The sequence below is a fragment of the Desulfomicrobium apsheronum genome, assembly GCF_900114115.1.
GTDB lineage: Bacteria > Desulfobacterota > Desulfovibrionia > Desulfovibrionales > Desulfomicrobiaceae > Desulfomicrobium > Desulfomicrobium apsheronum.
In genome coordinates, this window is the sequence record NZ_FORX01000002.1 from 1 (window position 1) to 114,572 (window position 114,572).

Sequence of the window (114,572 nt, forward strand, 5' to 3'; positions counted from 1 at the left end):
GTTGCCTGCCAAGCTGAGAATGGACAACGGGCCGGAACTGATTTCCGTGTTGCTGGCTGACTGGGCCGAGAAGAATGGTGTGGAATTGGAGTTCATCCAGCCAGGTAAGCCAACACAGAATTCGTACATTGAACGCTTTAACAGGACCTACAGGGAAGAGGTGCTGGACTTCTATCTGTTCAAATCCCTGACGGAAGTGAAAGAAATTACGGAGAATTGGCTGAGGCAGTACAACGAGGAACGGCCCCATGAATCTCTTGGCAATTTGACCCCGGCAGAGTTCCTCATGAAAAATTCACCCAAGGAAGTCTCTACTTTTGGATGGCACTAACTTGGGGAGGGTTACAGTAGGAATACAAAAAATCTCAACCAAGATTGTTCAGTTACCGTCTGTAGACAATGGATACATGACTATAGCCTCTACGACCGTTGTTTTTGATGATGGGCGAGAGTTTACGGATGTTGGGGATGCTTCTCCTGATAATGTGCCTAGGGGTTGTGCTGGACGATATGTCAGTATGGCATCTACTCGGTCAAAAGGCAGAGCTTTATCCGATGCGTTGAATATTAAAAACATGGTTGAAGATGCTGGGCAGGATAGATCGCAGGAGTATACAGGTGAAGTGATCGATGTGGAGTATAGAGAAGTTAAGCAAGAGGCTCTACCTGCTTCATCAGAAGTGCGTAATGGCGGTGGAAGTAAACCAGCAACGCAAAAGCAGATTGACTTGATTGAGATGAAAGGTAAAAAAAAGTCTATAGATCATCACAATTATGTTTATAATAAATTTGGGAAAAATCTTGATCAGTTATGCGGTAGTGAAGCTGATGCTATCATAAAAGAATTGGATAAAAAATAAACATTTATTATTTTGAAAAAAACATTTTTAGAGAAGATGTAAGAATATATATTCTTACATTTTCTCTAATTTCAAATTGTGGTATTTTGATGCAATTTTGTGCAATGAAGAATCTTGCTGATTGATCATAAATATATAAATTTACAGTAAGAAAAGTCTATTGTCAGGTGTGATTTGCCCTCTCAAAAAATGCAGAATTTATGCCTTGTGATGGACAGTACTGACATTAAAAATTGGAGCGTTTTCTGAGGGATATCATTCCACCAAATTGTCTCGAATTTTAATAGCAACGTTCGCTTTTTTGGCCGTAGGACCTGTGGCCATCTTCGACGCGTCGAAGACATTTTCTAAGTATCAAGATTATCGAGAATTTTATCTATACCTTTTTTGAGGTCGATCAATTGTTCTCGTAGGGGAGTGAATTCCTGGATTTTATCATCGGAAGTAATTTTTGCGAGATATCCATGCAAAGCCTCAATCTTTTTCTGGTGAAGATCCGCACCCTGTGATCGAGTTCTGACCTTTTCTGCCGTGGAGGCGGCTTCAATCTTGGCCTGTATTTAGCAAAAAGCTCCTGTCATAGCCGCAGAGGCCGAGTCCAGCGACGATCTGTTCGTGGAGGTTGGCGACCGTGTCACCTACTGCTCGCTCGACGCACCTAACGACCGACGCAATGTGTTAATCGTGGACAGCGCGAGCAACATCAAGATGGGACTCATCAATGAGGAGGCTCCGCTTGCCCAGGCTCTGCTTGGTTTGTCCACCGGCGATATCGGGATTTTGGAAATCCAAGGCCACAAACCCCGGCGCCTGCATGTGCTGAAAATCCAGCGCGAAAAGGAGCTGCAGGCTTGAGGGGACTGGATTCGCTTCATGGTCTGGTAGAGCTTCACGTCGACTTGATGACCATTCCGGTCGAATGTCATTGCGGATCAGGATCGAACTGACGACCTCTTGAATGCCATACCTCAATAAATAGAACGTGTTGCTGATATTCTTAGATCTTTAGCCGAAAATGAATGTCATTTTTTGGCTGTATTTGGTCGAACAGTGGCGGTCCTGCCAATAGACAGCCTAAGAGCCGCCAAAACATCTATCTAAATAACATAGTCCGCATAAATATTCTTGCTCAAGTTGAAGACATCGTCGAGATGACGCAGTTGCGACCATTATTTTTTCCGAAATAAAGCATTGCGTCTGCCTCCTTTATGATCTCATCTATGGATTTTTTTGGATCAAACGCGGAGACCCCAAGAGTCATTGTTACATTCAGTGTGATGTTATCAAAAGAAATTTCTTTGTGTTCAATTGCACTTCGTACCTTTTCAGCAAGAGAAACGCCGTCTGCTAAATTACAGGATGTGCCTAGGATAAGAAATTCTTCACCACCCCATCTAGAAACACTGTCTTCATTTCTGATATTTTTAGACATTATTTTCGATAGTTGTTTAAGGACGATGTCGCCGCACCCGTGTCCATGAGTGTCATTGATAACTTTAAAATGATCAATATCTCCAAGTATGATCACGAAGCTAGAATCATTTCTTGAACATCTTGAGTATTCCTCTGTAAGTCGTTCATACATTGACCTTCTATTCCATAAGCCTGTCAAGTAGTCGAGGTATGCTACGTCTTTAAGTTTTCCAAAAGCTTTCTCGACCTTGTCCTTCTCTAGTCGTAAAGACTTTTCTTTTTTTTCTATTGTTTCAACATAAGAACTGATCAGTCCGTTAATGTGTTTTTCAAATGCAACAAGGAAACTAAATGAAATTACAAGTATGCAAAAAATAACAAACCCAAGAATTTGAATCTGATTTTTATACGTCTTGTCCATAGATTGTTGTTCTTTAATTACCAGATTATCAACATCGTCAAGATAGACGCCAGTTGCAATAACCCAGTTATAAGGCTTGTATAATTTCGCGTATGTTAATTTGTGCGAAATATTATCTGTATTCATTTTTTTAAAGTAATAATCAAAATATAAATCACCGTTAATTTTCACTCCGTCGAGTTCAGTCTTGTATGGAAAATCTCCATTAATGTCTTGCATTTTCGTTGAAAGTTTAAGCCCTTCTGTATGCGGAAGATTTGGATGGACAAGACGAATTGCATAATCGTCCCCACCGTCATAATTGATTATTTCATTGATCCAGATATAGCCATCGTCTCCAAGTCGAACTGCTCGAATAAGATCTTTGATACGATTTTTTACATTTGTTTCAAAAGTGTCCCTAGAGACAAAGACATATATACTGAATCCTTCATTCGAAATAGCTGTAGCGATAGCAGGATACAGTTCCCTGTTATTTGCATTTAATGATACTGTTCTGGCAAATATTTCCGCAGCATTATCATCTGACGAGCCAACTACATGTGAATTTTTTGTATCGTAAACTATGAAACTTATGATATTGTTTATATTTTTCCTGGTTGAATCCTGAATACGTTCATTTTGAACATTCAACAGCGACTCATCGAGGATCGGCTCCTTCCACGCATGTGACGTAAACAAGATGTTAGAAACTTCGGCACAAATCTCGTTGTATTCTCTAGCAGTGTCTGTCTTTATAAATTCAATTTCTAAAATTGTTCTGTTTACCACATCGTACAAATGACGTTTTTTCTCTGAAATAATGCTTTGAGATAGTTGCTCAGTCTTTGACTGGTACTCTTTTTTTAAATTCAAAAAATAGGGCGCACTCATTGACGCTGCGATGAATATTATCGCAACTATACCACTGAGATAGTAATAAAAACGAATTTTTTGGCGAGCTATTAGTTTCATTTTTTGTTGCTGTTTTTCATAGGCTCAACTGTCCGTGACGGGGCATCCCAATTTGTCCAAATATCCAAACAGTCTCTTACCTAACAGTCCGAATTATTTCTTTCCGTATCGAACATTGCCCACACCTCGCACCTTTTGCAAGTACGAAATGGACGCCTGATTGTATCTCAAACGTCCGCTAAGATGTTCTGAATTTGGCTGGTTGGAACTGAATTTCTTGGAAAATCGGCAGGCGGATTCACAGGCCCCTGGGATTCCTGGACTGACTTTATGTATTGCAATACTCGTCAGCCCAGGATGCACATTATTTACTCAGAATATCCCTTCTTTTAGCATCAAACCTTCTATTCTCTTTATCTACCTTTTCGTCAAATTTTGCATATGCCTCATCAACCTTTTTCTTATACTTGTTTCGTTTTTTTTTTTTGATTTTTTTTATCTTGTATTCTTTTGCGCTTTCGCGATCGAACTCATCACGAGACTTGGTTATTTTTTTATCTAATTCTTCGTAAAGCTGTTTAATGTTGCGGTCATGCTCGTCACTAAGTTTATCTAATTCTCTATATTTTTATCAGAAATTTCTCCTGAATATTTATCTGTAATTTTATATCCTCTCGTTCTCAAATCTATTCCAGTATTTTCTTTTGAAATTCGCTTTCTTTCATTGATAGTTTTGTCGAAGACATCATTTAAAATTTGATCGACAAATTCTTTGGAATTATTACGTTGATCGGCGAACGACATAGACCAAAATAGAATTGTGATAAGTACAATCGTCCAGAATTTTATTTTCAAGCTCCTTCAGTAAAGTTCAAAATCATCGAAGGTTAACCTGTCTTTAATGCCCGTTATTCAGATCACCTGAGATATATATCACTTCTTTGAAGTCCCCCGCTGAGCTTTGTGGGGAATAATTTTATCGACAACGGAGTGATCATGCACGACCAGAATTACTGCTCATCCGAGACGACCAAGCTGGCTAAGGCCCTGATCCAGGTGCAACGTACTTTGCAGCCTGCAACCAAAGACCGTCTCAACCCTTTCACCCATTCCAACTACGCCACCCTAAACAGCGTCATGGATTCTTGCCGCGAAGCGCTGCTCACCAACGGCATCTGGCTAACCCAGTATCCAGTCCCATCGGAACCTGGCCATCTCGGGCTTGTAACCAAGCTGGTCCATGCTGAATCCGGGGAGTGGCAAGCGTCCCATGCCGTAGTCCCATTGCCGAAGAACGATCCCCAGGGCCTTGGTATCGCCATGACCTACATCCGGCGCTATTCCATTTCCGCCATGCTCGGCATTGTGACCGAGGAGGACACGGACGTGAATGTGCCCAAGGATTCCGGCAAGAATGGTGCTCGACCGAAGAGACAGGCGGTTGCAAACGCATCTCGTGAATCCTCGCTTCAAAGCCCGCCACCCATTACGCCATCTCTCCCAAAGCTCGATGGCATCACCTACCAGGAGATCACCGCCACTGATGGTCAGGTGTGCATCGTGGCCACCGGCAATACCCAGTCCAAAAAGGAACTCCTGGCCGGAGCTGGGTTCAAATGGAATCCTCAGCGGAAAATGTGGTGGAAATATGCGCAAGCGTCCTGAAAATTCTGGCACAAAACACAAGCGAAGGCTGCTCCACTCGGGCAGCTTTCGTCATTTTGGAGGCTAAGGGCATGAGTGAATACGTCCAGGTTCAAGCTGACAGAAGCCAAGGTCTCATGAAACTGCTCGCCAGGGGGCTTCTTGAATCATCGGCTCAGAGAACCGCGTCATCGCTTGGAGATCGGAGCCTATATATAGGGATGTCGGATATTGGGCGAGCTTTGGAATGCCCACGAGCAGCGGTGGGGCAAAAGCTTTTTGGAAATGACTATGAACTAGAACTGGATCAGCATGCCGTCCAGGCACAGATCGGCAAACAACTTCGTTTCCAGCGCGGACATTGGTTTGAGGCGGGTATTGCCCAGGTCTTCAGGCAGCAGCGATTGCCCGTGATCGAGCAACTGGAGATCGTGACGATTCATAATGGGGTGCCGATCAAGGCGCATCTGGATTTCGTTTTTGTCAGCCCAGTAGGAAAGCCCACGGTCCGGATTTTGGAGCTTAAAAGCTGCGAAAAATTGCCTAAAACATTGTATTCTTCTTACGAAACTCAGGTTTATGGCCAAGTATGCCTCTTGTGCGCACTTTGGGACCAACCGGCATTTGGCGTCCATGGTGAAGCAGATGGACATGGTAGTTCCGGGCTCACTTTTCCGCAGATTTGCCTGGAGAAGTTTGGAATCGAAATGCCAGCCCATCCGTCAGCGGTCGATATCGAGGCATGGGTGCTGTGCCTATCCATGTCGGATGCCAAAGCGTTCGGGCCATATCTGCCGGATGACACCATGCTAAATCTCTGCCTCAAAACAGCCGAGGGCCTTTGGCGCAACGTCGATGGGTTGAAGAAAAATGACGAAGACTTTGACAGCCTGCCCACGGCACAAGGATTTCATCCCCTGTGCTCATGGTGCGAATTCAACGCCGATTGCCCGAAATTTGATGGCCTTGATCAGCCGCAATGGGGCAACGCACTGGACCAGCTCAAAAACTTGAAAGCTAGACAGGATCAACTGGATGCCGAGATAACGGAAGTCGAGGCGGGTTTGAAGACAGCCTATGCCTTGAGTGATGTCCATGGGGCATGGATTAGCGTTGGAAGTCAGCGTTTTCGTGTTTCGACTCAAGCCGGAAGACGTACCTTGAACAAGGACCAATTGCGCTTGGAACTCTCAAAAGTCCTTGGAGAGGATGACGCGGATGCGCTCATCACTAGGTGTGAGTCTGAAGGCAAGTCCTTTGATCGGCTGAACATCAGCAAGATCAACAAATGCCCATAGGCCCAACAATTTCAATCAACATATCCCGGCTCCCCGTTACAGGGCGGCCGGGATTTTCATTTTATGGAGCACATTATGACCAATACTATTCGCGATGAGCTTGAGAAACTTCAGCCCATGGAAATGGACGCAGGTACCGTTTTTAGCGGTAGCCCTTCAGGCAGGATCATCAGGGGTTATGCCAGCCCATGCAGCTACACACCGACTCCGGATTCCGGTTACATTTTCCACGAGACAAGCCGTGACATCGCTGTCTGGCTCATGAATATATCCGATCCCCTGTATGTCTTCGGACCCACGGGTTCAGGAAAAACGAGCGCTATCAAGCAGCTCGCCGCAAGGCTTAACTATCCCGTCTTTGAGATCACAGGCCACAGTCGTTTGGAATTTCCTGATTTGGTGGGGCACCTGTCGGTTCGAAATGGCAGCATGGAATTCGAGTACGGTCCTCTAGCCTTGGCCATGAAATATGGCGGGCTGTTTTTGTTGAACGAAATCGACCTGCTCGAACCGGCTACAGCCACAGGTCTCAATGGCGTTCTTGATGGTGAGGCGTTGTGCATTGCCGAAAATGGGGGAGAGCTCATCATCCCGCATCCGATGTTTCGATTCGCATCCACAGCCAATACTAACGGCGGGTCCGATGAAACCGGATTATATCAGGGCGCGCTCAGGCAAAACCTCGCTTTTCTGGATCGCTTTTGGCTTTGTGAGATGGGCTACCCTGCACGGGAAGCCGAGGAGAAACTTCTGGGTGGATGCTGCCCGAAATTGCCTGAAAGCATCCGTCAGAAAATGGTCGAATACGCAAACGAGGTTCGCAGGCTTTTCATGGGCGAAGCTGGTGCTGGTATGGCAAACAGTATCGAGGTCACGTTTTCAACCCGGACCCTTCTGCGTTGGGCTGATCTGACCGTGCGTTTTCAGCCTCTCTCCAGACAAGGGGTCCAACCAGTGACCTATGCCCTGGACCGGGCACTGGGATTTCGCGCCACCAGGGAAACCAGGGCCATGCTCCATGAGCTTGCCCAGCGCATTTTTCCTCAGTCCATGGGGGAGTAGAAAGGAGTGTAGCTGCTGAAACGCAAAAAGATGCCATCACTCCCGACGACCTGACCAAAGTACGCCAGGCCATGACCTCGGTCCTGCAGGCCATGGCAGCCAACCCATCCTACCTGACCAACTGCGCCCACCCTCCATCCGTTCGCCTGGAAAAACCCACACCACATGGCGGCAAATTCTGGAAAGCCGTGGCTCATCCAAACGGTCTGGCCTTGCAGTGGGGACGGCTCAATACCGCCGGGCAAGGTCGCGTCCTGGATATCCCCAGATGCGCTCAGGGCAATCCGGTGCAGGAGATGATGGATAGGGCGCTTGCCAAGATCAACGAGGGATACGGGCTTTGCTCGGTAACAACCTGAAAATCATCACACCAAAAGAGCGAGGTTGAATATATATGGATATTGCTCAACACGATTTTCCGTTTCGCCAGTCCATCGAGCTGGCCAAACAGATCCCTTCGACCGGATTTCGCTATCACTGGAAAGCCGAGGTCGATTCCCTTGGCCTGATCATCCGCATCTGGCTTGGTGGCATCGACGGCGTGCCATTTCAGACCTGCATCACCCGCATCATCAAAAGCCAGGAGTGCAAGAACAAGAATCCCGTCCAGGAGATGTGGCGCAGGGTGCTGGAAAAAATCGACAGGCAGGATTTTATCATCGTGAACGGAAATTAGGGCGCCACACTAGGCGCTCTTTTCATTTGAAGGAGAATAACATGAACACGCAAACAGACATCAAGGTCCTGGACAGCCTGCTGGTCCTGCACCTTGAAGTGAACATCTGGACGGCACGCAAGAAACTGAGCCCCGAGGATTTCGATGGCGCAAAACTCCCCCCTGAGGACTTGGCATCTCTGGGCAGCAAGAGGGTTTGTGATCCCGAAACCCTGCGAGTTTTTGGGACACTGAAAGCCAGGGCCGTGAGCCTACTGGACAGACACGGTGTCCGTTTTCTGGGTGGCTGGGCTATTCCTGAAAACCAGGCGGACAGCATCGTAACCGAACTTGATCAGATCCTGCAGGACTTCAACGCGGCCAAGGAGGATTTTCTGTCCCGGTATGATGAATCCGTTCGGGAATGGATAGCCAAGCATTCGGGATGGGAACAGATAATCGCCGATTCGACCGTAAGCGCCGACTATGTTCGAAGCCGCATGGGTTTTGTTTGGAAGCTCTTCCGCATTGTTCCGCCAGATCCGGTTAACCCGGTTATGGCAGGCCTCAAGGACGAAGTGGCAAGCTTGGGCAAAACCCTGTTCGGTGAGGTGTCCAAAGCGGCCACCGACGCTTGGCATAAATGCTTTGCCGGAAAGTCCGAGATCACGCGCAAGGCTCTTTCTCCCTTGAAGACCATTCACCAGAAACTCTCTGGCCTGAGCTTTGTCGAGCCACGGGTATCTCCGGTTGCGGATCTCATTCACACAGCGTTCGAACATTTGCCCAAACGCGGGAAAATTGAAGGCGCGAATCTGCTCATGCTCCAGGGACTCGTATCCCTGCTGCGGGACGCGGAAGCGCTCATCGAGCACGGACAGAGAATCATGGACGGGACAAGCTCTCAGGACGTTTTGTCCCTGTTGGTTGGGGGGCAGGGGCGTGTGCTGGAACAGGGTGTCCAGGATGAGCTGGACATCATGGCAGAGGTGGACGACATGCCGCCAATTTTTCCGGACATGCCCATGCAGCCCGTGATGCCGAACTGCGGGTTGTGGTAGGATTTCTGGGAGCGGTGATATCATTTGCCATCAGGAGAGTTGTGCATGGCGTGATTCATGGGTATTAGTAATAGGCAGTATATCGGAGGAGGGAATATGAAGGAGACGTTGCAGGACAGGTACCTGATTGAAAGGGCATATCGAAATGCCTTTGGTCTGTGCTCACCGTCTACGACTGACTTTCCCAAAGAGGCACTCTTTGAGCTTGGATTCAAGGCCATACTGCGCGGATCTCCCGTGACTGAGGAGGAATTGCAGGCTTGGATAGCAAAAAATTCTCCTCCCACAAAGCCCTAGTTAGAACCATAAAACGACATTTGCCGGACTTATAGTCCCGCTATTTCAAATAGAAACGAACGAAAGCCCTGGAGTCACAAGCTCCGGGGCTTTTCGTATTTGGAGGACTTCATGATCGATACACGGGCCGTGATGCGCTCGCTGCCGTTAGTGGCAAGCGTGCTCGGCAGAAAATACGGGGTACAGGTCGAGATGGGTGGGATGGATGCCTACACCGACGGCAAGACCATTCATCTGCCGGCCCTGCCAAGCGAGGTTCCGGACACGTTGCTGGCAATGGCCAGAGGCTACCTTGATCACGAAGCTGCCCATGTCCGGGAAACGGATTTCTCGGCGTTGGAACAGGCGAGGCTCACACCATTAGAAATGCACGTCTGGAATACCCTGGAGGACTGGCGGGTGGAGCATAAACTCGCGGCCATATTCCCAGGGTGCCGCCAGAATTTCGATTGGCTCATCGGGCATATCTTCGGCTCGGATGATCGGGGCGAACCCGCTGCTCCTGCGATGAATATTTTCAATTGGCTGCTGCTCGAAGTTCGGTCCTGGGATGTCCAGGTGCTGTCTAGGCATCGCGACACTTTGGCCGGACAGGTGGACATGGACTTTCAGGGTATGAGGCCGAAGATCAAGCAGGTGCTGAAGCTGGTTCGAACCAGGTGCGATTCGACTCATGCCGCCATAGATTTTGCCCGCGAAATCGTGCGCGTTCTGGATCATTTCGCGAACCATACCGACAAGCCGCAAGCACCCGATCAAAACGGACCTGAAGCGCAAAATGCTCCTTCGAGTCCATTCGAATCAGGTGAAGCCAAAAGCGAAGAAGTGCGGAGTAATGACGAAAATCCTTCGGAAATTGGGGAGGATTCTTCTCAACACACAGACCAGGAAAACGAGTCAGTACTGTCCTACTCACCCCCATCTGATCATGCCCACATCCTTATGGGAGCAGCTGACCCCGATGCTGATTATCAGGCCCGAGACGAGCTGAAGAAACTCTTGGATGCAGGGGAGGACGAGCTTCCACAAAATCTGGGAAGCATCCTTGCAAGTGTTCTTAATGATACGTCGCAGACATCGAGCTATTCAGGGATTTCCGTGGCGGTTCAGACGTCCAAGCATGCAGTCCCGCTGTCGGCCGACGATGTCCTGGAGGTCAGGCAAGCCTCCATGGCACTGCGAACCAGGCTAAGCGGATTATTGCAGACAAAAATATTGTCGCGTGCATCGAATGGCAGAAGAGGGCGTCTTGATACCGGGCATCTACATCGCCTGGCCGTGTCAGACCCGCGTGTGTTTCGCACAAAGTCCGAACGGGTTGGGATTGATACCGCCGTTCATATCCTGCTCGATTGTTCCGGATCCATGGTGCGTAGAATACACCTGGCCTGCCAAGCATGTTATGCAGTCGCCTCTGCCCTTGAGGCCTCCAGAATCAATGTCGCAGTCACCGCCTTTCCCGGCGCTCAACTTCCAAACGGATCTTATACCACCGTGTCTCCGATAATCAGGCACGGTCAGAGGGTGCACACCACCCTCGACCTGGGGCCTGCTGGAGGCACTCCTATGGGAGAGGCGCTGTGGTGGGTCATGCAGGACATGCTCCCGCTCACAGAAAAGCGAAAACTTATCCTGGTCATCACCGATGGGGATCCAGACTCAGCGGACTGCGCAAACCAGGCGATCAAGCAAGGGCTACGGGCGGGTTTTGAGATCTACGGCGTCGGGATCACGAGTTCGGCCATCATGTCGCTATTGCCCGAAAGAAGCGTTGTCGTGAACACTGTGACGGACCTTGCTCCGGCTATGTTTTCTCTGCTCCAGCACGGGATTTTCAATGATCACCAAGGTTGACCTTCAATAAAATTACGTGGCGCACGGGAGGCCTTGGCTTTCAGTTCGCAAACAACAAAGGAGAACTTATGGGGAAAATTCGCAATGGACCGATTCACGGACAGCAGGAGGCTGGAAAGAGACCTTTTGAAGGAGGTGAGACCGCATGACCTGGGGACCTGTAATCGCGATCGCAATCGCAATACTTGAAATCGTGAAGGAGAATATCGATGACTGAAGAAATCATGCCCAGAGAGGATAGGATGGGAAAAATACTGACGTTTATTGGTGGCTGTCTGGCCGGAGTTATTGGCGTGTTTACGGTAGCGGCGATGTCAGAAATGTCGTCATGCTCGACGATATCAAATGATTCAGATCATAGTAATAATCAACAAGACGAATCCTTGTCTGAATCATATACGAGTAGAGCATAGAATAATTGAAAATAAAAGACGCCGGTTTCATTTTACTTATGAATATCGGCGTCATTTTTAATGAAAAATAAAATGTGGTATTTATTAGTGTTCAATTTAAGTTAATTTTAAATTTTTAAGACCACAAAATATGTATTTGTGCATAGTCACGAGATTTAATAGGTTGATAATGAGGAAGATCAAAGCCTATTTGTTAAATGGTTAGGCTTTCTAATATGATTTTTGTAAAATTTAGTTCTTCATTTAAACAGGATTTATTATATTGTAATACATTAGAAAAAAATGCTACAAAAATAATTTGCCGTATGACAATGTTGTAGTTGATATCTTTTCAAAATTCGATATAGAGTAAAAAAAATTATGACTTTCGATGCAGATTTTGATTTTAAAGTTCAATTTTTTTTATACGTTTTTTTAATATCTTGAAATAAACGGAGTGAAATTATGAAGCATATTTTGATCTTGTTTGCGCTATCTTTTTTAGTGTCATGTGCAGATTCAAAAATTCAAGATGTTCAGGATTTGAAAGTCGGAAATTCTGATCAAACATTGATTGAAGTTGTAAATGATTATGGCTATATTAAAGATAGTAAATGGGAAATAGTTGAAGAAAAATATGGTAATACTGTTGTCAAATTTTCTGCAAATTATGATGTAAATAAATGTGTGGAAGATATGATGTCTCTCGCGCATGCTGGGTTTCCTGCAAATATAAAAGCTACTGAAGGCGTTATGCCATCTCTTAGCTATATTGTTTTTACAGGGATTGTCCAAATTTTTCAAGGATTTGATGATTATGGGGACATTTCAAAAATATTAAAAGAAGATCAGCGGATGCATAGTTTAGAAGTCATTGTAGAATTTGTCATCCCTAAAGATGGAGCGCCTCGGATTTCAAATCAATATTCAAATGTCAATGGTGAAAAAGTTCAATCTTTGGTTGATGAATATTTTCCAGAAATGCTAAATGGATTTATTCCTGCATCAATTGTTACTTTAGGTGAGCAGATAAAAAAAGAGCATATTCGAAAAATTTATGATGAAAAAGAAAGGATTAAAAAAGAAAATTATATATTAGAGTCTAACTCACTATTTCAAAAATTTAAATCAAACTTTTCTGGTGAGTGGATTAACTTTAAAAAATATAATAGAGATTGGCTTGAAACTAAAAGTTTTATATTCGAATTCGATGTGTTTATTTTTAGTAATGGAAACAATAATTCGATGGTCTTGAATTTGTATGAGTATAAAGTTCAATCAGATAGATTTTTGCTATTCTTGCTTGAGTGTGAAAAGCGCGAACTTGATGTTAAACTTAGAAAAGTCGACAAGGTTTATGAAAATTACAGTCAAGATGTTCGTGATCAAAAGGTTGAAAAATTGAATGCAGAAATTAACGCACTAGTTGAGCGTATTAATATTGTAAGTTTGACTCCATATCGTGTTGTTGATGTTCGTCACGCTATTCATGATCTAGTCTTGAATTTTAATGCTGTATTGCCAATTAGTTCTCGTCTTGATAGTTATAAATATGTATATTCGAGTAACTTAGTTTCTGATTTTAATAATTTAATGTTTAATTTTGGAGTTAATGATGGAGTTAATGATTCGAAAGTATTAGTAACTATTGGTCAGTCTAAAGATGAAAAAAGTTTCTATTTATATAGAAAAGTAATTGATTCTGATATAAGTAAAAATTTTGAAGAATGTAAGCCTATCTTTGAAGAGCATAAAGTTTTTTTTCAAGATATAATTCAAAATTTTGATTATAGTAAATAAGTATCAATTTAATAGTAGCAGTGATGTATTAATATTGTTGACTATGTCGTGATAATTAATTTAGTGTCTATTTTTATGGTGTATTTAGTAGCAAAACGATTAGATACGGACGAAAAAAATTTGTATCTAATCGTTGAGTAAATGTTCAGGCACCACCCCTTCAAAGGCTTGCTTTCTCGTGCGCTTGAGCGTCTCGAAACTGAAGTACGAAGAAGGTTTCATGAGCAAAATATAAATGAGGCCGGATTCCCTGGGAGGGGTGTCCGGCCTGACATTTTCAGATTTACGTCACTACCAGTTACTCAGCCTTGGAGGCCTTTTTGCGCTTCTCCCACAATTTCATGTCCTGCATCGTCTTGCGGCGATCTCGGGCTAGAGATTTTGCTACTAGGGAAGTACCTTTCTTGTAGCCATATTTTTCCTTGTACTGTTCGGGAGTGAGTCCGTGTGCAGCCAAGTGGCGCTTCGTCAAAACTTTGAATGACTTTCCACACTCGCAGCAAAGGACGCTCTTTTCTCGAATCGCATTTTTAGGGTCGATAGCGGGTCCGGTTTCGACAACAGGAGCGCCACCTTCATCGACTCCACGAATGCTGCCAGCCAAGGCCTTGATCATGGATGTGATCTCTTCCTCGTTCATATTGCGCACAGATGCTTGGGCTTTTACGATCTCGATTGCTTGCTTGAGATAATCTTCCATGTTTTCTCCTGTGGATCTACTAGGATTTGATTGTTAGCTCGTAGCACAATTTGTGCCTACACCGATTTAAAGGTGCGATGGAAGAAGCTACATCCAAATAGCAAGAAGGTAAATGCCGACAGAGTGCTGAAACTACGGATTGAAGTTGAGCTCGTTTACTGCACTTCCCCGTAAATAACGCGCTGGACGCTCGACAGGCTACATCCGAGTTGCTCTGCAATCTTTCGAAATGAGACGCCTTGTTCTCGCAATGCACGCACCTTGGTCCGGTCGACGCTTTTTTTTCTGCCACCCTTGCCATGGGCATATTTGCCAGCTGCTTTGGCCTTCTCGATACCTTCACGCTGGCGTTCTCTCAGGATATTCCGCTCGAATTCCGCAAAGCTGCCCAGGACATCAAAAAGTAATTTGGTGAACGGATCGTGGTTATCCCTGGTGAACGTCAGATTTTCCTTCACGAATTTTACGGTGACGCCTTTTGCAATCAACTGGCTGATGATGTTTTGCAGATCCTGGAGGCTGCGGGCAAGCCTGTCGATAGAGTGGATCCACAACGTGTCGCCTTCGTCCAGACGTGAAAGGCAGTCCTGAAGCTCAGGTCTGTCAGTGTTTTTTCCGGACGCCTTCTCTTCATAGACCTTCCAGAAATCGATCTTACAATCGGCCAGCTGTCGAGCTGTATTCTGCTCGTGGGTGCTGACCCTGACATATCCGACGTGGCGTCCATTCATCGATGTCTCCGGCATTGAAATTAGGGTTTCTTGCCAGAAATTGTGCCCAATAAAGATCTAGATGTAAATATAAAGTGTGCCCAAAATATTAAAAACAAATAATTATGGGCACGATTTCTCGTGCCCATAATTGTGCCCAGAAAGGGTGTGCCCTTTATGGAGTGCATGCTGCTTGTTTATGAAACGTCTCTTAACTAGAAGTTGAGAATCCTGTCGGCGCGTAGCACATGCTCATACAAAAATTTCATGTTTGAGAGTTTGACATGCTCAATCGCATCCACACCGTGAATGCCCATGCACTTGCCTCAGGCGACGAGCACACCCTCGCTCAAGTCGAAGAGCTTGGCCTGTTCGGCGATGGGGAAGGTTTCGCTGTCGCCGGCGTAGAGGTCCACAGCAGGTCCATTCAGAAAAAGAGTCACGTCTTCGCCTTCGGTCAGCAGGAAGTTGCCGAATCTGACGGTGTTCCATTTGATCTCTGGGTCGGCGCTGGAAAGGATGAGAAGTATTTGCATTATCACTCCATTTGTTAATTTTTGAGTCGAAATATTCGATAGGATGGCTACTGTAAATTCCTCTTTCAGGCGAGGAGGGTCTCAGCTTAAGGCCAAGTGGCTATTTGGCATATGTTGCCGCTGGCGTTTCAGAAGCACGGAATCACGACGGCCAATACACATGAGATGAGAGCGAACGCCCAGTCGTAGCCCAGAACTCCGATCAGGAGGGCCCCCTGTATTGGGCCAGACAGTTTTCGATATCGAAGATGGGCCGGAAGACGTCCATGGCCGAACCGCTTCGGCTTGTACTAACCGTTGGTGCTGATGATGTATTTATTTTTCATCCTCAGAGAATGAGTTTCTATCAATTCTCGTACAATACCAAGCGCTACTGATGAATAATTTTTTATTTAATCTAAAAATTAGTTATATAATTTAATATCGATGACATTTGCTTATTGATTTTTTCATAGTCTTTAAATGTTGAAGATTTTATAATTGATTTTGATTGAATAAAATTGTCTGCAACAAGTTCTTCATTGCAGTTTGCAATCATTGAATCAATGGTTTCTGGAGTTGTTTCAAGGTGAAATTGTAACCCAATTATGTTTTTTCCATACTGAAAGGCTTGTTGTTCGCAAGCTACGCTTTGTGCCAATTGCACGGCTCCTTCGGGCAAGGTGAACGTTTCGCCGTGCCAATGAAAAACTTTAAGCGTATCTGGAAACTGAAAATCGGTATTCGGCACCTTGGTTATGTCAAACCAGCCGATTTCTTTTTGGGAATTTTTGTAAATTTCAGCCCCGAGCGCACTTGCCAGCAATTGGGCTCCTAAACAAATTCCAAGCATAGGAATCCCTGCACTGATTGCTTCTCGTAAAAATCTTTTTTCTTCAACAAGCCAAGGAAACTCCAATTCGTCATGGACACTCATGGGACCGCCCATGATTATAATAAGGTCTATTTTAGACAAAGCAGGCAGATCATTCGACTCGTAAAAACGCGTATATGACACGTTCGCGTTGCGCTGGTTTAACCATTTATCGATACTTCCAATGCCTTCGAAAGAAACATGTTGCAGTATGTGGACATTCATGAGGAAGCGCCTCTGATATGATTGCAGATTATTCAACTTGTCGATTGAGATCTTCACATGTTCAATTAGCATTCAGGGTCTTGGTCTCTAACCAAGACCCTGAGCAAATACTTTCGATTCATAAGTCAACAGCCGACATAAGCGACCGGCATGATCCTATTCCATCCCGCCCTTCGTCTTTGTTCAGATAGGCGGGGCAATGGTGACCACGGTGCGCATGTCAGTAATCGCCCTGATCCCGTGGGGAACGGCAATATCGCAGACGAGAACATCGCCGGCTTTGGCCGGCAGGATCCCGTCTTTCGCCAGAAATTCACCTTCGCCTTCCAGGATGAGAATTGAAAGCTGACCCTCAAGGTCATGAGAGTGGATGGGCAATTGCTGTCCCGCCCGGAAGTTGAAGTTCAGAATTTTGAAATAGGGAGATTCGTGGACCAAAAGCTTCTTCAGGCCAAGGTCGTTGAATCCGTTGGCTTCGAACAAGTTGATTTTCTTCATGGTGCTACTCCGTGTGGTTATTGCTGATCAAAATCATCATGCACATAGGTAATGCGAAAAATACGATTGTACATTTTTTTGTTTGCTTTCAGGTCAGTGTCAATCAGCGTCCAATAAATTTCTACGAGTTGACTTTGTGGTCAGTCTGCCTTGATGGTTGAGGCACATTTTTCTGCCCACTATTTGAGTTGCTTCAATTGTTCAAAAAAAATCAGGGCCCTGATTGGTGACCAGAGCCCTGATAAAAGATGCCTGTAAATCCATCACTAGCCGGCGGTTGCGACCGACTTGATCCTTCTATTTTCATCCCAGATCTGCTCGGCCTTGGGCGTGACCTTCAGATACTTGAACCACTTGTGGCTCGCCATGTGTTCCGGGTCCATTTGGAGTTCGCGGCTGTGTTCCATGATGGGCGGCACGAGTTCCTTGATGTCCTGGGACAGGGCTTCGGCGGTCGTGAAGGCTGCCGCCTTGATGGCGATGTCCACGGCCTTCTGGCTGTACTGCTGGGACTTGGCCAGGGTGTCCAGGGCCTTGGTCGGGTTGTGGAAGCCGACGCTGTTTTCTGCGGACACGAGATCCCAGAAGAATTGACCCTTGCGGCACATCTGGCGGGCATCAATCATGAGCCTCTCATAATCGGCCGGCTTTTCACCTGTGAATTCGCTGGCCATGCGGATGGCCTCGTGGGCCTTGACCGAGGTGTCCTGGGCGACCATGAGCTGCTGCCAGACCTTGTCCTGGGTGTAAATGACGCGCTGCTTGAGGTAGTCTGGCGTCTTGTCCGTGTGGCATTGACGGCAGGCCTTCATGTCCGGGTCTTTCAAGGGTGAGTTCCAATGATGGTTGGACATCTTCTTCTTGCCGTCGAGGCGGGTGTAGCTCATGTGGCAGTCGGCGCAACTCACACCCGCCGCGCCGTGCACACCGTTGTGCCATGTCTCGTACTCGGGGTGCTGGGCCTTGAGCATCGGGGTCTGGGACACGGGATGGATCCAGTCGACGAAGTTGCCTTCGAAACCCGGAATCGTCGTGTCGCCGTGGGTGGTGTAGTACTCATAAATTTGTTCAGGATCCTTGCCCTGGGACCAGGGAAAAACAACCTTTTTGGGAGCGCCGAAGCTCTTGTCCTGGAAGTAGTACTCGACGTGACACTGACCGCACATGAGCGCACGCTGTTCGTTGCGGGACAGGGTCTTGAAATCCTTGCCTTCGGCTTTCAGATGATCCTGAAGAGGCACCGAATAGAGACGAAGTTCCATGTTGGCCGGATCATGACAGTTGGCGCAGCCGATGGTGTTTTCGTCCATGTCGACTTCTTCGCGGAACTCGTTGAAGTCCTTGGCCCAGAACTCGTCACCATATTTGCCGACCCATTCGTTCATCTTGGCGCCCTTGCAGTTCCAGCAGGTGGCAGGAAGGCCAGCTTTTTCGTCGTAGCGGTTCAGGCGGTCGATGTTCAGAATATCCTTCATGGCATAGGTGTGACCGCGTGCCGCCTTGTATTCATAGCTGAATGCATATCCGAGCCAAAGGTTCTTGAGATATGGCTGGGCATGCTTGTAACCCTTGGGCAGAGGGTTGACGTTGTCATGCTTGTCGTAGGCTACGGACCCACCGTACTCGGTCATGATCTCGGATTCGTTGTTTCGGAGGAATGTTTCGTAGTGCAGGGGGAATTCAGCCTTAAAGGCGGAGTTTTTTATTTCGTCAGATTTTAGTTTGGTTTTGAACACCGGGGTTTTTGGTTCAGAGAAGTCGGAACAGGCTGTCAGTGCCAAAGCCAGGCCAGCGGCCAGAACGAGGAACGTGGTTTTGGTTTTACGCATCGGCTGCGCTCCTTTTTGCTACGGGGATTTTTGGAGTGTGGGGCACGTGACGGTGGCAGTCCGTACAGAACTTCTTGCTCTGCATGACAACGGTGGATGTGGTCGCACCGTGGCAGCGCTGGCAATTTTCCTGCGTTACTTCCTTCGTTTCCTCGCCTGGGTGAATCAGGTCGGGGATCGATTTGGTCACGGTTGCGAGGATGTCCCGGGTGCCTTCTTTGGTTTTGAAGGGAATCTTGGCAATGAGATTGTGGGGCGCATGGCATTCGTTGCACGCCAGTTCGGCATGGACCGAACGCTTGTGCGTTAACGCTGCCTCGGACATAGAGTGGCAGCTCCCGCAAAACATGGCCTGATCGGTCGTGTTCATGGCTACCGCCGCGCCAATTGTCAGCAGAACGCCAACGAGGGCTGGGGGGAGTACACGGCTCCATCTCATTTTTGTGGGTGGTTTTTGTTCAAGAATCATCAATCCCTCCTGTTAAAAAAAACATATGTTTTCTTTCACGCCTGTGGCAAAGGCGGAATTAACTACGAGTTGAGTGAGTATCCGGTTGGGTTGTGCGATTTTCCATAGTTTACATTTTGTTTTGTTTCAACATGTTATTATGGGACGCTTGGCTAAAACACCATCTAACTATTCGAAATGGAAAGACGCGGCCTTGACAAAGCCTGATAGCGAAACCAATGAAAGTTATCAATTGCTTTCTTTGGAGACATAATGACCTCGACATCAAAATATCTTTCGGCAGAGGAGAGACGGGCCATGGCCGTCAAAGCGGTGCTTGAATTAGCTGCCATTCAGAATCCAGGCGAGATTACGACCACAGAAATCGCTGCGCACATGGGCTTGTCCCAGGGCGGCATTTTTCGACATTTTTCCAGCAAAGACGAAATCTGGCGCACGGTCATGGAGTGGGTTGCCACAGAATTGCATTCCCGTGTTGCACGTGCGGCGGAAAGCGCCAACAGTCCAATCTTCTCCCTTGAGGCTATGTTCATGGCCCATGTCGCCTTCGCGATTGAGTATCCCGGAGTTCCGCGCATGTTGTTTGGGGAACTTCCGAAAACAGAATCAACTCCAGCCAAAATTGCCGTTGCCTCGTTGCTTGAACGATACGGAAAACTCCTGACATTGAAGCTGGAGCAAGGAAAGTCCTGCGGCGAGGTGGATTGTTCGATCTCAACTGAAGCAGCGGTCGCTCTTTTTGTCGGAACTGTTCAAGGGCTCATCATCAAGGCGGTGCTATTTGGTGATGTTGGCCATTTGCGCCAGGGGGCTCCAGAGGCGTTTGCCTTGTTTCGTCGCGCCATAAGGAAATCCATATGATGAGTCTCATGTCCCGCAATAAATTTCTGCTGCTGGTGGTGCTAGGCCTCTTGGCCGGGGCCTTCATTTATGTGGTGCTGCGTTCCGGCCCGCTGGCTCCCGTTGCGGTCGTCGTGTCCGAGGTCAGGGATATGCCGGTGGAGCCGTCGCTTTTCGGCATCGGCACGGTGGAAGCGCGGTACACGCAGAACATCGGACCGACAGGCTCCGGCCGGGTTCTTGCGATTTTGGTGGATGTCGGGGACAGGGTCGAGCCGGGGCAGATCATTGGTGAAATGGATCCCGTGGATCTCGATGACAGGCTGGGCGCCCAAGATGCCGCCCTGCTGCGTGCCGCCGCGACCGTGCGGGCTGCCGAAGCCCAGGTTTCGGAACTGCGGGCGAAAACAACCTACGCCGAATCCCAGGCCCGCCGCTTTGAAACCCTGGTGCAGAGCGGAGCGGTGAGCAGGGAGGCCTTTGAGGCCCGTCAGCAGGAGTTGGACGTCGCGAAGAGCGGGCTCAAGGCCGCCATTGCGACCGTGGCTTCGGCCAAACACGAATACGACCGCCTCACGTCCGAAGGGGCCGGCATATCCCGCCAGCGGGAGACCGTCAGACTGGTTTCGCCTGTTGCCGGTCTGGTCACCAGGCGTCTGATCGAGCCCGGCACGACTGCCGTGGCCGGACAGACCGTGGTGGAGATCATCGATCCGGACCACGTCTGGGTGAATGCCCGCTTCGACCAGCTCCGGGCTTCCGGCCTTGCGACCGGTTTGCCGGCGCGTGTCGTGCTGCGTTCCCGCTCATCGGAATCGCTATCTGCGCATGTGTACCGTGTCGAGCCGGTTGCGGACGCCGTGACCGAAGAGCTGCTGGCGAAAGTGACTTTTGAATCCCTGCCCGACCCCCTGCCTGCCATCGGCGAACTGGCCGAGGTGACCGTGGATCTGCCTGCCTTGCCGCCTGCTCCGACCATTCCCGGCAGCAGCGTGCTGCGCGACAAAAACACGCTTGGGGTCTGGGTGGTTGAAGGCGGGAGCATCGAATTCGTCCCCGTTGAACTCGGACAGGCAGACCTTGACGGGCTGGTCCAGGTCCGCAAGGGGCTGCGTGTGGGGCAGACCGTCGTCTCGCATAGCGCGTCCACGCTGACGGCCAGAAGCGGCATCAAGATTGTGGACCATCTTCCGGGGGTGCCCAAATGATCAGCCTGGCCGGGCGCGATATCCTGCATTCCTGGGGGAAGTTCGTCTTCACCGGGGTGGGGCTTGGCCTGCTCATCGGTGTGACGCTTTCCATGGCCGGCATCTATCGCGGCATGGTCGAGGACGCCAAGGTGCTTCTGGACAACAGCGGCGCGGATCTGTGGGTCGTGCAGCAGGATACCCTGGGGCCGTACGCGGAATCCTCGACCATTCCCGACGACGTCTATCGCTCGATTCTCGGCATGGAGGGAGTGGAGCGGGTTTCGAATGTGACCTACCTGACCATGCAGGTCCGGCACGACGGCGGCGACGTGCGGGCCATGGTTGTCGGTGTGGTACCGGGAGGGCCGGGGGAGCCCGGACAGCCAATTTTTCTGGTGGCTGGACGTCACATTACCCGCAGTCATTATGAGGCCGTGGCAGATGTCAGGACTGGCTTCAGACTCGGGCAAGAGATTGTCATCCGCAGGAATGTCTACACGGTTGTCGGACTGACCCGGCGGACGGTTTCCTCGGGCGGTGATCCCATGGTTTTCATTCCGCTCAAGGACGCCCAGGAGGCGCAGTTTTTAAAAGATAACGACGCCATCGTCCGTTCACGCCAGCGGGCAGCGCAGAATCCGGCATTCAACCGGCCGATTCCGGGTCTTCTGGACGCAGTCATCGCGTCCCAGTCCACCAATTCCAACGTCAACGCCGTGCTGGTCAGCCTCGCTCCCGGTCATTTGCCGAATGAAGTTGCGAAATCCATTCAGCGCTGGAGCAGGTATCAAGTCTATACTCGGGCGCAGATGGAGGAAATCCTGATCGAAAAGCTCGTGGCCACTTCGGCCCGTCAGATCGGCATGTTTCTGGTCATTCTGTCCGTGGTCAGCGCGGCCATCGTCGCCTTCATCATTTATACGCTGACCATGGGTAAGATCCGTGAAATCGCGGTCCTGAAACTTATCGGCACCCGCAACAGGACCATTGCCTCGATGATCCTGCAACAGGCGCTGGGGCTTGGGCTGATCGGCTTCGTGGTCGGCAAGATCTCGGCCACGCTGTGGGCCCCCATTTTTCCGAAATACGTTCTGCTCCTGCCCGAAGATGCGGTGCGCGGGCTGATCGCAGTCATGGTCATTTGTTCACTGGCCAGCGTCATGGCGATCAGGGCGGCCCTCAAGGTCGATCCGGCCGAAGCCATTGGAGGATGATGATGCCTGGAATACTCATCGAAGACGTGCGCAAGCGCTACGGGCAAGGCGAGGCTGCGGTGGACGCCCTGAAGGGGGTGGACATGGTCGTTGGGCCAGGAGAAGTGGTCGGCCTCATAGGCCCGTCCGGTTCAGGAAAGAGCACTCTGCTCAAATGCCTTGGGGCGGTCATCGAGCCGAGCGCCGGGAAGATGACGCTGGGGGATGATGTCATTTTTGATCAGGATTGGAAGATTCCCGATTTGCGAGCGCTCAGACGTGACAAGATCGGATTCATCTTTCAGGCGCCCTATCTTATTCCCTTTTTGGATGTTACGGACAACGTGGCTTTGCTGCCGATGCTGTCCGGCATTCCGAATTCCAAGGCCAGGGCCTTGGCCCAGGAATTTCTCGAAGCTCTGGACGTCGGACACAGGGCGGGGGCCATGCCTTCCCAGCTTTCGGGAGGGGAGCAGCAGCGTGTGTCCATTGCCCGCGCCCTCGTCAATCGTCCGCCTGTCATTCTGGCTGACGAGCCGACCGCACCTCTGGACAGCGAACGAGCCATGGCCGTGATCCGGATTCTGAACCAGATGGCCAAACAGTTTGAAACCGCGATCATTGTCGTGACCCACGATGAAAAAATCATTCCGACTTTCAAGCGATTGTACCAAATACGAGATGGGCGAACTGAAGAGCAGGCTGGCGAAGGAAGGGCAATAGATTGAATTGATAGGGAGGGTGATATGAAAGATCACTGTGACGCTTTGGATTTGTCTGAAGATGATGTCATCAATGCCATGCGTTCCATGCAAGGATACGTCGATATAACACCTGGAGATTTTCGGGAAATTTATTCAATCGCTTACGATTTGGCATTGAAGAGAGTCCGTACACTTTGGAAGGCGGAAGACGCCATGACGTCTCCTGTTCATTGCCTTCATCGTGAAATGAGCGCCTCTGAGGCTGCGTCATTTATGGCTTCGCACGGCATCAGCGGTGCTCCGGTTGTTGACGAAAACGGGACGATCTGCGGGGTTGTCTCGGAAAAGGATTTTCTCAAGAAGATGGGACTGCCAGGAACCGCCTCATTCATGGCTGTTGTGTCGCGATGCATGACCATTGACGGCTGTTTGGTTTCTGACCTTGGAGGTTTGAGTGTTCGGGAGTTGATGAATTGTCCGCCGATTGTCGCGGCCAAGGAAACGGCATTGGCGGATATCTCAGAGCTTTTTTCGAAACATTCCATCAACCGAGTGCCAATTTGTGATACTGACGGACGCCCAATAGGGATTGTCACCAGAACCAATCTCGTCGGTTCTCTGTGTGAGTTGAGGTAAGCCATGAATTTTTTCGAAAAAGTCAAAGGGACGACACAAAGCCCACCTAGGGTCAGTATTTCTGAGGTTGCCTGGTCTTGGATCGGCGCCTTTGTCGGCATAGCCCTCGTCGGTTTGCTTCAAGACGTGCTTGTGGATGAGTTCGGACAGGGTTTGCTCATTGGCTCCTTTGGCGCAACTGCGGTCCTCGTTTACGGAGCGATTCGAAGCCCGTTGGCCCAGCCCAGAAATGTTCTTGGAGGGCACGTCATCTCTGCGCTGATTGGGGTGTTGTCATATCAGCTTGTCGGAGACATTGTCTGGCTGGCGTCGGGGTTGGCAGTATCTACAGCCATTGCCGCAATGCATATGACTAGAACGTTGCACCCCCCTGGCGGAGCGACGGCTCTGATTGCTGTTATCGGTGGGGACTCTGTGCACAATCTGGGGTATTTTTATGCATTTATACCTGTTGGGATCGGAGCCGTTATTCTTATTATAGTTGCTTTAGTTTTAAATAATTTTGCAAAGAACAGGCGTTATCCTGAATTTTGGTATTAATAAAAACATGAGGGATTGATGAAAAAACTTTTCGCATCAAAGCTGATATCTTTTTTTTCGTTAATTCTTTTTATTATTAATATTTTTATTGTGTGGAGTATATATTCGATTCATTCTTCGTTGGAGCGCGATGCCAATCTTATTAGCAACATAGGTTTTATTCGTGGGTCGACACAAAGAATTCTGAAATTTGAATTGCTTAAAAATATTGATAGTGCAGATTTCTCTATTAGCGAGGTGGATAAAATATTTGCTATTTACGTTGCTGATGGCAAGGCGGCTGAATTTAGGTTTGACCCAGAGATATATCAGCCTTTTAAGAGTCTTTATGGTGAATGGAATGCATTTAAGGATGTTTTGTATAAAAACAGGGCTGGACAGCAGCAATTTTTACAAGAACTGTCATTAATGAGTGAATATATTTGGAGCGGTTCTAATTCTCTCATGTTGAGGAAAGTTATTGGATCAGATCGTAAAACTTCAAATATTAAAAAATTATACTATTATGTTTTCTTCCTTTTTGGCTCGTCATTCATTTTTTATTTGATATCGAAGATTTTTGTACAAAAAGTCGAGCATAGCTCCCGCCATGACAGTTTGACGTCTGTTTATAACAGGGGTCAATTTGACCTGGATATCAAAGAAGAAATAGACAGATATGAGAGAAACAAGAGGGCGTTTTCATTGCTCATAATGGACATAGATCATTTTAAAAAAGTTAACGATTCTTTAGGGCATGCAGAAGGAGACAGGGTTCTTAAAAAAATGGCAGGGACGGTCAGGCGATGTATCAGAAAGACAGACTTTTTCTACCGGATCGGGGGGGAAGAATTTGCTGTTTTGTCACCCGAGACAGATCGCGAAAGCGCGTTGCTTTTGGCCGAAAAAATTCGGAGTTCAGTGAAGAAAGAATTTTCCAAAGACAAGTCCAAGATAACAATTAGTATAGGTGGTTCCGTATATATGGGTGGAATCAGTCATTACGATTATTACAATCAAGCTGACAAAGCTTTGTATGAAGCTAAAAGAACTGGAAGAAATAAGTCTGTTATTTTCGAAAGCATGAATCTTCAACGGAGTGAATAATGAGAAAAGTTGCAGAATCAGTGTGTTGGGTTGGCGCAGTGGATTGGGATAGGCGTCTTTTCGACTCTTTGGTTCCTCTTCCCGACGGGACGACCTACAATGCCTACCTTGTGGAAGGCAGCGAGAAAACAGCGCTCATTGACGCGGTGGATCCCGATATGGTCGACACCTTGCTTGGACATCTGGATGGGGTGGAAAAGCTCGACTATGTCATTTCCCAGCATGCCGAGCAGGATCATTCCGGGACCATTGCCTTAGTGCTGGACCTGTACCCGGAGGCCACGGTCGTCACCAACGCTAAGGCCAAGTCTATGCTCATGGATCTTTTGCTCATCCCCGAGGACAAATTCATCGTGGTCGGGGATGGCGAAACCCTTTCCCTTGGTGACAAGACTCTCACATTCATTCTCACGCCTTGGGTGCACTGGCCGGAAACCATGTCCACCTACTTGGCCGAAGACAAGATTCTGTTCAGTGGCGACTTTTTTGGCTCGCACATAGCCACGAGCGATCTCTTCGTGCGCGACCAAGGTCGGGTGCTTGAAGCCGCCAAACGCTATTTCGGCGAGATCATGATGCCGTTTCGGACCATAATCGCTAAGAACCTGGAAAAACTTAGTCCATACGACATCCGCATGATCGCCCCGAGTCACGGCCAGATCTACGATAGCCCCGGCTGGATTGTGGACGCCTACAAGGACTGGGTTTCAGGCGTGGCGCACAACCTGGTGGCCTTGCCCTTTGTGTCCATGCACGGCAGCACGAGGCTCATGGTCGACCACTTGGCGGCGGCCTTGTCCGAACGCGATGTGCGGGTGGAACTCTTTAATCTTGCCGTGACCGACATCGGCAAGTTGGCCATGTCTCTGGTGGATGCTGGCTCCATCGTGCTCGGTACTCCCACGGTGCTTGTCGGTCCGCATCCCATGGCCGCCTACGCAGCATTTCTGGCCAACGCCTTGCGACCCAAGGCCAAATACTTGTCCATAGTCGGTTCATATGGATGGGGCGGCAAGACAGTCGAGACACTGGCCGGCATGATACCCAATCTGAAGGTTGAGGTGCTGGATCCTGTGCTTTGCAAGGGTTTGCCAAGCGACGACACGTACGGCGCATTGGATCGTCTGGCGGATGCCATTGCCGCCAAGCATAAGGAAAGCGGCTTTCAGGGGTAGTTTTTTTCTAGTATCGATTTGAGGTGCGTGCATTGTCACGCGATTGGCAACAGTAATTACAAAGGAGGTCACTATGTTTTGCTTCCAGTGTCAGGAAACAGCGAAGAATACGGGCTGCACGGTCAAAGGCATGTGCGGCAAGCCGGAAGAAACCGCCAATCTACAGGATTTGCTCATTTTTGTGCTGCGTGGCATCGCCGTTTATGGCGAAAAATTAAAGGAGTTGGGACAGCCCGACCGCTCTAATGACGATTTCGTGCTTCAGGGATTATTTGCGACAATCACCAATGCTAACTGGGATGATGCCCGTTTTGTGGCCATGATCCAGGATGGCCTGGCTCGTCGTGACAAACTGAAAAATTCCTTCCTGGCCGCCTACAAGGCCAAGCACGGCAAGGATTTCACCGACCCGCTGCCTGAAGCAGCGACCTGGACCGGAAGCTCTTCCGCTTTTGCCGAAAAGGCCAAGAGCGTAGGCATCCTGTCCACCGCCAACGAGGATGTGCGTTCCCTGCGCGAGCTGCTGATAATCGGCCTCAAAGGCGTGGCCGCCTATGCCGAGCACGCTGCGGTGCTGGGCTTCCGCAAGGCCGAAATCGACGACTTCATGCTTGAGGCCCTGGCTTCAACGACCAAGGATCTGTCCGTGGATGAAATGGTCGCGCTGGTCATGAAGGCCGGCGGCATGGCCGTAACCACCATGGCCCTGCTGGACGAGGCCAACACTACTACCTACGGCAACCCGGAAATCACCCAGGTCAACATCGGCGTGGGCAAGAACCCCGGCATCCTCATCAGCGGCCATGACCTGAAGGATATGGCCGAGTTGCTGAAGCAGACCGAGGGCACAGGCGTGGACGTTTACACCCACGGCGAAATGCTTCCCGCCAACTATTATCCGGCGTTCAAGAAGTACCCGCATTTCGTGGGGAACTACGGCGGCTCCTGGTGGCAGCAGAATCCCGAATTCGAGTCCTTCAACGGCCCCATCCTGCTGACCACAAACTGTCTGGTGCCGCTCAAAAAAGAGAACACCTATCTGGACCGTCTCTACACCACTGGCGTGGTTGGGTATGAAGGGGCCAAGCACATCGCTGACCGGCCTGCGGGAGGAGCCAAGGATTTCTCGGCGCTGATCGCACAGGCCAAGAAATGTCCTCCGCCCGTTGAGATCGAGACTGGTAGCATCGTCGGCGGTTTCGCCCATCATCAGGTACTAGCCTTGGCCGACAAGGTGGTTGAGGCTGTCAAGTCCGGCGCGATCAAGCGCTTTGTGGTCATGGCCGGGTGTGATGGTCGGCAGAAGTCTCGTTCCTATTACACTGAAGTGGCCGAAAATTTGCCCAAGGACACCGTGATCTTGACGGCCGGTTGCGCCAAGTACCGCTATAACAAACTGAATCTCGGTGACATCGGTGGCATTCCACGTGTGCTGGACGCAGGGCAGTGCAACGATTCCTATTCCCTGGCCGTCATTGCTCTGAAACTCAAAGAAGTCTTCGGCCTGGATGACATCAACGATCTGCCCGTATCTTACGATATCGCCTGGTACGAGCAGAAGGCCGTGGCCGTGCTTCTGGCCCTCCTATTCTTAGGTGTGAAGGGAATCCGCCTCGGACCCACGCTTCCGGCATTCCTGTCCCCGAACGTGGCCAAGGTACTGGTTGAAAATTTCAACATCAAACCAATCGGAACAGTGCAGGATGACATCGCGGCCATGATGGCGGGTAAATAGATGAAGGGGGGGCTTCGGCTCCCCTTTTTTTCATCAATAGCTGATCTCTGCTTTAAAGATTCGTTGAGGCTTCCAATCAGATTTTGTGTTGGATTCAATGGAGGGCAGAAATGATAAGTCCAAAGGTAAAGGCTGTTTTCTTTTTTTGTCTCGCGTTGACATTTGGAGTCCTGATTTTTGGCGGTTACGCCATCAACAAGGAAAAACCACCCATTCCCGCCAAGGTTCTGGATCACTCAGGGAGCACCCTGTTCACAGGCGAGGACGTCATCGGTGGACAGAATTATTTTTACAGCAGGGGCGGGCAGCATATCGGAACCATCTGGGGGCACGGAGCGTATCTGGCACCCGATTGGTCGGCCGACTTCCTGCACCGCATGGGTCTTTTTCTTGCCGCTCGGCACAATGGGCTGGACGCTCCCCAGGCCGGTACGTTCACCCATGATGACTTCAAGAAAATGGACCCTGCCGAACAAGCCCGGCTCCAGGTCCTGGTTACGCAGGAAATGAAGAAAAACCGTTACGATCCGCTCACCGGAGTGCTGACTCTGACGGAATTTCAGACCGAAGCGTTCAAAGCCTTGACCGGATATTACACAGAGCTTTTTCAGAACGGAAACGACCGTATGGGCCTGCAACCTGGAATCGTCAGGACGGCCGAGGAGGGCCGCTTGGTGACGGTCTTCTTCGCATGGCTGTCTTGGGCCGCCGGGACGCAGCGTCTTGACGCCGAGCACACCTACACGACCAACTGGCCCTACGACCCTCTGGTCGGAAACGAACCCTTGCCGGACTTTCTCATTTGGTCCATCGTCAGCGTCATCCTGCTCATTTTCGGCATTGCAGGAGCCTTGTTCGTCTACCAGCGCTATGTCGGCCAGGACGAATACGGGAACACGCTCAAACTTGATTTCCCAGAACCGAAGCCGACTTCGAGTCAGAAAGCGACACTCATTTACTTTCTGACCGCAATCGCGCTTTTTACCTTGCAACTGGGGCTTGGCGCGGTGACGGCCCACTTCACCGTGGAAGGCAATTCGTTTTTCGGCATCCCTATCGCCTCTTTTCTGCCGTATGCGGCAGTGAGAACGTGGCACATCCAGTTGTCCATCTTTTTCATCGCCACGTGTTTCCTGGCAGCGGGCCTCTTTATCGGGCCGTTTGTCGGCAAGGAACCAAAAGGGCAGGCTTTTTGGGTGGTCGTCCTCTTCGGGGCGCTGGTGGTCGTCGTGCTGGGCACTTTGGGCGGCACCTGGCTTTCCGTCTCCGGATTTTTCGATGGCGACGGATTCATGTTCGGCCACCAAGGGTACGAGTTCATCGAGCTTGGCCGCGTCTGGCAGCTCCTGCTCATCGTCGGCATGATCATCTGGCTCGTTCTCGTCTGGCGGGCCATACGCCCGGCCGTGCAGAGCGAGACGGACGGCGGTGGGCTTACGCACATGCTCCTGTACAGCTCGGTGTCCATTCCGCTCTTCTACATGGCGGGGCTGCTCTATGGGAAGGGGAGCCACCTCTCGGACGCGGAATACTGGCGGTGGTGGGTCGTGCATCTTTGGGTTGAGGGCTTTTTCGAGGTCTTCGCCACGGTGGTCATGGCTTTCCTGCTTTCGCACATCGGTGCGGTCAGCAAGAAATTTGCCCTGACCAGCGTGTACTTCATCGTCTTCTTGTATCTCGGCAGCGGAGTCATCGGCACCTTCCATCACCTGTACTGGAGCGGTTCGCCGACCATCGTCATCGCCCTCGGAGCGGTGTTTTCGGCTTTGGAGGTCGTTCCCCTCTCGCTCTTGGGGTTTGAGGCCGCACACAACCTCAGGGTCGTGGACGAAGGTGGCAAGGGATACGCCTACAAATGGCCCATATACTTCTTCGTGGCTGTGGCGTTCTGGAATCTCGTCGGGGCAGGCGTGTTCGGCTTCCTGATCAATCCGCCCATCGTCCTCTACTATGCCCAGGGCATCAACACCACGCCGATCCATTCGCACGGGGCGCTCTTTGGCGTGTACGGCATGCTCGCCATCTCCCTGATGCTCTTCTCCGTGAGGCATATCGTCACGAAGGCCTCCTGGTCGGACAGCCTCCTGAAATGGAGCTTCTGGGGGCTCAACGGCGGCTTGGCGGGCATGATGGTCTTCAGCCTCATTCCGTCAGGCTTTTTTCAGTTCTACCACGCCGTCAAGGAAGGCCTGTGGTTTGCGCGTAGCCCTGAAATCACGTCCCACGAATTTATCCGCACCGTGACATGGATGCGCATGCTGCCGGATGTGATATTTGCGGTGGGCGCATTCTCGTTGTTGCTCTTCCTGCTGCGTTCAATCTGGCTGAGTTTCTTGAAAAAATCATAGAAGTGAATGGAGGGGCGGCATGCTCGTCCCTCCACGTGATCTGGGTGCTTTGATATGTGTATTGCAATCAAAAGGGTTTACGATCCCATCGGTGATGACGGCAGGCGTATTCTAGTGGACCGCCTTTGGCCACGCGGGGTGAGTAAAGACAGCCTTAAGGGCTTGTGGATCAAGGAGGTTTCCCCGAGCACTGAGTTGCGAAAATGGTTTGATCATCAACCAACCAAATGGCTGGAGTTCAAAAGACGATATTTTGCTGAGTTGGATTCCCGGGCGGAATCCGTCGAAAAGATTGTCAACTTTGTTCAGGATGGGAGCGTGACTCTTTTATATTCCAGCAAAAATAAAGAGTTGAATCACGCGGTCGCATTGCTTGAACATTTGAACTGTATTATAAAGAAGTGATTATTTATTAATATTGGAGGCGTTGAGATGAAATCTGTACAAGATCTTATGAACGAACACGAAGGCATTCAGTTGATGCTTTCCATTTTGCAAAATGTGGCGAAAAAAATAGTTTCTGGAAAGAATATTCCTGCTGAAGAATTGAAAGGAATCATGGAGTTTCTGACCGTCTTTGTAGACAAATGTCATCACGGGAAAGAAGAGGATTTTTTGTTTCCGGCGCTTGAAGCTGCGGGAATAGCCAGAGATGGTGGACCGATCGGTGTCATGCTGCAAGAGCACGAGCGTGGACGACGACATATTGCAGATATGAAAAAAGCACTGGGAGATTTCACATCAAGCGGCATCAATGCTGCTGAATTTGAGAAAGCTGTGGAAGAATATGTTTCTTTATTGAATCAGCATATTTTTAAAGAAAACAGTGTATTGTTTCAAATGGCTGAAAAAGTCTTGAGTGCCGACGAAGACAAAAAATTGTTCGATAATTTTGAAAAACTTGAAGTTGAGCGTATTGGTCTAGGGAAGCATGAAGAATTTCATGCATTGATGGACACACTTGCAGACAAATACAGGTAGAGAGACGCTGTTATAAAAATTGAGATGGAGCACGAAGATGAAACTTGCCTGTTGTAGTCATATTTAGTTTTGATTGGATGATTTCAAAACAATTCATGGGATGTAACGTAGGTAAAGACCGGAGTTTGGTTGCTCACTATGTATGAAAGAGGCCGGCTCTCCGGGAAAAGGGGAGACCGGCCTGACATTTTCAGCTTTCTACTACGATGACTACTCGGACTTGGGAGAGTTTTTGCGCTTTTCCAAGAGCGTTATCTTCTGCCTGATCTTTCGGTGGTCGTGGGCAGGGATTTTGCCACAAGGGATTGAGCTTCCGTAAAGCTGCGAGGCACTCAATTCTTGAGAGTTCCCCCCTGACTAGGATGCCAATTCACTGCGCTGCTGTGATGCTGCCCTGTCCGGATCAATGCTGATGATCGATGGACGCGGCCTGTTCGCCATGATGGGCCCCGCCGTGGACCGCCTTCACGATCCCCTCGACGTAATGAACATAGGTGACGTACGCCTCGACATGCTCCCGGCCGGCATCGACGCTGTCGTTGGCGTGCTTTTTCGTTTCGTTGGCATGCCCGAAGCGTTCGAGGATTCCCTTTTCGACGTGGGCGGCGATGGTCTGGGCCAGTTCTGCGCCGTTTCCCTGCTCCAACGCCAGGTCCGCCTTGGCGACCACGGGCTCGACGGCGCCGGCCGCCTTGAGCCCGGTGTAGGGGGCACCTTCGCCTGCGCGATGGACCCTGACCAGGGTTTCAAAGAAATAGGTATCCGCCAGGTCACGCGCTCCGGCGTCGAGTTTGCGCACGGACAAGGTCTTTTCGAAGGCTTTGCGGATTTCCGGTTCGTCGTCGGCCTTGACCCATTTGAGGACCGGGGTGACATCTCCGTCTGCCAGGGCGGTCCGGGCGTCGGACACCACCGGGCCATCGAGGGTGTCGCAATGGGCCTGGGCGATTTGAGGCGCGATCAGGAGCGCCAGAGCAAACGATGCCACCGTCAAGAATCCTTTGATGCCGTTGTTCAGCGAGTTCATGTGTTCCTCCGTAAAGGTTGGTTGATGTCTATGCCCACCAGAACGAAACGGAACGCCCGTTTGTGACAGAAGAAAAAAAATTGTCACATAATCGCTCCGGCCTTCGTATTGTCACTATGAAAGGGGGCTGGCAGAATTGGGGCGATTTGAGGGAACGGGATGGAATGCCTTCCATCGGAATCGATCGTCACGTCAGGGCTTCTGACAGTCTTTTTCATAAGGGCATCACGGCAGGGTGGCGGGAGGTTCGGATGACGAAACAGGGAAAAGGTGACGCAATTGACCGACGAAGAACTCATGTTGTCGTATGCCGCTGGCGATATGGAGGCTTTCGAGGAGCTGTACGGGCGACACAAGAGCCGGGTCTTCGGGTTTCTGATGGGCAAGCTCAAGGATCGGGGCGAGGCCGAGGACACGTTCCAGGCGATTTTTTCCAAGCTCCATCAAAACCGGCATCGATATCGGCCGGACATTCCGTTTTTGCCCTGGCTCTTCACGATATCCAGGAACGCGGTGATCGACCATGTCCGCAAGAAGGCCGCCCGCAGGAAGTACATGACGGACTCGGGGTATCCCGTGGAATCCTATGCGGACCCCGACCAGGGCCTCGGCTCCATGGATGAGGTCCTGTCCGAACTCTCGGGATTGAGCGAGAGCCAGCGTCGGGCACTGGAATTGCGATTCAGCCACGGATTGACCTTTGCCGAAATAGCCGAGCGCATGCAGACTTCGGCGGACAATTCCCGCCAGATCATTAGCAGGGCCGTTCGCAAGCTGCGGAGCCTCATTGCGGGCAGGGGAGGGAAACATGAAGAGGATTGATACGGAGCGGCAACGCCTGCGGGAATTCGTCGAGTTCGTCCAGGCCGACCGGGTCGTCCCGTCGGCGAGAATGGATGACGCCGTGCTCGGGACCGTGGCCAAAGACCTTCGCCCCGCGCCATGGAGGGTTTTCTCCAAACTGACGCTCATCGGAGTTGCAACCGGTTCGGCGACATTGGCCGTCTGTCCGCAATTCGGCTTGGGTTTCGGTTCGCACAACGCGTTCCTGCATGAGATTCACGACGCGATCTCGCCTGGGCTGTTCTACCTGCTGTGCGGGATGCTCTTTGTGGCCCTCGGCGCCATATTGAGCGGTTGCTGGCTGACCCGGAATGAACTCAACGCCGTCGGCAAGGTCGTCAACCGATATTTTGCCGCATATTGCATTCTCGCCTACGTGACTCTGGTCACACTCGGCCCCGAGATTTTCGCGGCAAGCTCCCTGACCTGGATTGTCGGCGCGCTGTTGAGCAATGTCGTCTGCTACGGCTCCGTCGTCAGACTGCGGCACGCCTGGGGGTGCGATGATGCGGCGTAGGGGGAGGGCTGTGGGGTCCCCCTTTCGACATCAATTATAACGTCGCGACAGAAGGCATCTGAAGCAACTTTCTGATTTATGCAGTTTTTGGATTTTCAATATCTATCGAATTGCTTTGCTCTTCAATATTTGCAAATAAACTTCCCGCCACTTCAGCTGCTCGCTTAAGAGCTTCATCGCGAAGATGTGCGTAGCGCTGTGTCATTTGCGGAGATTTGTGTGTCAATAGCTTTTGTAGTGTATATATATCAACTTGACCAGAACTGGCTAACATTGAAGCGTACACATGCCTGAGTCCATGCAGTGCTCGAAAATCTTCAGGAAGTCCGGCGCGGCGTTTTATTCGTGCTGTTTGATGTTTGACATCTTTTCTCAAGCCACCATTGCGGCCTGGGAAGACAAACTCACTGCCTGTTCTGGGGTGGTTTAGAAACAGTTGCCTGGCTGCTTCGTTCATTGGAATCCGCTGGTCCTTTCCGCCTTTTGGATCGCGGATAAAGATGAAGCCTTTATCGAAATCTAAATCAGACCATTTGAGCTTGAATATTTCTCCACGACGCATCCCTGTGAAAAGGGCTGCTTTCATTATCCCTGCGGCTTGTATGTTTGTATCTTCAGCAATCGCCTTGAACAGTCGTTCCATTTCGGCAGGTGTTAGATCTTCAGTTTTATGATTGTCTGGTTTTGGAAACTCAATGGTAAAAGGCAAGCGAGAGCATAAGTGCATTTTTACGCCAAAATTAATAATACGACGAAACAATTCAAGTGTATTTTTAACAGTTTGCGGACTTTTTGATTTGAGCATCATCACTCGAACTCTATCCACATCCAGTGGAGCAATTTCATCGGGCTCCTTGTGCCCGAAAGGTACTTCTAGATAGCGTTTGAATCTGCTCTCGTCGGTCTTGATTCCTTTAAAGTCAACTTTGCTATTCTTGTACTCAGCCCACAGTTTTGAGAGCGTCCAGCGATTGTCGTCCGCTTCTCTCTCTGCCTTGATCTTCTTGCGACGGATTTTGTTTGAGTCGGATTTTCCATCTATGCGCTCGGCCCGTAAGCGAGCAGCCCTGGCTTCGGTCATGTCGTCACGGCCTTGGTAGCCAGCTTTCTCTTCGATCAGTTTTCCATCCCTTCGGTATACGATGTAGTAGACTCGTTCCGGCTTTCCGTCCGCGCCAGTGCCGATGACGTAATAGACGCCCGGATAGCGCGTTTTTTCGCGATTTCGTGATGGCATTTTGCCTCCAAATCAAGGGCTGGTGGTCTTAAACCGAGGATCGTCTGCCCAACACTATGCCCAACATTCGAGGTGAAAATAGGTGAAAAATGAGAAAAGTCAATGAAAGTCGATTCTAGGTAACTATCTGAAAAATAATAAACAATGCAAAGTGGTGCAAACAGGTAAAAATGGTAGGATTAGGTTTTGGGAACCGAGGGCCGGAGGTTCGAATCCTCTCGCCCCGACCAGAAACAGCAAGGCTTACAGGTAAATTATCTGTAGGCCTTTTTTTTTATTTTACGAGTGTTTGCCCTCCTTGCAATGCGTGGCGTGCTATTTTCAAACACTTTAGAAATATGATGCCTCTGTGATTGCATCACCACGCATGTCAGGGAAATTTAAGCCGAACTTGACGGACTCATTGCCATGGTGCGACGAAACACATCTAGCGTGTAGATAGCAAACCTTTGGTCTTCTTGAATGCCATCGGTTGGCGCTGCATTGCCAACATTGTTGGGGGCAGGCTTTGAATGTACCGCCAATATTTTTCGGTATTAAACTTTATTTGTACGGAATAATTGTATTTTTTGGCGTGTGGCGTATTTTGTGCTCAAAATATCACGGAGGACTTCTATGACTGCAAGCGAAATGGTGCAACATATAGGCAAACGTCTCGGCATCCCCGAGTTATGCCTGAATGAACTAGGGCTTTGTAGAATCAGGCTGAACGATAGCATCGTCATTGATTTTGAAGAAGACGACACCAAGAATTGGTTGCACGTTTTTGCCGCGCTGACGGACGATGCCGCGAGCCTGTCGCGTGATACGTTGCTTAAACTGTTCCGGGCGCATTACCTTTTTAACGATACGGGCCACTCCTCTTTCGGGCTGGACGCTGGCGACCGGCTGTGCCTCTTCATGCGTGCGCCGACTTCGGAAATGGCGGAAGAACTCTGGGTGGAAATGTTTGAAGCCTTTTTTTCCACGTATCTCGAATGGAAAGAAAAGTTGTCCGGCTGGGCAACTGAGTATCCTTTACCCGGCGACGAATTGCCCGATCTGCCGCCCAGTACTTTTATCAGAGTCTGACGGGCGTTTTTTGTGAATATTATCGGCACAAATTCCAAGGAAATACCATGAGCATCGGCCTTAATATGAATCAGGCGCAAGATTGTCTGGTGAGACGGCAAGATAGTTTCAAGATGAACGAACTCGGCGACGAGCGTGCCATTACCATCGGGCAGAAGGGCCAAATTGTTAAGGCCGAAATCATGGATGCCCCGGCCCGTCCCCAGCACAAGCCGCTTAAGGCGAACACGGGGCTTGAAGGCCTGTTCAGAGCCACGATCGACAAGTGCGATTGGTGGCATTCAGCCGGAAAGCTGCGCCGGGCGCAGGACGCCATCGAGGTGAATCTGGGCCGGATGACCGGGAAGTTCGTCAATCTCCAGGCGCTCGCTGGCAAGTCCGGACTTTCGGGCGATATTGCGAAGGAAAAGAATCTTCTGATCGACGGTATTTTCAAAGAACTGAGCGCGTTTAAAACTGAAATCGACAGTCTGGCTCGTTCGTACGGGCTGGACCGTGGAAACTCGGAGTCGCTGTTCCTGCAGCGGCTGATCAATGGCTTGAAGAAGGACAATCCAGCCGCTCTGAACAGTCTGAAAGCGGCCGTTGCCGTGATGGCCACAATGCCGGACGATGATCTCGCGATTCCCGAGCACAAGGCCTTGGTTGTCAAGTTCAATAGTATGCTGCACCTCAACATGCCTGACGTTGTGGTCGAACCCGTGGATCAACGCACAGGGCTACAAAAGTTGGGCGACGTATTTAAAGGTTTGTTTGGCACGAAAGAACAACGTGTCGGGGAGCACCTGCGTCAGAAGTTGAATGGCCTGGAGCAATTGTGCAAGACTGGCGGCCCCGAAATGGAGGAATTCGCCGATCGACTCCGATCGTTGCGAGAGGGCATTAAACCCGAAACGAAACTGACAGTGGAAAAATTTGATGCCGTTCGGGAGGAGCTCGATACCATTATCGGCGAGACTATCAAACGGGGGAAGGAAATCGCCGAAAGGGCGCTGAGTATGGATTCGGCTAGACTGGCCGGGCAGTTGGCGGTGGACAAATACCAGCCCCAGCTGGTTGCGGCCGAAGAAGCCAACCGCGATTTGTCCAAACTCTTCCTCTACAAAAACGCGACACTGGAGCAGACGAAGAGCCTGCAAAGCCCACTTGACGAAAAGGCGGATGACCTCATCCGCAACTTTATCCGCAATCAGAATCATAGTCAGGAAATGCCCAAGGGGGGCAGAGCCGTGGCGCAGATCGCGGTCAATTCGGTCAACGACATGACCCTCAAGTTCGTTGCTGCGCGTCAGGAACTCAAAAGCATCGAGTCGGAGCTTTCGGTCATCACATTGGCCAGACAGTTGGCTGCCAAGGGGGATACACCGCCTGCGGGCGTGGATGCTGACACGTGGCGCGAAGCCTGTTCCGTGATGACCAATCATCTGTTGGAAGCACCAGGCTCGCTCATATCTCAAAAGGATGTGCCTGCGCTGAATCTCATCAAGACCAACGCAGCTCATTTCACGGAAGGACTGCAAGGTGTCGCGGTACAGGGCTTTGACAAGCTGTTCACCCGGCTTGATGCCACCACGTCGGTTACGGTCACAGTGCCCAAACCGAGTTCGCAGCAGATTGAAAAATTCAAACAGACCGGCGAAATGCTCATGCAGGAAGATGCCGAGCGGTTCGGCAGTCATATGCAGGAATATCGGAATTCGGCACCCAAAACCGGCATTATTGAACTGGACAGTCGGTTGGACGAGCTGCGCACGCCGCTCACGCTGAATCCTGACAAACTGGACGAAGCCTCGCTGCGCGGCACGCTTTCAGAGCTGGCAGAACGGATCACAGATATCAAGACGGCGTATTCCTACGAGATGGCATCGGTTCTCAGCGGCATCGACGGCAAACAGGCCAGACTGGATCAACGGACGAAACTGTTTGCGACCCTGAATACCGAACTGCAAGGGTTGATGCGGCTGGAAGCCGACCTTCAGGGCATGATCAACATGCGCGCCATGGGCCAGTTGGCCTCCGAAGGACTGGACATGCTACGCCAGTCCTGTCCGGAAGGCGTCGATCGGGGAGCATGGGAAAGCGACTGCAACGCCATTGTCGACTTTATCATGGAACACCCTCACGATATCCCCGGCCAAGAGACCGTGGCGATGTTTGAACGTTTGCTGGATACCCTCAACAAGTCTCTGACCACTGACAGCACTGCGGATCAGCAGAAAGTTGAACTGTACAAAAGTCTCAAAGAAGATGTGACTGAGTGGAAAGATTGGGGCTTCACAGTGGGCATGGGACGTGACAGTTTGAACAACATGGGACACATGAACGATGTGCTTGAGAGTGTGTCCAAGATGACCACCGCGCGTATCCGTATTTCCGATGTGGTCAATCTGATGCAGGACTCCTTCATTTCCTTGACCAAATCCGGACTGTCCCACGCCGACGAGTTGCGGTCCAATCTTTCCGAATATACGCACAAGTTGATGCTCTATGCCGATACCATGTCTCGAACCAAGGAAATGACACCGGGACTACAGTTGATGCGCCAGGAAGCTCAGGAGTCGTTGAGCAAGGCGGTGCACTCTTTCTTCCCGGCTATGGAATTTTTGGCTGCGCAGGAACAGCGTTATATGGATGATCCCACCGTGTTCACCGTGGGTCAGACCAAGCAAATAACGGACCTGCGCGCTACCCTGTTCAACGCCTATGCGGCGTTGTTTGATATCGCCCGTAATGTCGGGACGTTGGGTCTTGACGCTTCGAAGGGTGTTTCGCCTCTGCTCGGAGACGTCGACCTGACACAGAGTGATGTTGATTCGCGTGAAGTAGCGGCACTTGGAGAAGCTAACAAGATCAGTACGTACGGTAAAATGTCCCGCGTTGTGGACCCGGACAATCCGTCTTCTCTGACCCGGGTGACCACTTCCATGATGCTGGAATCCGAAGCACTGATGAATTTTCGGATTCAGGTGGATATTGAGAAACAGATGACCAAGTTGTTCACCCACACGCGGCGTTTGACGACCGCTTTGGTCGACGCCAAAGCCAGAGGGCTTGACCCCGTCGTGGCCCGTTCCATTGAACGACTGTTCAGCGAGCATGTTTTAAGCCCTGCCGAAGGCTTGCAACTGGATCGGTTCATCCCTGACAAGGTTAAACACAAGGCTTTCATCGCCAACTTTGATGAGTTGCATCAGGCGTTGATTCAGACCTGTTCGACTCTCCAGTCCTTCAATCTGAACGTTAAATCGACGCAGACGCGCATCAATATTGAGGCGCAAAAGTACCTCGCCGAGTGTGTGGAGATTCCGGGTATTCACTATGTCGATCAACACTCGTTACGGTCGACCCTGAGGGTCGTTTCTTCGCATGATATTGACGGAAGAATGTCTCGTATTCTTATTGAGTCAAAACTGACCCAGGAACCCCGCTGGTATGACGTGAGTCTGAGCAAAGACACGTTGACCTTTACCCCCGTCGACGACAAGTCTGGCAATGGGGTTTTCACTGCCCCTGTCTCCAAAGGCGCTGCCCGCTTTCCAATGGTATAGACGAAAAGCAATCCCGAAAGTTGAGTAAGAAAACAATGGAGAAGTTTCCGCGTGAACATCCGCATTTCCGTCCGCACCAAACTGTTTCTGAGTCACATTCTCATAGTCGTATTCATCGCCGGCACTGCGGGGACGTATTTCTACCTGAGCGCTGTGGAAAGCCTCATGAATGGGCTCAAGGAGCGCCTTCAGGCCAGCGCGGGTCTCATTAGCCAGACTCTTGACGCCGAGGTTTTGCGTCACATTCGTGCCGAGGAAGATACGGTCAGTCCCGAATACGCGGCCACCCTCGATCAGTTGCGCACCCTCAAACGCATGAACCCTGACATCGCCTTCCTTTACGTGATGCGCCTTGAAGCAGAAAAGGTCTTTTTCATCATTGACTCCGACGAAACCAACGCGCAGGCCCTGCCAGGCAAGAACTACGACCACGATCTGCCGACCCTGCGAAGGGGCTTCACGTCCATGATCGTCGACGACGAGATCTCCACCGACGAATGGGGTTCGTTTCTATCTGGCTACGCTCCTATCAAAAACGCCAAGGGGCAGTATCTGGTGGGCATCGACATGCGTGCCGACCAGGTGCGCGAGAAATACAGCGCCCTGCGCATCTCCGGCGCTGTCTCGTTATTCGCGGCGATTCTCCTGGCCTTCATCCTGGCCCGAATCCTGGCCAACCGATTCATGATGCCCATACGCGTATCCATCTCCCGCTGTTCCTCCATCGCTGAGGGCCGCTACGACGAGCAGCTCGACATCCAGACCAATGATGAACTCGACAGGCTCATTGAGGCCATCAATAAAATGTCGAGCAGTCTGTCCCTGTCCCAGCGCACGACACAAGCGGCCGTCAACTCCTTGCACCAGGCCAAGAATGAATTGGAGATCCGGGTTCGTCAGCGCACCGCCGATCTCTCGGAAGTCAACAACAAGCTCAGCCAGGAAGTGGCCGAACGCCTTGTCGCGCAAAAGGCTTTACAGGCGGCAGCGACCATCGATCCCCTGACTCGTCTGTTCAACCGCCGGGTCATCCAGGAGCGGCTCGACCTCGAAGTGGCCCGTAACAGCAGGCAGAACACGCCCTTCACGCTCATCATCGTGGACTTGGATCACTTCAAAATGATTAACGACACTCACGGTCACGATGCCGGGGACAGCATCCTGGTGGAAACGGGAGTGCGCATGAAAGGCATCATCCGGGGGCAGGATACGCTGGCCCGATGGGGCGGAGAGGAATTCATGATGCTTCTGCCGGATACCGACGCGGCAGGAGGACTGGAGGTCGCCGAGAAGGTCCGCGTGCGCATCGCCGACACGACATACTATTTTGCGGGCCAGGAAATCCGGATTACGGCGAGTTTTGGAGTGGCTCAGTATGATGGAGATTTAGACAGAGCGACCATGGCCGCTGACAAGGCCCTCTATCAGGCCAAGAGTCTGGGCAGGAATCGGGTCGTGCTGGCCGACGCAGAAAGTTGAATACATAAGGGGTACGAAAGCTCTTTGCGGCAGTATGAACTGAGGTTGTCTGTTTTTACAAATCGCCCGATCAGGCCGGTTTTCAACATCGTCGAAAACCGTTTTCCTGACACGGGCGTATTTTTTTGTGCCAGAGGGCTCAGGGGGTGTAGAGCGCCAGAACCTTGCGCACGAAATCCTGCGTTTCGCGGAAAGGGGGAATGCCGCCGTGGCGCTGCACGTTGCCCGGGCCTGCGTTGTAGGCCGCCAGGGCCAGCTCCAGGGTGCCAAAGGCGTCCAGCTGGCGGCGCAGGTACAGGCTGCCCGCCTCGACGTTGGCACGGGGATCGAAGGGGTCGGTCACGCCGAGGTGCGCCTGGGTGCCGGGCATGAGCTGCATGAGTCCCTGAGCGCCCTTGGGGGAGATGGCCAGGGGATCGTTGTTGGACTCCACGCGGATGACGGCCCTGATGAGACCTGGGTCCAGCCCCGAGACGCGGCTGCCGTGTCCGATGATCGGGTCCCACTCGGCCATGGTCGGCATGTGTGCTCGCCCTTGGGCTGATTCCGTGACGAGCAGGGGCGGGACCATGCGCGGCAGGGCCAGGAGATGGGCGTGATCCGAAAGGGAATAGACATCCATCTGCTCGATCATGTTTTCTGTACCGCGAGCGGGATCGCGCAGCGCCGAGGCTTCGTCGTCATGCAGGGGCCGCACGACCTGGGGCATGCGTTCCGAGACGCTCATCTCCTCCTGCAGGATGCCGGGCATGCTGCGCCCTGGGCCGTCTGCGGACAGGGCCGGAGAGACGAGCAGGGCAGCCCAGGTCAGAGCGGTGGCGGCGTGTCGGAGGGGGCGCATCACTCGGGCTTGGCGAAGTAGAGTTCGACGATGTTCGCGCCGTTGTGATGTCTGTATTCGTGGCGGGCGCTGACGGATTTCACCAGATGGACTCCAAGGCCGCCGATGGGCCGGTGCTCCGCGTCGAGGTCGAGGTCGGGCTCAGGGGCCTCGTCGAAGGGGTCGAAGGGCCGTCCCCAGTCCGTGACGCTGAAGAAGAGGTAGTCCCGGCCTTCCAGCTGCGCGGGACGGCATTCCACCCGGGCCTCGCCTTGGCCGCCGCTGTAGGCGTAGGAGAAGACGTTGACCAGGAGCTCCTCGGCCGCAAGCCGCACCTGGGGCGCGATATCCCGGAAGTCTGGCGGGATGCGACTCTCCAGAAACTCGATTACTGCGTCGAGTTCCTCAATGCGGGCGGGCACGGTCAGGGTGGCCATGTTTCTCCTCTCAGAGCTTGGCCAGGGCCGCTTCCGCAGTGTCGTAGATTGGCATCATGGCCGTGAATCCCGATATTTTGAATACTTCACTGACCATGGGCTGGAGGTTGCAGAAGGCCACGGGGACCTTTTTTGCGCGGCTCCCCTTGAGCAGGGTCAGTATGCCGCGCAGGCCGGCGGAGCTCATGTATTCGATGCCGGCCAGGTCGATCAGGATCTTGACCGCTCCGGCATCAAGGCTCTCCTGGCAGGCGTTGACGAAAATGTTCGTGGTCGTCGCGTCCATGCTGCCGCTTGGTTTGATGACAACGATGTCCTGTATCTGCGAAACGTCGATTTGCATGTCTTTCTCCATTTATTGTGCGTAGCTCAGGAGCAGGCCCTGACTGACCTTCACCCACCCGTCAAGGGTCACGAAGAGAAGGAGCTTGAAGGGCAGGGAGATGGTCATGGGGGACACCATCATCATGCCCATGGCCAGAAGGATGTTCGAAATGATGAGGTCTATGGCCACAAAAGGCAGGTAGAGCAGGAATCCTATCTGGAAAGCCTTGGTCAGCTCCGAAATGGTGAACGCTGGAACCAGGATGAACATGTTGTCGGGCGCGATGCGTTCGTGAAGATTCTGGGGCCAAATGCGTTTGGCCGTGCTCATGAAGGTCCGAACCACCGATTCGTTGGCGTTGGCTGACAGGAATTTGCGCAGGGGCGGTGAGATGTGCTCGAGGATCTGACCGACTTCCGCAGGGGTCGGGTTTTCCTTGATGTCGGCGGTCTCAAGGAGCGCTGCCGTGTTCATGGCCATGGGCGCCATGATGAAGATGCTGAGGATGATGGCCAGGCCGTTCATGACCATGGTCGGCGGGACCTGCTGCACGCCCAGGGCGTTGCGCACCAGGGAGGTGACCACCACGATCTTGACGTAGGAGGTGACCATCATGAGCATGAACGGCGCCAGGCCAAGGGCCGCGATGCCAAAGATGAAAAAGAGTGGATTAACCCCGACCATCCTGTCCCCCCTTCCGGGCCAACGAATCGACCTGCACGCCGAGCACGCCGTTGATGTCCACCAGGCGTCCCGTGCCGACAACGGCCCCGTTGATGCGTAGCGATACCGGCGAGAGCGGGTCGCAGCCGAGGGTGAAGGTGTATCCCGGCACAAAGGCCGCGAGGTCCGCGACCGTCATGGTGCGGCGTTCAAGCTCGAAGCAGAGCTCGACGTCGATGCCGCCGACATCCAGTCCTGCCTGATCTTCGGCGGGAGAGGTGGTCGCGGACGGATCTGTGGTGGTCATGGGGATCTCCTGGGAATTCGACACGGCGTTCACCACCGTGGCTTGGGTGTCGTTGACGGTGCACAGCACCCCGGCAGCGCCGCCAGGGGACTTGGCCTGTCCGGTCGCGGGAGGGCACGGACGGAGCATGATCCTGCCCTGTGCGCCTTGGTAGTCGGGCGGCAAGAGGATGTCGCCTTGCTCCAGCGTGGAAAGCTCATCGATGGAGATGCGCATGCTGCCCGCGTCCACGCACATCGCGATGGGCAGGTCGGGATGCTCTTCCGCGCCCTGGCCTGCGCCGCGAACCGGCAGTTCTGCAAGGCGATCGCACAGGAGCAGGGCGGACTGTCGGTCCGGTATGGCGACGCGCAAGGGCACGGGTGCATCGTCATGCTCGGCGTCGGAAAATTCAAGAATCAGGTGCACGAATGCGGCCGGATCATCGTTCTTTGTCTCGTCGGGTTCGAGCGTGGCTTCGCCCAAGGTGACGGCGTTGCCCATGAGCTGTTGCAGGGGCTCAAGCAGGGAGCCAAGGATCAGGTCCAGCACAGCCAGACGCACGGCCTCGGGCAGGTCTGTCCAGAGCGGAACCTCGGCGATGGCGGGATGGCGGCGTATGAAATCCGTGTCGCCCAGTTCCACGCGCCAGGTGCTGCCTGCGCAGTGCAGGCGTAGCGAACCCATGACCGTGAAGGGAAAGGGGGCAGGCACGGCCCGCAGCGTGGCGGGGCGATGGCCGACGGCCACGGCCCACGGCTGTTCGCGGGTTAGAAGCATGTTGTCCACGTGGGCCTGGAGCGGGTCCAGGCGTGGAGGAGCGTACACGGCGGACGTGTGTTCAGGCATGGTTGGTCCTGTCATCGGGGTTCATCGGTTTCGGGGACCCAGCCTCTTGAACGGCGATTGCTGTCGTTGTCTTCCGCGCCGCTTTCGGAGGTGATGTCGATGCGCACCGGACTGTCCAGACTTTCCAGCCTGGCCTTGAGGTCGTTTTGCGCCGCGACGAGGGTCTGGAAGGACGAGGCGTTGTCCGTGATCAGAACGACCTGCAGGGTGCCATCGGGGCCTTTGCTCATGCGGATTTCCGTTCCGGGCAATACGTCGGGTCCGAGGCGTAGCCGCACTTCCTGTCCACCGTCCGCAGTCTGGCCGACCAGGATGCGTTCCACCAGCTTCTCGGCCAGTTCGTTGGGCGGCATGGGCGCTTCAGGGCGGGCTACACCGGGCGTAATCGACGCCATGCGTCCGCTGAACAGGTCATTCAGGGGCAGGGAAGGCATCTGTCCGGGAGCATCGTCATCCGGGGCATTTCCAGGTGCTTTCGTGGGAGTGTCAGCGGATCGGTCTTCGCGATCCTTTCCTTTGGTCTCCATGGAATCTTGGAAACGCTGCACCGAGTCTTTGTCGGGTTGCTGCGGTCCGGGCTTTTCTTCCCCCGAGCCAGCCCTTTCGAGGCGTGTGGAGTCGACTTTCATGAAATCCGGCATATTCTTGTCCTTTCTGATCAGGATCAGGCGTCATCGCCCGTGCCGATGGGCAGGGGCCTGAATTCTTCGCTTTCCAGGTCTTCCTTCCGTTCGGCTTCCCGGCGGGTCATTTCATTCCATATGTTCTTGTGGGCCAGAATGCGGGCCGTGTCGCGACGGGCCTTGTTCAGGCCGTTCTTGGCGTCGGCCACTGTCTGGCGGGCCTTGACGAGGGCCTGCTCGGCCTTGGCCACATCCTCCTCGCGCAGGAGTTCTGCATCACGCAGGCGACCGAGTCCGGCCTTGAAAGCCTCAAGGTCGTCGAGGCTCAAAAGTTGTCCCATTATGGTCTCGTAGCGCCTATCCTCTTCTTCTAAGCGCCAGATGCGATAGCGCTCAAGCTCTTTTTCGCATTCCTGCAGCGCGGCCTCGGCCTCGCGGACCATGCGCTCGGCCTGTCGCAGCAGGTTCTGAGCGGTTTCTTCCCGATACTGTCGCACCGAGAGCAGGGGAGCGAGGGGGTAGCGAGCCATGGTCAGGACACGACCTTGTGCATGGCCTGCAGGGTCTCCTCGAAAGTGCTTTTCTCGGACAGGCCCTGCTTGAGGAACGTATTAACGGCGTCGATTCGGCTCAAGGCGTCGTCGGCATCCCGGTCCGAACCCTTCTTGTATTCGCCTATCTGCACGAGCAGTTCGACTTCCGCGAACTTGGCCAGGATCTTGCGCAGCTTCTGGGCGGACTGCTTGTGTTCGCTGGAAATGATGGCGTTCATGACGCGGCTGACGCTGGCCTGCACGTCGATGGCCGGGTAATGGTTTGATGCGGCCAGCTTTCTGGACAGGACAATATGACCGTCAAGGATGGAGCGGGTCTCGTCGGCGATGGGTTCGGTCATGTCGTCGCCTTCCACCAGCACCGTGTACAGGGCCGTGATGGAGCCCTTGTCCGATGTGCCGGCACGTTCCATGAGTTTTGGCAGGGTCGAGAAGACCGAGGGCGGGAAGCCGCGCCTGGTGGGCGGTTCGCCTGCGGCCAGGCCGATTTCGCGCTGGGCGCGTCCGAAGCGGGTCACGGAATCCATCAAGAGCAGCACGCTGCGGCTTTTGTCGCGGAAATATTCGGCGATGGCCGTGGCCGTGTACGCGGCCTTGAGACGCTCCATGGACGATCTGTCCGAAGTGGAGACCACCAGCACCGCCTTCTTGCGGCCTTCGGGCCCAAGGTCGTGTTCGATGAACTCGCGCACCTCGCGGCCGCGTTCGCCGATGAGAGCCAGCACGCAGACATCGGCGGAGCAGCCCTTGATGATGCTGGAGAGCAGGGTGCTCTTGCCGCCGCCCGCTGCGGCGAAGATGCCCATGCGCTGCCCTTCGCCGCAGGTCAGCATTCCGTCCAGGACCCGTAGTCCCAGGGATATGGGGCGGTCGATGATGCGCCGCGACATCGGATTGGGCGGGTCGGCGTACACGGGGTAGCGGGTGCGAGGTTTCAGCGGCGGCCCGCCGTCGATGGGATTGCCCAGGCCGTCAAGCACACGGCCCAGGAGATCTTCGCCTACGGGAACCGAGTGGATTTCGCCGGTGGGAATGACCTCCGTGGCTGGGGAGATGCCCTGCAGATCTCCCAGGGGGGTCAGCAGGGCCACCTGTTTGACGAAGCCCACCACCTCGGCCTTGAGGGTCCAGCTGTCCCACGGATTGCGCAGGATGCACAGCTCGCCCACCTTGACCCCGGGCACCACGGCCCGGATGATGGTGCCGACGACCTGCTCCACGCGGCCTCGAACCTCCACGGAACTGGTGTTCTGGACCGTCTCCTCCAGGAGAGCGCCGATATATTCAAATGCCATTCCCGTTCTCCTTCCGTGCAGCCGGGGGGCCGTGCGGATTATGCCGGCCCGCTGCGCGGATCAGGCGTTGATGCGGGCCTGCAGTGCATTCTCCAAGGCCCGCAACTGGGTTTCGAGGCTGGCGTCCACCACGCCCAGTTCGCTTTCGAGGAGGCAGGCTCCGCGTTCGAGGCGCGCGTCGGGCACGATGTCCAGGAAACTGGTCCGCCCAGGGGCGGTCTGCAACATGGCCGCCAGGGCCTTCTCCACGGCTGCGGCGTCGGCGGGGGCAACGCGCACGGTGACATGCTGCTGGTTGCGCACGCCCATCAGGGCCGTGCGCACGATGCGCACGATGCGGTCCGCGTCGTCGAGTTCGCCGATGATCTTGCGAAGGGCTTGGCCGACGACGTCGACCAGGGTCGATTCGATGCCTTCGATGAACTCCACCGAAGACATGATCGTTTCGAGCATTTTCTCGGAATGTTCGAGTTTGCCCTCGGTGCGGCCGTCTTCGTAGCCCTGTTGGCGTTGCTGCTCGTAGGCCTCTTCGGCCTCGCGCACGATGGCTTCCGCCCGTTCCCGCGCGGCGTCGAGGATCTGTTGGGACGAATGAAGGGTCGCGGCATCCGCGGCCTTGAGCACCCGCAGGCCGGCCGGAGGCAAGACCGTGTCCTTGGTTAGTCGAAACATGGAGCCCATTGCGGCGCGACCTCCTTGAGCAGAATTTTCTTGAATCCAAACCATACGGCTCGTCTGGCTTCGGCCGGGAGAGTCTGATCCAGGTCCGTGTCAATGTTGTCCGGGGCGCTGACGGCGGAGAACGCCGGGGCCAGTTCGGCGAACCGGGCGGCGCAGATGTCCAGCAGTTCCCGGGGCCAGACGGAGCTGCACAGGGTCAGGGCCTGGCGTCCGTGCAGACGGATGCGCGCGGCCAGACCGCCGTGTCTGTCGCCGAAGAGACCAGCCAGTGATCCTGCCTGGAATCTGCCGCGCTGCAAGGCGTAGGCGAACAGATCCGGGCCTATTTCTCCGCGCGCGGTCAGGACTTCTTCGCGTGCGATGAGGCGGGACAGTTCGTCGGCATGCAGGGCCACGCCGAATTGGAGCACGGCCCGGGCCAGGAGTTCCGGTGGCAGAAGGGCCAGCCGACGCGATTCCTCCGCGAAGTCCCAGAAACGACCCGGTCCGTCGGAAGTGCCTTGGTCGGCGAGACGGCGCCGAGCGCGTCCGTTGGCCCACAGGGTCTCTGCGTCCAGGCCCTGGATCCGGAGCAGACCGGCGGGCACCTCGGTCGGCCGCAGGTCACCCTGCCCGTTGAATGCGAGCATGGAGCGAAAGAGCTCCGGCTTGTACCGGATGATGTGGACAAAAAAGTCTTTGTGCATTCGTTGGCCTTGTCGTCACGGGTCACTTGCGAAGGAGCCCGCCGAGCTGGTGTCGGGAACGCTGATCCGTTTGGATCGTGCGCCGGTTCACTCGGGCAGGGCGGCCTTGGAATCCTTCCGGCGCTGATTGCGACGGTAGAGCTCATACCCCGCCAAGAGGATGCCACCGCTGACGCACAGGGCCGCGACCAGAAGGGCCAGGGCCTGGACAAACGGCGGACCGTCGGCGGGCTTGTACGGGATACCCATGAAGCGTTCCTGGCCGACCATGGGGACACTCACGGATTCGCGCGCCGGAACCAGCATGATCGAGACGCGTTCGGGGTCGAGATTCGGAACGGCCTTGGCCGTGACCTCGCGCACCCGGGCCACGAGGTTGGTCACAGGGGAATCCGGCAGGTGACGCATGAATACGGCCGCCGACGGCAGGTTCTGGTGCTCGCCGGCCTGGGCGACCCCGGCCGGGACTACGTGCACTCTGGCAGTGAGCACGCCGTCGATGCGCGAGAAGGTGTCCGCGAGTTCCTGGGAGATGGCGTAGGCCAGGCGTACCTGTTCCTCGGCCGGAGAGGAGATCATGCCTTGCCCGGAGAAGATCTGCCCCATGTCCGTGAAGCTGCCGCGCGGCAGGTTGTTTTCCTGGAGGATCTCCAGGGCCTGGACGAGCTGTTTCTCACCTACGGTGATGGAGAAGCCTTTCTTGCCCTCGGCCACCTTTTTGGCCTGAATGTCCCGCTTGAGCAGAACGGTCAGCATGGAGTTGGCTTGTTCCTCGCTCAGTTCCCGGTATACTTCGACCTGGCATCCCGCCAGGGCGAGGCAGAGCAATACCACGAGAATGGCCGGGATGAGCCGATCGGGCAGGGGGAAGCGACCCCGGGGAGTTGAAACGTTGGGTGTAGGCACCGTGCAATCCTTGTGTGTGTTATCCCTTTTGTCTGAGGAGGCTTTCGAACCCCTGGGCCATTTTTTGCGAGGCTTTCATGCCGCTTTCGGCATGCACCTTGAGCATCCCGGCGAGATACTGCATGCGGAACAGGTCCTCGGCGCGCAGTTGGCCCGACTCGATGCGCCCCAGGATATTCTCCAGCTCGCGCAGTCCGTCCGAGGCCTCGACCCTGGACGAAGCATCCGGCTGGGGGGCTGCATCCGTAGCCGCAGCCTCTCGTGGAGCGAATCCATTCGTTTCCGCCGTGCGCAAGCCCTCGGACTGGTCGGCGATTTTCTCCGGGGCTTCCGGAGCGTCCATGGCCTGGGTGCCGCTCGGCACGGCCTCCGTCCGGAGCTGGGTCTCTTCTGTCGGCTGCACGTCGATCTGGGGCTGCTCGTTTAATCCCGTAGCGTCGTCGGTTCCGGATGATCCTTGAGAAACGGGCTCGGGGCCGCGCTCCATGGCTTCCTCGAAGGCGCGTACCAGTTCCGGGTCCGGTTGCCCGCTGGGACCGAAGTCCGAGCGCAGCTCCGCGCCGCTGGAGACTCCGGTTTTTTCCAGGGCGGCGAGCAGCCGACTCGCCAGGTTGGCGACGGACCCCAGTTCCATGGGTGCCTGCTACTGACGAGCGCGTTCGAGCAGGGTCGTCGCGAGTTCGGCTCTGGGACCGCCTTCGCGGGACAGGGGTTCCAGTACGTCCTCGGCGTCGTCACGCCGTCCGGCCAGGGTGAGGCAAAGGCCGAGCATGGCGCGGGCTTCCTGGTCGGCCGGGTCGGCAGCCAGAACTTTCTCCCGCAGGAGTTGCTCGCCCTCGGCGAACTCGTTGAGGACGATGTGGCTCAAGGCCAGGCCGATACTGGCCGGGGCCATGGCCGGGTCCAGGGTCAAAAGGCCTTCGTAGATGGCCCGCGCCTCGACTACAAGGCCCTTGGAGCAGCCTGCGTTGGCGATGTCGAGGAGGCGTTGTCTGTGTTCCGTGGAAAGCATGGGTTTCTCCCTAGCCCGCGCGCTGGGCGAGGCTTTTGAGCATGTCGTTCATGCTCTTGGTAACGGTGGAGAGGGATTCGAGCATGGCGTTGTACTGGCCAAGTTCGAAATTGAGCATGGCCATCTGCTCGGGGCTGGCAGACTCACTGTTCTGCAGCTCCTTCATTTTCTGCTCGATGTTCGCGCCGCGCTTGCTCACGGCTTCCATACTCTTGTCGAAGAGATTGCCCAGGTTCAGTCCGGGGGTTCCTGAAATAGCCATATGTACCTTCCTTGCCCGCCGGTGCGGCAGGCTGCGTTTTTCAGATCAGGACGAGAGCTTGTTCAGGATGCTCTCAGCGGCCTGGATCATGGCGCGCGACGTCCGGGCCGTGGTCATTTCGTCCGGTGCCAGACCCCGGTCCATGTTTCTACGGATGTCCATGTCCATGTTCAGAAGGTCTTCCCGGATGGGCTTTAGGCCCGTACCCGATGGATCGTTCTCCAGCATGTCCAGGACCGAGACAAAAGCTTCATTCATTGGCGCCTCGCAGTCTGTAAATGGTTACAACCCCGTCTTTGCGGAGCCTTAGTTCCTTGTCGTCGATGCTTTCCAGGGTGTGCCCCGTGGGCAGCAACCCGCCCTCGAAAACCCGTTCACCCGTGTGTACGGAGATGAAGCGCATGGGTGAGAGGGTCACGCCCGTCACCTGGAGTCCTTCGATGCTCGCTTCGGTAGGTTCTGCCGCTGCGGGGCCCTGGGCAGCCATGGGCATGGCCGATGTCGTGTTCGCGGGAGTTGCGGCCCTGGTAAGCGTGACCTGCGTCGCGGCAACGATTCTGAAAGGCACCGGAACCCCAAGGGCTTGTTGCGTCTCGGACATGACCGACTCCAGCACGCTGCGTTGGGCTTCGGAAAAAGTCCCCGAGAAGATGACCATCCCGGGGCGGTAGTCGGCCGAGACGAAGTTCATGCCCGCACGGCTCAGCAGGGGGCGCAGGGTTTCGTCCACTGCATCGGCATGGATGATGTCCCGGATCAGGAGGGGACGCGTATTGGCCGGGAAATCTTCCAGCACAGCGGTGAAGGCGGCTTCTTCCACCTGACTGCCGCGCATGTAGCCGCGTACCTGGTAGCCATTGTTTTCCTCGGTCTTCAAGATCTCCGGGAACAGTCCTTGGCTGTTGAAGGCGAAGGCGATGGCCCCGATCCGGTCCGCACGCACGTGGACATCGAGTTGAACAGGTGATTGCAGACTTTGGGCCAGTCGGAGCAAACGGACTCGCTCGTGGTCGTCCGCCACTTCCCCGCGTACCTCCAGGATCTCTCCGTCGCGCTCGACCGAGAGGTTTGTGAACCCGCTTTCTTTCAGAATTTCAGTGAGTTCTTGCTGGTTGACGCCGGCCGGCCGGGTTGAAAATTCGTAGGATACGGCCAGGGAGCCAAGGCAGAGCAGGATCACAAGGGCGCTTATGATCTTGCCCGTGATCCGGTTTCGGGGTCGGGGCGGCGTCGCGGCGGAGTCAACGGAGTCGGCGTTTGCCAATTCTGTTGGCGCCTGGTTCGTTCCGGCTTCGACGGCCTGTGTGTCGGGCGCCAAAGGGGGCGTTGCCTGCCTGTCGGTGCTGTCTGCGGGTTTCGCGAGGCGGGCGATGAGTTCCTGCCATGCTTCAGCCGTGTCTTTGGACGGCAGCCAGGCCAGCATGGTCGAGCCCAGCAGACACGGTGAACCGGGACTCCAGGGAGTGCCGTCGGCAGCGGCCGAGCTCTGGTCGATCAGCACGGCGTCGTCCACGGGTCGGATATCCACCTGCGGTGGGTCCTCTTGGACGGGGATGATCCGCACCAGGGCGTGGCGCGGCGACACCAATCCCTCGCTCAGGATGATGTCGCAGGAATCGTCGCTGCCGACCAGGTGTTCCCCGGGCGGCAGGATGATTTCCGCGCCCAGGTGGGGGCCGGAAAAGACGCGCAGGCGGATGGAACCGGCCGGGGTCATGGCTGGGCGCCTCCTGCCGGCATGGCTTCGGCTTTGAACGGCGCCGCGAGCGCCTCGTCGGTCGGTGCGGCATGCGAACAGCCACTGCGTCTGGGCGGTGCCGGGCGCTCTGAATAGTCCGCCTGGGTCGGGCTCTGGCGCATGGCCGGATCATCCACCCGAGGCGGGATGGCGGGCATATCCTGCAGATTGATGACCCTCGGGGTTATGAGGATGAGCCGTTCCATGCGTTTGCTGCTTTTCGACGTGGTCTTGAACAGGTTCCCTACGCCCGGGATGTCCTTGAGGATGGGGATGCCGCTTTCGGCGCTGCCCTTCTGTTCGTAGTAGTAGCCGCCGATGAGCAGGCTCTGTCCGGCCCCGACGATGGCCTGGGTGTTGATCTTGGTCTGCTTGATGGGCGGGATGGTCGTGGTGGAAGTGGCTTCGCTGTTGTTGTTCTGATCGTCCTGGACGTTCACGGCCAGCTTGATGGTGCGCCGTCCGTCCTGCTCAGTGATGATATGCGGGGTGACGCGCAGTACCGTGCCCGCCTCGACCTTGAACAGGTCCGAGGCTTCGTTGCCCTGAATGGGGATGTAGTAGGTGGTGGTGTTCTCCAGGGTGGCCTGCACGTTGTCCACGGTGAGGACGGACGGGCGGCCGAGCATGCGCGCCTCGCCCTCTTCTTCCAGGGCCTGGATGCGGGCCAGGAAGTAGTCGGAGCCCATGGTGTAGATGGTGGACAGGGTCAGCCCCGCGCCGGACGGAGAGCCGGGGACGGGCAGGGCGGAAAATGCGCCGTCGCTTGACGACAGCTCGCCGCCGAATCCCCAGCCTTTGCCGGAACCGTCCGCAGCCTGGTAGGTGATGCCAAGGTCGCGCTTGAAGTCCGTATCGATGTCCACGATGGCCGCGTGGATTTCGACGAGTTCCACGGGTTTGTCCAGGTCTTCGATGACCTTGGCGTAGTAGGGCATGCGGTATTCGGCGTCATGGACCAGAACGGCGTTGACCCTGGGGTCGGCCATGATGTTGGCGCCTGGGCCGGTGGCCTCGGGCTGCGCGGCCTGCTCCGGCTGCTCTGACTCTCGGCCCTGGGCGGCCAGCCCCGTGCCCGAGAGTGTGGCCAGCGTCGCTTTTTGCTGGGTCACCCGCGTGGCCGAGACGGGCGTTCCGTTCAGCATGGCCCGCAGGATGCTCGCGATGCCGGGTATGGTCACGGTCTTGTCCATGCTGTTCACGGTGATGTCTTCGGCCCAGGCGTACTTGAGGGGGAAGACGCGCATGACAACGGTTCCGGTCTGGGCCTCCTCGAAGGCCGTCACGGCGCTCATGACCTGGTCGATGTATTCCGGCGGACCGGAAACGACGATCATGTTTCCGTCCGGGGCCAGGACCGGGTTGAGCTGCGGTGAGAATACGGCCGATTGCTGGAGCATGGAATAAAGCCTTTCGGCCGTCAGCGCCCTGGGGGTGATGAAGGCGCGGGTCATCTCCGCATCATTGAAAAAATGGAGGGTGGTGCCGATGCGATACCAAGACACGCCGAAGGCGGCGCGCATGCCCTGCAAGAACTTGTCCGGGGGCACGTCGGAGAAACGGCCGCTGATCTTGCCGGTCACCCCGGCGGACAGGGACGCCCCGAGCCCTTGCGCGCGGGCGAAGTGCATGAGCACCGTGGCGAGTTCCTGCTGGTCCGCGTAGTAGCTGAAGGGCTTGGAGAAACCGCGCCCGGACGCCACGGGGGGCGGGGCGAGCGAGAGTTCGGCGAGCGTCGGCGCGGTCGTCGGCTGCTTTTTCACTGCCGAAGCCGTGTACAGGTCAACCACGACCCGGTCGGGGCCTGTCAGGGCGAAGATGCGGTGGCGGCCCATGGCCATGAGGTCAAGGGAGACTTCCACTCCCGAGTCCGGGTCGGCGGTGGCCTGGATGGACGAGACGATGCCGTCGCCGACAGCTCGCGTGGGCTTGACATCATTGGACATGCCAGCACCGCGCAGGCTGATTCGCAGTCGTCGTGTTCCGGCCTTTTCCTCCAGGACCTGCGTGAAGTCCGCCGGTGCGCTGACATCCAGAACAACCCGTGTGTGTCCGGGTTCGGAACGGTGACGGATACCGTTGAGCACGGGGGAGCTGGGGGCGGCCGGGACCGGGGCCGCCGTCAGGACGGCCAGGGCAAGGACCAGGAGGACCGCCGCGCGGCGCAGAAAGCGTGAAGGCAGATGAATGGCCATGCCCATCAACGTCCCGGAGACCATGAGCCGCCGAATCCGGACAGGCTGAAGGGTGACGGCGCGGCGGCCTGTCCGGGTTTTGATCCGGTCTGGGCCTGCCACCACGCGAGGTCGTTCAGGAAAGCCCGGGCCTCGTCAGAGGCTACGCGGGCCAGCATGTCCGGCGCAAGCCCGTCGAGCCTGACGGCGCGGTGCAGTTGCAGGCGGCCGGTGTCGATGGAGAGAATGGATTTTCGTTTCCGGGAGGCGGCTACCGCGCGCTGCGCGCAGGTCTTCAGGAGCGCATCGGCCTCGGTTTCCGTGTCCGGCAGGGTGGCCAGGGTGGAGCGGAAAATGCCGGTGCGCCCGTCGGGCGAGAAAAAATCCATTTCGAGATCTTCTTCCAGACGGAAGCGGAACACGCCGTCGTCGCTCGGTCGGGCCGGTTGCCAGCCCGCGGCCGAGGTGATGGCGTCGGCGGCCTGTTGGGGCAAGGTCATGTGAACTCCTTGTAGAACGTGAAACTCTTGGGCCAAGGCCCTCATTTTGTCAAACAAGTTTGCCCGTGCACCATGTTTCTGAAATCGGTCCGGAATTGTCGGACAGCACGTCCTCCCCGGCGCGCCGGGATGAATCCCGGGCGCGCCAGCGGGCATTTATCCGAGGATTTTGGTCCTGGTCTGGTTGGTGTTCTGCTGGATGGAGTCCATGGTCGAGAGCATCTTGCCGATCAGTTCCCTGAGGCTGTCCTCAAGGCTTTTGAGGGCGTCGGTCTGGGCCCTGGCCCGCTCGATGTCGGCTTCCATGAGCTTGATATCGGCGTCGTAAAAGCCTCCGACTGCCTGGCTGATGCTGCCCACCATGCCGGTCACGCCACCTGCACCGGCATTGAAACTCTGCACTCGGGTGTTGAGCAGCATGTCGGCGTGCCCACGGGCCGTAGCATCAGTGATCTTGGCGTTCGCGGAGACTCCGCTGGACATCATTTTGAAAGCCGTGACTCCCTGCGCGATGCTCAGCGCTCCTGAAGCGATGCCCATGCAGAGCTGGAAGACGGCCTTGCTGCGCATCTCCTGAGCCTGATCCTTGATCGTGTCGATGATGGTCTCCGTCTGCAAGGCCCGCTGCTCCGCGCTCTTGCGGCGTTGCTCGGAGGCCACGTCTCCGATCAAGGCCAGGTAGTTGGCGCTGAAAGACGGCAGCCCATCCAGCCCATTGTCCCACAGCTTGCCGGTGCCAATGGGGGGCGGCAGCGTTGGCAGGGACGTGCTGACCGTGCTCAGGGCCTGTTCAAAGGTTTTTCCGGAATTGACCGCAGCCAGCAGGGCCTGGTCGATTTGGGTGCTGGAAACATATTCCGACTTGGCCGTTTCCAGGAGCTGGTTATATTGCGCGGCATCGAATCCGCTGATCTGATTGACATTCGTGATGGTCATGTTTCTACCTCGTGGCCTGTTTGAAACGGGTTGGCGTGGTGGGTCCGGCAGGCCGGGCCCGTCCGGCTAGGCCATGGCCGGAGTGGTCGTCAAAATGGCGGCCTGAGTCTCGGCGCATCCCTTTATGATTTCCGTGACCTTGGCCATGAGATCGTTGGCGCGTTCCATCTCGTTCTCAACGAGGGCCCGATCCATCTCGATGGACTCTCTGAGTCGTTCGAGAATGGCTTCCAGTTCCTTGGCGGTGATTTTGGTCTTGGCCACGTTGTAATCGACAACCGCACCGGCGATGGTCGTTGTACCTTGGGCAACGCCCAGACCGGCCGAGGTGAAGTTCAGGATCTTCTGCGCGGTCAGGGTGACGTCGAGGGCTCTCTGGGCGGCCTGTGAGCTGACATTGGCGGCACTGGCGGACGTGCTGGCCAGGCCCGCACCCAGACTCACGCCGATGGCCACGACCATGATGGCCATCTGCATGCCGAAGGCGAACCATTTGGCGGTCTCGTCGTCCATGCCCATGGCCTTGCCGAGCTTCTCGAACCCGGCCATCATGCTGACCTTGCCATCCGTGGCCATGGACAGGACGCTGTCGATGGTCATGGCCATGCCGATACAACCGGCCGCGACCAGCAGCGGGTTGCCGGTCATGACTCCGGCGGCGATGGTTGCTGCCGAGGCGATGGCGCCGACGATCATGCCGATGATCTTGAAGGCTTTCAGAAAGCCGTTCAGCACGGCCTTCTTCTTCATTTCCTCAAGCTGTTTGGCGAGCTGTTCCAGCTGTTTGTCGTTGACTTCTTTTTGCTGTTGGGCCTTGAGTTCAAGGCTATTGACGCCGTCCTTGCACGCCTGTCTGCGGGCTTCGTTTCCGATGGCGTTCATCAGCGAGTCCAGCGACATGCTGCCCACCGGGATGGACAGCACCGGGAGGCCGAGCTGCTCCAGCGTATTGTTCAGGGTCATGTCGCCGACAGCCGGAGGAAGGGTCGTCCCTCCGACCTGCCGGGCTCCGGTCAACTCCTGCATGGCGGTGGACGCGTCTATGTTTCCGGTCTGAAAACGGTTGATGGTGAGGTCGCTGCTCATGGCTTCACCCTTACGCCTTGCTTTCCAGCATCTTGAGAAGCTCTTTGGCCTTGTCCCTGCACTGGGCATGGGCCGCATTCGATTCTTCGCCCATGGTGAGCAGCCCTTTCAAGGCTCCCACGGCATTCTCCTTGTCACCCATCTTGATGTAGCAGTTGGCAGCGTAGAGGAAGGGAGAAGGGTCAGAAAGTCCGGAAGCCACGCCGGCCATGGAGTACGCGTCCACGGCTCCCTGCAGGTTTCCGTTGGCCTGACGGCAGCCCGCCAAGCCCATCCAGAAGCGGACTTCCGAGTGTTTGTACAGGCACAGGGACTGAAAGATGATCTCCGCGTCGCTGAAGTTGCCCGAGGTGTAGAGGTTGTAGCCCAGGGAATAGAGGCCTTCGAGGACTTCCTCGCTCATGTTGGCCACGTCGCTGATGCTGGCGCCGTTCTGCATCGCCTTGACGATGGCCTGGATTTCTTGATCGTCGAGGGAAGACTGGGTGGTATTCATGGATGTCTCTCTGGCCCGGGTGGCAGCCGGCATGAGCACGGATCTGCGGACGGGTGGTGTTTTTTTGGTTGGAATGCGTTACTTTTCCGGGCTTTGTTCTATTGCCCGCGGGCGATGTTGGTCAGCACCTGGTTGGCGTTGCTGATGGCCGTGTTCGCGCCCTGCAGAAAGGAATTGTGCTGTCCGATGAAGTCCTGCAGATAGACCATGAGAGTCTGGGTCTTGCTGCCGATCTGTTCCTGGTAGTTGGTCAGGGATTTGAGGTTGTACTCCCATTCATCCTTGTTGTGCTTCGTGTCGTTTCCTGTCTTGTCAAAGGACAGGCCCCGGTCGTCGAAAAATTTTTTCATATCAGCGGGCATGGTCGTGGCCTTACCGTCCGTCTTGGCCGTGTTCTGTAGGGCCCGGGCCTTTTCGATCATACTCGCGCAGGCCTTCTGCTCAGCCTGGATGTCCTGGATCTGTGCCATATAATCGTTGGCCTGATTCTTACATATTTGAGACTGGGCCATCTGCAGCTTGGCGAACATCATCTGGATGCCGCCTGCCGGGCCGAGGTCGATATCGGACATGATCTGGGAAAGACTCTGGGACCCGGAAATTGGTGTTGTCATGGTTATGTCCTCTACGGTTGTGGGCTTGGTGCGTTTGTGTGTGCCGGATCGCGAATACCCGATTGCGGCGTGTTTGTTTTGCGCTCGCGACTATCCCGGCGATTCTACTGTCCGCGGGCGATGTTGGTCAGCACCTGGTTGGCGTTGCTGATGGCCGTGTTCGCGCCCTGCAGGAAGGAATTGTGCTGTCCGATGAAGTCCTGCAGATAGACCATGAGAGTCTGGGTCTTGCTGCCGATCTGTTCCTGGTAGTTGGTCAGGGATTTGAGGGTGTAGTCCCATTCGTCCTTGCCCAGGATGTAGTCCTTGTCCGAGTTCGGGTAGCTGAGATTGCGCTCGTCCATGAAATCCACGAGCTTCTGTGGCATGGGGTAACAGTCCTTACCCGCCGTGGTCGTGCCACTGATGCTTTTGATGCCGACGCCCTCTCCGTTCTTGCCCTTGTTCTGAAGGTCCCGGGCAGTGGCGATCAAGTCGGCGCAGGCCTTCTGTTCGGACTGGATGTCCTGGATCTGTTTCATGTAGTCGTTGGCTTGATTTTTACATATCTGAGACTGGGCCATCTGCAGCTTGGCGAACATCATCTGGATACCGCCAGCCGGGCCGAGGTCGATATCCGCCATGATCTGGGAGAGGCTTTGAGGACCTGTGACTTGTGACATGTGAGTACCCTTGCTGATATTTGGGTGAGGTGAGTGCGATCGATATCACACAGCCATCAGAGTCGGACAACCCCGCGTCGTCCGGTTCCGGGAGCCTTCGCGCCAGTGACCGGAGCGGGAGCGCTCTGTGCGGAGCGGGCGGCGCCTTCACGCTTGGCCTTGTCCTGGGCTTCGGACATCATTTTTTGTAGTTCCGGCGGCAGGTCCGTATCCAGTGCCGCCAGCAGATCATCTTCCGATATGCCAAGTCCTTTGAGCTGCGCATCGAACTGCGTGTTGAGCCTGGAAAGTTCTTCCTTCAATATCTGGATTTGCTGCTCTTGTGCATGGAGATCCTTGTCTGAAAAAGCCATGTCGTCCTCCTGTTTTTGTTTGTCGAATAGCAGATGGCGTGCCAAAATTATGATTACGCCGTGAGAGCTGGTCTATAGTAAAGTTCAGGCGTTTTTTTGTAAACGTCGTGGTTGTTTGCGCCGCAAAATGTGTTTCAAGGCGAGCTCTATGTTGGCGGCAACTTTGTAGGCGTTTTTTGCTTGTTTAAAGTACTCCAGTTTCTCGATGGAAGCAAGCATTCATCTGTGTTCTTGCGGCATTACGACTCCTGTGGTACATTATTTAACTATTGGCCCGAATATTGGTAGGAACTCGGAGAGACCCGTTTTCCATCGCAGAAGGAGAGGATCATGAGCGTTGATTTTTCCATCAACACCCAGTTTGCCCGGCAGGGCCAGGACGCCGGAGCCGCTTCCGCCGGGTCGGCCATGACCGGGACGTTCATGGGACGCCAGGCCGCGGCCGTGGCTTCGCCCATGTCCCTGCTGGCCGACGCCGCCGAGGAGATGACTTTCGCGGCGGACACGACGGACGAGTTCGAGCTGTCCGACCGCAAGGAACGCAAAAAGCCCTCCGAATCCCTGATCGAACGGGTGCAGATGTATCAGGAGATGATGCACGAGGCCGGCAAGACGCGGGACATGGACGAACTGACCCGCCGGTTGCGCCAGGGCGGAGGGAAGGATCAGGCCTTGCGTGAGGCCCGCGAGCACTTCCCTGACCCGTCGGACGCCTGGGCGGCCCTGGCCGGGTCACTGGATACGCTGGAGAAGGAAGGGGCGGACGCGTCGGTGTGCGACGGCATTCGGGCCGCCATGGACGAGTTGCGGGCGCAGGAGGGGCCGGCCATCCATGCCGGCATCCAGGGCGCTCTGGCCGCCAGGGAATTCGACGGCCTTGGCTCCTCGGACGACCTGCGGGGCATGTATCGCCAGACCGTGCTTGATTTCGGGACCGTCAACGACGTTCTGGCTCATGTTCTCGAACGCCACGGTGACGTCGGTTTCGACAAGGCCATGGATTTTTTGTTCCGCGCCCTGGGCAACGACCTGGCTGCGGATATCCCCAGCATGGACAAGACACATCTGGAAAGCGTGCACGCCAATCTGGGCCAGGTGCGGCTGCTGCAGAGCGCCCATACGCTGTGCGACAAGATGCTTGAGCGCTGGGAGAACGTGCATGGCGTGTATGGGGTGCGGGACGGGTCCCTGCGGCCCATGGACCTTTTGGGTGAGATCGTGGGGCTGCGCAACGAACGCTTCCTCGGGGCCATGCACATCGACCGGATCACTGCGCGGGCGCAGGCTCCGGACATCGAGCACGAGGTTCTTTTTCTGCAGGAAATGCTCAACATGACACGAAGTTTCCCGTCACAGCTCTTCGACGGCGACCAGGAGCGCATGAAAGTGCTCGATGCCGTGCAGGAGCGCGTCGATAACGCCATTGCCCGCGAGGACGAATTTCTCGCGGCCCAGGAAGAGGGTTGACCATGCTTGATCGTGAAATCGCCGAATTCGGTCGCCGGATGGGCATGCCGGACTTCGCCCTCGTCGGCGGCGATGTCGCCGCCCTGGATGTCGAGAGCCTCGGTCGCGTTTATTTTGAAAGGGGCGAGGGGGAGCTTCTCGTTTACCTCGCGTTCCCGATCCCGGCACATGACGCAAAAGCCCCGCAACGGGTGCTGGAGCTGTGTGGATATCGCCATGCCCATCCCATGCCCCTTTGCGGAGGAGTGCATGCGGGCAATGCCGTGCTCCTGACCCGCATGGACGAGCGCACCGTTACGGCCGCCATGCTTGAAAACGCCATTGCGTTTCTGGGAAAGATGCAGGAGCGCATCGCATAATTTCTCTGATTTTTCATATCATAAATTTCGATGCCATGAGGAGACGCCATGGAAACGCAGGTCTTTATAGATGCGCTGAGTCAGGCCCTGGGACAGCAAGTGGAAAAGGACGGGGACGGGGCTTATGCCTTCATGCTCGACGGCGTGCCGGTGCTGCTGCATTACAGGCCGTCGGATTCATCCTTTTTGCTGCACATGGAGATCGGGTATCCGACAGGCCTGGGCGGACGGATTCACGCCCGCTTGCTCGGAGCGAATTTTCTGCTCTCCGAGACCCATGGCGCGGCCATCAGTCTCGATGAACGGACGGGTCTGGCTTTTCTGGAGCTTGCTTTTGGAGTGGATGCTCTGGACGGGGCCGGCTTTGTGGCCAGGATCGAGGGATTTGTCGCCTTGGCGGACGAGTGGACCAGGCGTTTGCGGGAATGGAACGATGAAATCGAATCTCAGGTCGGGGGCCGGATCGAGACCTTCCTGCGTGAATTGGAAAGTGGGACCGAGGACGATCAGGCCGACGAGGTCAAGGCGGCGGAAACAACCATGATTCGGGTGTGAGTCTGCGGCTCGCGTAGTTCAAACAGGTTCACGACCATCAGGGGGATTCATGGCACTGAGCATTGATAATTTTTTCCGTCAGACCGAAGTCGGGGCAACGCAGAGCGATCAGAAAGTTTATGTGCGCCAGGACGAAAAACTGGCCAAGACGTCGGCTTTTTCCTTTTTCCGGGGGCACGCCAGGGCCAGGGAGAACGATACGACGGCCAGGGCCTTTCTTGACACCATTCGCCGCGACCCGGTTTACAGTAAGTATATCGATATCGCCAAAGAAGTGCTCGATGCCAGCCGGCAGGAAGGAAAACCCCTGCGCACCCGGCACATATCCATGGTCAGGGAGCAGGTGGACCGCCAGTTGTCCCTCGATTTGGGCCAGGCCATCGCTATCGGCCAGCGGTTGGCCGGTGAAGGCGTGATTCCCGAAGGATTCGGGACTTCTTTTGGCCAGTTCTGCATGACACATGCCCTGGGCGCCCAGGCTCTGGACGGCCAAGCCCTGCCCGGTGAACTGCTGCGGGATTTTCTCCAGGCCGAAGTTGTGGGGCAGCATGTGGCCAAGCTCTGCCGGGACAGGGGCTTGGGAGACGGCGCCGACACGGTGCGCGCTATTCTGGAGAAAACGGGAGCTCTGGCCCACGGACTGGATCGCGCCTTTGACGGACACGATCTTGACGCCCACGCCTTGCGCCTCGAAGGGATCATGGCCGTGCTGGACGATTCTCTAGGCAAGGATCTGGATGTGTTGCAGGAGTTGCAGGCAGGAGGAACGAACCTACGGGAACTCGAAAACGCCCCGGATGTCCGCGCCGTATTGCAGACCTTGATTCAGGCCGTGGATTCCGGAGCCGCGAATCGGGGAGATGTGAACACGCTCTTCGCCGCCATCCGGATGGAGGGCAAAGATGTTGGCTCGGCCGAAGGACGCTGCGACGCGGTGCGTTCTTTCCAGCTCAATGATCTGGGCTCCATCGTGGGACGGGAACTCATGACCGAACTGGGCGTTCCGGAAAATCTCGGCTCTCCCCTGGCGCATCACCCGCAGGTGCTGTCCGAGGCCAGCAAGGTCTTGGATGTCATGGTTCAGCCGCCGGCCATTCCCACCAAAGAGCAGGCGAAGAGCGCCCTGGAAGGCGCGCTGCGAGCCTTCATGGAAAAGAAGCTGCCCGAGGTGCGAGAGTTCGTGGTCATGTCCACCAATCCGCCCCTGGAGCTGGAGCCCAAGGCCCTGTCGCCGGAGACCCTGCCCAGGTTCATCAATGTTCTGCTCGAAGAGGACGCCATGCTTGATCCACTGCTGGGCGGTGACTTGCCTGCGGATTTTCTGCAGCGAGTTGAGCGGCACAGCCACGTCGTGGAATCGTGTACCCACGGCGTGACCGGTACCTTCGGGTCCGATGATTTTTTGCATGTTCAGTCAGGGGCGATCCAGCTTCTTCTCGCCCGGCGGGGTGTGGAGCCAGGGCAGCACAAGGATGTTCTGAGGGCGGCCATGGAAAAATTCGGCCCTCTGGCGTCGGAATTGACCACTGTGAGCTTGTCTTGCGGCGACGGGTCTCTGCAAGGTGCGGGGGTGCAGGATCTCCACCTGACTTCCCTGGGAGCCTACCGTACCCTTGAGTCGCATATGATGGTCATGCTTCGTCTTGTTCCCGAAGATGTGCTGGTGGATATGCAAATCCCCGGAAAGGATTACCGCGAACGTACGGGTAACCTTCTGGAACAGAGCTTTCAACGCGAGATCCCCAGCGAGGAGCTGTCCGACGCCACGCGCCTTTTCGTGCGCGCCCACGGGGTGGATATTCCCGACATGTCCGAGGACGTGCGTGCTCGGTTGGACGGGGTGGTCCGGTCCCGTCAAGAGGATGGGATGTCAAAGGCGCGGAGCGAAACCTTCGAGGCCGTGTTCGACGAATTTTTTCCGCGCGGCAGTGGCAACATCGAGGAAAATCCCGTCATGTTCTACACCGCCTTCGACGAGGCGGCGCGCACCGCAGATCTCTCGGGCGTCGATTCGGACCGGATTAGTGCCGGGAGCATGTTCCTCCCCGCTCGTGATGCCTGCGCTGAATGGATGGAGACGCATCCTGGGCCCATTGATCCGGCGTCGCTCAGGGAAGTGGTCATGAATTCCATAGCCGATTCCCTGGTCGCCCTGAAAACGGTTCTGGACGGCATCGACGCCCTGCCCGAACCCCAGGGACGGTGGCCGGAAAAAGGTGCGTTCAGCGCCCGGGAAAAGGCGGTGATGAAAGACATGGCCATGACTACGGGGCTGCGCGATGTCGATCTGATCGTTCGCCTGGCCGAATTGGCTCGGGACAAGGCTTCGGGGGTAAAATTTCTGTGTTTGGATGAGAACACGGACAAGAGTTTTTCGCAGGGTGTTATCGAACTGGCCACCTCGTTCATGCCGCTTGCACGCCACCTTGCCGAGCATCCGGTTTCCGGCAGCGAGGACGCCCTGAGCGGCATGCTCATGATGACCGTGGGCTTCTCGGAGCTTGGCCGGGAGGAATTGGGTCGAATGTTCGACAGCCTGGACGGCGGTTTGGGGCAACAGGTTTCCGGTGCCTTCAATTATTGCAGGGAGGTCGATGATTCGGCCAGGCCGACGATGTTCGCTGCCACGCGGATTATGGAAGAACTGCGCATGATAGCCGGAAGCCGCCTGGGTATCCGGGTCGAACGTGAACCTTTTTTCTTTCAACATACGGTATCCGAAGTCGGCGACATCGGCGGCGAGGTCATGGTCAACATCAATAAGCTGCGGAGGAACACCTTTTCGGAGTTGGATATCTCTCTTGGCCGGGTGGTGCCGAATCTGAACGCGGCCCAGATGGAAACGCTGCGCGGTATTGCCGGTCGTCTTGAGGTTTCGATGCCGCAGGAATTGCGCTTTTTGACTCCATTCCTGATGCAGGGTAATGCCCGCTCGCTCCTCGCGGCCCAGCGCGCGAGCGGCGGCCAACCGCTGTCCGCCTTCCAGATTTGGAAGGCCGTGACCGGGCACTCCGCGCCGTGGACTCTCAAGGAAAACGACTTGGGCAGACGTTTGCTCGGCCACGTGCTTTCGACATACGACCGGGCTCTGGGCATCTCCTGCCCGGACATGGATCCGGCGCTGCGCCAGAATTCTGTACTGGACGCCTTCACCAGGGGCCTGCCTTTTCCCAAGCTCATGGATCTGACCCGGCCAGGGGCGCGCCTGACCCAGGATGACATTGGTCTTGACCTGGGCATGTCCAGTCTCCGGGATTATAGGCCCGATAACGCCTACGGTCTGGTCACGGATTTCAGACGGCGAGGGCAGAATACCGTCATGCGCATGGAGTCCGCCGACGGACGAGGTATGCAGACCCAGCCCTTTAATATTCCGGATGCGGAAAACGTGCCGACCCATCCTATGTTCACGGCTCTCGTTGCCCACGTCCGCAGCATGACCGTATCGTCCGCACAAATGGCCCGGACCCTTCAGGCCTTCAGTCAGGCAGGCCTGGTCGTGGCGCGCGTGATGAGCACGACTTTTCCCGGAGTTCAGCTCAGCGAACACGGGGATTTTTCAGTGACAGCTGTTCAGCGTGAGGATAACACCGTCACGGTCGACATAGACTCCGACCCGGCTTTGCCGCTGAGGTTTCATCAACGCTACGTGATTGAGCCTGGCGGCAACCATCGCTGCACGGAATTCGTCATGGAGCGCAGGTAGCAGAGAAGTGCGTTCCGCCTGCGGGAACGCTGTCATCGATTTCAGATCAACGGAGTTTTCATGGTTTCATCCATCAACAATCTGCTCGATCCGTCCCTGGGCATCCAGGACATCATGGACCCGGGACTTTCCGCCGACGGACAGCTGCCCCAGGCCAGGCCGCTGGCAGCCAGCGTGCTGCGCGAGGCTGGCCTTGAGGAACTCTATTCGCCCCTCAACGCCGCCAGGCTCGTGGAACAGGCGCTGTGTCCGGACGTGGGCGACGGCGAGTTGCTGCGGCCCGAGGTTTTCGCCGCCAACCTGAGCGAAAGCTTCGAGGCCCTGAAGGACAGTCAGAATCCTGAAGTGCGGGATTTCCTGAACACGGATCTACGCCTGTTGCTGGAAAACCGGGACCTTCTGCAGGCCTACACCGGTCTGATGATCGGAGGCTAGCGTGAATCTGCAGCGACAGCACCGCGAGACCCTGCTCATTCTTGGATACATGTATTTGCGCATGGGCGAACTGGAGCGGGCGGGCCGCCTTTTCGCCGCCCTCATCGCCGTGTCCGGGGAACGGGCCGGGAGTTCCGGCACGCCGGCCCTGGATGTCCTTGACCGCTTGGCCCATGCCAGCATGGCGATGGTGGACCTGGAGCGCGACGATCCGGGAGCGGCCCTGGACAACCTGCACAAGGCCATGGACGGCCGCGTCCTCTCCTCCCGCGAGGCAGCTCTGCACCTGCTGCGTGCCCGGGCCCTGTGGCGACAGGATCGGCGCGAGGAGGCCAGACAGGCGGTGGACGCCTTCATCGGACTGGGTGGACGCCTTGACGGCGGCCAGTCCGACGGGGAGGCAAAGTCGGCCCGATCAGATAAAAGCGGGACCAGAGCATGAACGCATTCGCCATAGCCCGCTCGGCCGTAGGCATGATCACAAGGCACAACGACCTGTCCATCGTCGCCTTGCTGGTCATCGTGGTGGGGCTCATGATTTTGCCCCTGCCCACGCCCTTGGTGGACGCCTTCATCGGTATGAACATGGCCTTGTCCTTCATCATGCTCATGATGTCGATGTACGTACGTACGGCCTTGGATTTTTCAGTCTTTCCGACCATGCTGCTTTTCACCACCCTGTTTCGGGTGGGACTCAACATCACCACCACTCGCCTCATCCTCCTTCAGGCCGACGCGGGCGAGATCATCTTCACCTTCGGCGACTTCGCCCTGGGCGGAAATTTCGTGGTCGGCGCCGTGGTCTTTCTCATTTTGACCATCGTGCAGTTCCTGGTCATCGCCAAGGGCGCCGAGCGAGTGGCCGAGGTCGGGGCCCGTTTCACCCTGGACGCCATGCCGGGCAAGCAGATGTCCATTGATGCGGACATGCGCGCCGGGGTCATCGATATGGCCGAGGCCCAGTCCCGTCGCCAGCGCGTGAGCCAGGAAAGCCAGATGTACGGCGCCATGGACGGAGCCATGAAGTTCGTCAAGGGCGACAGCATCGCAGGCATGATCATAGCCGTGGTCAACATCGTCGGCGGAACCATTATCGGCATTTCCCAAAATGGAATGACGGCCGGAGAGGCGTTGCACGTCTATGGCATCCTGACCATCGGCGACGGTCTGGTCTCCCAGATTCCGTCCCTGCTGGTGTCCATCTCGGCCGGCGTCCTCATCACCCGCACCGGCGATTCCGAGGTCAACGTCGGTACCCAGATCGGCGAGCAGTTCTTCAACCAGCCCAAGGCCCTGCTTATGGCTGGAGGTCTGGTATTCCTTTTTGCTCTTATTCCCGGATTTCCCAAGCCACAGCTCTTCGCCCTGGCCGCGTGCCTGGGGGGGCTTGGCTACGTGCTGCGTCGCATCAGCCTGCTGCCTCAGACCCATGACGCCCGGGCCGAGCTGACCAGGTCGCTCAAGCCTTCGGCCACGCCCAAAAAGTCGGGCAAGCCCTTGCCGGGCGGGCAGCGCGACGAGTTTGCGCCGACAGTGCCCATCATCCTCGACATCTCCGAGGACATGGGGGACAGCCTTGACTACGACTCCCTCAACGAGGAGCTGGCGACCCTGCGCCGGGCCCTGTATTTTGACCTGGGCGTGCCCTTTCCGGGCATCAACATTCGCCCCAACCCCGGCCTGGAGGATCTGAGCTATTCCCTGCACGTCAACGAGATCCCCATGTCGCGGGGGAAGCTGGAAAGGGGCATGGTTCTGGTCCGGGATACGCGCGAAAATCTGCGGATGCTTGGCGTGGACGTGAAGGAGGGCGAGCGTTTCCTGCCCGACGTGGATCCTCTTTGGGTGCCTGCGGCCCAGAGTCCGAGCCTGGCCCGCGTGGGCATCTCCTGCATGAGCCATCCGCGTATTCTGGCCTACCACCTGTCCCTGATCCTGTCGCGCCACGCTTCCTCCTTCCTGGGCCTGCAGGAGACCAAGTACCTCCTGGACCGTATGGAGGAACGCGCCCCGGATCTGGTGCGCGAGGCCACGCGCCTCATGCCCACCCAGCGCATCGCCGAGATATTCCAGCGCCTGGTGCAGGAACAGGTCTCCATCCGCGACCTGCGCGGCATCCTGGAGGCACTGGTGGAATGGAGCCCAAAGGAGAAGGACGCGGTCATGCTCGCCGAGTACGTGCGCACGGCCCTCAAACGCCAGATCAGCTATATGTACTCCAAGGGGCAGAACATGCTGCCGGCCATTCTCATGGAGCCCTCTGTGGAGGAGACTATCCGCAAAGCCATCCGGCAGACATCGGCGGGCGCGTTCCTGGCCCTGGACCCGGAGACCACCCAGCGCTTCATGAAGGCCGTGGGCGAGGCCGCCGGCAGATACAAGACCAGCACCCAGAAGCCCGTTCTGGTGGTCTCCATGGACATTCGCCGGTATGTGCGTCGGCTCATCGAGGGGGAACACTATGGCCTGGCCGTGGTGTCGTACCAGGAGATCACGCCGGAGATTTCGGTCCAGCCCGTGAACAGGATACGCCTGTAGGGCAAGGCCAGGGGGCCGTCGTCAACTTCCAAAGGAGAGGTGATGGAAGTCACTGCCATTAACTATGCCGTGCAGGCCCTGTACCTGGTGCTCATGCTCTCGTTGCCGCCCATCGTGGTTGCCTCGGTGGTGGGCATCATCTTCAGCCTGATCCAGGCCATCACCCAGCTTCAGGAGCAGACCCTGTCTTTTGGCGTCAAGCTCATCGCGGTCATCGCGACCCTGTTCGTGATGGGTGGCTGGCTGAGCGGTCAAATTTTGCGATATGCTACTGAAATATTTAACAATTTCTACTTGTCGTAATGAGTAAAGGGGGGGGCGGATGAATCTGGAAGCCCTCTTTCAGGAGCTCCGCGTCATGGACCATCTGCTGGCCGTGCTTCTGGGCATGCCGCGTCTGTTCATGATCATACAGACGGTTCCGTTCCTGGGCGGCACCATTGTCACCGGTCAGATTCGTGTGGCCGTGGCCTTTGCCTGCTATATGTTCATCCATCCCATGGTTCTTGATCAGCTTGATGTGCCTCAAGTCATGACCATGGCCGTCATGGGACAATTGACCCTTGTTTTGCTCAAGGAGAGTCTGCTCGGTTTCCTGCTGGGTTTTCTAGCCGGGATGCTGTTCTGGGCCGTGCAATGCGCGGGCTTCTTCATTGACAACCAGCGCGGTGCGTCCATGGCCTCGGGCGCTGATCCCCTGTCCGGGGAGGAGACCTCCCCGCTGGGTTCCCTGCTTTTCCAGTGCGCGGTATACCTGTTCTTTTCCGGCGGCGCCTTCCTGGCCTTCCTCTCTTTGGTCTACTCCAGCTACGAGGTCTGGCCAGTGGCTTCATTGCTGCCCGCCGGCCTGTTCGAGCGCGGCGCGGATGTGCCCCTGTTCTTCGCCGGCCGCGTGGCCTGGCTCATGAGCACCATGATTCTGCTCTCGGCTCCTATCGTGGCCGCCTGCCTGCTCACGGACATGTCCCTGGGCCTCATCAACCGCTTCGCGGCGCAGCTCAACGTGTATATTCTGGGCATGCCCATCAAGAGCGCCCTGGCGGCCTTTCTCCTGTTCGTGTCCTTCGGGCTTCTCATGTCCCAGATCGGAGGGCTTTTCGCCACCATCGGCAACGACCTGGCAATGCTGCGGATTCTGTTCCATGAGTGAGAAGACCGAACAACCCACGGCAAAGCGCCTGCGCGAGGCGCGGGAGAAGGGCGACGTCTGCAAGAGCCAGGACGTGCCGGCGGCCATGTCCGTGCTCGCCATCGCCGTTTATCTTTCGGCCATGAGCGACTCCATCTACGAGACTCTCTCGACCATGACGGAGGTGCCCATGATCGTCATGAGCCTACCCTTCGAGCAGGCTCTGCCCCTGGCCGCCGACGTCACGGTGGCGTGCTTTCTGAAACTGGTCCTGCCCATCGTAGGCCTGGTCATGGTTACCTCCATCGTGTCCAACCTGGCACAGGTCGGTGTCCTTTTCGCCTTCAAGGGCGCCATGCCCAAGCTTGAGAACATAAGTCCCTCCAAGTGGTTCCAGAAGGTTTTTTCCATCAAGAACGCCGTGGAGTTCCTCAAGAACATACTCAAAGTCGTGGTCCTGTCCTGGGTGGTCTGGTTGATAATGTCCGCGCACCTGAAGACCCTCTTCACCATCCCCAACGGCAACGTCGGGCACCTGTGGGCGGTGCTGGGGGAGGCCATGCACGACCTGCTCTTCGCCGCGGCCGGTGCGTTCTGCGTTATCGCCGCCGTGGACTACCTCTTCCAGCGCTGGCAGTACAACAAGCAGCACATGATGAGCAAAGACGAGGTCAAGCGTGAGTACAAAGAGATGGAGGGCGATCCAATGATCAAGGGCAAGCGCAAGCAGCTGCAGCAGGAGATGCTGGCGCAGAACACGCTGGGCAACGTGCGCAAGGCCAAAGTGCTCGTGACCAACCCGACACATTTTGCCGTGGCCCTCGATTACGAGAAGGACAAGACACCCCTGCCGATCATTCTGGCCAAGGGTGAGGGCCTGCTGGCCCGGCGCATGATAGAGATCGCCCAGGAAGAGGGCATTCCGATCATGCAGAACGTTCCCCTGGCTCACGCCCTCTTTGAGACGGGCACGGAAAACGCCTACATCCCCAAGGATCTTATCGGGCCCGTGGCCGAGGTGCTGCGCTGGGTGCAGAGTCTCGGAGCCGACGGTGCGCGCGGCAGATAACTCAAGGTATTACTCATGACTTACGAGAAAAAGTTTCTGAATACGCTCATTTCCCTTTGCGACGACTTGGCTTGGGGTCGCCCGGCCAGCGAGGAGCAGCTCTTCGACCTGACCCGTCCCGGGGCAGGCCCCGAGGACTATGTCCGCCTGGCCGAGGCCTTCGGCATGATGCTCGTCAAGGTCGAGGGCCGGGAATTTCATCGCGACGAACTCATCGCCGAACTCAAGACCCGAAACGCGGAACTTGAGGAGATTCGTGTCCTGCTGGACCAGCGCAACCGGCACCTCATGCAGACCGTGCAGGACGCCTACCAGCCCCGGCGGATCATCGGCAGTTCCGAGGCCATGCGCCGTGTCGTGGAGCTGGCCCTGTCCATCGCCAGGCGGCCCATCAACACCGTGATCCTTGGCCCTACGGGTGCAGGCAAGGAGGTCGTCGCCAAGATGGTGCACTATAATTCTTCGCGTCGCGAGGGACCCTTCGTGGCCGTGAACTGTTCGGCCATCCCCGAAAATCTCTTCGAAAGCGAGATGTTCGGCATCGAGAAAGGCGCGGCTTCGGGCGTGGGGTTCAGGCGCGGCCTGGTGGAAGAGGCCAGCGGCGGCACGCTTTTCCTGGACGAGGTGGGCGAGATGAGTCTGGCGCATCAGGCAAAATTTCTGCGCGTGCTGGAGGAGCAGGAGGTGCAACGCGTGGGGCGCAACAAACCGCTCCCCGTGGATATCAAGGTCATCGCGGCGACCAACGTCAGCCTGGAGGAGGCTGTTCGGGAGGGGCGTTTCAGGTCGGATCTGTACTACCGGATCAGCGTGGCGGAGATTCGTCTGCCTCCGTTGTGCGAGCGCGGCGACGACATGCTGCTCCTGGCCCAGCATTTCCTGGAGGAGCATTGCGCGCGTATGGGCCGTCTCCGCCTGATTCTGGCCCCTGGAGCCCGGGAAGCGTTGCTGGCCTATTCCTGGCCCGGCAATGTGCGCGAGCTGGGCAATGAGATGGAGCGGGCCGCTTCCCTCACCGTGGGCGACCGTGTTGAAGCGGCGGATCTGTCACCACGCATCACGGCTACGGTTCCCCGCCGTGTTGCCGTGCCCGCGTTCGCGGCAAACATTTCCGCAGCGAGAAATCCTGACCGCGACGCACTGGCCTTCAGTGGCAACGATCCGGCTTCGGACCACGGACCGCACGGAAAAGGCGCGACGGACCTCAACCTGCACCTCGTCGAGCGCTGGGTGGTCTCCGAGGCCCTGAACCGCTGCGCGGGCAACAAGACCAGGGCCGCTGAACTGCTAGGCATCACCCGCGAGGGTCTGCGCAAGAAACTGCAACGCATCGGGATGACGGAGTAGCCATGATCCTGTCCCTGCGCACCAAGCTTTTTTCGCTGGTAGTGGCGGCCATCGCCCTGGCGGCGGTGCCTATCATCCTGCTGACCTTCCGCGAGATCAACGACATGAGCCTGAGGCGCGAGCGGGAATCCTTCGGCAACGCAGTGCTCCTGGTCGAAGACAACATCGGCTCCCGCTACTTGAGCTTGCTGGCCAATAACATTCTGGGCGTGATGCAGCACAAGAACCAGTTGCGGCAGATGGCCATCCTGACCCGGACCACCTGGCTCGACATGGAAGGCTTGCCCGACGGGGCGGGGGAACGGGTTATCGGTAGTTGGGCACGTCCCTTGCTTGGTTTCGGTCTGCACCTCGACCTGTTCGAGGCGTCGGGGGCGCGCATCCTCGGCAGTCCCCTGATCCGGGAATTGGCCATGGATCCCGAGCGTACGGATCTCAAGGGCCGCCCCATCGCGACCATGATGCGTCATGAGCGGTTGCCTGCCGACGGCATGTTCGCGGTTTTCGGCCTGGATCAGGATTTGGTGGGCGTGCTGCCGGGCGCTCCCGGTCCTTTGCTCGTCTATTTTCTCCCCGTGCCCGAGCGCGAGGCCGTCATCGCCCTGGCCATGCAGCTTTCGGATATGCAAAAGGAGGCGGCCGCCACGGAGCGGCAGATCGCCGACAGCACCCAGGAGAAGTTCGATTCCCTGGAGTTGCACGAGAACGGCTTTTTGGCCCTGATCTCGGGAGAGAGCCGGATTCTTGCATTCAAGGGCAATCCCCAGGGGCGCGAAGAGGGGTTCATCCCCCGCGAGGGCCTGGAGCTGGCCCGGGAGAAGGGGTTTGTGGATTTTTCGGACCAGGGGGCTGGAGCCGGTTCCCGGGTCTTTCGCATCGCCTATTTCAAGGCTCTGGACTGGTACATCGTGGCCGCCGTGCCCCGGGACGAGATGGAGGCTCCGGCCAGGATTCTGTTGCGTCGAATGGTCGCCTTCGCCTTGGGTTCGGCGGTACTGAGCGTATTGGGCATGCTATTGGTCACGGCCCGGCTCATCAAGCCTTTGCGCACCCTGACCGGCCAGGCCCAGGCCCTGGCCGGCATAGATCTGACCCAGGCCACTTCTGACCGCGATGCCGGGGATTCACCCCTTCTCGCCCTGGCGCGGGAGTTGCCCGTGGGCCAGCGCGACGAGGTAGGCACCCTGGCCGCAGCTTTCGGAGACATGGGGCGAGCCCTGGATCAGAACATCCGCACTCTTATGGAAACAACCACGGTCAAGCAGCGCATGGAGGGCGAGTTGAACGCCGCCCGGGACATCCAGATGGGTATCCTGCCGGCCGCAGATGCTCCCGCCCATCCGGACTGCCTGGTGGCCTCGTTCCTGGAACCTGCCAAGGAGGTCGGCGGGGATCTGTTCGATTATTTTCAGGTGGCGGACGGCCGGCAAGCCATCATCATCGGCGACGTATCCGACAAAGGCGTTCCGGCGGCCCTGTTCATGTCCATGACCGTGACTCTGGTCCGTTTCGCCCTGGCCCAGATTTCGGACCCGGCCGAGGTCATGACCCGCATCAACGACAGATTGAGCGAGAACAATCCCGGCTGTATGTTCGTGACTCTTTTTATCGGTATCTTCGACCCGGCCACGGGTGAGCTGGAATACGCCAACGGCGGGCACTGCCAGCCTCTGGTCACTGGTCCGGACGGGTCCGTGCGTGCCATCGAGGGCATGAGCGGGCCCGTGGTGGGCGCCATGAGCGGCCTCCCCTATGAGCTGCACCGGACTGTGCTGGGCGCGGGGGAGACCTGTTTGTTGTACTCCGACGGAGTGTCCGAGGCCATGGATGAGGAGCGGCGTCTGTTCGGGGAGGATCGTGTCGAAGCATTGCTCGCAGCGCACGGAGGCGACACCCCGGAAAAGATCCTGCGGCATGTGTACGAGGCCATTGAGGCCCATCGCGGGAATGCCGCCCAGTCCGACGACATCACCATGCTCTGTTTTACCCGCAAGAGCTGAGGATTCTCAGAGACGATCAGGAGGACAGCGGCTTCACTGTCACGCCGTTCCAGCGTGAGGCAAGGTGTGCAAGGGCGTATTCCCAGTCCGGGGTGCGTTCCCCCACGGGGACGTAGTCCCGGTACCACGTGGCCAGACTCAGGGGCAGGACATCGGCCAGGGTCAGTTGCCCGATGCGGTTCAGATGCGCTCGGGTCAAGCCTCCGGCGGCGGCCAGTTCCACGCTGCCTGCCGGGCGGAGTTCCATGTCCTCGATCTGTACGGTCAGGGGTAGAGCCGCCAGACACCGGTCTGGGAGGTGGACGCGCAGTGGCGACCCGACTGCTTTCATGGCCGACGCCACGCCCCGGATCATGGTCGGGAGGTATTCCGCCAGGAAGATTCCGCCGAAGCAGCGCAGCCCATGGTCCAGGGTCAGGCTCATGTACGAAGTGAAAAGGCTCGGCACGATGGTTCCGGCAGCCAGGGCGTCGCGCAGGGCCGCGGGCCGCAGGGGAATGCACGTGTCCCCGAATCCGAGGCCGGCTTTGCCCGAAGGCGTCACGCACAGCCGCAAGGGACAGCGTCGGCCTTTTTCGTCGGCCATCCAGAAGAAAACAGTGCCGGCCTTGCCCGTGCGCCCAAGGGCCAAACCGTTGATGGCCTCGGTTCGCCAGCATCCGCGCACCCCGGCCAGCGTGTCGAGAACCAGGGCGCGAACCTGCGGGTCGAAAAGAATCCGGTGCATGACCGACCCCTCATCCTCCATATCTCGTCCGAGCAGCTCTGCTACCAGGGCTTCCATCTCAAGATAGATCACCTGTACGTGCCGGGCCTGACTGTAGCGCTCCGTGCACAGCGATGCGTTCACGCGTGTGACCTGCGCGCCGAACGTCGGCTGGTCCAGCACGTCGGGGCGCAGTACGTGCCCGTCCATGATGGCATCCACGGCTTCACGCTCCCAGCGCAGCAACGGAGGTCGCCCTTTATGCAGCCACAGGGCGCGCATGGTGCGCAGCTGCTTCATCGTCAGGGCGGGTGAACGGCTGGCCATCACGTCCTGCAGGGCACTGGAAAAGAAGGGCAGGTGTACGTGTGCTATGCCCTCGGCGTCCCGGCGCGAGAGCATGAGTCCCCGCGGGTAGGTCTGGCTCTGCAGGGAAACGCTGGAGCAGGACAGGACAGGAACGACCGGTCCGAAATCTGCTTCCAGCGGCTCGGACACGAGATCCCCCAGGGCGAAGAAATGGATGGCCTGGACCATCTCCGGAAAGCACTCCACTCCGTGGTAATTGGCGGCCAGTATCGACGAGTTGGCTGAAAGCCGATGGGCCAGAGCTCCTGCAGCCGCGTCGCCAAGCACTGGGGCGGTCATGGATCGCGCCGCCGCGAGCAGGGCACTGGAGACGGTTTGCTGCCCAGCCTGGCCGGGCGGGTTGTCAGTAAAGCCAGCGGCGATGCGCCCCAGCGGGGCATCGCCCCACTGGCGCAGCAGGGGGGGCAGGTGCGGAAGCCTGGCCCACAGCGGGGCGAGCAGGGGGAGGGAGATCAGTTCGTTCATGATTGTGTGGTCAGTTCCGCGATTTTCGATGGCTGGCGACTGCTGGTGACGGCGAAGGCCAGGCTCATGGCGGCCAGTCCAATGGCCATGACGCCCAGACCCGCGTTGCGGCCCCAGACGGCGATGATGATTCCGAGGCTCACGGGTCCCAAGACCTGTCCGAGCCGTTCGACGACGTTGTATATGCCCATGGCCCGGGCTGCGCCGTAGCGCTCCGTGGCGGGCAGTTCCAAGGCGTAAGCGCCCTGGGCGTTGGAAAGGATGGCGTTGGACAGGCCGAGCAGCGTGACCGCGAGGGTCGCTGCGGCGATGCCGTCCAGGGCCATGAGAGCCCCTACGCTCACCGCCGCTACGAGCCCGGCCAGGGCCAGGTGACGGTATTTGCGGTCCGAACGGTCCACGATGCGACCGAAGAGGGGGCCGAGATAGACGATGACCAGGGGGAAGATCATGGTCACGCGGCCGATGTCGGCCGGACTGGCCCCGCCCTGGTTCAGGGACACGGGCACGAAGAACTGGAAGAGGCACACGGTGACGAACGCGCCGGGTACGATGTTGAGGAACAGCAGCGCGGCCATGCGCGGGTCGGTGATGAAGGAGAGGGTCTCGCGCAGTCCCGGCATGGAATGTGCGAGGGCAGGGCCCTTGCGCTGGGGAGCGTGCTCCCGGGGCAGGGTGCGCCACAGGACGAGGCCGGTCAGAAGCATGAGAGCGGCCGCAACCTGGAAGGCTCCCGCATATCCCAGGCGGTCTGCGATGAGGCCGCCGCTGGCGCTGCCGCACAGGGCTCCGGCAAAGAGCCCGGCGAAGACCGCGGCCAGGTTGCCGGCCCGCTGGTCCGGGCGGGAGTGGGCCAGGACAAAGAGTTGGGCGGAGAGATTGAGCAGACCGTATCCGGCCCCGGCCAAGCCGCGCGAGGCGATATAGAGAAAGGGATCCGCGCTCAGGCCGCTGGCCAGATTGCCCAGAGTGACCACGGACACTCCTGTGAGCAGCAAAGGCCGCCAGCCCGAACGCTCGCTCCAGAAACCGCCGAGCATGATGGCCAGCCCGACCATGAACATCTCAAAAGAGACGGGCAGGCTCATGACCACGTCTGGGGGCAAGCCCAGCAGATCCGGGCTGAGTTCCCCGAGGCGCAGGGGCACGAAGGACAAAGACAGGTCGATGGCGAACATGCAGACGAAGATGATGGGACGCATGAACCCGGCCGAGGTGGACAGGGGCCTTGGGTCATTGAGTCTTAGACGCTCTTCGCGCATGACCAGAAGGTTGACCAGTTCCATCAGGAAGAGAATGGCGACCACGGTCATGGTCAGGGTGTCCAGGGTGATGGCCCGGATGTTCGCGGCCACGGCTTCCGAGGACATGAGTACACGCACGACGCCCGCCTTGAAGGGAACGTCGGTGGTCAGGGATTTTTCTTTCACGCGTTGCCAGTCTGCGTCATCCAGGGCGCCTTTGGCATCGGCAGCGTGGAGGCGGGTCCCGTCCGCGTCGAGAATGGCCAGGCCCTGGGCTTCGGGCAGAAATTGCTGCAGGCCAGCCATGTGCTGTGTGACCGGGGGAAGTTGGTTCAGGCCCAGTCCCAGGTCCAGCAGGTGATCGATTTCACCGCCCAGATGCCGTCCCAGCTGTCCCGCCACGGTGTCCATGTGGCTCTCGTTCATGTCCCGCAGGGGGGGCAGCATGGCTGCGGCGAAAAGGAGTTGCCCCGCCACCAGAGGCAGGACGAGGCTCGCGTAGACGCGTTTCTTCGGGAAGGAGCCTCCCGGCAACGGCGCGGTGCGGACCGTCAGGGCCAGAACGGTCAGGAGCAGGGCCGCTGCGGCGGTGATGCCGCCCAAAAGGCGAACGTTGTCCCGCAGCACTTGCCAGACTTGTTCCGAGCGCCGCTGGTCGTCCATGCCCAGGACCACGTGGCCCACGGCGCGACCTTCCCGATCTTTGAGTGGGCTGGCCAGCCAGAGGTTTCCGTCTTTGGAGAACTCGACGATGTTTCCCCGCACGGTGCCAGACTCTGCTGGGAGGTGGAAAATGCTGTTTTTGGGGAGCCCCCATCCTTCCAGCACGCGACCATCGGCCCCCAGGACGACCAGGGTGTCCGAGGCCGTGTCTTTGTAGGCGGCCAGAATCTGACCGAGACGCTCGACGCGCTCCGGGGTCTTGCCCAGGCGGGTCATGAGCCCGAGGCGGTGCCCCAGTTCCTCGCAGGTCAGGGCCTGCACGGCCAGCATGGGTTTGGCGTACTGTTTGTGCAAGGCCGAGAGGACCAGCACGCCGTAGAGTATCTGGGCGCAAAGCAGCGCGGTCAGGCCGCCGAGCAAAAACGGCAGCCGGCTCCGGTTTTGTGCGATGGAGACGGGTTTGGGACCTGGGGCTGTGCTCATCGGGCCAGGTCGGGGATCTGCTGATGGATTTCGTCGACGGCGGCCAGAATTTCGAAGGGCGGATTCCAGCCGATGAGCATGGCCATCTTCAGATTGATGGCCAGACCAAGCGGCCCTTCGAAGATTTGGTTCACATCGCGCGGCTTGGCGCCGTCAAGGACCTTGGCCACGGCGTTGGCCTCAAAGAGCCCCACGTCGTCGAAGTCCGTCTGGGCCAGGCTCATGAGCACTCCAAGTTTGGTTTCCCCGGGTCCGCTCTGGGAAAAGGAGGGGATGCCGGCGGCGATGATGGGTTGCAGCAGTTCTCTTATGCGGTGGCCCTGCATGCCCGTGTTGACGGTCAGATAGATGGCGTCGCACCGGGTGCTCAGGCTTTCCACGCAGCTCCGCAGGTTTTCAAAGGACTGGTCCAGATCCGGGAGGTTCAGCGTGGTGGTGCAGGGCACAAGTTCGATGCCCAGTTCCCGCGCGGCCTTCTCCACGGCGGGAATGCCGCTGGAGCTGCGGCCGTCGGGGGTATCCTCGTAGACCACGCCCATGCGCCGGAACTTGAACACGTCGTGAAAAATGGCCACCTGCCGTTCATAGCGCCCCGGTTCGACCTGGGCGTGCACGTGGTCCAGGCCCGAATCTTCAGCCGAAGCGACGATCCCGGCATCCACGGCGTCGGTCACGGACATGGAGAAGGTCGGCACCGAGTGTTCGTCTGTGGCCATGTCCTGTCCGGCCCATGTTCCAAAAGCCAAGATGATATCCACATCGCCGCGTTCGTGGATGCGGCGCATGATGTCGGCCTTGTTGGACACGCGCAGCTTTTCGTCCCAGTTGGAGCTGTAGTAGCCGTCGGGCAGGAATTCCATTCTGCCGCCGCCAGCGTTGGCGCAGAGCCAGGTCCACATTTCCTGCGTGCTTTCTGAGTTTTCCGGTACGGGGACGTCGCCGTTTTCGATGAGCCCCAGCTTGGCCAGGCCGCGCACCGTGCCGGCGAAGATCTGCTGGTAGTCGGTGTAGGGTCCTCCCTCGACATAGGCGACGCGCCATTTTTTATGGGGATTGGAGGATGCGTCGGCGGACTGCTCGGCCCACGCGCGTGCGAAGTATCCTGTCATCAGGATGCAGGTGGCGCTCAGCAGCAGGACAGCGGCAAATCCGAAAAGTCGCGGCCAAGGTGACTTTTGACTCGTGGCGACAGACACTGGTGGCTTGGACAGAAAGGGCAGGGGCATGTCTGTTTCCTGGGTTGCATTTGACATGAGCGAAATGTGTTCGAGCGAACGGGCCTATGGAGTGCGTCCTGACTACGGAGCTGTCTACGGCAACCTGGGTCCGGGGATCAAGCCACTTTCCTCGATAAAATCGGAAAGTCCCGGCTTGCCGGGACTTTCCGAGGAGTTTGATGGACCTGGTCAGTTCGGACAGGAGCTGAACAGTGCGTCCCAGTCGTCGAGTCTGACCACAGGATCGTCGCTGCCGGCACCCTGAATCGTGAAGTTGAGGGACAGGTTGCTCCCAACCTGATCATTTCCGTCAACGTCGTTGACTTTTTGCGTATTGGTTTCGCAGTGCACGGCCACGCTGTCGCCATGGGTTATCACGGAAAGCATCATCGATGCTGGCTGACCTGTGTTCGGAGAAACCGCGTTTTGCACAGTGCCTCCATGCATGCTGAAGTCCATGAACAGCGGATTCAGCCCCGGATCCCTCATGCAAGCCTGGCTCATCATGCCCATGAGACCCTGGTGGGCGACGCGGGCGATCTGCTGGGCCGAGGGCAACCCTCCGGCCGCGTCGATGAAGGCTTGGAGTGCCTCACGCTTGGCAGTTTCGGAAATGCCGCTGCCCTGACCTCCGAAGTGTTGGCCGTTGACCGAGATGCCGTTTCGGAAAAAATCCTTCACGAACTGTTCACCCAGTCCGGCCGGCTCTCCTTTTTGTGGCGTGCGGACGTCATGGCCCAGTTCCGTGGCGAAGAATCGGCTGATTTGCTCATGATCGACCTGGCCGCGCGCAATGCTCTGCATGTGGTCGCCCAGGGCGACAACACCCCGGCCAATGAGTGGGCGTATTGTATCAAGGCGCATCAACCCGACTTGTTGCCCACCTTGCTGGATTTGCCGGGCATGTTCCTGGTTCGCGCTTGTTTGCGCGGTGCTCAGAAACGCGTCGCTGCCGGCCCTGACCAGGATTGGCTTGATCAGATCCATGGCCTGCCGGGGCGCTCGGGGAAGAGCTTCATCGGGCAACCCTGCTTGGCTGCACAGTCCCAGATAGGCGTGGCTGATTTTGTGAGCGATCTGCGAGGCGGAGTTGCGGGCGGTTGGGTTCATGGGGCCGAGATTCTCTCCACCGAAGGCCATGACGTCGTTGATTGCGGCCATGGCTTCCCGGCATTGAGGTGCGGTCAGAATATCCTGCAATTGCGTACGCTGGTCGGGAGTGAGATTCGCTGTAACCTGCTCCAGAGCCGTTCTGATCATGGCGCTGGTTTCATCTCCGCCTCCGGCCCGATCCAGTCGAGTTCCGATCTTGCCGAGCTGCTGGACAAAGGACTCGACCTTGTCCGGAGTGAAATGAGCCCGATCGGGTATTGTCAGCAGGGAATTCACCGCCGCGCGCATGGCTCCGTTGACGGCCTGTTGCGGGGCTGGTCCGGCCAGTTCATCCTGGCTGAGTACGACTTCGTTGCCGATGCGCACGTCGAGGTGATCGAAACGCGTGCTCAGCTTGCTGCTCAGGTGCTGCATGGCTTCGCGCGTGGGCTGGTCCAGATCCTGTCTTGCCAGGGCTTCGTTCAGATTGGCGACCATGACCCGAATGCCCTGGGACGTGGCCAGGGGGTCGTTCTGGCGCAGGATGCCGGCGATTTCTGCTTTCCCCGACCTGTCCAGGCCTTTCAGGATGGCCTTGAAATCCTTGCTCACGTCGCCGGGCATGCGTTCCTTGCGAGAGTCCTTGGCGTTGGGAAACAGGCGTCCCCCGGAAATGCCGCGCAGCACGGTGCGGAAAAAACCCGTGGCATGGCCCAGGAACTGGCCGATGTCACCAAAACGCGCGGGTCTGTCAGGGTGCATGTTCGGATCGCGGTTGGGTGTCCAGCGCGAGGACAGGCGGCAGCCGTGCTCCTCGGTCTTGAGAAAGAGACGATTTTCGCCCATGCCTTGTACTCCGGCGTTGATGCCGCCGTAGAGCAGGGTGGCCTTGCCGTAGGGCAGCGTCACGTTGCCGCGCACGTCTATGCCGCGATGGCTGCCTCCGGGGGCCTGCTGGAAACCCTCAATGTGCGATGACGGCCGCTGATAGACTTCGGGGCTGGAATCGAGAAAATCGCGCAGGCGATGGTCGGGGTCGGAAATATTGAATGCGCCTTCGCTGAAACCGTCGCCTTTCTCCATACCCTTGGCCAGGAGAAAGGTCATGAGGTCACGCACGTCTTCGAGGCTGGCCGGTCCATGGAGCGTTCCGTTGCTCACACCTTCCCAGACCCGGTGCCCGCTGTCGACCCGTTCCTGCAGGACGCGCGGCATGTCGCGCACAGCATCCTGGCGTTGATTTCCGGGCAGGGCATTTATTTCATGCTCAACCATCTTGCCGTCAAGCTGGACGGTCTGTCCGCTGGGGGGCATGGTCACGCCAATGGTTTTCGGCATGCTGCCCTGCGGGGGCAAGGTGCGCTGCCATTGCGCGGTTGCTTGCTGGAGCGCCTGGGTCGAGGTTGAAATGGTGGGGCCAAGGGATCTCAAGGGCTGCTGTCCGGTGACCTGGCGTCCCTGCTGCTGTATCTGGGCGATCTGGGCCGGCTGAACGCCTTGGGGGGCATGCGTGGTTTGCGGCACGCCCTGGCCGGGTTGCGGTATTTGATCAAGGCCCTGATTGATGGGTTGGGGCTGGGATCCAACGACAAAATGTGACATACTAAGCTCCTTTCTGTTCTCGCCGGTTTGGCCGATGGATCAAACGCGAAGCATCGCTTCGGCCGCGGACACATGGGCTGTCTCGCCAACTCCTGATACAGATGCGGAGAGCTTGTCCCGCCAGTAACGGGCCGCACCGATGAGGGCGGACAGAGGTTCCTCGATCCAGGCTGGCTCGTCCACAGGCAGGGGGAAATGCTGGTGCAGGGCGACCAGGCCCTCTTCCGAGTCAATGCCCAGGGTGCCGCCGGCGGTGTAGGCCCCCATGTAATTCCCGCACATCATCTCATACAGCAGGTTGGAATCTGACTGATTTATGCGGCCGAGGTAGAGGGTGGCGACCAGCATTTTTTCAGCCTCAAGCACACAGAAGAGGCAGACGATGTCCTCTTCAATGGTGAGGGATGCCACTCCGTTTTCATCGAGCTTGAGTCCGTCTCCGCTGATGGCCGTGTTGATGTAGTCCATGATGGCCTGTGCGTTGTGCATGATGTCCATGTGCGCCTCTCGTTTTTTGTCTGTTAACAACCGTAAATGATTATGTCCTGCTTGTGTTTAGCAAATGCCGATCCACATTGCACTATTTGCAAAGGTCCTATTTTTTGAGTTTTTTTCTTTTCGAAATCATGCGTGTGCCAATTGAGTTGGCGCTGGGTGCATAGTTTGTTGGTGGCGGGGCAGTCGGAAATCTGTGCGATCAGGACCGAGTAGCATCCTGACGCAAGGGTAGGTGTTCAGGCGGCACCGAGCATGGTGTCGATGAAGTCGGTAATGAAACGGTCCGACGGATTGAAACCGATGTCAATTTGCATGTCGGCGCGGCCTGTCGGCCAGGCCATGGGCCGGTAGATGTTACCGTTTTCGACCATGAGCCGGGCCTAGTCGCAGTGCGTGGACGCATTCTGGATGGGGGCAGCAGCTTGACCCGGGTCGGTTTGTTCCGCTTGCCGGCATGCAGTCCCAGGGCTTTGCGCAACGGCAGGTGACGGACCTGGCCGTCGGGACCGACGCCGGTGGTGAAGCTGGCCATGAAGGCGACGGGTGGGCCTGGATCGCGCGGATTTTCGGCCAGGTGAAAGGTGACGCGACCAACGACGTTCCAGCCAGGGGCGCGGCTTTGCAGGAAGAGCTCGATACCGCTGTCCTGGGCCATGGCCTCCTGTCCCCACGCGGCCAGACCGGTCCATAATGTTTCCAGCGTGTCGATGCGCAGACATTCGCCGCCGGACATGGGCGGCGATTCTTGATCCAGGCCCTCAATTCGTGGTGGTCCGGGAGTTCCGGAATGGTCTGGTTTTCGGAGAAATGGCAGGTGGCGGTCAGGAGGCGTGCGGTAACCCTGGGCCAGAATCGGGCCGCGCCGGGTGTTCGCACGATCGGTGCAATGGACACTTCCGGCCTTCCCCGGTAAATTCGCAATTTGATCCGGCAGTTTGATCCGGCCGGATCGTCTCCGCTCTGCTCGAATTGGACGCGCACGGACCAAACCAACCTTTCAAGAACATGCCCAGGAGATATGTTTGAGCACTCCGGCCCGAAATGCGCCCTACGGCGGAACGCAGACAATCCGCCGGGAAATGTTCCTAGTCGGCCTGTTCTGTCTGGCAACCATCGCCATTGTTGTCGTCTCCATGCTGTCTGCGGGAATCTACCGGTCGGGTCTGACCGCAGCTCATGACCGCATATCGGGAGCGAACAGACAGATATCGGCATATGTCGAAGCTCATCTGGAAGGCCTGGCGGCGGCGGTGCGGATCATGGCCGCCAGTCCCGATGTCATCCTCGGTGACGCCGGAGGTGAGGAATCCAGGGAACGCGCCCTGACCTACTTCCGGTTCGTGAGATTATCCAATCCCAATGTGAAATACTGCTACGCCGGCTATGAAGACGGCGAAATGCTGATCAACACCTATGTCCCGCCGACGGACTATGACCCTCGAATCCGGCCATGGTATGCTGCGGCGGTCAAGGCCTGGCCTGAAATGAACATCGGCCAGCCCTACCGCGATGCTGTTGATCAGGAATGGCTTGTCGCCATTTCCTCGGCCTTTTTCGACAAGACGGGACTGCGCGGCGTCGTGTCGGTGGACAGCACCCTGTCCAGGATGGACGGCTTGCTGAACAGCATCAAGTCCTTCGACAGCCAGTCGAATTTTGTCATAAACACCGGGGGGCTGTTGCTGGTCCACAACGAGAAGAACGTTTACATCAACCAGAACATGGACACCATCGTGCCCGGGGCGTTGAAGCTGTTCAAAGGTGACGCAGGCCACATCGAGTACGACTTGCCCGGATCCGGAACCCGGATGGCGTACTTCACCAAACTCAAGATAAACGACTGGATCATCATATCCGCCGTGGACCGGAACGAGGTCATGGAGCCCATCCGGCGCAGGATCGTCCTGACGGTTTCGGCGACGGCCCTGGTGACTTTGCTTCTCGGTTTATTGCAGCTCAAGATTTACGAGTCGCGATTCGTCACGCCCCTCATGACCCTCAAGCAGCGGATCGCGGACATCACGGAGGGAAAGGCCGCAGGGCTGAAGCCGTCCGGTTTTTCCAACGCTGAGTTGGCCTCCATCGCCGACAGCATCGAAGGCATGACCGAATCCTCCCTGGGTCGCAAGGCCGCGGAACTGCGGCTGATCCTTGAAACCACCAGCGACGGATTGCTGGTGCTGGATGACCAGGGCGGGATCATGCACTACAACCGGCGCTTCCTCGAACTGTGGAATCTTGGGGGCGCACTCGCCGGCGAAGATCTGAACGACGTGCTCATCGGACACGTCGAAAGCTCGGTCCTGCCCGAATCCACCGACGACGTCCTGAAGAAAGACCATTCACCCGACAGTGTGCTCCTCCACCTGAAGGCAGGCATCATACTTGAGCAAACCGCTCGCCCCTTGCTCGAAGGCAGCCATGTCACGGGCCGGTTGTGGAGCTTCAAGGACGTGACCATGCAGATCATGGCCGAAGAGAAGCTCAAATTGCTGGCCGCGACAGACGAGCTGACCGGCCTCTGGAACCGGCGCTGCTTCATGGACCGGGCCGAATCCGAAATCGCCCAGGCAGCCCGGCTCCGGCGGCCCCTTTGCCTTGCGCTCATGGATGCGGACAATTTCAAGCACATCAATGACACTTACGGACACGCCGCAGGCGACGCCGCGCTCAAATACCTGGCGGACGCGCTGAGATCCCGGCTGCGCGTCTCGGACACCATCGGCAGGATCGGCGGCGAGGAATTCGCAATTCTCCTCCCCGACACCAGTCTGGAGACCGCGCGCACCGTGCTCGGGCAAATCAGAACCGTCATCGAGGGAGGGCACTTTGTTCATGGAGACAAGGAACTTGCCTTTACCGTGAGCATAGGGGTTACCGCCATGCCGGAAAGCAGGGTTAGCGTCGATGAACTGCTCTCCGTGGCCGACGCGGCCTGCTACAGGGCCAAAACCCTTGGCCGGAATCGTATCGAAACCCAAATCTGCGAAGTCCCGGGGCTGTCCGACCCCTCCAGGAAGCAGTGACGCCAAGCGGATTGGGAATGAAGGTCTCCAGTTAGGAGATCCTCATTACAGCTTTCCGAACCGCACCTTGCAAATCTGCTCATCTCCATCAATGTGCCATCCTGACAGGAATAATTCACCTCTCTCTTGACGCGCTCTACGGAGCTTCTCTGTCGGATTTCTGCAAGGCAAGGGCGCCGATCCTCAGGTATGGCGTGGGGACATGATGTGTCTGGTGTCCGGAAGCATGCCCTCTGTAGGCACCGGTGTTCACATCGATGCCAAGGCGAAATAGGGCAGGATCCCCCGATTTTAGAACCAAGGCTGGCGGTTCGAATCCAGTCGCCATGGCCAACACGTGAACAAGGGGCAGGATGTAAAATCCAAGCCCGTGTTCTTTTTTTCTTGCGTTGCTCCTCCACCGCGGCCCCTTTTAAAATGATTTTTTTCCAGGATTCCTTGCCCATCGTCTTGGCGCGATCGTTGCTTAATCAATCGTGTCACTGTTGCTGCAAAGCGAGGAATCGCTCAGGCGTTTTTCGTATTCGATCTCATGATCAACTCCTGCAAATATCCGATTATGGAGAACAGATGTTATTGCGCAGAGTCAATAAACGGCATGTTATCCTTAATAACATTTTCAGGTCCGGGGAGATTGAAAGGTTGCATTCGCTGAAATTTGATTCTTTGCGGCAAGATGAGAAGTGGCGGATTGCCGCGCGGGGAAAGGTGCCGGGCGGGTACGGGTGGGCTCTGCTTTGGGTGCTTGGGATTTCAGTATTGACCCTGGTGCTGGTTTCCGTCCTGCGCAGTCGCGTCTGATGCGGGTGCGGGCGGGTTCCGTATTCAGGGTGCCACCATGCGAAAACCTCAATCTTGAACTGATGAGCCGTGCAATTTTACAAAGAAAGACAACGACCTGTTTTCAGGAGCCATTCCATGCCGATCACGGACCGCGACCTCTGTCGCGAAGCGATACGCAGAACCTTGAGGCGGCGTGCCGGAGATCTTCCCGACTCGCTGGCTATCGCCCAGGCGACTTCCGAGATCTGGCACCTGATGTCCGCTCAGGTGACGCCCGTGATCGGCGACAATGGTCTCGACGCCATTCTGAAAAGGGCGCTGCTGCTGACGAGTGTGGTTTTTCCTTGGCTGGCCAGCTTGGACGGACAGCTGGACAACGATTCCTTTCCCGCGCGAATGACGGAACTCATGGCCGGGCGCGAATCGGTCGTGGCGGCGCAAGCGGGCAGTTCTTTGCTGATAACGTTCACCGAATTGCTCGCCACCCTGATTGGAAATTCTCTGACCAGACGCCTTCTGGATCCGGTGTGGGAGGTTGATTTTGTGGTGACGGAGCAGGAGAAGACATCATGAGCCGAAAAATAGATGCCGCCCGCCTTGTCGTCGTTCTTTCTGGGCTTGCTTCGTTCCTTGGCTCCCGATTTTTCGAACACGTCGCGATTTTGAGAAGGCGTCAGGCGATGACGCTGCATTTCGTCGCGAATGAGCGGAGTCGGCCATGTTGAGGAAAGCTGGTTTGGATTACAGACGCCTCGCGCCCAGGAGACCTCTCAAGAGGCGTGCGTTTGCCCTGTTGTCGAGCTGCAAGGCGCCGAAAACACTTTCCGGATGCAAGCAGGAGATTGGCGAAAGGGAGGCGCAAAAAGAAAAACCGGTCGGGCATGGCGGAGCGTTTTGCGACAGGCGGGAAGAAGTGCTGAAGGTCGTCAAGAAGGCTTTGCGGGCGCGCAAGAATGCCGAAAAGGTCAAGTTCGAATTCTGTTCGGAAATGGAAAGTACATTACGGGAAGCAAACGAAAAACTGGTCGTGGCATCGGTCAACGCAAAAATAATGAACGAGGCGACCGAGAGAATCGCAGAGCATTTGTCCTACATGGCCGAACATGACCTGCTCACGGGATTGCCGAGCCGGGGACTTTTGAAAGATCGGCTGAACCAGTCGATTTTGCTTGCAAAGCGTCATGGCAACAAGGTGGCGCTGATGTTTCTGGATCTTGACCACTTCAAGCGCATCAACGACTCGATGGGACATGCCTGCGGTGATCAATTGCTGCAATCCGTCGCCAAACGTCTGCAGGCCAGTGTCCGCCTTTCGGATACGGTCAGTCGGCATGGTGGCGACGAATTCGTGGTTCTGCTCCCGGAAGTCGATGATGTGCGAAGCGCGGTCCTTACCGCCGAAAAACTGATCCAGAGTGTCGGGGAGTCCCACCTCATTTCCGGGCAGGAGGTCCGGATCGGGCTTAGCATTGGCATCAGCATGTACCCGGATGACGGCGTTGACGCCGAGATGCTGATGCGCAAGGCGGACATCGCGATGTATCAGGCCAAAAGCAGCGGCCGCAACAGCTATCAGATATTCTCCGCGAGCATGAATTCCAATTCGGTCGTGCGCAAGTCAGACGAGCGGGCGCTTGAGCGTGCGCTTGAGCACGATGAATTCATTCTGCATTACCAACCGACCGTACATCTTGAGTCCGGCGCCATCACAGGTGCCGAGGTCTTGCTGCGCTGGGAGCGTTCCGGGCAAGGGCTCAACTTTCCGGCGCAATTCATCACAATTGCCGAGAGCAGCGGTCTTATTTTGCCAATCGGGGAATGGGTGCTCCGTGAAGCTTGCAGGCAGGCGCGGGCCTGGTTGCAGTGCGGCCTGGGCTTGGGCCGGATCGCGGTCAATGTCTCGGCGGCCGAATTCAGCGACAGAAGGTTTTTGTCCAAGGTCCGCGCCATATTGGAGGAAACAGGACTGGACCCGCGATACCTGCAGATTGAAATGGGCGAGGACAGCCTGTCGCGAAATCCCCCGCACACTTTGCCGGCCTTGCAGGAACTCAAAAATCTCGGTGTGCGGATTGCCGTGGACAATTTTGGGACAGGGCGTGCCAGTCTGAGTTTTTTGCGGGAATTTCCAATCGATACAGTCAAGATCGACAAGTCCTTTGTGCACAATATCGAGGCCAAGTCGGGCAAGGCAGTGGCAACCGCCCTTTTGGCGATGGCGTGGGGCTTTAATCATCAAATCGTGGCCGAAGGCATTGAAACGCAGACGCAGCATGCTTTCTTCAAAAAACATCATTGTGCCGAAGGACAAGGATACTACTTGGGTCGGCCAATGACCACCGAAGCCTTCGCGGCACTCGCTACTCAAAGAAATCCCTCGTAATCCCCCCCCAAAAAAATCCCCCCCCCTGGTGGCTTGTCAGGGAGGGGTATGCTCAACTCGTGGATTTGTCGCCTAACACCATGATAAATGACGGGGTTGCGCCATCTTTAGCAAGGAGAGGCAGTTTTTCCGCCATTTACTGGTGTTGCGAGTATATCACGAGTGTTTGCCGAATTTCGAGTCCTTTTCGCGAGTCGGGTTGCCGCCGCGAGGTGAGTGCCGCGCGTCGCTTGCGACCTCCTGCGGGTGCTCCGCTGCAATGATGTGTCCTCGCTTATCCCCGGGATGGCTTTTCGTGTTCTTGGATGATTCATGTTTTATGCCAAAGAGTGGCTATTCTGGTCGCCGCTTGCTTCGGGCCAAGTTTGACGGAGGCTGTGCGCTTTTTCGAAAGCCCGGCGGTATTTTCGAAGCTCCGGGCGCGACGAGTACCATCTTCGGGCTTCAATGCAGGCAGGGACAAACAGTTAGGAACGATTGCGGGGGCGAACGAAACGAAAAAAGGATGCCTGCATGTAATATTTTCCGACAGGTTTGTTTGTGAAATCTTACATCTCGGGGATATTTTCATCATGGAAGTAATTCAGAGATGCATATTTTTGTCATGGGGTACGCTGCGTGTCCATGTCGATGCCGATTGCCCTGCTGGTACGTTCGTTGCTAAATATGATTGTAAAATGCATTTGTTCTCAATGTTTTCAATCACGGCTGCGTGTGTGTTTTTTGAAAATACGAAAAAACAAGGCAGGATAAACCATGTCGACGCAAGATCAAAAAATAAGAAAGTGGAAGCGTCACGCCTGTATGTTTCCTTGTGGAATCATATGTGGAAAGAAAAATGATGCAATCGTGATGGGGCGCATCCTCAACATGAGCAGATATGGATTTCTCATAGAGACGGATTGTTCATTCAATGTTGGTGAGACATTGTCAATCATAGCAAGTCCAGGAAGAGAAGTGGATGGATATGATTTAAGCGATAGCTATCAGGGTCTCGTTCGGTGGGGGCAGCCAGATGAATCTTCGCTCATGGGCATGTATTCTGTGGGGATTGAGCTCGCTGTTCCCATTGAATCTCCAGAAGTCGAGATGCATAATTAACGACGATACTGCAAAAAGTCGCGAACGAAATTGGATGGCATTCCAGCGAAGGCGGGAATACATTCTTGGGTGAGCAAAGACTTTTTGCAGTGGCATCATTAAAGTAAATATTTCATTTGCATTCTTAGCTAATATATTTTTATCCAAGATTGATTTTTACTCATATTATATACTGATATATCATTAAAGATTACGTCGAGTTAGAAATGCACCAAGGCACCTGTAGCTTTCATCGTGGCTGTTGTATGGCTGCATGCGGATCAGGCTGTTTCAGTTGGCCGCGCGTCCAAGGGGGAGAGTTGGCTGATGGAGATATTGCTGGCGATTGCCGCAATTCTTGTTTGTCAGGGCATGCAGGCTTTGGACGATTTCCTGAGTCGAGTGGGCGTTGTTTCCCTGGCTCACGGGATGCTGCTCGGCTTTGGCCAGATATTTGTGGCCAAAAGGATTGTTGAATGGGGCGGATCGAGCCTTGGCTGGATGGTCGTTGCGTTTGTCTGCATCACGAGCGTGGCCGTTTCCCTGTACAAGATCCACCGCTTTGGCACTCGTTGGGTCTTTGCCTTTAATTTCGGGGTGGTCATCGGCCTTCTCTATGGCGGAATCTCATTGACATGATGGTTGCGGCGTTGGTGCTGGATTCATGTTTTTGGCGACCACTTTTTGCGGCGAGCTTTGTGCCGTTTCAATAAGTCTCTCGACTTTCGGGGTTGTTAGTAAAGTCGCTGAAACAGAAATCTATCGAGAATAATTGAATATTTTGATTGAGGGGATCCTCCTTATGTAGTAGTTCTTTTGTTTTCACACAACAGGACACAAAAAAAGGGATCCCCGCATGCAAACTGCAAATAATGCCATAGATCTGCAACTCATTAAAACCGAGTGTGAGAGCAGAATCGATTCGTTTTTTCAGTCAGTTCAGAATTGCAACCATAGCGCGAAATTCAAGTATCAAGAAAGCAAGAGGATATCCGCTTTGACTATTCTTCTGAATATCTTTGTTCTTCCGTTCATCCATACGACCGGGCGATTCCTCAAAGGCTTCAAGTTGCTCACGCTGGCCTGGTCCGATGGATCAGCCCTTTTACCTCTGGACTTTGCGCTGCGCTCTTCCGCGAACAAAAAGCAACGATACCAGGAAGTTTCCAAAGACCTTGATAAAAGATCATGCGGTGCGCGGCGGCGTCAGGAGACTGTGACCAAATCGACAGAACTGGTTGAACCCATGATTGTGCGTGCACTGAAGGTCGGCATCAAGGCCAAGTTCCTGCTCATGAACAGTTGGTTCGCCATGCCCACCCTGATCTCCGATGTGTGCAAGCACATCCCCGTCATCTGCATGGTCAAGCGCACTTCCAAGATCCACTACATCTTCGAAGGACAGAAGATGGACGTGACGCAGATTTACAGCCAGATCCGCAAACGCCGAGGCAGGGCCAAGATCCTTGCCAACGCCCATGTTGGGTTCAAGGATGGCCTCGAGGCCAAACTCGTCTTCGTACGCAACAAGCACAAGAGAGACTGGCTTGCCTTGCTTACCACGAACGTCACCCTTGCCGATGAAGACGTAGTCCGCATTTACGGCAAGCGATGGGACATCGAGGTATTCTTCCGCACGGCAAAGCAGCACCTGGAACTGGAGAAAGGCTGCCAAAGCCGGGATTTCGATGCCCTCATCGCCCACACTACCATCGTAATGACCAGATACATCTTCCTGAGCATCGAGAAACGCAGGACGGAAGATCCAAGAACCCTTGGCCTGCTGTTCCGCCGTTGTTGCGAAGAGGCCGAGGACTGCACTTTAGTCAAAGCTCTGTCCCATATTCTAGGCATCACCCTGGAAAACCTGAAGAAACTTGGCGAAGCTCAGAATCAGGCTGAACGCATACTGCTTGATGCTTTCCGAGACGGAATGCGTAGTTTGGGGCGCAATTTCGATTATATTTTCAATGCACAAAGGTTGTTAGCTGCTAATGGCTAACCCCGAAGTCGAGATCAAAAAAATTGTTCAAATACGTTGTGACGTGTGTATACAAAAGAAAGACAGGATTTAATTAACTTTTTTTTCATATATTTTGAATAGTTGTCAGTATGATGTGTGCACGCCGGAGCCATAACGCTCCCTGAAATCAAAGCAACAAAAGGAGGAATCCATGGCGCTTAATCCTGTACGATGGTTCGAGATATATGTTCAAGACATGAATCGAGCCAAAAAATTTTATGAGGCTGTCTTTGAAGTCAAGCTTGAAAGACTCAATACTGGAGAACCTGAATATTACAGCTTTCCGATGCATATGAATGAGGAAGGTTCGTCTGGCGCATTGGTCAAAATGGACGATGGCAAGTCCGGAGGAAACAGTATAATTATATATTTTGCTTGTGAAGATTGCTCAGTGGAAGAAAGTCGTGTTGAAAAAAATGGAGGAAAGGTTAAAGAATCAAAAATGTCCATCGGAGAATATGGGCATATTTCCTTGGTATACGATACGGAAGGAAATTTAATTGGCTTGCATTCAATGCAATAGTCAATCATCACATGATCAATGCATGGTTGTGGCTCACAATTCACCGGTCACAACCATGACATGACGTTTCATCACGATTCAAGCCCAGTCCATCGGAACGCATTGACTTCAATGCTCTTACAGACCTTTTTGAGAAGTCGTATTGCCCGCCCGTGGACATTGATTGGAGTTATATAATGAACACCATGCAAAAAATTGCGCCCTGCTTGTGGTTTGATCATCAAGCGCAAGAGGCTGCTGAATTTTACACATCCATTTTCAAAAATTCAAAAATCATGAGCGTGACCCGATACGGTGAAGCGGGACATGAGATCCACGGCAGAGCGGCGGGATCTGTCATGACCGTGGAGTTTGAACTCAGCGGCCAACATTTTACCGCGCTCAATGGTGGCCCGATGTTCCGATTCAACGAGGCCATTTCGTTTCAGATCAAGTGCGAGACGCAGGAGGAAGTGGATTATTTTTGGGAAAAGCTGACCGCGAACGGTGACGATACTGCGCAACAATGCGGCTGGCTCAAGGATCAGTACGGAGTTTCGTGGCAGGTTGTGCCCATTGTCATGTTTGAAATGCTGGGTGACGGCACTTCTGAAAAATCCCAAAGAGCCATGGAGGCTATGCTTCAGATGAAGAAGCTCGAGATTGACACGCTCAAGCGAGCTTATGATGGAGTTTTTTGACGGACACGATCGGATTGGACCAGGGGGCATGAACAATGCGTAGGTCAGGATTGATTTCCGCGAACACGTCATGACGAGCGGATTTTCTGCGTAAGGGAAATCCGACTTGAACGCTCCGCGCTCTTCTACACACGACCATCGTGATGACCAGATACATCTTCCTGAGCATCGAGAAACGCAGGACTGACGACCCAAGAACCCTTGGCCTGCTATTCCATCATTGTTGCGAAGAGGCCGAGGACTGCACTCTCGTCAAGGCGCTGTGCCAAATCCTAGGCATTACCCTGGAAAACCTGAAGAAACTTGGCGACAACCAGAGCCAGGCTGAACGCATACTGCTTGAGGGTTTTCAAGAAGGAATGCGTAGTTTGGGGCACGATTTCGACTATATTTTCAATGAACAAAGGTTGTTAGCTGTTAATGGCTAACCCCGAAAGTCGAGTAAGTCTCTCATGGATAGCCGGCCAATCAGACCGGTTCCGTTTCCTCGCGATTTACCAAAACCACCATTTTTCCGTGTTCAGTACAAAAGCGGCCAGTGCCAGGTTGGTCACTGCGTGGGCCAGGACGCATTGCGCCAGGCTCCTGGTTCTGTAGAGCAGCCAGGAATAGGCCATGCCGGCCATGATTCCGGCGAGGATGAAATGGTGGGCCAAGCCGAAGAGCACTGCGCTGGCCAGAAACGAAATCCAGGTGAACGTGCCGAGCGGAACCTTGGCGAATTCGGGGTTGATGACGTAGCGCAAGATGAAGGATCGCCAGAAGATTTCCTCCATGATCGGGACGATGAGCACGGCGCTGCCGATGCGGATGCCGGTCATGGCCAGGCGCAGGTTCGGGTTCGAAAAGACGCCGGGATTGAAGCCCGGAGGTTCGCTCAGCGCTCCGAAGGTCCAGTCCATGTTGATCCATAACACAAAGACCGCAAGGCCCAGCGCGATGCTCCCCAAAGTCTGGCCGCGTCTCTTCAGATCGGCCCAGCACAGTTCCGTGTAGGCCCGTCGACACAGGAAGAGCGCGATGACGGCGACCAGAGGCCTGAGCGGGTAAAGCAGGGCGAAGGTCGATTCCTGGATGCTGATCCAGGCTTTGCCGTCCATGAAACGCAATCCTTCCTCAAGGCCGATGATGACCATGAAAAGGGCAAAAGGCACTATGCGCGGCCAAGCTTTGTCGTTCATTGGTTGGCTGTTAAGCTAAATGTGTGCCTGTATGCAACGTTCCGTTGTGAGTTGAAAACGATTTTGCTGCTGTTTGTCGAATCTGATGGTTGTATTGCAGCGTTTCATTGGGGCAAACGTTGGTCGAAAGCTGGAAAGTAAAACAACTCGTTGTCGGATTATCTTACATTGTTTGGCGTGTGTTTACAATAAGATGAATGATTAAAGGGTAGTGCATATTGGCATTTTTCCTGCTTGAAGAGATTTATAGCCAAGGGGCGTCACAGAGAAAAACAACCGGAGGGACTGATTATGAAATCGCTTGTCAAGGGCAGTCTTTGCACAACAGTGCTGATGTTTTTATTGGCTTCGCCGTCATGGGCAAGTGTTTGGTTGCCGGAACCTGTCTTTCCCAATGCGATCCCGTACGACGAATATTATTCCTACTCAACAAGCATATTGAAGCAACTTTATCCTGGCTATTCGATCTATCCATCAAATCAAGGTTCGCTTAAAGATGAACTCAAAATCTGGTGGGGTGACAGTGAGAGTGCTGAAAAGGCTGCTGGAGATAATGTAAACATCAGGGGTGGATATAGTTTTCCTGATCCTTTGGCATTTCCAAATGATGGTTCGACTACGGAATTTAACACTGATTTGAATATTAGTTGGGTCGTTTCCGTGGATTTGTTGTATAATTTTCTTCAAAGCGAATTCGAGGGATCAAATATACCTGTTTTCGCATTCGATATTAATCAGATAGGAAACCAGCCAAACATGCTTGGCAACGGATACGTTGCGATCACCGATGAATTTGGAACTATTTTTCCTTATGCGCCTGACGCATTCGGGCTTGCAGAATGGGCCTTCGACGGTCTCAACAATGGTGAGTTTGATGAAGAGGCTCTTGTTGAAGTTCCGAACACGAAGACTGTGGAATTCATGGGTACGGAATACTCGTTCGATACAACCGGAACAAACAATGTGGACTTTCTCGTATATGCCCCAACGATGGACCTGTCCCAGTTTATTGGTCAGGGCCTATTCTTCACGGCTACATTCCAGTATCAGCTTTTGAGCGATGGTTTTGAGGATTTCTTCATCCTGGGTTATAGAAGCGACAATCCTCCTCCGCCTCCAGTCCCTGAACCGGCCACCGTGGCCCTGCTCGGATTCGGCATGGTCGCCCTGGCGTTCGCGGGCGGCAAGCTGCGCAAATAGAATATACCGTCCTTGACGCGAAAGAGACTCGGAGTATCGAAGAGATGCTCCGAGTTTTTTTATGTATCCATTTGATAATCAACAAGAATATTCGCTTGGTCTTGAAGTGGGAGCCTTTTTTTCGGGCGTAATCAACGTTCAGGGTAACTTTGGAGTTAGGGGAATTGCTCGTGTGTAAATTTAAACTGGAAGAATGTCGGAGCAGTTTACATTTTTTTGAGTTCCAATTGATATATTTTTATACAAATATCTGAAATAATGTCTCAAAATATTGGCATGGACCATGCTAATAACCTGTCACCACAAGACAGTTATTTTAACATTGGGAGGATTACCATGAGGAAGAATCTACTTGTAACATGTCTTTTAGCTGTGGCGTTTTTTTTCACGGCGACATTGGCCTCTGCTGCCTTGGTGACTCAGTGGGCGTATACCAATGACGCTATTTTTGTTGATTGGCTTAACGATGAGGCCAACCAGGACGAAATGGGTGTGAGTGCTGATTTGAGGACCCTGTACTGGGGCGTGCCATCCACCGTCCCCGGGAGTAATCCAGGTCAATTTCAGAGCTCACTTGAGCTTATCGCTCCTGTATCCGGTATCGACCTGATGACCGGAATTCCTTTGGAGACTTATGGACCGTCTGTAGATGTTGTTTCAATTGTACATCATAACTACATTCTTAGTTCAGACTACCCAACTCTTGCATATGGAAAGGTCGCGGCCAGCATTCAGTTTACGCCTTTCATACCTGCCGGACCCGTACAGCCTGTGGACACAGCATTTTTGGAGTTTCTGTTCTTTGAAACTCCGAACAATGATGTAACGCCAATGGATATTTTTATCCTCACCGACCCAGGCCTGACACAAGGCTCTTTTATCTATGAAGAATATAAGTATACTTTCGAGTTCAACAGTGAGGGTTTTGGCCTGCTGGAAGGCGCTTACCATGATTACGTAGCAGCCATATATGGAGAAGGAGAATATTTTGGATGGCTCGCAACTGAAGACGGCCAAAATTCGGCTCAGTTCAACCTGCGTATAATGGCCTCGCCTGTTCCGGAACCTGCCACCATGCTTCTTCTGGGCGCTGGCCTGCTTGGCCTTGGCATCGCGGTACGCCGCAACAAGAAGAACTGATCAATCGTCATAACAGTATGAAGGCCGGGGAGCAGATGCTTCCCGGCCTTTTTGTATGCCATGAGATCGTCCCTGCCTGGACGCAACGGCCGGTCATTCGATCACAAAGTCTTCCGCCTCCCGCCGAAGGGTGCGGTGCCGGATTCCCGGGCCGTAGCCTGTGCGAAAGAGCATGACCGGACCCTGATTTTCAAAGTCCACGTTTCCGAACAGATCCTTCAAATCCTGCCAGACCCGCTCCAGTGATTTTTGGTGCCTTTCGGAAAAACTTGTCGGCCCTTCCCAGATCCAGCGCAGCCGGAAGAGGGTGAGTGCGGTCATGGGCTGCATCTGTAGGCCATGGTGCTCCAATGCCAGCCAGATGCGTTGCAGGGCCTGACCGCCGCGCAGAAAGTCTCCTGGTTCCAATCCATCGACCACGACCATTCCGGCAGCCCCGCTGGCCAGGATGCCCTGGGCCGAGTGCAGGGCCACCAACCGACCCAGTCCCAGGGCGTTGGCGACGCGCATTGCGGGCCACGGTTTGGTCAGGCGCAGGAATGCCTCTCCGGGCAATCCGGCCTCCAGGTTCTTGAGGGGCAGGCCATCGCGGCGTTGCCGTGCTTCCTGGTCGTTGAAACGGATCATGGAGGTGAAATGCTCGTGCAGGCCCTGGTGCTCGGTGCGGATTCTGTCGGCCAGGTAGATCACCTTGGCGAGTTTCCTGAGCTGAGCGCGACCGGTGAGCAGATGCAATCCGGCTTCGGGAATGTCCGCGATGCGGGCCTTGAGATCTGCCTGCACCCAGTCCGGCAGGGGGCGCTTGTCGTAGGGACGTCGGTTGGTGCAGCGCGTCCAGATGTGCCGGGCCAGCGGTTCCGGTGCCTGATCGCCCGGCTGTATGCGCGCTGTGCCCATCAGGTTTTCCTGCGCGGCATCAGGCAGGATCTGCGTGCTTGCATAGAGGCCCATGCTTGCGGCGGCGATGCGGATATTCTCCAGTGCCGCTCCGCAGGCGATGATGGAGGCGATCTGGCGGACGTTGAAAAACGACATGTCGGTTTCCGGATTGAGGAAAACGTGGATGTCATTGCCCGTCAGGCGAAATCTCCAGGGCTGGGCATTGTCCCCGGAGGGAGCTTGAATTGCGGCCTGCAGCAGATAGGTGCCGACATCCTGGGGCAGGGAGTCAAAATGTGAGACGCTGACCACGGGTTGGTCCGGAATGCGCACCCGGCCCGTGTCAGTGGCCTTGATCAGTACGTTTTGCACGTACCAGAGTTTGGCGCGCTGGCTGAAGGTGCGGTTGCCCCGGCTCAGGCGCCCTTTACGGAGCACCTGCCGGAAGGGGTCGAACTGCAGGAAGCAGGGCGCGGGCTTGAGTCCCGGCTTGCCAAGAATGATGCGCACGGCCTCGGTGGCGGCAAGGGACGAGCACAACTGGCAGGCGATGTTCAGGGACGGGCCTTTGCCACCCTTGAGATCCACCCTGGACAGGTCCATGTATCCGATATGTGTGGGCCTTGGGGCCAGCCCCATGGCGAAACGCAGATATTTCTGTTCCTCCGGCAGTTCCCCGCCCACATCGAAATAGTCGTCAAAGCCCATGCCGTGCGGGGTGAAGACCAGGAGGGCCGAGCTGTATCCCAGCGGCCCGGCCGTGATCACGGGCACGCCCATGGAGCGGGCCATGTTGAACAGGCTGCGGCGGATTTCGAACTGAAAGAAGTCCAGTCCGTCCAGGACCACGTCCACGCCTGTTAGAAAGGCTTCCATGTTGTCTGCGGTCAGTCCCGAGGGATAGGGCGTGATGTCCAGGAACGGATTGATGCCGTGCGCCTCGTCGATCATGACCTCAAGTTTGGGGCGGCCGAAGGATGGCACCCTGGCCCCGTACTGGCGGTTCACGTTGACCGGTTCGTACTGGTCGAAGTCGGCCAGGTTGAAACGGCCGATTCCGGTGCGCACCAGATTGATCAAATGCACTCCGCCCACGCCGCCCATGCCCGGAATGGCGACCCTGGCCTCGGCCAGTCGCTCCTGCTCGCCCGGTGAAAACAGCCCGATGTTGCGGGAAAAGGCTTCCTCGCGATAGGCTTCCTCGCTGGAAATTCCGAGGGCCTGCAAGGTTGCCAGGTGTTCATCTCGTTTCATGCTTGATCCTCTTTTTCCTTAAGGAGATGCCCCCTGGCCCCGGGGCGTCTCCGGCGTGTTTGCTGCCCGGCTTGTTCCTGCCGTGTCATTCGCTCTTGCCGTCAAAGGAAAGCATGGCCGCCGGCAGAACGATCAGGTCGCCTACCACGGCCGTGATCATGATCACGGCGCTCAGACCCCCGAAGCTCATGGTGGGCACGAAGCTGCTGAAGAGAAGCACGCCGAAGCCGATGACCAGGATCAGCGATGAAGCGCAGATGGCCGTACCTTTTTCCAGGATGGCTCGTTGCAGAGCCTCCCGCATGGGCAGGCTCTCGGCGCGCTTTCGGTTGTACTCGGTCAGGAAATGGATGGTGTCGTCCACGGCGATGCCTAGGGCGACCACGGAGATCAGGGCCGTGGAGGTGTTCAGGGGGATGCCGAGCAGACCCATGATCCCGAAGTTGATGATGATCGGAAACGCGTTCGGGATCAGGCTTAGGGCCCCTGCGACAAACGAGCGCAGGGCCAGGAACATGATGAACGTGATCACGGTGGCGGCCAGGGCCAGACTTTCCACCTGTCCCCGGACCAGGGCGTCGATGGTGTTCACGTCCTGTACGGCCCGGCCGGTGACCCGGATTTGCAAGCCGTCGTGTTCGTGTTGGTCGATGAAGGCGCGCAGGGCGTGTATGAGTTCGGCCTGGCCCGCGGAGCTGTGCTCGGAGATGCGGATCAGGATGCGGGCCTGATCGTATTCCGAGGTGATGAATTCATCCATGTCGTCGGAGTCGTAGAGCAGCAGGTACTGGGACACCAGTTCCCGGCTTTCAGGGATGACGTAGAAATCCGGATCCTCGTTGTGAAAGGACATGTTCATGTCCTTCAGGAAGTCCACGAAGGACATGGTGCGGTCGACACCCGGCAGCGTCAGGGCGAAGGTTTGCAGCCTGTCGATCACGGCCAGCTTGGCCGGGTCGCGCAAGGCGTCCCGCTCGCCGGCCTTGACGGAAATGTCCACCGTGCCGACCCCGCTCAGCCGGGGTTCGATGTAGGAAAGCTCCTGGCGCAGGGGACTTGAAGGCTTGAAGTACTCCAGCAGATTGGTCTCGACCCGGATCGTCGAGGCTGCCCACAAAGCGCCCAGGATCAGGATCGTGATGAAGATGGTTATGGGACGGGCGTGGGTCTGCACCACCGTGGAGAGGCGGCCCAGAAAGGCGCCCATGCCGATGTCCTTGCGCTGGTGGGTGTATATGGTGTCCGGCCTGCACATGAGCATGAGCGGGGGCAACAGCATGAAGGAAAACAGGAATTCGAAAATCATGCCCAGCGAAGCCACGTAACCGAATTCCTTGATCGGAGGGATGTCGCTTACGGCCAGGGAGGCGAAACCCACGGCCGTGGTCAGGCTGGTCAGAAAGCAGGGGGTTATGACCCGGTGCAGAATGTGTTCCATGGCTTTGGCGGGAGATCGGACCTGACCCAGCAGCTTTTTGTCCAAATGGGCGAAGATGTGCACCGAATCTGCCAATGCAAGAGCCATGACGAGCGGCGGGACGATGGTGGTCACGTTGTTCAGCGTAATGCCGAGCAGGGGGAAGCATCCCATGGTCGTCCCCGTGCATACGGAGATGTTGGCCAGGGCCAGCAGGGTCAGGCGCACGTTGCGGAAAAAGAGCCAGATGGTCAGGGTGATGAATAGGTAGGTCACCGGGATGAACACGGCCACATCCGACTTCATGTACTGGCTGAGGCTGAAGTTGGTCATGGTCCAGCCGGCCAGATGAAACCGGCCGGCAAGCTCTTCATGTTTGGCGAGCACTGTTTCGGTCTGTTTGATGAGCCTCTTGCGAAAGCTTCCGTCCCCGGCCTCGTGCGCCGTGGGAAAGACCACCAAAGCCGTGGTTTCCCCGTCGGCAGAAACGAGGTTGCCGACATAGAGCGGGTTGCCCAGCGCCTGTTCCCGCAGGGCGGCCATTCCCGGAGCGTCTTCGGGGATGCGCTCCAGAAATGGGCGAACTTCGAAATATTCCTCTTCGCCGTGGATGTAGTCCACATTGGCCAGGCTTTGCACCTCCCGGACTTCGGGGATGGTTTCGAGTTCCTGCGTGAGGGCCGCGATCATGCGTAAGACGGGGGACGTGAACAGCTCGGGACTTGAAAAGGCGATCACGAAGAATTCGTCTTCTCCGAAGGTGTCCTTGATGCTTTGGTAAAAGGCGACGTCCGGATCGCCCTCAACGGTGAAATAATCCACATTGTCTACGGTCTGGATGCGTGGGAGCTGGATCAGGAACGGGGCGGCCAGGCACAGGGACAACACGAGGCAGAGTATGGGGAATCGGGTGACCAGGCTGGCTATGTGCTTCATGGATGATCCGTGCGCATGCTGGATGCGGGAATGCTTTTGAGGAATGGATAGAGCCGCGTCAGATGCTCCATTTGGGGCACGGACAGATTTGCGATGATTTCCTGCCGGGTGTTGAAAAAGAACCGTGCGTCCTCTTCGCTCATGGGAGGCCTTTTGTCATAGAACGTCCACCCGTTGTTCAATTCCACCAAGGTGCTTTTCATTTTGTAGAAGAACTCATGGATATTGTCATCCACGTCAAAGTCCTTGTATTTTTCCGATGCCTTGTCTTCAATATGTTCCATGTTGATGCGCAAGGCGACTGCCGGAGCGCCAACTCCCGGGTAAAAACGCTCTTCTCCGAAATCTTCAAACAGGAACATTGTCTTGTAAAAATTGACATGCTTCGGGTTGACCATGATGCATATGTCGTCAATGTTGTTCATCATTGAGTATTCAAACATCGTCTTTGACAGGAAGACCATGAGATTGCACCAGCGTGTCTCCCTGGGCGTTGCCAAGGCCGAGAGCTCGGTGATCTTTCTGCCCTGGGAACGCAGCGCATCAAGTTCAGGCCGATACAGGGCGTCCATGGGCAGGCCGAAGAGCTCGCTGTCGAAGATCTGGGTCAATGTGGATATTACAGTGACATAGGTTCTGAAAATGAAGGCGCACGTCGTCGGCAGGAGATTGTAGACGCTAAGGTGCATGCCCGAGGGATGTGGCTGCTTGATGTATCCCGAGGCGAGGTACTCTCTGTAGACGAGGGCGAAGGACTGAGACCACTCGTCGCGGGTTTCCGCGATCTTGATGTTCGGTCGGTCAATTTCATCGAGTTTGGCTCTCAGCATGGCGGAGCGACGGAGTCTGACGGATCTTCGGCGATCCTGACGCGTGTTTTCGGAGAGATCGGTCATGGGTTCTCCATGTTCGCGAGCACGAAAGAAAAGAGAAAAAGCCGACGCGGTTCGCGTCATGGCCCTGGCTGCGAAAAAGCGGCTCGTCTGGTGTTATGGTCCTCCTGTCGGCGTCTCTTGAAGAGACGTAAATGTTCGTTGCATATGCCATGCCTGAACCCGTCTTGAGAGATTCAGATCCGCAGGCCCGGGTATGAGTTTCGGAGCAGGATTTTGCATTCCAGGGACAGATCCCGCAGGTCGATGGTGTCGGACAGGATGTGATTGAGCAGACTGGTATCCAGGGGGTTCGGGCGGGACCGGGGCAGGCTTCGGCCTTCGAGAATGTCGGTGATCCGGCCGCAGAGCGCGATGCGTTGGGACAGATAATGGGCATCGATTGCGTTTCGGTACGAGGTCATGAGCCCCTTGCTGTCGAGCCGCCTCCTGACGGCGGCGACATCCGCGCGAAGCGCCACGGCGGGGGCATTGACCCGGGCATAGTGCTTTTCCTCCCCGAAGATCTCGAGCTCGCAGAGCCTCTTGTAAATGGGGACATGTTTCGGATTGACCATCACGCAGACGTCATCGACATCCAAAAACACGCAATACAGGAAAAGCAGTCTGGTGAAGTTCTGAATGCCGCTTCGCGAGAACCTCTGTGTGTTTGAGGCCAGCGAGCATACTTCCGTCACATTTCGGCCTTGTCTGCGCAGATAATCCAGTTCCACGCGGTACAATTCGTCCATTGGCAGGCCAAATTGCTTGGAGTCGGGAACCAGCGTTGCTGTGGATATTATTGTATTTTCCGATTTTGCCAAAAGAACTGTCGTTCTTGGGAGTAAATGAAATTTTGTAAATAATATTTCTTTGCTATTTTCCTTTGAATATCCAGCATTTACATATTTGTGATACATAAGATTGTATGATTCAAGAAGCTCGCTTGCGTATTCAGCTATCTTGAATACGTAATCGATATCCTTTTCTCTGTGGATATATTTTTGTTCATGACCTAGTGTGCTTGCGATGTTGATCCATCGATGCTTTGATAATTTCATTGTATATCCATGTATTTTTTTTGAATCTTGATCGTAAGAGCGGCGCTATTTCTGGTTCAGTTAAACACAGAATAGCGCCGTTTTTTTTCGGCGATTATATCCGTTGCAATCTTTTTAGTTGAGTGGACTGCGTGTCATCGATGATCTGGATGCGGGTGAAGTGTGATTTTTCTAAAAATAATATTTTATTTTACAAAATATCTGATCGTTGTCCCTGTAGCGTCCGAACAAGGTATCTTCCGGGCCTGTAAAGACGTTTGCTCCCAGGGTCAGCTCAAGATTTTCATAATAGCTGAGGATGGCCTCCGGTGTCAGGAATGAGCCTCCATCGCTCAAATCCAGGGCGTAGCGCAGCCTCAACATCACGTTTCCTCGCCAGAACTCGCGATTGATTTCGCCGTTGAGATAAAAATTGTCGCGTCGAAGGAGCAGTATGCGGGACTCGTACTCAAAGACGTGCTGATGCGAGAGCTGTACGTTCGCGTACCAGTCCTGTTCGCCCAGATAATCCATCCCGAGGGCATAATGGAGCACCGGTTTGGCCACGGAATCGAGGGACGCAGTGTGTATGGATTGTTTGTCGAAATATGCACCCTCGCCCCGAAATCCGAATTTGTCGGCCGTTGTTTCGAATTCCACGGCCCAGATATTTTGCCGGTGGTAGTCGGCGTGCAGGGTCGGACCCGCCGGATTGGTCGGGTCAAAGCGCAGACGGGGCGATTTTTCGATGGCGTGCAGGTAGCTCAGCGCCACGTCCCAGCCCGCCAGGGAAGTGGAGGCGCGCAGGCCCAGGTCGGAGTTGTCCAGACCCTTGCCGGGTTTGGATTCATCGATCCTGAGGTCGGTCGGCTGGGCGCCCAGGAGGGCCCAGGTGGTTCCGGAGAAGTCGAATTCGTTTTCCTCGAAAAAGGGAATGAAGATGCCTTCCAGGGTGAAGTCGCCGGGGAACAGGCGGATTCTGGCCATCCAGTTGGGAATCTTGCGGTCTTCCAGTTCCGGGACGAAGAATTCCCGCATATCCTGCGGGTTGACGTTGTCCGCCGGACTGATCTGGTCCGTCTTTCCCCATCGCACGATCTGTCTGCCCAGGCGCAGGTCCCAGCCCGGAGTGGCGTGGGAGATGTAGCCTTCGTACAGATCCAGGTCATAGTCGTCCGTTGAATGTTCGGGGCCGAACCAGAGGTAGTCGGACTGCAGTGAGGCCAAAATAAAGGTGCTTGATGCGCCGGGGACGGCCGCAGGGTCGTTGCCGGGCAGAGGCGGAGTCCATTTTCCTTCGAGCCTGACCGTGTTGCGGAAGTTGCGCGCCTGCTCGGGGGCGCCCGATTCATGCAGTTCCTGCGCTATTTTTGCCAGGAGGAACCCCGAAAAGTTGAGCCGCCCCCAGGGCGAAGGCTCTTCCTGGTCCTCGCTTGGGGCTGTGGATTCTCCGAAGATGAGGGTTTTATTCTCGGCACTGCCGACTGTGTCCGCCAGGGCCACGGTATACGCCGGGTGAATCTTTTGGATGTCGGGCCTGACGACTTGCGGTGGCGGAGTGGGATGAGTGGGCTTTTGGGGTGGCGCTGCCGGATTCATCGGGGCCAGGCTGACCACGATTTTGTGGGCTGCGTTTTCCGTGCCGGAGGCGGGCGTGTCGATGCGGTGTGTCACGTCTTGTTTCAAGTCCAGGACCACGCGCGCGGTTGTCGGGTTGAACTGGGCCGCGCGAACGCGCAGAACCAATGGGTGCTGCACGGGCATGTTGGTGGCCGGTTCAAGGAGTCTTGCCTCGGTGATGTCGATCACCAGGCGTTTGGAATCTTCCAGGACAAAAGAGTGCACGTTTCGAGGAGCGGCGGACAGGGTGATGACCAGGGTTTGCGATGCATCTTTCGGGCTCGGATCAAAAGTGGAAACCAAGACAGGCTCATTTGCAAGGGCTGGAAAAGGGAGCAGGAGCGACAGGAGCAGCAGGATGGCGTGCAGAAAATTTGGTAAGCGCGATTCAGGTTGTCGTTTCATATATTTGTAAAGAGATGGCGGACTTTTTTGTCGAAATTTCATACTTTTTAAATCTCCACGAAATGCAATTGAATACGTTCGTGATTTTTTTAGAAATGAATTCACTGCAAAAATTCGTCATCCCCTCGAAGAATGTGCTCCATGTTTTTTAGATGTACGAAAAGGATGGATTTCAACCGTCGAGTGGATGACACTCATGTTATTTCGATACTTTTTAGCAGTGTCTTGAGAAATAAATAATCATAATTCTTATTGTATAAAGTCGATAAATTTGAACTTTATTTATGTATTACCAGCGCTCAAGAGACTGTTGTGTGAATGTGCTATCCGATATCCCGGTGTTGTATTGAATGCCTTGAGTTTCCATGATTGTCTTATGACCGGAATGGAGATCTTCCATGACCACTTTGGTCTCTGTCCAGATGTCCTGTATGTTTTCCAGTTGGAGCACGAGGTAGCGTTTGGTCGGATTGTCGCCGCCAGTGAAAAAATCCACCCGTAACGGCAGGAGCATATCCTGGGCCACCCAGGTCCGGACCATGCTGTACTGCGAGTCCGTGCCGGCCTTGGGGCGGCTCTCCATGATCCAACACTGTACGTTGTTCAGTGATTCGTCGCCGGCGATGACGTGGTCGGAGTCGTCAACGGGTCTGCGCTCCATGTCCTCGTAGGTGAAGTCGGTATTCACGAAGCTGCGTCCCTTCTGGCCCGCCACGATGCGTCGCGTTCTGTTCAGGGCGGGCAGATAGAGGAACTGGGCCGTCCCTCCCTGTCCGTCCTCGACGGCCAGAAAGCCTGTGCCCTGGATATCCGCAGGGGATATGAACCGGAGCAAGGTGGATCGTGCGCCGTTTTTTTCCAGAACGGAAATGTTCAGCTGGCGGACGCGCTTTTGTCCCGAGGCCGGAGCGAGTTCCATGGTTTGCCGGGAGACGGAGTCGTCACCCACGTAGCGGTCATGGACCAGCTGGGCCAGTTCCCGGCCCGAAGGCTGGGCGTGGGCCGGAAGCGCCGGGTTGGCAAAGCCCCAGAGCAGGATCGAGCAGACAAGGAAACATTTCGGGAACAGGGTGCGGATATGCATGATCGACACTCACGGATTTTTGATTGTTTGAGGCCGCCACCTCCATCTCCCATGTTTTTTCAGGGATATTGTCCGAAGTGTCAATGATATGTTGGAAGAGATAAAAAAAAGTGATGCAACAGTATTGATCAAGGGATGTGCTGCGAATTATTTCGGATAATTTTGATTAAGTGTAAATTTTTTCGACAGTAAGTCGAGATATTTTTAACACTTGAAGACGGTTTTGGTTTGAGCTGTTGCGCAGCTAATGAAGATAGAAATGGAAATTTGATGTCTGTTACATGTTGATGCAACACTTCTGCTGCGCGCAACACTTTTGCGTGTTCACGCGCTTCTGTCGAGGCCTCTTTTTATTCCTTATCATTTTGAATTAATGTAATAATTAAAATTTGAACAGGTTTTTCTCCTCCGGGCATTGAACTTGCTCTAGGGGGGCGACGGGCGTGATGAGCGTCTGTCGGCCCTGCCTCTGATGAGGCGGCCTGGGTGTGTATCCCTAAGGACATCAACGGCGTCGGCGAGGCGGGCGGAGCGTGATGTTCGCGGCGCTTTGAAGGATGAGCGGCCGCGCGTTCCTGCGCATCGGAGAAGTTTTTCGGGGCCTGACGCCCGAGCACGGGCGGCTCGCCCTGGACGGCTACCCAAGACTGACCACGGCGCATTATTCAGCATAAGGAACGCCCCGCTCTTCAAAAGGTTTGTTCGACGGAGGAAGAATGATCAGATGTACTGTATTCGCGGTTGCGCTCATGCTCTGTGTCGCGCTTGCTGGCTGCAAGGGACATACCAGCGAATCCCTCAACGCCGAAGGAGAGGTGCTTTTCAAGCAGGGCAACTATAACGGGGCTATCGTCCATTACAAGAACGCCTTGGAGAAGGACCCCAATTTTGTCGCGGCGCGATACAATCTCGGTTTGGCTTATATCGAAACCGGCAAGATGGAGCAGGCCGAGCGGGAATTTCAGAAAGTTCTGCTGCAGAACCCCTATGACGGCCGAGTAAATTATCAGCTGGGCCGGATCGCCAATTTTCAGAACAAGCCTGCCGTGGCCGTGCCCTTGATCATGGCCTATTTGCAGGAACATCCGGATGATGCCGCCGCCTTGGAGCAGCTCGCCATTTCAGCCACCATTTCCGGGGATCCCGCCAGTGCCAAGGGACACCTGGAAAAGGCTCTGGCCGTCGAGCCCGACCGGATTTCGGCCAAGCTGGGTCTTGTCCAGATCTTCATGATTCAGGGGGATAGGGCCGAGGCTCGCAAAATGCTCGACAACCTGCTGGCTCAAGATCCCGACAACAGATCAGGGCTGCACGCGCTGGCGCAGCTTGAGGCTCAGGAAAAGGATCCCGAAGCCATGCTTGATGCGTATTCCCGCATCTCTTCCATCTACCCCTCCGATTTATTCGCCCGCTACAAGCAAGGCAGCCTCCTCATGAACAAAGGCGAAGGGGAGAAGGCCAGGGCTTCGGCCGAGGCCATGCTGAGTGAGTATCCCGACAGCGCCGAAGGGCATCGGCTCATGGGGCTGTATCTCTTCCGTGAGGGTAAATTCGACGAGGCCGCGACGTACCTCGGCAAATCCCTGCGCATCAAGCCGGATCTGGAAACATACTACCTGCTTGGTCTTGTCTATTACAGCCTCGACAATCTGGAACTGGCGGTGACCCAATTCCAGACTGTGCTCGATTACAGTCCTGGCTTCGTGCAGGCCAGGATCATGCAGGGCGAGATATTTCTGCGCCAGGGCCGTGGTCCGGAAGCGATGGGCGCGGCTGAAAAGCTGATCGAAGGCAGTCCGGAGGATTTTCGCGGCCATGTCCTGAAAGGCGACGCCCTTTTGATGCAGGGCAAGGCCCATGAGGCGCTGGCCGAATTCAGACTGGCGATGGGGTTGGCGCCATCCCATTATGGACTGCTGCTCAAGGCGGGGCTGCTAAAGCTCTCCCTGGGAGATCGCAGTGGAGAGGACGAGTTGGTGAGCGCGATCAAAATATCGCCCGAGGGCGTCGATGCGCGCATGGCTCTGCACTCGTATTATTTCAGAAATGGCCGCACGGACGAGGCCATGGCCGTGCTGACCGAGGGCCTGAACGGGAGCCGGAACGACGCCGTGCTCTATAACGCCCTGGCCAAGGCCTCATTGGGGCGCAGGGACGCCGAGGGGGCTGAGGAATATCTGGCCAAGGCACGTGGCGCGGATCCCGCTTTCCTACAGACCTATTTTCATGGAGCCATCGCCAAACTTGCCCGAAATAAGCTTGATGAAGCCGTGACGCAATATGACTTGGCTCTGGGCTTCGCTCCGAACGATGTGCGAGCCCTGATCGCCTCGGCGGCGGTCCTTGAGAAACAGGGGAAGCTCGACGAAGCCCGGATCCGGCTCGAAAAGGCTCGCTCCACCAAGGACACCGGGGCGATCCTGATGCTTTCGAGTTTCCTGCAGCGAAACGGAAAAAGCGACGAGGCCCTGGCGGTTCTGGACCAGGAACGAACGCGGCAACCCAAAAATATGGTCATTGTTCAGGGCCTGGCCAAGCTGCATGTCGCACGCAAGGAAATGGACAAGGCCATGGCCTTGTATGCCCAGCTTGAGCAGCTCGACCCCTATTCCGGGACGGTGGAGAGGATGAGAGCGTGGATGGCCGCCGGAGATCTGGACAAGGCCGAGGAGAGCGCCCGGCGTCTGATGCAGTTGAAGCCGGACAAGGGGCAGTCTTGCCTGCCGTTGGCCAGCATTCTTGAGATGCGCCAGAACCGGGCTGAAGCCGAAAAAGTGCTGATCAGTGCATGGGCGCTTGAACCCACCGACGATCAGGTCGGCGTCGTGCTGGGCGAGTTTCAGCTGCGTGGCCGGCAGACCAAGAAGGCGCTCGCCACCTTTGATCGGGTTTTGACGCATTCCCCCACCAGCGCCCAGGCCCTGACCGGGAAGGGCATGGCCTTGCAACTGCTTGGCAGGAACGACGACGCGGCCAGGATGTATCTCCAGGCCGTGCAGGCCCGGCACGACCATGTCCCGGCCTTGAATAATCTGGCCATGATCTGGGCCGATGACGAGGCGAAAAGCGCCCAGGCCGTGAATCTGGCCATGGCGGCCTTTGTTCTTGCGAACAACGATCCCGCCATCATCGATACTCTTGGCTACGCCCTGATCCGTAACAATCGTCCAGAGGAAGCCCTGGGCGTACTCGCGCGGGCATTGACTCTCGCTCCGGGCAATCCCGGGATCCTTTTTCATCAGGGTCTGGCCGAGGCCGAACTGGGCCGTACGGCCGAAGCCAGAGCAACGCTTGAAGCGGCCTTGGCTTCGACCGATTTTGCTGAACGCGAGGACGCCGAAAAGCTTCTGCACGCCTTGAGCGGGAAGTAGGGAGGACGCATGTCGCCGATTATATTTCGAAATCTTGCCCACGACATCATTTGGGCGTTGCTGGCCCTGAGTGCGTCTCTGGCCATCCTGGCACCGTCCGTCGCATCGCTTTCCGGGGACTTTGAGTTCGTGCGCGGAGCCAGCAGTGTTCTGGCCATTACGCTTCTGCCCTCGGTCGGAGTCTGGTCGGTCTTCTGGTTCACTGGCCGTAAACCGAAGGCGCCGAGGGCTTTGTATTACCAAGCCGTGGCGACTTCGCTGACCATGGCGATGCTTTATGTCGTGGACAGGTCGTCGGGTGTGCTCGGAAGCGAGATCCGTCTTGTCGTGCTTGGGCTTGGCGTCTTTGCCGGACTCAAGTCCGCCGAGTTTCTGTTCGCCAAGTACCGCAGGGTCATCCCGGGAGTGCTCAAGCGCGTGCTTATCGTCGGAGACGGCCCGCTGGCCGTGCAGATGGAGGAATTCATGCACGCCAATCGGGAGAGCTATGTCATGCTTGGCAGGGTCAGCTGCACATCGACGGTTTTCCCCCCGGCAGACGAAGAGGCCGGGCATGAAACGGCTCCTGACAGGATCGGCAGATTGTTGCGTTTGGCCCAGAATTTCGGGGCCGACAAGGTCGTGGTCGCCCTGGCCGAGCGGCGGGGCTTTTTCCCGGTGGAAGAGCTTTTGAACTGCAAGATGGCCGGGATCGAGGTCGTGGACGCTCCCTCCTTCTATGAAAGCGCGACGCACAAGCTGCTCATCGAAAATATCTCACCCAGCTGGTTCATCTTCAGTCATGGGTTCAAGGTGAATTGGATGCTGCGCCTGTGCAAGCGCATCTTTGACCTGAGCGCCGCCAGCGTCGGCCTGATCTGTTTTATGCCGTTCGTGCCGTTCATCGCGCTGGCCATCAAATTGGACTCTCCCGGCCCCATGCTGTTCAGGCAGGTCAGGGTCGGCAGGAGCGACAGGCCCTTCGTGCTCATGAAATTCCGCACCATGCGCGAGGACGCCGAAGCAGGGACCGGAGCCGTCTGGTCCCAGGTGGATGATCCGCGCATAACCAAGGTCGGAAACTTTCTACGCCGTTCCCGCCTGGACGAGATTCCGCAGCTGATCAACATCCTCAAAGGCGACATGAGCCTGGTCGGTCCCAGACCGGAACGCCCTGAGTTCGTGAGTGAGCTGAAGGAAGTGATTCCGTACTATTCGGAGCGACATTATGTGAAACCAGGGCTGACGGGGTGGGCACAAGTGCTTTATCCGTACGGTTCAACCATTGAGGATGCAATTGAGAAACTTCGTTATGATATGTACTACATAAAGAATATCTCAATAATACTTGATTTATACATTGTTATTAAAACATTTAAAGTCGTATTGCTTGGAAAAGGGAGGTAGAGATGTCGTCTGATACCGGGATTGGATCCGTCATGTGGAAGAAATGTTTCATGGCCAAGGTTGCGGTGCTGATTTTCGGCGCGATGCTTCTTGGCGGGACAGGCTTGGCCGGCGAGTACATCATCGGCGCGGGAGATAGCGTGCATGTCTTCGTGTGGGGCGAGCCGGAGCTTACGGTTCCCGCCCTTGTGCGTCCCGACGGCCGCATCTCTCTTCCCGGAGCCGGAGAGATCATGGCCGAGGGTTTGACCCCTGAGGCCCTGCAGAAGGAGATCGCCAGCCGTCTCTCGGCCCTGGTCAAGAAGCCTATGGTCACAGTGTCCATGGTCGGAATCGAGAACAGCAAGGTTTACATCATCGGCGGAGGCGTCGTCACGGGCGTTTATCCCCTGAAGCAGAAGACCTCGCTTCTGCATCTCTTGGCGGGCATGGATTTGGCCCGGGCCGACCTGCACGGCGCCCATGTAATGCGCGACGGAGCCCGGATGGATCGGGATTTCGATCTTTTGCTGCGCAACGGGGACTTAAAGCAGGACCTTGTTCTGCACCACAACGATATAATTGTCTTTCCGGCTCTGCCTGAACCCTATGTCTATGTCGTCGGTGCCGTGAACATGCCGCAGGCCTTGCCTTACAGGGACGGAATGACGGTGCTCGATGCCCTGCTGGCGTGCGGAGGATTCAACAAATTCGCCAAGAAGAACGATACGGTCGTAGTTCGGCGGGAGGACGGGGCCGAGAAGCGGATTCCGGTCCATGCCCAGGATTTGGCCGAGGGTCGCGATCTGTCCCAGAATGTAGTCTTGCGTCGCGGGGATTACATCATTGCCGCGGAAAGTTTCTTTTAAGCCGCAGGAGCGGAGCCACACATGAATCATGAACTGTATCAGCAATTTGAAAGGTATGCGCGGATCTTGCTGCAACGTAAGCGCATCGTGGTGGCCGTGGCTCTGCTGGTCATGACCCTAGGGGTTGTAATCAGTTATGTCCTGCCCAGGAAATACGAAGCGCAGTCCACGGTTTTCATCGAGCAGAGCGTCATCAGCGAATTGGTCAAGGGCATTGCCACCACTCCGTCCATGGAGGCCAAGATCAAGGTGTTGGGCGTGGCCATGCTGAGTCGGGAAACGCTTTCCAAGGTGATGCGCATTCTGGATAAGGATGTCGAGTTTGCTTCGGATATGGATCGGGAAGCATACATAAAGGATTTGCGGGAGCGGATTTTCATCAGGCTGGACGAAAAGCGGGGGATCTTCTTCATCTCCTTTCAGGACAGCGACCCGCGTTATGCCCGTGATTTCGTCAATACCATCACTCAAGTCTACATCGAGTCGAATACGGCCTCCAAACGGGATGAATCCCTGGAAGCGACCCGCTTTTTATCCGAGCAGATAGAGAGCTTCAAGAAGCGCCTCGACGCGGTGGAGGACGAGATCAATCAGTACAAGGCCGAGCATGGCCTCCAGTTGGCGACAGACGAGACCAGCATCCGTTTCGAGATCGCTGACGCCGAGAGAAAGCTGGAGGCCATTCGGGCTCGCAGGCTAGAGCTTGAGACCAAGTTGCAGCTCGTGCCTTCCGGAACGGGCCGCTCCACGCATCTGGTCGATATGGAGCGCCAATTGGCGACGCTTTTGACGGCCTATACGGACCAGCATCCAAAGGTGGTGCGGCTGCAGGGACAGATCAGGGCGATGAAAAACAGTCCTTCGGGCGGCATGACCGGGGGTTCGGGGGGCATAACCAAAACTCTGATCCAGGCCGAGATCGATGCCGCCACGCTTCAAGAGAAGGCCCAGCTTGCGACCATCGATGAAAAGACAGAGTTTCTGCGCCGGATTCCCACGCTACGCACGGGGCTGAACGAGCTCTTGCGCAAGAAGGAGAACGAAACCCTGATCTACAGTCAGCTCGTGACCCGCTATGGTCAGTCAGAGGTCTCCAAGCAGATGGAGATGGAAAACAAGTCCATGAACTTCCGGGTTGTGGATCCGGCTGTCGTGCCTGAAACCGCAATCAGTCCCAAGCGCATTCCGATCATGTTTTTGTCAGCCCTGGCCGGAATCGGGATCGGCATAGGCGTAATCATGGTGCCATACATCATGCGCGGGTCGGTGGAGAGCCTGGCCGATCTGCGGGTTCTCAACCAGCGGGTGCTGGCCGTTCTGCCGGCGATTTCCAAACCAAACGAGGAGAGGAAGCGCGTGAGGAGGGACCGTATTTTCCTGTCCGGCGCGGCGCTCTACTTTCTCCTGCTGGTGACCATTGGCGTCATGGAGGCCCTGGGCAAATCACCCCTCGACGCACTGTTTGGCCGTGCGCTCGGCCCGTGGCTGTAGCCCCAAAACCTGAATACGAGAGGATAGTTAAAACCAATGAGCAGAATCGAGGAAGCACTGGCCAAAGCGGCTGGAATGCAATCCGGATTGCACAGCAAGGGAAACAGGGCCGAAGTGTCCGGCATTGCCCGGGCGCCCATGGGCGAGCCGACCAGTGTCGGCGGGTTTCGCTTGCCCGAGGAGACCATGGTGGTCATCAACGCGCCTTTGTCGCCCATGGCGGAGGAGTATCGCAAGCTGAAGGAAGCGCTGGTCAAGATGACCAAGCGCGAGCGTTTCGACAACCTCATTGCCGTGACCAGTTCCATCGCGGGCGAGGGCAAGAGCATGACCGCAGTCAATCTGGCCGCCAGCCTTGCGGGTGAGTATGATCATACGGTCCTGCTCGTCGATGCCGATCTTCGGCGGCCTTCCGTGCATAAGTATCTGGGCCTTGGTTCGGGCAAGGGCCTTTCGGATTGCATGCGCGAGGGGCTGGACGTGGGTGAACTGCTGGTCAAGACGGGGATCGGCAAACTCTCGGTCCTGCCTGCGGGCACACCCACCCCCAATCCGGTGGAGCTGTTCTCTTCCGACGCCATGCGCAGCCTGTTTCGGGAAATGAAGATACGTTACGGAGACCGTTACATCATCGTCGATACCCCGCCGGTGCTGCCCTTTGCCGAGACGCGGTCCATCGCGAGCATCGTCGACGGCGTGATTCTGGTCGTGAAGGAGGGGATGCCAAGCCTGGATCAGATTGAGGAGGCCATCGAAGCCCTGGATCAGAAGGTTCTGGGACTAGTTTACAACGGGGCGTATCTGCAAAGCAAGTCGTCCTACTATTACGCGGAGTAGCCTGTCCCGTGTACACAGCATTCTTCGGGTTGCGTGAAAAACCCTTCGATCTACTTCCCAATCCCGACTTTTTGTATCCGAGTCGGGCTCACAAGCGGGCGCTGACCTATCTGACGCATGGGATCAAGGAGCGGGCGGGGTTCATTCTGCTCACCGGTGAAGTGGGGTCCGGGAAGACTACCCTGATCCGCAACATGATCCGGTCGCAGCTGCGGAACAGCGTCCTGGCCAAGGTGTTCAACACTCGTGTCGATTCTCTGCAACTCCTCATGCAGATCAACGGTGATTTCGGGTTGGATACGGACGGGCGGGACAAGGCCACGCTGCTGCGGGAACTGAACGATTTTCTCATCGAGCAGTATGCCCAGCGCCGCCAGGCCGTGCTGATCATCGACGAAGCCCAGAACCTGTCCGCCGAAATCCTCGAAGAGGTGCGCATGCTCTCCAACCTGGAGACGGATCGGGACAAGCTCCTGCAGATCATTCTCGTCGGCCAGCCGGAGTTGCGCGACATCCTGGCCCGGCCGGACCTTTTGCAGCTGCGACAGCGCATCCAGATCAACTGTCACCTGCAGCCTCTGAGCGCCGCG

Annotated in this window: 108 protein-coding genes (1 of these 108 running past the window's edge); 61 read left to right on the forward strand and 47 right to left on the reverse strand. The window is 55.8% G+C overall.

Annotation, left to right across the window (positions count from 1 at the left end; translation table 11 throughout):
- The 3 genes from BMZ40_RS02130 to BMZ40_RS02140 form a co-directional block, all read left to right on the forward strand.
- Positions 1 to 331, forward strand: a 331-nt coding sequence (locus tag BMZ40_RS02130; protein WP_143075508.1) for an integrase core domain-containing protein, incomplete at its 5' end; no start/stop codon positions are given.
- Positions 332 to 407: 76 nt separating this feature from the next.
- The gene (locus BMZ40_RS19050) at positions 408 to 860 is read left to right on the forward strand and encodes a hypothetical protein (RefSeq protein ID WP_177192979.1); all 453 of its coding nucleotides are present in this window, start codon (positions 408 to 410) and stop codon (positions 858 to 860) included.
- 615 nt (positions 861 to 1,475) lie between these two features.
- Positions 1,476 to 1,715: a GreA/GreB family elongation factor gene (locus BMZ40_RS02140; protein WP_177192980.1), complete on the forward strand. Its 240-nt coding sequence runs from the start codon at positions 1,476 to 1,478 to the stop codon at positions 1,713 to 1,715.
- Positions 1,716 to 1,989: 274 nt separating this feature from the next.
- Here the strand turns inward: BMZ40_RS02140 and BMZ40_RS02145 are convergent, their stop codons facing one another.
- Positions 1,990 to 3,648, reverse strand: coding sequence for a diguanylate cyclase (locus tag BMZ40_RS02145; protein WP_092372493.1), 1,659 nt, complete (start codon positions 3,646 to 3,648; stop codon positions 1,990 to 1,992).
- 936 nt (positions 3,649 to 4,584) lie between these two features.
- Here BMZ40_RS02145 and BMZ40_RS02150 point away from each other — a divergent pair.
- The 9 genes from BMZ40_RS02150 (at position 4,585) to BMZ40_RS02195 (ending at position 13,651) form a co-directional block, all read left to right on the forward strand.
- Positions 4,585 to 5,253 carry an ERF family protein gene (locus BMZ40_RS02150; RefSeq protein WP_092372494.1) on the forward strand — a complete coding sequence of 223 codons (669 nt, stop codon included), beginning with the start codon at positions 4,585 to 4,587 and terminating at the stop codon, positions 5,251 to 5,253.
- A gap of 71 nt (positions 5,254 to 5,324) precedes the next feature.
- Positions 5,325 to 6,530: a hypothetical protein gene (locus tag BMZ40_RS02155; protein WP_143075511.1), complete on the forward strand. Its 1,206-nt coding sequence runs from the start codon at positions 5,325 to 5,327 to the stop codon at positions 6,528 to 6,530.
- Between the two features lie 75 nt (positions 6,531 to 6,605).
- Positions 6,606 to 7,592 carry an AAA family ATPase gene (locus tag BMZ40_RS02160; protein WP_092372496.1) on the forward strand — a complete coding sequence of 329 codons (987 nt, stop codon included), beginning with the start codon at positions 6,606 to 6,608 and terminating at the stop codon, positions 7,590 to 7,592.
- Positions 7,593 to 7,663: 71 nt separating this feature from the next.
- On the forward strand, positions 7,664 to 7,951 hold the full coding sequence (locus BMZ40_RS02165) for a hypothetical protein (protein WP_092372497.1): 288 nt from the start codon (positions 7,664 to 7,666) through the stop codon (positions 7,949 to 7,951).
- Positions 7,952 to 7,986: 35 nt separating this feature from the next.
- The gene (locus BMZ40_RS02170; protein ID WP_092372498.1) at positions 7,987 to 8,268 is read left to right on the forward strand and encodes a hypothetical protein; all 282 of its coding nucleotides are present in this window, start codon (positions 7,987 to 7,989) and stop codon (positions 8,266 to 8,268) included.
- A 41-nt stretch (positions 8,269 to 8,309) separates the two neighbouring features.
- Positions 8,310 to 9,308 carry a DUF3150 domain-containing protein gene (locus tag BMZ40_RS02175; RefSeq protein WP_092372499.1) on the forward strand — a complete coding sequence of 333 codons (999 nt, stop codon included), beginning with the start codon at positions 8,310 to 8,312 and terminating at the stop codon, positions 9,306 to 9,308.
- Positions 9,309 to 9,716: 408 nt separating this feature from the next.
- The gene (locus tag BMZ40_RS02185) at positions 9,717 to 11,459 is read left to right on the forward strand and encodes a cobaltochelatase CobT-related protein (RefSeq protein WP_092372501.1); all 1,743 of its coding nucleotides are present in this window, start codon (positions 9,717 to 9,719) and stop codon (positions 11,457 to 11,459) included.
- A 209-nt stretch (positions 11,460 to 11,668) separates the two neighbouring features.
- Positions 11,669 to 11,872, forward strand: a complete 204-nt coding sequence (locus tag BMZ40_RS19060; protein ID WP_143075512.1) for a hypothetical protein — start codon at positions 11,669 to 11,671, stop codon at positions 11,870 to 11,872.
- Positions 11,873 to 12,316: 444 nt separating this feature from the next.
- Entirely contained in the window at positions 12,317 to 13,651 is a 1,335-nt protein-coding gene (locus tag BMZ40_RS02195) for a hypothetical protein (protein WP_143075513.1), read from the forward strand.
- Positions 13,652 to 13,949: 298 nt separating this feature from the next.
- Here the strand turns inward: BMZ40_RS02195 and BMZ40_RS02200 are convergent, their stop codons facing one another.
- The 7 genes from BMZ40_RS02200 to BMZ40_RS02235 form a co-directional block, all read right to left on the reverse strand.
- The gene (locus BMZ40_RS02200) at positions 13,950 to 14,351 is read right to left on the reverse strand and encodes a Ros/MucR family transcriptional regulator (protein WP_092372504.1); all 402 of its coding nucleotides are present in this window, start codon (positions 14,349 to 14,351) and stop codon (positions 13,950 to 13,952) included.
- Positions 14,352 to 14,506: 155 nt separating this feature from the next.
- The gene (locus tag BMZ40_RS02205) at positions 14,507 to 15,082 is read right to left on the reverse strand and encodes a recombinase family protein (RefSeq protein ID WP_092372505.1); all 576 of its coding nucleotides are present in this window, start codon (positions 15,080 to 15,082) and stop codon (positions 14,507 to 14,509) included.
- A 194-nt stretch (positions 15,083 to 15,276) separates the two neighbouring features.
- Complete coding sequence (locus BMZ40_RS02215; protein ID WP_245751004.1) at positions 15,277 to 15,597, reverse strand: DsrE family protein; 321 nt, start codon at positions 15,595 to 15,597, stop codon at positions 15,277 to 15,279.
- Positions 15,598 to 15,994: 397 nt separating this feature from the next.
- Entirely contained in the window at positions 15,995 to 16,675 is a 681-nt protein-coding gene (locus BMZ40_RS02220; RefSeq protein ID WP_092372858.1) for a type 1 glutamine amidotransferase, read from the reverse strand.
- Positions 16,676 to 16,858: 183 nt separating this feature from the next.
- A complete protein-coding gene (locus BMZ40_RS02225; protein WP_092372508.1) occupies positions 16,859 to 17,173 on the reverse strand; it encodes a cupin domain-containing protein in 315 nt (104 codons plus the stop codon).
- Positions 17,174 to 17,439: 266 nt separating this feature from the next.
- Positions 17,440 to 19,002, reverse strand: a complete 1,563-nt coding sequence (locus BMZ40_RS02230; protein WP_092372509.1) for an ammonia-forming cytochrome c nitrite reductase subunit c552 — start codon at positions 19,000 to 19,002, stop codon at positions 17,440 to 17,442.
- Positions 18,995 to 19,471: a cytochrome c3 family protein gene (locus BMZ40_RS02235; protein ID WP_092372510.1), complete on the reverse strand. Its 477-nt coding sequence runs from the start codon at positions 19,469 to 19,471 to the stop codon at positions 18,995 to 18,997. Before BMZ40_RS02235 ends, BMZ40_RS02230 begins: the two co-directional genes overlap by 8 nt.
- A 297-nt stretch (positions 19,472 to 19,768) precedes the next feature.
- Here BMZ40_RS02235 and BMZ40_RS02240 point away from each other — a divergent pair, with 297 nt between their 5' ends.
- The 12 genes from BMZ40_RS02240 to BMZ40_RS02295 all read left to right on the forward strand — a co-directional run bounded on the left by BMZ40_RS02240 (position 19,769) and on the right by BMZ40_RS02295 (position 31,899).
- Positions 19,769 to 20,332, forward strand: a complete 564-nt coding sequence (locus BMZ40_RS02240; protein ID WP_245751005.1) for a TetR/AcrR family transcriptional regulator — start codon at positions 19,769 to 19,771, stop codon at positions 20,330 to 20,332.
- Positions 20,329 to 21,519, forward strand: coding sequence for an efflux RND transporter periplasmic adaptor subunit (locus BMZ40_RS02245; RefSeq protein ID WP_092372512.1), 1,191 nt, complete (start codon positions 20,329 to 20,331; stop codon positions 21,517 to 21,519). The genes BMZ40_RS02240 and BMZ40_RS02245 overlap by 4 nt, the downstream gene beginning before the upstream one ends.
- On the forward strand, positions 21,516 to 22,715 hold the full coding sequence (locus BMZ40_RS02250) for an ABC transporter permease (RefSeq protein ID WP_092372513.1): 1,200 nt from the start codon (positions 21,516 to 21,518) through the stop codon (positions 22,713 to 22,715). Before BMZ40_RS02245 ends, BMZ40_RS02250 begins: the two co-directional genes overlap by 4 nt.
- 2 nt (positions 22,716 to 22,717) lie before the next feature.
- Complete coding sequence (locus BMZ40_RS02255) at positions 22,718 to 23,422, forward strand: ABC transporter ATP-binding protein (protein WP_245751006.1); 705 nt, start codon at positions 22,718 to 22,720, stop codon at positions 23,420 to 23,422.
- Positions 23,423 to 23,440: 18 nt separating this feature from the next.
- A complete protein-coding gene (locus BMZ40_RS02260; protein WP_092372515.1) occupies positions 23,441 to 24,034 on the forward strand; it encodes a CBS domain-containing protein in 594 nt (197 codons plus the stop codon).
- 3 nt (positions 24,035 to 24,037) lie between these two features.
- Positions 24,038 to 24,574, forward strand: a complete 537-nt coding sequence (locus BMZ40_RS02265) for an HPP family protein (protein ID WP_092372516.1) — start codon at positions 24,038 to 24,040, stop codon at positions 24,572 to 24,574.
- 18 nt (positions 24,575 to 24,592) lie between these two features.
- The gene (locus BMZ40_RS02270; RefSeq protein ID WP_092372517.1) at positions 24,593 to 25,660 is read left to right on the forward strand and encodes a GGDEF domain-containing protein; all 1,068 of its coding nucleotides are present in this window, start codon (positions 24,593 to 24,595) and stop codon (positions 25,658 to 25,660) included.
- Entirely contained in the window at positions 25,660 to 26,835 is a 1,176-nt protein-coding gene (locus BMZ40_RS02275; RefSeq protein ID WP_092372518.1) for an FprA family A-type flavoprotein, read from the forward strand. Before BMZ40_RS02270 ends, BMZ40_RS02275 begins: the two co-directional genes overlap by 1 nt.
- A gap of 73 nt (positions 26,836 to 26,908) precedes the next feature.
- On the forward strand, positions 26,909 to 28,570 hold the full coding sequence (gene hcp, locus BMZ40_RS02280) for a hydroxylamine reductase (RefSeq protein WP_092372519.1): 1,662 nt from the start codon (positions 26,909 to 26,911) through the stop codon (positions 28,568 to 28,570).
- A 110-nt stretch (positions 28,571 to 28,680) separates the two neighbouring features.
- Positions 28,681 to 30,918 (forward strand): nitric-oxide reductase large subunit, encoded by a 2,238-nt coding sequence (locus BMZ40_RS02285; RefSeq protein ID WP_245751007.1) that lies wholly within the window; start codon positions 28,681 to 28,683, stop codon positions 30,916 to 30,918.
- 54 nt (positions 30,919 to 30,972) lie between these two features.
- Positions 30,973 to 31,323 carry a DUF488 domain-containing protein gene (locus BMZ40_RS02290; RefSeq protein ID WP_092372520.1) on the forward strand — a complete coding sequence of 117 codons (351 nt, stop codon included), beginning with the start codon at positions 30,973 to 30,975 and terminating at the stop codon, positions 31,321 to 31,323.
- Positions 31,324 to 31,350: 27 nt separating this feature from the next.
- Positions 31,351 to 31,899 (forward strand): hemerythrin domain-containing protein, encoded by a 549-nt coding sequence (locus BMZ40_RS02295; protein WP_092372521.1) that lies wholly within the window; start codon positions 31,351 to 31,353, stop codon positions 31,897 to 31,899.
- Positions 31,900 to 32,302: 403 nt separating this feature from the next.
- On the opposite strand, the gene BMZ40_RS02300 is transcribed toward BMZ40_RS02295, so the two are convergent.
- Positions 32,303 to 32,926 (reverse strand): DUF6448 family protein, encoded by a 624-nt coding sequence (locus BMZ40_RS02300; RefSeq protein ID WP_177192981.1) that lies wholly within the window; start codon positions 32,924 to 32,926, stop codon positions 32,303 to 32,305.
- A gap of 279 nt (positions 32,927 to 33,205) precedes the next feature.
- Between BMZ40_RS02300 and BMZ40_RS02305 the strand changes: the two genes are divergently transcribed.
- Together BMZ40_RS02305 and BMZ40_RS02310 are read left to right on the forward strand one after the other, a co-directional pair.
- The gene (locus tag BMZ40_RS02305) at positions 33,206 to 33,748 is read left to right on the forward strand and encodes an RNA polymerase sigma factor (protein ID WP_092372522.1); all 543 of its coding nucleotides are present in this window, start codon (positions 33,206 to 33,208) and stop codon (positions 33,746 to 33,748) included.
- On the forward strand, positions 33,735 to 34,286 hold the full coding sequence (locus tag BMZ40_RS02310; RefSeq protein ID WP_092372523.1) for a hypothetical protein: 552 nt from the start codon (positions 33,735 to 33,737) through the stop codon (positions 34,284 to 34,286). The genes BMZ40_RS02305 and BMZ40_RS02310 overlap by 14 nt, the downstream gene beginning before the upstream one ends.
- Before the next feature lie 76 nt (positions 34,287 to 34,362).
- Here BMZ40_RS02310 and BMZ40_RS02315 read toward each other — a convergent pair whose 3' ends face one another.
- Positions 34,363 to 35,523: a tyrosine-type recombinase/integrase gene (locus BMZ40_RS02315; protein WP_092372524.1), complete on the reverse strand. Its 1,161-nt coding sequence runs from the start codon at positions 35,521 to 35,523 to the stop codon at positions 34,363 to 34,365.
- Between the two features lie 615 nt (positions 35,524 to 36,138).
- Between BMZ40_RS02315 and BMZ40_RS02320 the strand changes: the two genes are divergently transcribed.
- Genes BMZ40_RS02320 through BMZ40_RS02330 form a run of 3 tightly spaced genes read left to right on the forward strand, consistent with a single transcriptional unit; the run spans position 36,139 to position 41,621 of the window.
- Positions 36,139 to 36,594 carry a type III secretion system chaperone gene (locus tag BMZ40_RS02320; protein ID WP_092372525.1) on the forward strand — a complete coding sequence of 152 codons (456 nt, stop codon included), beginning with the start codon at positions 36,139 to 36,141 and terminating at the stop codon, positions 36,592 to 36,594.
- Between the two features lie 47 nt (positions 36,595 to 36,641).
- Entirely contained in the window at positions 36,642 to 40,142 is a 3,501-nt protein-coding gene (locus tag BMZ40_RS02325; RefSeq protein WP_092372526.1) for a hypothetical protein, read from the forward strand.
- Positions 40,143 to 40,193: 51 nt separating this feature from the next.
- Entirely contained in the window at positions 40,194 to 41,621 is a 1,428-nt protein-coding gene (locus tag BMZ40_RS02330) for a diguanylate cyclase (RefSeq protein ID WP_092372527.1), read from the forward strand.
- A 139-nt stretch (positions 41,622 to 41,760) separates the two neighbouring features.
- On the opposite strand, the gene BMZ40_RS02335 is transcribed toward BMZ40_RS02330, so the two are convergent.
- From BMZ40_RS02335 to BMZ40_RS02450, 24 genes are all read right to left on the reverse strand, one after another.
- Positions 41,761 to 42,462: a lytic transglycosylase domain-containing protein gene (locus tag BMZ40_RS02335; RefSeq protein ID WP_245751008.1), complete on the reverse strand. Its 702-nt coding sequence runs from the start codon at positions 42,460 to 42,462 to the stop codon at positions 41,761 to 41,763.
- Entirely contained in the window at positions 42,462 to 42,878 is a 417-nt protein-coding gene (locus BMZ40_RS02340; protein WP_092372528.1) for an ATP-binding protein, read from the reverse strand. Before BMZ40_RS02340 ends, BMZ40_RS02335 begins: the two co-directional genes overlap by 1 nt.
- A 10-nt stretch (positions 42,879 to 42,888) precedes the next feature.
- The gene (locus tag BMZ40_RS02345) at positions 42,889 to 43,221 is read right to left on the reverse strand and encodes an STAS domain-containing protein (protein ID WP_092372529.1); all 333 of its coding nucleotides are present in this window, start codon (positions 43,219 to 43,221) and stop codon (positions 42,889 to 42,891) included.
- Positions 43,222 to 43,233: 12 nt separating this feature from the next.
- Positions 43,234 to 43,887, reverse strand: a complete 654-nt coding sequence (sctR, locus tag BMZ40_RS02350) for a type III secretion system export apparatus subunit SctR (RefSeq protein WP_092372530.1) — start codon at positions 43,885 to 43,887, stop codon at positions 43,234 to 43,236.
- Positions 43,874 to 45,001, reverse strand: coding sequence for a type III secretion system cytoplasmic ring protein SctQ (gene sctQ / locus BMZ40_RS02355; protein WP_177192982.1), 1,128 nt, complete (start codon positions 44,999 to 45,001; stop codon positions 43,874 to 43,876). The genes sctR and sctQ overlap by 14 nt, the downstream gene beginning before the upstream one ends.
- A gap of 11 nt (positions 45,002 to 45,012) precedes the next feature.
- Complete coding sequence (locus BMZ40_RS02360; RefSeq protein ID WP_092372532.1) at positions 45,013 to 45,642, reverse strand: type III secretion HpaP family protein; 630 nt, start codon at positions 45,640 to 45,642, stop codon at positions 45,013 to 45,015.
- 23 nt (positions 45,643 to 45,665) lie between these two features.
- Positions 45,666 to 46,154 (reverse strand): type III secretion protein, encoded by a 489-nt coding sequence (locus tag BMZ40_RS02365; RefSeq protein ID WP_092372533.1) that lies wholly within the window; start codon positions 46,152 to 46,154, stop codon positions 45,666 to 45,668.
- Between the two features lie 2 nt (positions 46,155 to 46,156).
- Entirely contained in the window at positions 46,157 to 47,473 is a 1,317-nt protein-coding gene (gene sctN / locus BMZ40_RS02370; protein WP_092372534.1) for a type III secretion system ATPase SctN, read from the reverse strand.
- A gap of 60 nt (positions 47,474 to 47,533) precedes the next feature.
- Positions 47,534 to 48,154: an HrpE/YscL family type III secretion apparatus protein gene (locus BMZ40_RS02375; RefSeq protein WP_092372535.1), complete on the reverse strand. Its 621-nt coding sequence runs from the start codon at positions 48,152 to 48,154 to the stop codon at positions 47,534 to 47,536.
- The gene (locus BMZ40_RS02380) at positions 48,133 to 48,840 is read right to left on the reverse strand and encodes a hypothetical protein (protein ID WP_092372536.1); all 708 of its coding nucleotides are present in this window, start codon (positions 48,838 to 48,840) and stop codon (positions 48,133 to 48,135) included. The genes BMZ40_RS02375 and BMZ40_RS02380 overlap by 22 nt, the downstream gene beginning before the upstream one ends.
- Positions 48,841 to 48,927: 87 nt before the next feature.
- Positions 48,928 to 49,746 (reverse strand): type III secretion system inner membrane ring lipoprotein SctJ, encoded by an 819-nt coding sequence (gene sctJ, locus BMZ40_RS02385; RefSeq protein WP_245751009.1) that lies wholly within the window; start codon positions 49,744 to 49,746, stop codon positions 48,928 to 48,930.
- A 19-nt stretch (positions 49,747 to 49,765) separates the two neighbouring features.
- Complete coding sequence (locus tag BMZ40_RS02390; protein WP_092372537.1) at positions 49,766 to 50,380, reverse strand: hypothetical protein; 615 nt, start codon at positions 50,378 to 50,380, stop codon at positions 49,766 to 49,768.
- 9 nt (positions 50,381 to 50,389) lie between these two features.
- Positions 50,390 to 50,758, reverse strand: a complete 369-nt coding sequence (locus BMZ40_RS02395; RefSeq protein WP_092372538.1) for a tetratricopeptide repeat protein — start codon at positions 50,756 to 50,758, stop codon at positions 50,390 to 50,392.
- Positions 50,759 to 50,768: 10 nt separating this feature from the next.
- Positions 50,769 to 51,020, reverse strand: coding sequence for an EscF/YscF/HrpA family type III secretion system needle major subunit (locus tag BMZ40_RS02400; RefSeq protein WP_092188771.1), 252 nt, complete (start codon positions 51,018 to 51,020; stop codon positions 50,769 to 50,771).
- A 45-nt stretch (positions 51,021 to 51,065) separates the two neighbouring features.
- The gene (locus tag BMZ40_RS02405; RefSeq protein ID WP_092372539.1) at positions 51,066 to 51,278 is read right to left on the reverse strand and encodes a hypothetical protein; all 213 of its coding nucleotides are present in this window, start codon (positions 51,276 to 51,278) and stop codon (positions 51,066 to 51,068) included.
- Positions 51,271 to 52,737 (reverse strand): type III secretion system inner membrane ring subunit SctD, encoded by a 1,467-nt coding sequence (gene sctD, locus BMZ40_RS02410; RefSeq protein ID WP_092372540.1) that lies wholly within the window; start codon positions 52,735 to 52,737, stop codon positions 51,271 to 51,273. The genes BMZ40_RS02405 and sctD overlap by 8 nt, the downstream gene beginning before the upstream one ends.
- On the reverse strand, positions 52,734 to 54,953 hold the full coding sequence (sctC, locus tag BMZ40_RS02415; RefSeq protein ID WP_245751010.1) for a type III secretion system outer membrane ring subunit SctC: 2,220 nt from the start codon (positions 54,951 to 54,953) through the stop codon (positions 52,734 to 52,736). Before sctC ends, sctD begins: the two co-directional genes overlap by 4 nt.
- Before the next feature lie 5 nt (positions 54,954 to 54,958).
- Positions 54,959 to 55,432, reverse strand: a complete 474-nt coding sequence (locus BMZ40_RS02420) for a CesT family type III secretion system chaperone (RefSeq protein WP_177192983.1) — start codon at positions 55,430 to 55,432, stop codon at positions 54,959 to 54,961.
- 156 nt (positions 55,433 to 55,588) lie between these two features.
- Positions 55,589 to 56,368, reverse strand: coding sequence for a type III secretion system translocon subunit SctB (sctB, locus tag BMZ40_RS02425; RefSeq protein ID WP_092372542.1), 780 nt, complete (start codon positions 56,366 to 56,368; stop codon positions 55,589 to 55,591).
- Positions 56,369 to 56,434: 66 nt separating this feature from the next.
- Entirely contained in the window at positions 56,435 to 57,454 is a 1,020-nt protein-coding gene (locus BMZ40_RS02430; RefSeq protein ID WP_092372543.1) for a type III secretion system protein, read from the reverse strand.
- Positions 57,455 to 57,464: 10 nt separating this feature from the next.
- A complete protein-coding gene (locus BMZ40_RS02435; protein WP_092372544.1) occupies positions 57,465 to 57,950 on the reverse strand; it encodes a SycD/LcrH family type III secretion system chaperone in 486 nt (161 codons plus the stop codon).
- 98 nt (positions 57,951 to 58,048) lie between these two features.
- On the reverse strand, positions 58,049 to 58,564 hold the full coding sequence (locus BMZ40_RS02440; RefSeq protein WP_092372545.1) for a hypothetical protein: 516 nt from the start codon (positions 58,562 to 58,564) through the stop codon (positions 58,049 to 58,051).
- A gap of 104 nt (positions 58,565 to 58,668) precedes the next feature.
- Positions 58,669 to 59,226 (reverse strand): USH1C-binding protein 1, encoded by a 558-nt coding sequence (locus BMZ40_RS02445; RefSeq protein WP_092372546.1) that lies wholly within the window; start codon positions 59,224 to 59,226, stop codon positions 58,669 to 58,671.
- A 56-nt stretch (positions 59,227 to 59,282) separates the two neighbouring features.
- Positions 59,283 to 59,579, reverse strand: a complete 297-nt coding sequence (locus BMZ40_RS02450) for a hypothetical protein (RefSeq protein ID WP_092372547.1) — start codon at positions 59,577 to 59,579, stop codon at positions 59,283 to 59,285.
- Between the two features lie 330 nt (positions 59,580 to 59,909).
- Between BMZ40_RS02450 and sctW the strand changes: the two genes are divergently transcribed.
- From sctW to BMZ40_RS02510, 12 genes are read left to right on the forward strand one after another with little or no spacing between them, the layout of a single operon-like run.
- Positions 59,910 to 61,046: a type III secretion system gatekeeper subunit SctW gene (gene sctW, locus BMZ40_RS02455; protein ID WP_092372548.1), complete on the forward strand. Its 1,137-nt coding sequence runs from the start codon at positions 59,910 to 59,912 to the stop codon at positions 61,044 to 61,046.
- Between the two features lie 2 nt (positions 61,047 to 61,048).
- Positions 61,049 to 61,405: a type III secretion chaperone SycN gene (sycN, locus tag BMZ40_RS02460; RefSeq protein ID WP_092372549.1), complete on the forward strand. Its 357-nt coding sequence runs from the start codon at positions 61,049 to 61,051 to the stop codon at positions 61,403 to 61,405.
- Positions 61,406 to 61,453: 48 nt separating this feature from the next.
- Positions 61,454 to 61,960 (forward strand): type III secretion system chaperone, encoded by a 507-nt coding sequence (locus tag BMZ40_RS02465; protein WP_092372550.1) that lies wholly within the window; start codon positions 61,454 to 61,456, stop codon positions 61,958 to 61,960.
- 49 nt (positions 61,961 to 62,009) lie between these two features.
- Positions 62,010 to 65,666 (forward strand): hypothetical protein, encoded by a 3,657-nt coding sequence (locus BMZ40_RS02470; RefSeq protein WP_092372551.1) that lies wholly within the window; start codon positions 62,010 to 62,012, stop codon positions 65,664 to 65,666.
- A 60-nt stretch (positions 65,667 to 65,726) separates the two neighbouring features.
- Positions 65,727 to 66,101: a type III secretion apparatus assembly protein SctX gene (gene sctX, locus BMZ40_RS02475; protein WP_092372552.1), complete on the forward strand. Its 375-nt coding sequence runs from the start codon at positions 65,727 to 65,729 to the stop codon at positions 66,099 to 66,101.
- A 1-nt stretch (position 66,102) separates the two neighbouring features.
- Entirely contained in the window at positions 66,103 to 66,543 is a 441-nt protein-coding gene (sctY, locus tag BMZ40_RS02480) for a type III secretion apparatus assembly chaperone SctY (RefSeq protein WP_177192984.1), read from the forward strand.
- Positions 66,540 to 68,639, forward strand: a complete 2,100-nt coding sequence (sctV, locus tag BMZ40_RS02485) for a type III secretion system export apparatus subunit SctV (RefSeq protein ID WP_092372553.1) — start codon at positions 66,540 to 66,542, stop codon at positions 68,637 to 68,639. Before sctY ends, sctV begins: the two co-directional genes overlap by 4 nt.
- A 42-nt stretch (positions 68,640 to 68,681) precedes the next feature.
- Positions 68,682 to 68,942 carry a type III secretion system export apparatus subunit SctS gene (gene sctS, locus BMZ40_RS02490; RefSeq protein WP_092372554.1) on the forward strand — a complete coding sequence of 87 codons (261 nt, stop codon included), beginning with the start codon at positions 68,682 to 68,684 and terminating at the stop codon, positions 68,940 to 68,942.
- Between the two features lie 19 nt (positions 68,943 to 68,961).
- Positions 68,962 to 69,789, forward strand: coding sequence for a type III secretion system export apparatus subunit SctT (gene sctT / locus BMZ40_RS02495; protein ID WP_092372555.1), 828 nt, complete (start codon positions 68,962 to 68,964; stop codon positions 69,787 to 69,789).
- Positions 69,782 to 70,837 (forward strand): type III secretion system export apparatus subunit SctU, encoded by a 1,056-nt coding sequence (sctU, locus tag BMZ40_RS02500; RefSeq protein WP_092372556.1) that lies wholly within the window; start codon positions 69,782 to 69,784, stop codon positions 70,835 to 70,837. The genes sctT and sctU overlap by 8 nt, the downstream gene beginning before the upstream one ends.
- Before the next feature lie 15 nt (positions 70,838 to 70,852).
- Positions 70,853 to 72,184: a sigma-54 interaction domain-containing protein gene (locus tag BMZ40_RS02505; protein WP_092372557.1), complete on the forward strand. Its 1,332-nt coding sequence runs from the start codon at positions 70,853 to 70,855 to the stop codon at positions 72,182 to 72,184.
- 2 nt (positions 72,185 to 72,186) lie between these two features.
- A complete protein-coding gene (locus BMZ40_RS02510; protein ID WP_092372558.1) occupies positions 72,187 to 74,184 on the forward strand; it encodes a SpoIIE family protein phosphatase in 1,998 nt (665 codons plus the stop codon).
- 16 nt (positions 74,185 to 74,200) lie between these two features.
- Here BMZ40_RS02510 and BMZ40_RS02515 read toward each other — a convergent pair whose 3' ends face one another.
- From BMZ40_RS02515 to BMZ40_RS20020, 6 genes are all read right to left on the reverse strand, one after another.
- Positions 74,201 to 75,724, reverse strand: a complete 1,524-nt coding sequence (locus BMZ40_RS02515) for a hypothetical protein (RefSeq protein ID WP_092372559.1) — start codon at positions 75,722 to 75,724, stop codon at positions 74,201 to 74,203.
- Complete coding sequence (locus BMZ40_RS02520; RefSeq protein ID WP_092372560.1) at positions 75,721 to 78,114, reverse strand: MFS transporter; 2,394 nt, start codon at positions 78,112 to 78,114, stop codon at positions 75,721 to 75,723. Before BMZ40_RS02520 ends, BMZ40_RS02515 begins: the two co-directional genes overlap by 4 nt.
- On the reverse strand, positions 78,111 to 79,340 hold the full coding sequence (locus BMZ40_RS02525; protein WP_092372561.1) for an ABC transporter substrate binding protein: 1,230 nt from the start codon (positions 79,338 to 79,340) through the stop codon (positions 78,111 to 78,113). The genes BMZ40_RS02520 and BMZ40_RS02525 overlap by 4 nt, the downstream gene beginning before the upstream one ends.
- A 180-nt stretch (positions 79,341 to 79,520) precedes the next feature.
- Positions 79,521 to 82,025, reverse strand: coding sequence for a hypothetical protein (locus BMZ40_RS02530; protein WP_092372562.1), 2,505 nt, complete (start codon positions 82,023 to 82,025; stop codon positions 79,521 to 79,523).
- Positions 82,026 to 82,064: 39 nt separating this feature from the next.
- Positions 82,065 to 82,523: a type III secretion system chaperone gene (locus tag BMZ40_RS02535; protein ID WP_092372563.1), complete on the reverse strand. Its 459-nt coding sequence runs from the start codon at positions 82,521 to 82,523 to the stop codon at positions 82,065 to 82,067.
- 236 nt (positions 82,524 to 82,759) lie between these two features.
- Positions 82,760 to 82,894 carry a hypothetical protein gene (locus BMZ40_RS20020; RefSeq protein ID WP_281243764.1) on the reverse strand — a complete coding sequence of 45 codons (135 nt, stop codon included), beginning with the start codon at positions 82,892 to 82,894 and terminating at the stop codon, positions 82,760 to 82,762.
- An 83-nt stretch (positions 82,895 to 82,977) separates the two neighbouring features.
- Between BMZ40_RS20020 and BMZ40_RS02540 the strand changes: the two genes are divergently transcribed.
- From BMZ40_RS02540 to BMZ40_RS02590, 11 genes are all read left to right on the forward strand, one after another.
- Positions 82,978 to 83,214 carry a hypothetical protein gene (locus tag BMZ40_RS02540; protein ID WP_092372564.1) on the forward strand — a complete coding sequence of 79 codons (237 nt, stop codon included), beginning with the start codon at positions 82,978 to 82,980 and terminating at the stop codon, positions 83,212 to 83,214.
- Positions 83,215 to 83,545: 331 nt separating this feature from the next.
- Complete coding sequence (locus BMZ40_RS02545) at positions 83,546 to 85,549, forward strand: sensor domain-containing diguanylate cyclase (RefSeq protein ID WP_092372565.1); 2,004 nt, start codon at positions 83,546 to 83,548, stop codon at positions 85,547 to 85,549.
- A gap of 918 nt (positions 85,550 to 86,467) precedes the next feature.
- Positions 86,468 to 86,905, forward strand: coding sequence for a hypothetical protein (locus BMZ40_RS02555; RefSeq protein ID WP_092372567.1), 438 nt, complete (start codon positions 86,468 to 86,470; stop codon positions 86,903 to 86,905).
- Between the two features lie 145 nt (positions 86,906 to 87,050).
- Positions 87,051 to 88,715, forward strand: a complete 1,665-nt coding sequence (locus BMZ40_RS02560; protein WP_092372568.1) for a putative bifunctional diguanylate cyclase/phosphodiesterase — start codon at positions 87,051 to 87,053, stop codon at positions 88,713 to 88,715.
- A 329-nt stretch (positions 88,716 to 89,044) separates the two neighbouring features.
- Complete coding sequence (locus BMZ40_RS19430; RefSeq protein WP_177192978.1) at positions 89,045 to 89,557, forward strand: hypothetical protein; 513 nt, start codon at positions 89,045 to 89,047, stop codon at positions 89,555 to 89,557.
- Positions 89,520 to 89,816, forward strand: coding sequence for a hypothetical protein (locus tag BMZ40_RS20140; protein ID WP_425429353.1), 297 nt, complete (start codon positions 89,520 to 89,522; stop codon positions 89,814 to 89,816). The genes BMZ40_RS19430 and BMZ40_RS20140 overlap by 38 nt, the downstream gene beginning before the upstream one ends.
- Before the next feature lie 306 nt (positions 89,817 to 90,122).
- Positions 90,123 to 90,434, forward strand: a complete 312-nt coding sequence (locus BMZ40_RS02570) for a hypothetical protein (protein ID WP_092372570.1) — start codon at positions 90,123 to 90,125, stop codon at positions 90,432 to 90,434.
- A 217-nt stretch (positions 90,435 to 90,651) separates the two neighbouring features.
- Positions 90,652 to 91,797, forward strand: coding sequence for an IS4 family transposase (locus BMZ40_RS02575; protein ID WP_092372571.1), 1,146 nt, complete (start codon positions 90,652 to 90,654; stop codon positions 91,795 to 91,797).
- A 172-nt stretch (positions 91,798 to 91,969) separates the two neighbouring features.
- The gene (locus BMZ40_RS02580; protein ID WP_092372572.1) at positions 91,970 to 92,341 is read left to right on the forward strand and encodes a VOC family protein; all 372 of its coding nucleotides are present in this window, start codon (positions 91,970 to 91,972) and stop codon (positions 92,339 to 92,341) included.
- 176 nt (positions 92,342 to 92,517) lie between these two features.
- Positions 92,518 to 93,021 carry a VOC family protein gene (locus BMZ40_RS02585; RefSeq protein WP_092372573.1) on the forward strand — a complete coding sequence of 168 codons (504 nt, stop codon included), beginning with the start codon at positions 92,518 to 92,520 and terminating at the stop codon, positions 93,019 to 93,021.
- A 143-nt stretch (positions 93,022 to 93,164) separates the two neighbouring features.
- Positions 93,165 to 93,449, forward strand: coding sequence for a hypothetical protein (locus tag BMZ40_RS02590; RefSeq protein WP_092372574.1), 285 nt, complete (start codon positions 93,165 to 93,167; stop codon positions 93,447 to 93,449).
- Between the two features lie 66 nt (positions 93,450 to 93,515).
- On the opposite strand, the gene BMZ40_RS02595 is transcribed toward BMZ40_RS02590, so the two are convergent.
- Positions 93,516 to 94,202 (reverse strand): CAAX prenyl protease-related protein, encoded by a 687-nt coding sequence (locus tag BMZ40_RS02595; RefSeq protein ID WP_092372575.1) that lies wholly within the window; start codon positions 94,200 to 94,202, stop codon positions 93,516 to 93,518.
- Positions 94,203 to 94,493: 291 nt separating this feature from the next.
- Here BMZ40_RS02595 and BMZ40_RS02600 point away from each other — a divergent pair, with 291 nt between their 5' ends.
- Together BMZ40_RS02600 and BMZ40_RS02605 are read left to right on the forward strand one after the other, a co-directional pair.
- Positions 94,494 to 95,402: a PEP-CTERM sorting domain-containing protein gene (locus BMZ40_RS02600; protein ID WP_092372576.1), complete on the forward strand. Its 909-nt coding sequence runs from the start codon at positions 94,494 to 94,496 to the stop codon at positions 95,400 to 95,402.
- A 336-nt stretch (positions 95,403 to 95,738) separates the two neighbouring features.
- Positions 95,739 to 96,542 (forward strand): THxN family PEP-CTERM protein, encoded by an 804-nt coding sequence (locus BMZ40_RS02605; protein WP_092372577.1) that lies wholly within the window; start codon positions 95,739 to 95,741, stop codon positions 96,540 to 96,542.
- Between the two features lie 93 nt (positions 96,543 to 96,635).
- Here BMZ40_RS02605 and BMZ40_RS02610 read toward each other — a convergent pair whose 3' ends face one another.
- The 5 genes from BMZ40_RS02610 to BMZ40_RS02630 form a co-directional block, all read right to left on the reverse strand.
- Complete coding sequence (locus BMZ40_RS02610; protein ID WP_092372578.1) at positions 96,636 to 98,675, reverse strand: ThiF family adenylyltransferase; 2,040 nt, start codon at positions 98,673 to 98,675, stop codon at positions 96,636 to 96,638.
- An 85-nt stretch (positions 98,676 to 98,760) separates the two neighbouring features.
- Entirely contained in the window at positions 98,761 to 101,028 is a 2,268-nt protein-coding gene (locus BMZ40_RS02615) for an efflux RND transporter permease subunit (RefSeq protein WP_092372579.1), read from the reverse strand.
- Complete coding sequence (locus tag BMZ40_RS02620) at positions 101,025 to 101,924, reverse strand: N-acyl amino acid synthase FeeM domain-containing protein (RefSeq protein WP_092372580.1); 900 nt, start codon at positions 101,922 to 101,924, stop codon at positions 101,025 to 101,027. The genes BMZ40_RS02615 and BMZ40_RS02620 overlap by 4 nt, the downstream gene beginning before the upstream one ends.
- A gap of 173 nt (positions 101,925 to 102,097) precedes the next feature.
- On the reverse strand, positions 102,098 to 102,961 hold the full coding sequence (locus BMZ40_RS20145) for an N-acyl amino acid synthase FeeM domain-containing protein (protein ID WP_425429350.1): 864 nt from the start codon (positions 102,959 to 102,961) through the stop codon (positions 102,098 to 102,100).
- A 171-nt stretch (positions 102,962 to 103,132) separates the two neighbouring features.
- The gene (locus BMZ40_RS02630) at positions 103,133 to 104,863 is read right to left on the reverse strand and encodes an AMIN domain-containing protein (protein ID WP_177192985.1); all 1,731 of its coding nucleotides are present in this window, start codon (positions 104,861 to 104,863) and stop codon (positions 103,133 to 103,135) included.
- On the opposite strand from BMZ40_RS02630, the gene BMZ40_RS19435 reads away from it, so the two are divergent.
- Positions 104,827 to 105,117 carry a hypothetical protein gene (locus BMZ40_RS19435; RefSeq protein ID WP_177192986.1) on the forward strand — a complete coding sequence of 97 codons (291 nt, stop codon included), beginning with the start codon at positions 104,827 to 104,829 and terminating at the stop codon, positions 105,115 to 105,117. The two genes, BMZ40_RS02630 and BMZ40_RS19435, sit on opposite strands and share 37 nt — an antisense overlap.
- A gap of 137 nt (positions 105,118 to 105,254) precedes the next feature.
- On the opposite strand, the gene BMZ40_RS02635 is transcribed toward BMZ40_RS19435, so the two are convergent.
- Complete coding sequence (locus BMZ40_RS02635) at positions 105,255 to 106,049, reverse strand: outer membrane lipoprotein-sorting protein (protein WP_143075515.1); 795 nt, start codon at positions 106,047 to 106,049, stop codon at positions 105,255 to 105,257.
- Between the two features lie 716 nt (positions 106,050 to 106,765).
- On the opposite strand from BMZ40_RS02635, the gene prsT reads away from it, so the two are divergent.
- The 6 genes in view from prsT to BMZ40_RS02665 are tightly spaced (at most 36 nt apart) and all read left to right on the forward strand, a layout consistent with a single transcriptional unit that may run on beyond the window.
- Positions 106,766 to 109,420, forward strand: coding sequence for an XrtA/PEP-CTERM system TPR-repeat protein PrsT (gene prsT / locus BMZ40_RS02640; RefSeq protein WP_092372584.1), 2,655 nt, complete (start codon positions 106,766 to 106,768; stop codon positions 109,418 to 109,420).
- 9 nt (positions 109,421 to 109,429) lie between these two features.
- On the forward strand, positions 109,430 to 110,806 hold the full coding sequence (locus BMZ40_RS02645) for a TIGR03013 family XrtA/PEP-CTERM system glycosyltransferase (protein ID WP_092372585.1): 1,377 nt from the start codon (positions 109,430 to 109,432) through the stop codon (positions 110,804 to 110,806).
- Between the two features lie 32 nt (positions 110,807 to 110,838).
- A complete protein-coding gene (locus tag BMZ40_RS02650; RefSeq protein ID WP_245751012.1) occupies positions 110,839 to 111,654 on the forward strand; it encodes a polysaccharide biosynthesis/export family protein in 816 nt (271 codons plus the stop codon).
- Positions 111,655 to 111,675: 21 nt separating this feature from the next.
- Positions 111,676 to 113,145 (forward strand): XrtA system polysaccharide chain length determinant, encoded by a 1,470-nt coding sequence (locus BMZ40_RS02655; RefSeq protein WP_092372587.1) that lies wholly within the window; start codon positions 111,676 to 111,678, stop codon positions 113,143 to 113,145.
- 36 nt (positions 113,146 to 113,181) lie between these two features.
- Positions 113,182 to 113,982, forward strand: a complete 801-nt coding sequence (locus BMZ40_RS02660; protein WP_092372588.1) for an XrtA-associated tyrosine autokinase — start codon at positions 113,182 to 113,184, stop codon at positions 113,980 to 113,982.
- Between the two features lie 8 nt (positions 113,983 to 113,990).
- A protein-coding gene (locus BMZ40_RS02665) for an XrtA/PEP-CTERM system-associated ATPase (RefSeq protein WP_092372589.1) crosses the window boundary here: on the forward strand, positions 113,991 to 114,572 show its 5' portion. Its footprint extends 606 nt past the window's final position; 582 of the gene's 1,188 nt are visible here — the first part of the coding sequence; its start codon is at positions 113,991 to 113,993; its stop codon lies beyond the right edge, outside the window.

Coding starts and splice junctions, on each gene's coding strand:
- BMZ40_RS19050 (WP_177192979.1), top strand. CDS start 408: ATGACTATAGCCTCTACGACCGTTGTTTTTGATGATGGGCGAGAGTTT.
- BMZ40_RS02145 (WP_092372493.1), bottom strand. CDS start 3,648: ATGAAACTAATAGCTCGCCAAAAAATTCGTTTTTATTACTATCTCAGT.
- BMZ40_RS02150 (WP_092372494.1), top strand. CDS start 4,585: ATGCACGACCAGAATTACTGCTCATCCGAGACGACCAAGCTGGCTAAG.
- BMZ40_RS02155 (WP_143075511.1), top strand. CDS start 5,325: ATGAGTGAATACGTCCAGGTTCAAGCTGACAGAAGCCAAGGTCTCATG.
- BMZ40_RS02160 (WP_092372496.1), top strand. CDS start 6,606: ATGACCAATACTATTCGCGATGAGCTTGAGAAACTTCAGCCCATGGAA.
- BMZ40_RS02165 (WP_092372497.1), top strand. CDS start 7,664: ATGACCTCGGTCCTGCAGGCCATGGCAGCCAACCCATCCTACCTGACC.
- BMZ40_RS02170 (WP_092372498.1), top strand. CDS start 7,987: ATGGATATTGCTCAACACGATTTTCCGTTTCGCCAGTCCATCGAGCTG.
- BMZ40_RS02175 (WP_092372499.1), top strand. CDS start 8,310: ATGAACACGCAAACAGACATCAAGGTCCTGGACAGCCTGCTGGTCCTG.
- BMZ40_RS02185 (WP_092372501.1), top strand. CDS start 9,717: ATGATCGATACACGGGCCGTGATGCGCTCGCTGCCGTTAGTGGCAAGC.
- BMZ40_RS19060 (WP_143075512.1), top strand. CDS start 11,669: ATGACTGAAGAAATCATGCCCAGAGAGGATAGGATGGGAAAAATACTG.
- BMZ40_RS02195 (WP_143075513.1), top strand. CDS start 12,317: ATGAAGCATATTTTGATCTTGTTTGCGCTATCTTTTTTAGTGTCATGT.
- BMZ40_RS02200 (WP_092372504.1), bottom strand. CDS start 14,351: ATGGAAGATTATCTCAAGCAAGCAATCGAGATCGTAAAAGCCCAAGCA.
- BMZ40_RS02205 (WP_092372505.1), bottom strand. CDS start 15,082: ATGAATGGACGCCACGTCGGATATGTCAGGGTCAGCACCCACGAGCAG.
- BMZ40_RS02220 (WP_092372858.1), bottom strand. CDS start 16,675: ATGAATGTCCACATACTGCAACATGTTTCTTTCGAAGGCATTGGAAGT.
- BMZ40_RS02225 (WP_092372508.1), bottom strand. CDS start 17,173: ATGAAGAAAATCAACTTGTTCGAAGCCAACGGATTCAACGACCTTGGC.
- BMZ40_RS02230 (WP_092372509.1), bottom strand. CDS start 19,002: ATGCGTAAAACCAAAACCACGTTCCTCGTTCTGGCCGCTGGCCTGGCT.
- BMZ40_RS02235 (WP_092372510.1), bottom strand. CDS start 19,471: ATGATTCTTGAACAAAAACCACCCACAAAAATGAGATGGAGCCGTGTA.
- BMZ40_RS02240 (WP_245751005.1), top strand. CDS start 19,769: ATGGCCGTCAAAGCGGTGCTTGAATTAGCTGCCATTCAGAATCCAGGC.
- BMZ40_RS02245 (WP_092372512.1), top strand. CDS start 20,329: ATGATGAGTCTCATGTCCCGCAATAAATTTCTGCTGCTGGTGGTGCTA.
- BMZ40_RS02250 (WP_092372513.1), top strand. CDS start 21,516: ATGATCAGCCTGGCCGGGCGCGATATCCTGCATTCCTGGGGGAAGTTC.
- BMZ40_RS02255 (WP_245751006.1), top strand. CDS start 22,718: ATGCCTGGAATACTCATCGAAGACGTGCGCAAGCGCTACGGGCAAGGC.
- BMZ40_RS02260 (WP_092372515.1), top strand. CDS start 23,441: ATGAAAGATCACTGTGACGCTTTGGATTTGTCTGAAGATGATGTCATC.
- BMZ40_RS02265 (WP_092372516.1), top strand. CDS start 24,038: ATGAATTTTTTCGAAAAAGTCAAAGGGACGACACAAAGCCCACCTAGG.
- BMZ40_RS02270 (WP_092372517.1), top strand. CDS start 24,593: ATGAAAAAACTTTTCGCATCAAAGCTGATATCTTTTTTTTCGTTAATT.
- BMZ40_RS02275 (WP_092372518.1), top strand. CDS start 25,660: ATGAGAAAAGTTGCAGAATCAGTGTGTTGGGTTGGCGCAGTGGATTGG.
- hcp (WP_092372519.1), top strand. CDS start 26,909: ATGTTTTGCTTCCAGTGTCAGGAAACAGCGAAGAATACGGGCTGCACG.
- BMZ40_RS02285 (WP_245751007.1), top strand. CDS start 28,681: ATGATAAGTCCAAAGGTAAAGGCTGTTTTCTTTTTTTGTCTCGCGTTG.
- BMZ40_RS02290 (WP_092372520.1), top strand. CDS start 30,973: ATGTGTATTGCAATCAAAAGGGTTTACGATCCCATCGGTGATGACGGC.
- BMZ40_RS02295 (WP_092372521.1), top strand. CDS start 31,351: ATGAAATCTGTACAAGATCTTATGAACGAACACGAAGGCATTCAGTTG.
- BMZ40_RS02300 (WP_177192981.1), bottom strand. CDS start 32,926: ATGAACTCGCTGAACAACGGCATCAAAGGATTCTTGACGGTGGCATCG.
- BMZ40_RS02310 (WP_092372523.1), top strand. CDS start 33,735: ATGAAGAGGATTGATACGGAGCGGCAACGCCTGCGGGAATTCGTCGAG.
- BMZ40_RS02315 (WP_092372524.1), bottom strand. CDS start 35,523: ATGCCATCACGAAATCGCGAAAAAACGCGCTATCCGGGCGTCTATTAC.
- BMZ40_RS02320 (WP_092372525.1), top strand. CDS start 36,139: ATGACTGCAAGCGAAATGGTGCAACATATAGGCAAACGTCTCGGCATC.
- BMZ40_RS02325 (WP_092372526.1), top strand. CDS start 36,642: ATGAGCATCGGCCTTAATATGAATCAGGCGCAAGATTGTCTGGTGAGA.
- BMZ40_RS02335 (WP_245751008.1), bottom strand. CDS start 42,462: ATGCGCCCCCTCCGACACGCCGCCACCGCTCTGACCTGGGCTGCCCTG.
- BMZ40_RS02340 (WP_092372528.1), bottom strand. CDS start 42,878: ATGGCCACCCTGACCGTGCCCGCCCGCATTGAGGAACTCGACGCAGTA.
- BMZ40_RS02345 (WP_092372529.1), bottom strand. CDS start 43,221: ATGCAAATCGACGTTTCGCAGATACAGGACATCGTTGTCATCAAACCA.
- sctR (WP_092372530.1), bottom strand. CDS start 43,887: ATGGTCGGGGTTAATCCACTCTTTTTCATCTTTGGCATCGCGGCCCTT.
- sctQ (WP_177192982.1), bottom strand. CDS start 45,001: ATGCCTGAACACACGTCCGCCGTGTACGCTCCTCCACGCCTGGACCCG.
- BMZ40_RS02360 (WP_092372532.1), bottom strand. CDS start 45,642: ATGCCGGATTTCATGAAAGTCGACTCCACACGCCTCGAAAGGGCTGGC.
- BMZ40_RS02365 (WP_092372533.1), bottom strand. CDS start 46,154: ATGGCTCGCTACCCCCTCGCTCCCCTGCTCTCGGTGCGACAGTATCGG.
- sctN (WP_092372534.1), bottom strand. CDS start 47,473: ATGGCATTTGAATATATCGGCGCTCTCCTGGAGGAGACGGTCCAGAAC.
- BMZ40_RS02375 (WP_092372535.1), bottom strand. CDS start 48,154: ATGGGCTCCATGTTTCGACTAACCAAGGACACGGTCTTGCCTCCGGCC.
- BMZ40_RS02380 (WP_092372536.1), bottom strand. CDS start 48,840: ATGCACAAAGACTTTTTTGTCCACATCATCCGGTACAAGCCGGAGCTC.
- BMZ40_RS02390 (WP_092372537.1), bottom strand. CDS start 50,380: ATGGAACTGGGGTCCGTCGCCAACCTGGCGAGTCGGCTGCTCGCCGCC.
- BMZ40_RS02395 (WP_092372538.1), bottom strand. CDS start 50,758: ATGCTTTCCACGGAACACAGACAACGCCTCCTCGACATCGCCAACGCA.
- BMZ40_RS02400 (WP_092188771.1), bottom strand. CDS start 51,020: ATGGCTATTTCAGGAACCCCCGGACTGAACCTGGGCAATCTCTTCGAC.
- BMZ40_RS02405 (WP_092372539.1), bottom strand. CDS start 51,278: ATGAATGAAGCTTTTGTCTCGGTCCTGGACATGCTGGAGAACGATCCA.
- sctD (WP_092372540.1), bottom strand. CDS start 52,737: ATGACCCCGGCCGGTTCCATCCGCCTGCGCGTCTTTTCCGGCCCCCAC.
- sctC (WP_245751010.1), bottom strand. CDS start 54,953: ATGGCCATTCATCTGCCTTCACGCTTTCTGCGCCGCGCGGCGGTCCTC.
- BMZ40_RS02420 (WP_177192983.1), bottom strand. CDS start 55,432: ATGACCTTGCCCCAACAGGCCGCCGACGCCATCACCTCGGCCGCGGGC.
- sctB (WP_092372542.1), bottom strand. CDS start 56,368: ATGACCATCACGAATGTCAATCAGATCAGCGGATTCGATGCCGCGCAA.
- BMZ40_RS02430 (WP_092372543.1), bottom strand. CDS start 57,454: ATGAGCAGCGACCTCACCATCAACCGTTTTCAGACCGGAAACATAGAC.
- BMZ40_RS02435 (WP_092372544.1), bottom strand. CDS start 57,950: ATGAATACCACCCAGTCTTCCCTCGACGATCAAGAAATCCAGGCCATC.
- BMZ40_RS02440 (WP_092372545.1), bottom strand. CDS start 58,564: ATGACAACACCAATTTCCGGGTCCCAGAGTCTTTCCCAGATCATGTCC.
- BMZ40_RS02445 (WP_092372546.1), bottom strand. CDS start 59,226: ATGTCACAAGTCACAGGTCCTCAAAGCCTCTCCCAGATCATGGCGGAT.
- BMZ40_RS02450 (WP_092372547.1), bottom strand. CDS start 59,579: ATGGCTTTTTCAGACAAGGATCTCCATGCACAAGAGCAGCAAATCCAG.
- sctW (WP_092372548.1), top strand. CDS start 59,910: ATGAGCGTTGATTTTTCCATCAACACCCAGTTTGCCCGGCAGGGCCAG.
- sycN (WP_092372549.1), top strand. CDS start 61,049: ATGCTTGATCGTGAAATCGCCGAATTCGGTCGCCGGATGGGCATGCCG.
- BMZ40_RS02465 (WP_092372550.1), top strand. CDS start 61,454: ATGGAAACGCAGGTCTTTATAGATGCGCTGAGTCAGGCCCTGGGACAG.
- BMZ40_RS02470 (WP_092372551.1), top strand. CDS start 62,010: ATGGCACTGAGCATTGATAATTTTTTCCGTCAGACCGAAGTCGGGGCA.
- sctX (WP_092372552.1), top strand. CDS start 65,727: ATGGTTTCATCCATCAACAATCTGCTCGATCCGTCCCTGGGCATCCAG.
- sctV (WP_092372553.1), top strand. CDS start 66,540: ATGAACGCATTCGCCATAGCCCGCTCGGCCGTAGGCATGATCACAAGG.
- sctS (WP_092372554.1), top strand. CDS start 68,682: ATGGAAGTCACTGCCATTAACTATGCCGTGCAGGCCCTGTACCTGGTG.
- sctT (WP_092372555.1), top strand. CDS start 68,962: ATGAATCTGGAAGCCCTCTTTCAGGAGCTCCGCGTCATGGACCATCTG.
- sctU (WP_092372556.1), top strand. CDS start 69,782: ATGAGTGAGAAGACCGAACAACCCACGGCAAAGCGCCTGCGCGAGGCG.
- BMZ40_RS02505 (WP_092372557.1), top strand. CDS start 70,853: ATGACTTACGAGAAAAAGTTTCTGAATACGCTCATTTCCCTTTGCGAC.
- BMZ40_RS02510 (WP_092372558.1), top strand. CDS start 72,187: ATGATCCTGTCCCTGCGCACCAAGCTTTTTTCGCTGGTAGTGGCGGCC.
- BMZ40_RS02515 (WP_092372559.1), bottom strand. CDS start 75,724: ATGAACGAACTGATCTCCCTCCCCCTGCTCGCCCCGCTGTGGGCCAGG.
- BMZ40_RS02520 (WP_092372560.1), bottom strand. CDS start 78,114: ATGAGCACAGCCCCAGGTCCCAAACCCGTCTCCATCGCACAAAACCGG.
- BMZ40_RS02525 (WP_092372561.1), bottom strand. CDS start 79,340: ATGCCCCTGCCCTTTCTGTCCAAGCCACCAGTGTCTGTCGCCACGAGT.
- BMZ40_RS02530 (WP_092372562.1), bottom strand. CDS start 82,025: ATGTCACATTTTGTCGTTGGATCCCAGCCCCAACCCATCAATCAGGGC.
- BMZ40_RS02535 (WP_092372563.1), bottom strand. CDS start 82,523: ATGGACATCATGCACAACGCACAGGCCATCATGGACTACATCAACACG.
- BMZ40_RS20020 (WP_281243764.1), bottom strand. CDS start 82,894: ATGGTCGAAAACGGTAACATCTACCGGCCCATGGCCTGGCCGACAGGC.
- BMZ40_RS02540 (WP_092372564.1), top strand. CDS start 82,978: ATGCAGTCCCAGGGCTTTGCGCAACGGCAGGTGACGGACCTGGCCGTC.
- BMZ40_RS02555 (WP_092372567.1), top strand. CDS start 86,468: ATGCCGATCACGGACCGCGACCTCTGTCGCGAAGCGATACGCAGAACC.
- BMZ40_RS02560 (WP_092372568.1), top strand. CDS start 87,051: ATGTTGAGGAAAGCTGGTTTGGATTACAGACGCCTCGCGCCCAGGAGA.
- BMZ40_RS20140 (WP_425429353.1), top strand. CDS start 89,520: ATGTTTCCTTGTGGAATCATATGTGGAAAGAAAAATGATGCAATCGTG.
- BMZ40_RS02570 (WP_092372570.1), top strand. CDS start 90,123: ATGGAGATATTGCTGGCGATTGCCGCAATTCTTGTTTGTCAGGGCATG.
- BMZ40_RS02575 (WP_092372571.1), top strand. CDS start 90,652: ATGCAAACTGCAAATAATGCCATAGATCTGCAACTCATTAAAACCGAG.
- BMZ40_RS02580 (WP_092372572.1), top strand. CDS start 91,970: ATGGCGCTTAATCCTGTACGATGGTTCGAGATATATGTTCAAGACATG.
- BMZ40_RS02585 (WP_092372573.1), top strand. CDS start 92,518: ATGAACACCATGCAAAAAATTGCGCCCTGCTTGTGGTTTGATCATCAA.
- BMZ40_RS02590 (WP_092372574.1), top strand. CDS start 93,165: ATGACCAGATACATCTTCCTGAGCATCGAGAAACGCAGGACTGACGAC.
- BMZ40_RS02595 (WP_092372575.1), bottom strand. CDS start 94,202: ATGAACGACAAAGCTTGGCCGCGCATAGTGCCTTTTGCCCTTTTCATG.
- BMZ40_RS02600 (WP_092372576.1), top strand. CDS start 94,494: ATGAAATCGCTTGTCAAGGGCAGTCTTTGCACAACAGTGCTGATGTTT.
- BMZ40_RS02605 (WP_092372577.1), top strand. CDS start 95,739: ATGAGGAAGAATCTACTTGTAACATGTCTTTTAGCTGTGGCGTTTTTT.
- BMZ40_RS02610 (WP_092372578.1), bottom strand. CDS start 98,675: ATGAAACGAGATGAACACCTGGCAACCTTGCAGGCCCTCGGAATTTCC.
- BMZ40_RS02615 (WP_092372579.1), bottom strand. CDS start 101,028: ATGAAGCACATAGCCAGCCTGGTCACCCGATTCCCCATACTCTGCCTC.
- BMZ40_RS02620 (WP_092372580.1), bottom strand. CDS start 101,924: ATGACCGATCTCTCCGAAAACACGCGTCAGGATCGCCGAAGATCCGTC.
- BMZ40_RS20145 (WP_425429350.1), bottom strand. CDS start 102,961: ATGAAATTATCAAAGCATCGATGGATCAACATCGCAAGCACACTAGGT.
- BMZ40_RS19435 (WP_177192986.1), top strand. CDS start 104,827: ATGCATCTTTCGGGCTCGGATCAAAAGTGGAAACCAAGACAGGCTCAT.
- BMZ40_RS02635 (WP_143075515.1), bottom strand. CDS start 106,049: ATGCATATCCGCACCCTGTTCCCGAAATGTTTCCTTGTCTGCTCGATC.
- prsT (WP_092372584.1), top strand. CDS start 106,766: ATGATCAGATGTACTGTATTCGCGGTTGCGCTCATGCTCTGTGTCGCG.
- BMZ40_RS02645 (WP_092372585.1), top strand. CDS start 109,430: ATGTCGCCGATTATATTTCGAAATCTTGCCCACGACATCATTTGGGCG.
- BMZ40_RS02650 (WP_245751012.1), top strand. CDS start 110,839: ATGTGGAAGAAATGTTTCATGGCCAAGGTTGCGGTGCTGATTTTCGGC.
- BMZ40_RS02655 (WP_092372587.1), top strand. CDS start 111,676: ATGAATCATGAACTGTATCAGCAATTTGAAAGGTATGCGCGGATCTTG.
- BMZ40_RS02660 (WP_092372588.1), top strand. CDS start 113,182: ATGAGCAGAATCGAGGAAGCACTGGCCAAAGCGGCTGGAATGCAATCC.